This is a genomic window from Sphaerotilus hippei (assembly GCF_003201595.1).
GTDB lineage: Bacteria > Pseudomonadota > Gammaproteobacteria > Burkholderiales > Burkholderiaceae_C > Sphaerotilus > Sphaerotilus hippei.
In genome coordinates this window covers 1-83,269 of sequence record NZ_QJJS01000012.1, presented here as the reverse complement: position 1 = coordinate 83,269, position 83,269 = coordinate 1, and the positions used below count along the sequence as shown (strand labels likewise).

General features: G+C 70.5%; 69 protein-coding genes, 1 tRNA gene and 1 pseudogene. 32 read left to right on the top strand and 39 right to left on the bottom strand.

The features are described 5' to 3' along the window. Positions 1 to 3,266, top strand: a 3,266-nt coding sequence (locus C7444_RS13415; protein ID WP_146219399.1) for a beta strand repeat-containing protein, incomplete at its 5' end; no start/stop codon positions are given. 102 nt (positions 3,267 to 3,368) lie between these two features. On the opposite strand, the gene C7444_RS13410 is transcribed toward C7444_RS13415, so the two are convergent. Next, positions 3,369 to 5,276 carry a bifunctional diguanylate cyclase/phosphodiesterase gene (locus C7444_RS13410; RefSeq protein ID WP_110401357.1) on the bottom strand — a complete coding sequence of 636 codons (1,908 nt, stop codon included), beginning with the start codon at positions 5,274 to 5,276 and terminating at the stop codon, positions 3,369 to 3,371. A gap of 33 nt (positions 5,277 to 5,309) precedes the next feature. After that, on the bottom strand, positions 5,310 to 6,029 hold the full coding sequence (locus tag C7444_RS13405; RefSeq protein ID WP_110401356.1) for a transglutaminase-like cysteine peptidase: 720 nt from the start codon (positions 6,027 to 6,029) through the stop codon (positions 5,310 to 5,312). 259 nt (positions 6,030 to 6,288) lie between these two features. Between C7444_RS13405 and C7444_RS13400 the strand changes: the two genes are divergently transcribed. Next, the gene (locus C7444_RS13400; protein WP_110401355.1) at positions 6,289 to 8,148 is read left to right on the top strand and encodes a TolC family outer membrane protein; all 1,860 of its coding nucleotides are present in this window, start codon (positions 6,289 to 6,291) and stop codon (positions 8,146 to 8,148) included. Positions 8,149 to 8,510: 362 nt separating this feature from the next. On the opposite strand, the gene C7444_RS20925 is transcribed toward C7444_RS13400, so the two are convergent. The 5 genes from C7444_RS20925 to C7444_RS13370 all read right to left on the bottom strand — a co-directional run bounded on the left by C7444_RS20925 (position 8,511) and on the right by C7444_RS13370 (position 13,147). Beyond that, positions 8,511 to 10,028, bottom strand: a complete 1,518-nt coding sequence (locus C7444_RS20925; protein WP_110401354.1) for a methyl-accepting chemotaxis protein — start codon at positions 10,026 to 10,028, stop codon at positions 8,511 to 8,513. 660 nt (positions 10,029 to 10,688) lie between these two features. Next, a tRNA-Ser gene (locus tag C7444_RS13385) sits at positions 10,689 to 10,778 on the bottom strand. A 56-nt stretch (positions 10,779 to 10,834) separates the two neighbouring features. Further along, positions 10,835 to 11,224 (bottom strand): hypothetical protein, encoded by a 390-nt coding sequence (locus tag C7444_RS13380; RefSeq protein WP_110401353.1) that lies wholly within the window; start codon positions 11,222 to 11,224, stop codon positions 10,835 to 10,837. Then, on the bottom strand, positions 11,221 to 11,652 hold the full coding sequence (locus tag C7444_RS13375) for a DNA polymerase III subunit chi (protein ID WP_110401352.1): 432 nt from the start codon (positions 11,650 to 11,652) through the stop codon (positions 11,221 to 11,223). Before C7444_RS13375 ends, C7444_RS13380 begins: the two co-directional genes overlap by 4 nt. A gap of 22 nt (positions 11,653 to 11,674) precedes the next feature. Next, entirely contained in the window at positions 11,675 to 13,147 is a 1,473-nt protein-coding gene (locus C7444_RS13370; protein WP_110401351.1) for a leucyl aminopeptidase, read from the bottom strand. A gap of 27 nt (positions 13,148 to 13,174) precedes the next feature. On the opposite strand from C7444_RS13370, the gene lptF reads away from it, so the two are divergent. The 6 genes from lptF to C7444_RS13340 all read left to right on the top strand — a co-directional run bounded on the left by lptF (position 13,175) and on the right by C7444_RS13340 (position 18,820). Then, positions 13,175 to 14,272, top strand: a complete 1,098-nt coding sequence (lptF, locus tag C7444_RS13365; protein WP_110401350.1) for an LPS export ABC transporter permease LptF — start codon at positions 13,175 to 13,177, stop codon at positions 14,270 to 14,272. After that, the gene (gene lptG / locus C7444_RS13360; protein ID WP_110401349.1) at positions 14,272 to 15,378 is read left to right on the top strand and encodes an LPS export ABC transporter permease LptG; all 1,107 of its coding nucleotides are present in this window, start codon (positions 14,272 to 14,274) and stop codon (positions 15,376 to 15,378) included. The genes lptF and lptG overlap by 1 nt, the downstream gene beginning before the upstream one ends. Positions 15,379 to 15,433: 55 nt before the next feature. Then, positions 15,434 to 15,829, top strand: coding sequence for a sirohydrochlorin chelatase (locus C7444_RS13355; protein WP_110401348.1), 396 nt, complete (start codon positions 15,434 to 15,436; stop codon positions 15,827 to 15,829). Continuing rightward, positions 15,826 to 16,791 (top strand): CysB family HTH-type transcriptional regulator, encoded by a 966-nt coding sequence (locus C7444_RS13350; RefSeq protein ID WP_110401347.1) that lies wholly within the window; start codon positions 15,826 to 15,828, stop codon positions 16,789 to 16,791. Before C7444_RS13355 ends, C7444_RS13350 begins: the two co-directional genes overlap by 4 nt. A gap of 53 nt (positions 16,792 to 16,844) precedes the next feature. Then, positions 16,845 to 18,026, top strand: a complete 1,182-nt coding sequence (locus tag C7444_RS13345; RefSeq protein ID WP_110401346.1) for a pyridoxal phosphate-dependent aminotransferase — start codon at positions 16,845 to 16,847, stop codon at positions 18,024 to 18,026. Positions 18,027 to 18,115: 89 nt separating this feature from the next. Beyond that, a complete protein-coding gene (locus tag C7444_RS13340) occupies positions 18,116 to 18,820 on the top strand; it encodes a Crp/Fnr family transcriptional regulator (RefSeq protein ID WP_110401345.1) in 705 nt (234 codons plus the stop codon). A 26-nt stretch (positions 18,821 to 18,846) separates the two neighbouring features. Here the strand turns inward: C7444_RS13340 and C7444_RS13335 are convergent, their stop codons facing one another. Next, positions 18,847 to 19,662 carry a hypothetical protein gene (locus C7444_RS13335; RefSeq protein WP_110401344.1) on the bottom strand — a complete coding sequence of 272 codons (816 nt, stop codon included), beginning with the start codon at positions 19,660 to 19,662 and terminating at the stop codon, positions 18,847 to 18,849. A gap of 61 nt (positions 19,663 to 19,723) precedes the next feature. Between C7444_RS13335 and C7444_RS13330 the strand changes: the two genes are divergently transcribed. Beyond that, positions 19,724 to 20,353, top strand: coding sequence for a glutathione binding-like protein (locus C7444_RS13330; protein ID WP_110401343.1), 630 nt, complete (start codon positions 19,724 to 19,726; stop codon positions 20,351 to 20,353). 4 nt (positions 20,354 to 20,357) lie between these two features. On the opposite strand, the gene C7444_RS13325 is transcribed toward C7444_RS13330, so the two are convergent. The 6 genes from C7444_RS13325 to C7444_RS13295 form a co-directional block, all read right to left on the bottom strand. After that, positions 20,358 to 21,422: a transglutaminase family protein gene (locus tag C7444_RS13325; RefSeq protein ID WP_110401342.1), complete on the bottom strand. Its 1,065-nt coding sequence runs from the start codon at positions 21,420 to 21,422 to the stop codon at positions 20,358 to 20,360. Positions 21,423 to 21,430: 8 nt separating this feature from the next. Beyond that, the gene (locus C7444_RS20660) at positions 21,431 to 24,283 is read right to left on the bottom strand and encodes a circularly permuted type 2 ATP-grasp protein (protein WP_245909555.1); all 2,853 of its coding nucleotides are present in this window, start codon (positions 24,281 to 24,283) and stop codon (positions 21,431 to 21,433) included. A gap of 150 nt (positions 24,284 to 24,433) precedes the next feature. Beyond that, positions 24,434 to 27,991, bottom strand: a complete 3,558-nt coding sequence (locus tag C7444_RS13310) for a transglutaminase family protein (protein WP_110401341.1) — start codon at positions 27,989 to 27,991, stop codon at positions 24,434 to 24,436. Positions 27,992 to 28,091: 100 nt separating this feature from the next. Further along, positions 28,092 to 29,048: an alpha-E domain-containing protein gene (locus C7444_RS13305; RefSeq protein WP_110401340.1), complete on the bottom strand. Its 957-nt coding sequence runs from the start codon at positions 29,046 to 29,048 to the stop codon at positions 28,092 to 28,094. Between the two features lie 131 nt (positions 29,049 to 29,179). Then, positions 29,180 to 30,616, bottom strand: a complete 1,437-nt coding sequence (locus C7444_RS13300; RefSeq protein ID WP_110401339.1) for a circularly permuted type 2 ATP-grasp protein — start codon at positions 30,614 to 30,616, stop codon at positions 29,180 to 29,182. Beyond that, positions 30,613 to 33,126, bottom strand: coding sequence for a DNA internalization-related competence protein ComEC/Rec2 (locus C7444_RS13295; RefSeq protein ID WP_110401338.1), 2,514 nt, complete (start codon positions 33,124 to 33,126; stop codon positions 30,613 to 30,615). Before C7444_RS13295 ends, C7444_RS13300 begins: the two co-directional genes overlap by 4 nt. A gap of 116 nt (positions 33,127 to 33,242) precedes the next feature. Here C7444_RS13295 and C7444_RS13290 point away from each other — a divergent pair, with 116 nt between their 5' ends. The 6 genes from C7444_RS13290 to C7444_RS13265 all read left to right on the top strand — a co-directional run bounded on the left by C7444_RS13290 (position 33,243) and on the right by C7444_RS13265 (position 38,242). After that, a complete protein-coding gene (locus C7444_RS13290; protein ID WP_110401337.1) occupies positions 33,243 to 33,701 on the top strand; it encodes a RidA family protein in 459 nt (152 codons plus the stop codon). Further along, the gene (locus C7444_RS13285) at positions 33,698 to 34,210 is read left to right on the top strand and encodes a disulfide bond formation protein B (protein ID WP_110401336.1); all 513 of its coding nucleotides are present in this window, start codon (positions 33,698 to 33,700) and stop codon (positions 34,208 to 34,210) included. Before C7444_RS13290 ends, C7444_RS13285 begins: the two co-directional genes overlap by 4 nt. Positions 34,211 to 34,342: 132 nt before the next feature. Continuing rightward, a complete protein-coding gene (locus tag C7444_RS13280) occupies positions 34,343 to 36,079 on the top strand; it encodes an ATPase, T2SS/T4P/T4SS family (RefSeq protein ID WP_110401335.1) in 1,737 nt (578 codons plus the stop codon). Then, the gene (locus C7444_RS13275; RefSeq protein WP_110401334.1) at positions 36,057 to 36,788 is read left to right on the top strand and encodes a hypothetical protein; all 732 of its coding nucleotides are present in this window, start codon (positions 36,057 to 36,059) and stop codon (positions 36,786 to 36,788) included. Before C7444_RS13280 ends, C7444_RS13275 begins: the two co-directional genes overlap by 23 nt. Positions 36,789 to 37,019: 231 nt before the next feature. Next, on the top strand, positions 37,020 to 37,250 hold the full coding sequence (locus C7444_RS13270; protein WP_110401333.1) for a hypothetical protein: 231 nt from the start codon (positions 37,020 to 37,022) through the stop codon (positions 37,248 to 37,250). Between the two features lie 128 nt (positions 37,251 to 37,378). Beyond that, entirely contained in the window at positions 37,379 to 38,242 is an 864-nt protein-coding gene (locus C7444_RS13265; RefSeq protein ID WP_110401332.1) for an HDOD domain-containing protein, read from the top strand. A 40-nt stretch (positions 38,243 to 38,282) separates the two neighbouring features. Here the strand turns inward: C7444_RS13265 and parC are convergent, their stop codons facing one another. The 6 genes from parC to C7444_RS13235 form a co-directional block, all read right to left on the bottom strand. Further along, a complete protein-coding gene (parC, locus tag C7444_RS13260; RefSeq protein ID WP_110401331.1) occupies positions 38,283 to 40,610 on the bottom strand; it encodes a DNA topoisomerase IV subunit A in 2,328 nt (775 codons plus the stop codon). Positions 40,611 to 40,631: 21 nt separating this feature from the next. After that, positions 40,632 to 41,057: a hypothetical protein gene (locus tag C7444_RS13255; RefSeq protein WP_146219398.1), complete on the bottom strand. Its 426-nt coding sequence runs from the start codon at positions 41,055 to 41,057 to the stop codon at positions 40,632 to 40,634. Positions 41,058 to 41,328: 271 nt separating this feature from the next. Beyond that, positions 41,329 to 41,988: a response regulator gene (locus C7444_RS13250; protein ID WP_110401329.1), complete on the bottom strand. Its 660-nt coding sequence runs from the start codon at positions 41,986 to 41,988 to the stop codon at positions 41,329 to 41,331. After that, positions 41,985 to 43,589, bottom strand: coding sequence for a GAF domain-containing sensor histidine kinase (locus C7444_RS13245; RefSeq protein WP_110401328.1), 1,605 nt, complete (start codon positions 43,587 to 43,589; stop codon positions 41,985 to 41,987). Before C7444_RS13245 ends, C7444_RS13250 begins: the two co-directional genes overlap by 4 nt. A gap of 63 nt (positions 43,590 to 43,652) precedes the next feature. After that, on the bottom strand, positions 43,653 to 44,879 hold the full coding sequence (locus tag C7444_RS13240; RefSeq protein ID WP_146219397.1) for a mechanosensitive ion channel: 1,227 nt from the start codon (positions 44,877 to 44,879) through the stop codon (positions 43,653 to 43,655). A gap of 156 nt (positions 44,880 to 45,035) precedes the next feature. Then, entirely contained in the window at positions 45,036 to 47,006 is a 1,971-nt protein-coding gene (locus tag C7444_RS13235) for a DNA topoisomerase IV subunit B (protein WP_110401326.1), read from the bottom strand. Positions 47,007 to 47,182: 176 nt separating this feature from the next. On the opposite strand from C7444_RS13235, the gene C7444_RS13230 reads away from it, so the two are divergent. After that, complete coding sequence (locus C7444_RS13230) at positions 47,183 to 47,944, top strand: hypothetical protein (RefSeq protein ID WP_245909554.1); 762 nt, start codon at positions 47,183 to 47,185, stop codon at positions 47,942 to 47,944. A 13-nt stretch (positions 47,945 to 47,957) separates the two neighbouring features. On the opposite strand, the gene C7444_RS20920 is transcribed toward C7444_RS13230, so the two are convergent. Continuing rightward, complete coding sequence (locus C7444_RS20920; protein ID WP_110401325.1) at positions 47,958 to 49,901, bottom strand: methyl-accepting chemotaxis protein; 1,944 nt, start codon at positions 49,899 to 49,901, stop codon at positions 47,958 to 47,960. A gap of 132 nt (positions 49,902 to 50,033) precedes the next feature. Then, positions 50,034 to 50,447, bottom strand: a complete 414-nt coding sequence (gene gloA2, locus C7444_RS13220) for an SMU1112c/YaeR family gloxylase I-like metalloprotein (RefSeq protein WP_245909553.1) — start codon at positions 50,445 to 50,447, stop codon at positions 50,034 to 50,036. A 49-nt stretch (positions 50,448 to 50,496) separates the two neighbouring features. Here gloA2 and C7444_RS13215 point away from each other — a divergent pair, with 49 nt between their 5' ends. From C7444_RS13215 to bamC, 5 genes are all read left to right on the top strand, one after another. Then, a complete protein-coding gene (locus C7444_RS13215) occupies positions 50,497 to 51,729 on the top strand; it encodes an MFS transporter (RefSeq protein WP_110401401.1) in 1,233 nt (410 codons plus the stop codon). Then, positions 51,726 to 51,854 carry a hypothetical protein gene (locus tag C7444_RS20800; protein WP_259372560.1) on the top strand — a complete coding sequence of 43 codons (129 nt, stop codon included), beginning with the start codon at positions 51,726 to 51,728 and terminating at the stop codon, positions 51,852 to 51,854. Before C7444_RS13215 ends, C7444_RS20800 begins: the two co-directional genes overlap by 4 nt. Before the next feature lie 20 nt (positions 51,855 to 51,874). After that, the gene (locus C7444_RS13210; RefSeq protein ID WP_110401324.1) at positions 51,875 to 52,423 is read left to right on the top strand and encodes a class I SAM-dependent methyltransferase; all 549 of its coding nucleotides are present in this window, start codon (positions 51,875 to 51,877) and stop codon (positions 52,421 to 52,423) included. A 50-nt stretch (positions 52,424 to 52,473) separates the two neighbouring features. Beyond that, positions 52,474 to 53,355, top strand: a complete 882-nt coding sequence (gene dapA / locus C7444_RS13205) for a 4-hydroxy-tetrahydrodipicolinate synthase (protein ID WP_110401323.1) — start codon at positions 52,474 to 52,476, stop codon at positions 53,353 to 53,355. Positions 53,356 to 53,467: 112 nt separating this feature from the next. Then, complete coding sequence (gene bamC, locus C7444_RS13200) at positions 53,468 to 54,667, top strand: outer membrane protein assembly factor BamC (protein ID WP_245909552.1); 1,200 nt, start codon at positions 53,468 to 53,470, stop codon at positions 54,665 to 54,667. Positions 54,668 to 54,804: 137 nt separating this feature from the next. Here bamC and C7444_RS13195 read toward each other — a convergent pair whose 3' ends face one another. Both C7444_RS13195 and C7444_RS13190 read right to left on the bottom strand, forming a co-directional pair. Further along, positions 54,805 to 55,026 (bottom strand): hypothetical protein, encoded by a 222-nt coding sequence (locus C7444_RS13195; protein ID WP_110401322.1) that lies wholly within the window; start codon positions 55,024 to 55,026, stop codon positions 54,805 to 54,807. A 223-nt stretch (positions 55,027 to 55,249) separates the two neighbouring features. Beyond that, positions 55,250 to 56,347: a JmjC domain-containing protein gene (locus C7444_RS13190; RefSeq protein ID WP_245909563.1), complete on the bottom strand. Its 1,098-nt coding sequence runs from the start codon at positions 56,345 to 56,347 to the stop codon at positions 55,250 to 55,252. Positions 56,348 to 56,564: 217 nt separating this feature from the next. Here C7444_RS13190 and C7444_RS13185 point away from each other — a divergent pair, with 217 nt between their 5' ends. Continuing rightward, positions 56,565 to 57,086: an FKBP-type peptidyl-prolyl cis-trans isomerase gene (locus C7444_RS13185; RefSeq protein WP_110401399.1), complete on the top strand. Its 522-nt coding sequence runs from the start codon at positions 56,565 to 56,567 to the stop codon at positions 57,084 to 57,086. 33 nt (positions 57,087 to 57,119) lie between these two features. Here C7444_RS13185 and dut read toward each other — a convergent pair whose 3' ends face one another. Continuing rightward, positions 57,120 to 57,575 carry a dUTP diphosphatase gene (gene dut, locus C7444_RS13180; RefSeq protein ID WP_110401320.1) on the bottom strand — a complete coding sequence of 152 codons (456 nt, stop codon included), beginning with the start codon at positions 57,573 to 57,575 and terminating at the stop codon, positions 57,120 to 57,122. Next, positions 57,572 to 58,849 (bottom strand): bifunctional phosphopantothenoylcysteine decarboxylase/phosphopantothenate--cysteine ligase CoaBC, encoded by a 1,278-nt coding sequence (gene coaBC, locus C7444_RS13175; RefSeq protein WP_110401319.1) that lies wholly within the window; start codon positions 58,847 to 58,849, stop codon positions 57,572 to 57,574. Before coaBC ends, dut begins: the two co-directional genes overlap by 4 nt. 136 nt (positions 58,850 to 58,985) lie before the next feature. On the opposite strand from coaBC, the gene C7444_RS13170 reads away from it, so the two are divergent. Further along, positions 58,986 to 61,355 carry a TonB-dependent receptor plug domain-containing protein gene (locus C7444_RS13170; RefSeq protein WP_170130751.1) on the top strand — a complete coding sequence of 790 codons (2,370 nt, stop codon included), beginning with the start codon at positions 58,986 to 58,988 and terminating at the stop codon, positions 61,353 to 61,355. A gap of 12 nt (positions 61,356 to 61,367) precedes the next feature. On the opposite strand, the gene C7444_RS13165 is transcribed toward C7444_RS13170, so the two are convergent. Further along, on the bottom strand, positions 61,368 to 62,726 hold the full coding sequence (locus tag C7444_RS13165; protein WP_170130750.1) for a phenylacetate--CoA ligase family protein: 1,359 nt from the start codon (positions 62,724 to 62,726) through the stop codon (positions 61,368 to 61,370). Between the two features lie 274 nt (positions 62,727 to 63,000). On the opposite strand from C7444_RS13165, the gene C7444_RS13160 reads away from it, so the two are divergent. Together C7444_RS13160 and C7444_RS13155 are read left to right on the top strand one after the other, a co-directional pair. Further along, entirely contained in the window at positions 63,001 to 63,309 is a 309-nt protein-coding gene (locus C7444_RS13160) for a DUF485 domain-containing protein (protein WP_110401316.1), read from the top strand. A 20-nt stretch (positions 63,310 to 63,329) separates the two neighbouring features. Beyond that, positions 63,330 to 65,033, top strand: a complete 1,704-nt coding sequence (locus C7444_RS13155; RefSeq protein ID WP_110401398.1) for a cation acetate symporter — start codon at positions 63,330 to 63,332, stop codon at positions 65,031 to 65,033. 88 nt (positions 65,034 to 65,121) lie between these two features. Here the strand turns inward: C7444_RS13155 and C7444_RS13150 are convergent, their stop codons facing one another. From C7444_RS13150 to C7444_RS13135, 4 genes are all read right to left on the bottom strand, one after another. Further along, positions 65,122 to 65,781, bottom strand: a complete 660-nt coding sequence (locus tag C7444_RS13150) for a 3'-5' exonuclease (RefSeq protein WP_110401397.1) — start codon at positions 65,779 to 65,781, stop codon at positions 65,122 to 65,124. Between the two features lie 49 nt (positions 65,782 to 65,830). Continuing rightward, entirely contained in the window at positions 65,831 to 67,678 is a 1,848-nt protein-coding gene (locus tag C7444_RS13145) for a putative nucleotidyltransferase substrate binding domain-containing protein (RefSeq protein ID WP_110401315.1), read from the bottom strand. 71 nt (positions 67,679 to 67,749) lie between these two features. Then, positions 67,750 to 68,379 carry a glutathione S-transferase family protein gene (locus C7444_RS13140; protein WP_110401314.1) on the bottom strand — a complete coding sequence of 210 codons (630 nt, stop codon included), beginning with the start codon at positions 68,377 to 68,379 and terminating at the stop codon, positions 67,750 to 67,752. Positions 68,380 to 68,484: 105 nt separating this feature from the next. Next, positions 68,485 to 68,799, bottom strand: coding sequence for a YkvA family protein (locus tag C7444_RS13135; protein ID WP_245909550.1), 315 nt, complete (start codon positions 68,797 to 68,799; stop codon positions 68,485 to 68,487). A 167-nt stretch (positions 68,800 to 68,966) separates the two neighbouring features. Here C7444_RS13135 and C7444_RS13130 point away from each other — a divergent pair, with 167 nt between their 5' ends. Continuing rightward, positions 68,967 to 70,247 carry a class I SAM-dependent methyltransferase gene (locus C7444_RS13130; protein ID WP_211317551.1) on the top strand — a complete coding sequence of 427 codons (1,281 nt, stop codon included), beginning with the start codon at positions 68,967 to 68,969 and terminating at the stop codon, positions 70,245 to 70,247. A gap of 29 nt (positions 70,248 to 70,276) precedes the next feature. Here C7444_RS13130 and C7444_RS13125 read toward each other — a convergent pair whose 3' ends face one another. Genes C7444_RS13125 through C7444_RS13115 form a run of 3 tightly spaced genes read right to left on the bottom strand, consistent with a single transcriptional unit; the run spans position 70,277 to position 72,128 of the window. Beyond that, complete coding sequence (locus tag C7444_RS13125) at positions 70,277 to 71,002, bottom strand: UPF0149 family protein (RefSeq protein ID WP_110401312.1); 726 nt, start codon at positions 71,000 to 71,002, stop codon at positions 70,277 to 70,279. Further along, positions 70,999 to 71,544, bottom strand: coding sequence for a glutathione peroxidase (locus C7444_RS13120; protein ID WP_245909549.1), 546 nt, complete (start codon positions 71,542 to 71,544; stop codon positions 70,999 to 71,001). Before C7444_RS13120 ends, C7444_RS13125 begins: the two co-directional genes overlap by 4 nt. After that, complete coding sequence (locus C7444_RS13115; RefSeq protein WP_110401310.1) at positions 71,541 to 72,128, bottom strand: YceB family lipoprotein; 588 nt, start codon at positions 72,126 to 72,128, stop codon at positions 71,541 to 71,543. The genes C7444_RS13120 and C7444_RS13115 overlap by 4 nt, the downstream gene beginning before the upstream one ends. An 88-nt stretch (positions 72,129 to 72,216) precedes the next feature. Here C7444_RS13115 and C7444_RS13110 point away from each other — a divergent pair, with 88 nt between their 5' ends. The 4 genes from C7444_RS13110 to C7444_RS13095 are packed head-to-tail and all read left to right on the top strand — an operon-like array spanning position 72,217 to position 75,312. Continuing rightward, positions 72,217 to 72,873, top strand: a complete 657-nt coding sequence (locus tag C7444_RS13110) for a TetR/AcrR family transcriptional regulator (RefSeq protein WP_110401309.1) — start codon at positions 72,217 to 72,219, stop codon at positions 72,871 to 72,873. 42 nt (positions 72,874 to 72,915) lie between these two features. Continuing rightward, positions 72,916 to 73,578, top strand: a complete 663-nt coding sequence (locus tag C7444_RS13105) for a protein-L-isoaspartate O-methyltransferase family protein (protein WP_110401308.1) — start codon at positions 72,916 to 72,918, stop codon at positions 73,576 to 73,578. A gap of 18 nt (positions 73,579 to 73,596) precedes the next feature. After that, positions 73,597 to 73,938, top strand: coding sequence for a rhodanese-like domain-containing protein (locus tag C7444_RS13100; protein WP_110401307.1), 342 nt, complete (start codon positions 73,597 to 73,599; stop codon positions 73,936 to 73,938). A 45-nt stretch (positions 73,939 to 73,983) separates the two neighbouring features. Next, positions 73,984 to 75,312, top strand: coding sequence for a TolC family outer membrane protein (locus C7444_RS13095; RefSeq protein ID WP_110401306.1), 1,329 nt, complete (start codon positions 73,984 to 73,986; stop codon positions 75,310 to 75,312). 36 nt (positions 75,313 to 75,348) lie between these two features. Here the strand turns inward: C7444_RS13095 and C7444_RS13090 are convergent, their stop codons facing one another. Together C7444_RS13090 and C7444_RS13085 are read right to left on the bottom strand one after the other, a co-directional pair. Further along, the gene (locus C7444_RS13090) at positions 75,349 to 76,035 is read right to left on the bottom strand and encodes an ABC transporter ATP-binding protein (RefSeq protein WP_375136934.1); all 687 of its coding nucleotides are present in this window, start codon (positions 76,033 to 76,035) and stop codon (positions 75,349 to 75,351) included. A gap of 7 nt (positions 76,036 to 76,042) precedes the next feature. Next, positions 76,043 to 77,299, bottom strand: a complete 1,257-nt coding sequence (locus C7444_RS13085; protein WP_110401304.1) for a lipoprotein-releasing ABC transporter permease subunit — start codon at positions 77,297 to 77,299, stop codon at positions 76,043 to 76,045. A 107-nt stretch (positions 77,300 to 77,406) separates the two neighbouring features. Here C7444_RS13085 and C7444_RS13080 point away from each other — a divergent pair, with 107 nt between their 5' ends. Then, on the top strand, positions 77,407 to 78,354 hold the full coding sequence (locus C7444_RS13080) for a hypothetical protein (RefSeq protein WP_110401303.1): 948 nt from the start codon (positions 77,407 to 77,409) through the stop codon (positions 78,352 to 78,354). A 31-nt stretch (positions 78,355 to 78,385) separates the two neighbouring features. Continuing rightward, positions 78,386 to 80,107 carry a single-stranded-DNA-specific exonuclease RecJ gene (gene recJ, locus C7444_RS13075; RefSeq protein ID WP_110401302.1) on the top strand — a complete coding sequence of 574 codons (1,722 nt, stop codon included), beginning with the start codon at positions 78,386 to 78,388 and terminating at the stop codon, positions 80,105 to 80,107. A gap of 4 nt (positions 80,108 to 80,111) precedes the next feature. Here recJ and C7444_RS13070 read toward each other — a convergent pair whose 3' ends face one another. The 3 genes and pseudogenes from C7444_RS13070 to C7444_RS13060 form a co-directional block, all read right to left on the bottom strand. After that, a complete protein-coding gene (locus C7444_RS13070) occupies positions 80,112 to 81,068 on the bottom strand; it encodes an NAD(P)H-dependent flavin oxidoreductase (protein WP_110401395.1) in 957 nt (318 codons plus the stop codon). Between the two features lie 145 nt (positions 81,069 to 81,213). Next, positions 81,214 to 83,004 carry an acyl-CoA dehydrogenase gene (locus C7444_RS13065; RefSeq protein WP_110401301.1) on the bottom strand — a complete coding sequence of 597 codons (1,791 nt, stop codon included), beginning with the start codon at positions 83,002 to 83,004 and terminating at the stop codon, positions 81,214 to 81,216. Positions 83,005 to 83,107: 103 nt separating this feature from the next. Further along, positions 83,108 to 83,269, bottom strand: a pseudogene (locus tag C7444_RS13060) (electron transfer flavoprotein subunit alpha/FixB family protein); the annotation flags it as partial.

Here is an 83,269-nt window from a genome sequence, read left to right as displayed (position 1 = left end):
CCAACACCGTCACCGAGGACGCCACGCTCGCCTCGGCCTCGGGCAACGTCATCTCCGCCGTGGGCAACAGCCCGGCCGGGGGCGCCGACGTGCTCGGCGCCGATGCCGCGACCGTCTCCGGCGTGGTCGCCGGCTCGGCCGCTTCCGCCTCGGGCAACGTCGGCTCGGCCCTGGCCGGCGCCTATGGCTCGCTCACCCTCAACGCCGACGGCTCCTACGCCTACGCGCTGGACAACGCCAACGCCGCCGTCAACGCGCTCAAGGACGGCGTCTCCCTGTCGGACACCTTCACCTACACCCTCACCGACGCCGACGGCTCCACCTCCACCACCACCCTGGTCATCACCGTGGCCGGCCACACCGATGGCGTGCCCACCGTCGTCGTGCCCGACACCGACGGCAACGCCAACGGCGGCCTCAATGCCTCCGACCTCACCGTCTCCGAGGCCGCCGGCCCCACCCCGGGCTCCTTCTCCATCTCCGCCCCCGATGGCCTGGCCTCGCTGTCGGTGGGCGGCACCGTGCTCTCCCCCGCCCAGCTCTCCGGCCTGGGCACCTCCCCGGTCTCCATCGCCACCGGCGAGGGCACCCTCGTGCTCACCGGCTACGACGCGGCCACCGGCGTCGTCTCCTACACCTACGACCCCAGCGCGCAGACCAGCCCGACCACCGTCATCGACGCCATCACGCTGGTCGTCACCGATGCCGGCGGCGCCTCGGTCTCCGGCTCGCTGGACATCGCCATCACCGACACCGGCCTGAGCGCCGTGGCCGACGCCAACACCGTCACCGAGGACGCCACGCTCGCCTCGGCCTCGGGCAACGTCATCTCCGCCGTGGGCAACAGCCCGGCCGGGGGCGCCGACGTGCTCGGCGCCGACGCCGCGACCGTCTCCGGCGTGATCGCCGGCTCGGCCGCTTCCGCCTCGGGCAACGTCGGCTCGGCCCTGGCCGGCGCCTATGGCTCGCTCACCCTCAACGCCGACGGCTCCTACGCCTACGCGCTGGACAACGCCAACGCCGCCGTCAACGCGCTGAACGTCGGACAGGTGCTGAAGGACGTCTTCACCTACCGGATCACGGATGCGGACGGCTCGACCTCCACCGCGCTGCTGACCCTGACCATCAACGGCGCCAACGACGCACCGTCGGTCGTGACGATCAACACGGCCGTGTCGGAGGAAGGCCTGTCGACCGGCCTGGTCGACACGCTGGGCTCGCCGACCGACACCACCAACGCCACGCTCGCCACCGGCGCGCTGGGCATCAGCGATCCGGACGGCACGCTCCAGAGCGTGCGGCTGGTCGCACCGAGCGGTGCCGACCTGGCCAGCTACAAGTCCGGCGGCGTCACGCTGTCCTGGACGCTGAGCGCGGACGGCACGCAGCTGATCGGTGGCGTGCCCGACAAGGTCGTCGTCGTCGTGACGATCGCCCAGGACAGCAGCACCGGCGCCTGGAAGTACACCGTCAACCTGCAAGGCTCGATCGACCACTCCGGCACCGGCGAGGACGTGCTGCTGCTGCCGATCAGCCTGCTGGCCACCGACGACAGCGGGGCCACGAGCACGTCGACGCTGAACATCAGCCTCGAGGACGACTCGCCCTCGGCGCTGGTGCCACAGGTCGCGCAGATCGCGATGACGGACACGAACCTGATGATCGTGCTGGACGTCTCGGGCTCGATGACCGAGACCGACGGCTTCAACGGCCAGACCCGCCTCGAGACCGCGATCGCCTCCATCAAGAGCATGCTCGCGCTCTACGACGGACAAGGAGAGGTGAAGGTCCGGCTGGTGACCTTCTCGACCTCGGCCGCCGAAGCAAGCGCCGCCTGGCTGACGGTGAGCGAAGCCAACGCGGCACTTGACAACCTGCTGGCCCTCTACAACGACCCGTTCACCAACGCAGGCTATACCAACTACCACGCGGCGCTCAGCACCGCGATGGCGGCCTTCACGGATTCGGGCGCGCTGACCACGGCGCAGAACGTCACCTACTTCATCTCGGACGGCCTGCCCAACATCCCCGATGCGTCCGGCACCTCCGACATCACGGCGGCCGAACAGGCGGCCTGGACGGCGATGCTCGACAGCTATGACATGCTGAGCTTCGCCATCGGCGTCGGCTCCGACGTGGCCACCGCACAAGGCCAGACCGCGCTCAACCCGCTGGCCTGGGATGGCACGTCGGGCACCGACACCAACGCGACGATCGTCAGCACCTTCAGCCAGCTGAGCGCGGCCCTGGCCGCCACGCTGCCCGCCCCGGTGAACGGCAACCTGATCAGCGGCACCATCAGCAGCGCCAGCACGTTCGGCGGCGACAAGGGCCACATGCTGTCGCTGACGGTCGACGGCATCACCTACACCTACGCACCGGCCGGCGCGGGCGCCATCACCGTCACCGGCGGCACCAGCGCGGGCGTCTTCGACACGGTCGAGAACGTCATCACGATCACCACCACGGACGGTGGCGTGTTCAAGGTCGACCTGGATGACGGCAACTACTCCTACACCTCGCCCTCCAACCTGAGCGCACCGATCACCGACGTGATGTCCTACGTCGTGATCGACAAGGATGGCGACACGCAGAGCTCCAGCGTCACCGTGGTCGCCGGCCTGCCCTCGTCATCGACGAGCTCGACGAGCACCGCCGCCGCCGCCAGCTTCCTGGGCACCAGCGGAGCCGACAGCTACGCCGGCACCGGCCTGGCCGACAGCGCCTACGGTGGCGATGGCAACGACATCCTGTTGGGCAGCAGCGGCAACGACCTGCTGCATGGTGGCGCGGGGGACGACCGCCTCAGCGGTGGCACCGGCAACGACCAGCTCACCGGCGGGCTCGGCAAGGACGTCTTCGAATGGCACCTCGGTGATGCCGGCACGTCGGACACGCCGGCCGTCGACACGATCACGGACTTCGATCCGTCACCCGCCTCGTCGGGCGGCGACATCCTGGACCTGCGCGACCTGCTGTCCGGCGAAGGCAGCGGTGCCAACAACTCCGTGGGCAATCTGGACAACTACCTGGACTTCGGCTTCTCGACGTCCGGCACCGAGACCAGCACGACCATCCACATCAGCTCGCAGGGGGGATTCAGCAGCGGCGTGTTCAGCGCCGCGGCCGAGGACCAGACCATCGTGCTCAGTGGCGTGGACCTGCGCAGCTCGCTGAGCCTGACCTCCAGCGCGACGGATGCGCAGATCATCGAAGCCCTGCTGCAGCAGGGCAAGCTGGTGGTCGATCCGGCCAGCGGCGGTTGATGCGGGACAGGCCGACCGGGGACACATCCCGGTCGGCCTGTCGTCGGTCGGATCGAATCGCATCACCGAGGGGGCGTCGAGCCCCCTCGGTGCTTCTGAAGCTCAGAGGCGCACGGCCGGCCCGGTCACGCCGTCGATGCGGCACTGCCACAGCATCTCGAGGTCCGCCTCGTTCTGGACGCCCTCGGCATAGACCGACAGGCTCAAGGCCTTCAGCAGGGCCACGGTGCGGCGCACCAGCGTCGCGCGGCTGGGCTCCTGGGCCACGTCGATGATCACGCTGGCCGACAGCTTGACGTAGTCGAGCCCCACCTCCAGCAGGCCGGGGGCGGAGGTGATTCCCACGCCCGCATGCTCGACCCCGATGCGCACGCCGAAGGGCCGCAGCTGCCGGGCCATCTCGGCGAACGGATCGACATCGTCGAACAGCACCCGCTCGGACACCTCGATCCAGAGCTGGCGCGCGGCCTCACCGGCCGCGGAAATGCGCGACCGCACCCGCGGCAGGAAACAGGCATCACGCAGCGACTGCCGGGAGACGTGCACGCACCGTGGCGCGCCATCCTCGGCGATGGCCTTCAGCGCCAGCAGCACCGCGATCTCGTCGACACGCGCCATCATCTGCGTGCGCAGCGCAAAGGGCATCCAGTGGGCGGCGGGCTCGAACTCGCCCCCCTCCTTGAGTTGCACGCGCAGCGGGGACTCGAAGTGGATCAGCGCACGACGGGCATCGATCACCGGGAAGCTGACCAGCCGGGTGCGGCGCCGGGACAGGGCCTCGTCGAGCTGGCGGCGCCACGCATCCTCGCCACCGGACTCGGACGGCGACGATGAAGGCATCAGCTCGGAGACCATGGTGAAGGCGCCGGCCACTTCGGCGCGCGCCAGGGCCGCATCGGCACAGGCCATCACCTGGCCGACGCGGTCACCCCGCTGCGCGGCCACCAGCGACGCCACCACCGCCACGTCGGCGTGGGCGGACATCACCGCCTGCACACGCACCATCAGGGCCTGCGACCAGTCGGCGGCCTCGACCGCCGAGGTGTTCAGCAGCGCGAAATCCGAACCATTGAGTCGTCCCACCGAATGGGGCTCGACCCCGGCGACCGGCTCGGACAGCGCACGGGCGAGGCCCTGCAGCATCGTGTCGGTCTGCGCATGGCCCAGCCGGCGGTTGACGTCGGCCAGCGCCAGGACACGCACCAGCAGCAGCAGGCCCCGGGTGGCGCCGGACTCGCGACCCAGCTCGGCCTCGAAGCCGGCCAGGAACTGGCGGCGATGGGTCAGGCCCGTCAGCTCGTCGCAATGGGCCTCATGGCGCAGGGTCTCGACCTGCGACGCCTGTTCGGCGAACAGCAGCCGCAGGCGCTCGACCATCGCGTTGAGCGCCTGCGCCACGCGGCGCAGTTCCGGCGTGCGCGGCACGGCCATCTGCAGGAAACGACGCTCCGACAGCGCCTGGGCCTGATCGACCACCGCATCGAGCGGACGCCTCAGGCGGCTCACCGCCCACCAGCCGCAGGCCGCGGCGATCAGGCCGAGCGCGGCCATCAGCACGGTGGTGCGGATCGCACCGGTCCACAGGTCGTCGTGCGCATACGAGGTGTGGCTGATCACCTCCAGCACCCCCAGCTGGGTCCAGCCGCTGGACACCTGCGCCACGCCAGGCTTGGGGTGGATGGGCACGAGCCGGGCGAACCAGGCCGGCGACGAGCCGGCGGACGCGTTCGCGCTGCGCTCGACCAGCACCCGGCCGTCGGGCGCCTTGAGCCGGATGGATCGGTAATAACCGGTATCAAACTGGGCGGTCACGCCGAGCTCGACCAGCGCGGCGTCTCCGGTCAGCTGCGAGAGCGTCAAGGCCAGCGACTGCGCGTTGTCATTGTTCTTCAACGACACCTGGGTCTCGACATAAGCCTTGGCGGTCCACAGCGACACCCCGACGCTGCCGATGCAGCCGGCCACGATGATGCCCAGCACGAGCAGCCAGACCTGACGAATCAAAGACATTCAACACCCCATTGAGCCGGACATCCACAGGCCTCAGAACGAGCCTTCGTCCTTGACACGGACCAGCACGTCGCGCCACTTCGACAGACGTGCCACGGGATCCCCTGCCGATCCCCCCTGCGCACCTTGCCACAATCCGTCGGTGTTGAAGCTGAAAACAGGGGTGAGATCCGGCCTCCGGGAAGCGGTCCGGATCTCGGTGACGAGGTTGTCGAGGATCAACGGCTCGGTGCCCGACGGCGGGTAGTACGCCAGCACCATGTGCGCAAGCTGCGGCCCGCCGGCCCCGCCGATGCTGGCGCGCACGTACACCAGCCTCAGGCGCTGCGCCGGCACGCCGGTCGCCAGCAGCGCGAAGTACTTGGAGATGGCGTAGTCCTCGCAATCACCCTGACCCTTTCCCAGGGATTCCACGGGAGTGGCCCAGTAATCGGCCACGCCCCAGGCGTCAATATCCTCCCGGAAATTCAAACGCCGATTGACGAACTGGTTCACGCTCTGCATGCGTGCGTCGTCATCGAGGCCGCCCCCCTGCTGCACCACCGCCTGGTAGGCCTTGACCGCCTGCACGCCGACCGCCCCCCAGCGCTGCGCCTGGGCCGCCTGACGATCGGGCTCCCAGGACGGCAGCGCGGCGGCCGTCACGCCCGCCAGCGCCAGGGCGGCCAGCACACGGCGCGCACCGGCTCCGGCGATGCACGCTCCCGTCGGCCGGACATGGCGGATCAGGCGGGAGAGGACAGGACGCAACATGAGCCCGTTATCGGTCAACGAGGCGGTCACTGTAGGCCGACAGGCAACGCCCATACGCCAACTAGGCACGGACTGAAGGCGCCACCCCTCGAACCGATGTGATTTCTTGTTCAGATGTGACCAGATGTGGAATACTCTTCAAAGGGTATTGCTGCCCTGTTATCCCATAATAAAGCTGTTGTACCGGATCAACCCATGTGCCAACAGGCCCCCAGAAAGCAGGGGAGGAGCCGACGGCCAGCGCAAGGATCGACGAACAATGAAGAAAGCCGCATCGCACCTCATCGGTGTGCTAGCCCTCGCCTGCCAAGCCGCCATCGCGCAGCCTGCAGATCCCGTGAAGACCGCCGTGCAACGTGCCATCGCCACCAATCCGGAGGTGACCGCTCGTCTGAACGCCCTGCGCGCTGCGAGCAGCGAGACCGATGTGGCGCGCAGCGCCTACTATCCTCGGCTGGACCTGTCGGCCGAGGTCGGCCGCACCAGTGACCGCATCACGACGCGCACGCCCGCGTCGCAGTCGCTGACCAACACCGGCATCGCGCTGTCGGCCACGCAGCTGCTGTGGGACGGCCTGGGCACCCGCAACGAGGTCGAGCGCCTGAACCACGCCCGCCTGGTGCGCTACTTCGAGTTCCTGGACGCCTCCGAGCAGGCCGCCCTCGAGACCGTGCGTGCCCTGATGGACGTGCAGCGCACCACCCAGCTGGTCAAGCTGGCCGAGGACAACTACGTCCAGCACCGTTATGTGCACGACCAGATCCAGTCCCGCGTGAAGGCGGGTGTCGGCCGTGGCGTCGACCTGGAGCAGGCCGCCGCGCGTCTGGCACTGGCCGAATCGAACCTGACGACCGAGACCGCCAACCTGCACGACGTCACCGAGCGCTATCGCCGCCTGGTGGGCGCTGCGCCGACGCTGTCGTCGTCCTTGCCCACGCTGTTCGACAAGGGCATGCCCGCCTCGGCCTCGACGCTGCTGGACCAGACCGCCAAGCGCAACGTGACGGTGGCCGCCGCGGTCGAGAACTTCCGCGCGGCCCAGGCCCAGTCGAGCCAGAAGGAAAGCAGCTACCAGCCGCGCGTCGAGGCCCGCATCCGCAGCGGCCTGGGCCGCAACTTCGACGGCGTGGCCGATCAGCGGCGTGACACCACCGCCGGTGTCGTGCTGAACTGGAACCTGTTCAACGGCGGCGCCGACCAGGCCCGGGTGCGGCAATCGGCCCACCTGCTGAACCAGGCTTCGGACACCCGTGACAAGGCCTGCCGCGACACCCGCCAGACCGCCGCGATCGCGTTCAACGACGTGCGCAAGCTGACCGAGCAGATCGTCTACCTGGACCGCAACACGCTGTCGTCCGAGAAGACCCGTGACGCCTATCGCCAGCAGTTCGAGATCGGCCAGCGCACGCTGCTGGACGTGCTGAACGCCGAGAACGAGCTCTACACGGCCAAGCGCGCGCTGGCGAACGCGGAGCACGACCTGGTGACCGCCAAGGCCCGCACCCACGCCGCCACCAGCAGCCTGGTCGCGATGCTGGGCCTGACCCGCGCCGGCACGGCCGAGGACGAGTCCAGCGACGGCCGCTACTGGCAGGCCGGGGACGATGCCGCGCTGCGCTGCCCGCTGACGCCGACGGACATCAACGCCACGCCGAAGGCCGATCTCGACAGCCGCGCCCGCCTGCTGCAGACCAGCGCCACACCCGTGGCCGCCCCGGTCGCAGCACCGAAAGCCGCTGCAGTGCCGGCCCCCAAGCCCGCCGCACCGGTGGCGGATGCCGCACCGAGCACCCCGGTGTCGCAACGCCTGCTCGACTGGGCAGCCACCTGGTCCAGCAAGGACGTGACCCGCTACGTCAGCTTCTACGACAGCAAGTTCGTGCCTTCGGGCTCGACGCGCAAGGCGTGGTTCGCCAACCGCGCCCAGCTGCTGCGCGCCGAAGGTGCCGTGGACCTGAAGATCAGCAACGTGCAGCGACGCACGCTGGCCAATGGTCAGGTCGAGACCACCTTCGAGCAGGCCTACACCGCCGGCGGCAAGACCAGCAAGACGAACAAGACCATCGCCTGGCAGCGCAGCGGCCAGGAGTGGTACATCGTCAAGGAAACCAGCCGCTGAGCCCAGCCTCAGCCCGGCCACGAAAAAGCCCCGCGCATGCGGGGCTTTTTTTCATCTTCCGTCGGACTGATCGCGTCGGTCCGGACCAAACAGAAAGCCCGCGACCTGTGATGGTGGCGGGCTCGCTTCCAGCGAACGGCAAGTCCCGAAGGAAGTCGTTCACTGGTTCTTGTCGCGGGGTCACGGGTTCCCTGGGCTTGCACCCTCCGCCCAATCTTGCGGCCGGTTCTGCGATTCGATGAAGGGAGTGTACGACCCGGGGCATGACTCGATCGTGACAGAAGCGGGGTGCAAAGCACCCATTTCCTTCTGACGACGCCTCCGATGGCCCCGCACCGCTCAGCGGCGAGGGCCTCCGGAAATCATGCGCGTGCGGCGGCCTGGACCTTGAACACGCAGACCAGCGAAGTGAGCTGATCGGCCTGTTCACGCATGCTGCTGGCCGCCGCGGCAGCCTGCTCCACCAGCGCGGCATTTTGCTGGGTCATCTGGTCCAGGTGGTTCACCGCACCATTGATCTGCTGGATGCCCTGGCTCTGTTCCTGGGCCGAGGTGGTGATCTCGCCCATCATCTGGTTGACCCGCTCGATCGCCGACACGATGTCGCTCATCGTCTGGCCAGCCGAGCCCACCAGGGCGGTCCCGCACTCGACACGCTGGGTCGAGTCATTGATCAGGGTCTTGATCTCCTTGGCGGCGCTGGCGCTGCGCTGGGCCAGCGTGCGCACCTCACCGGCCACCACGGCAAAACCTCGGCCCTGCTCGCCAGCACGGGCGGCCTCGACCGCGGCGTTGAGCGCCAGGATGTTGGTCTGGAAAGCGATGCCGTCGATCACGCCGATGATGTCGGCGATCTTGCGGGCGGATTCGGCGATGCCCCCCATGTGCACCACCACCTCGCCGACGACCGCACCCCCCTGGCGCACGGCCCGGGTGGCATCGGTGGCCAGGCGGTTGGCCTCCTGCGCTGTGCCAGCGTAATGCCGGACGGTACCCGAGAGCTGCTCCATCGACGAGGCGGTTTCCTGCAGGCTGGTCGCGGTTTGTTCGGTGCGCAGGGAGAGGTCGTGGTTGCCGCGCGCGATCTCGCTGGAGGCCACGTGGATGCTTTCGGTGGATTGCCTCACCTGCCCCACCAGCTCGTTGAGCGAACGCACCATGGCTTCCTGCGCCCGCATCAGCGCGCCGAGTTCATCCCTGCGATCGGTATGGCAGCTGACCGTGAGGTCCCCCTGGGCGATGCACCGGGCCGCGTCCAGCGTCCGGGCCAGGGCACCCTTGATGGAGCCGATCAGACGGTAGGCCCCCATGGCCGCCAGCGACAGCATCAGCGCAAGCGCGCCCAGCGTCCACAGGGCCTGCTCGCGCGTGGCGGCATGCAGGTCTGCGTTGACGCGATCGACGGCTTCGTCCTGCATGGTCGCGAAGCGGTTCAGCTCCTCGTAATAGGCTTTCACCGCTGGCTGGAAGGTGTCGCGGGCATAGGCCTGCGCCTCATCCGGACGGCCAGCCTTCTGGTACTCACCCAATTTGACATGGGTGGCCAGCACCACCTGACGGCGCTCGGTGATGCGCTGCATCTGAGCCTTGTCGGCCTCGCTGAGGGACATGGCCTCGATGGCCTTCTTGACTTCCGAAATCGCGGCGATGTCACGCAGGTTCTGCTGCCGGACGACCTCCGTGCCAGGCGACTCAGGCATGTGGGAGAGATCGACCACGCGGGTGACCACCACCTCACTCTTGTGGGCCCACTGACCCGCGAGTTTCTGCTTGGCCACGGCGGTTTGGCGATCGATGTCCGCCGCCAGGTTGAGTCGGGTCGATCGCCAGGCGCTGGCCGCGGCGATGGCCAGCACACCCAGGATCAGCAGACTGAGCACGGTCCAGAGTTTGGCCGCGATGCCCCAGGATGGTCATTTCATGTGCGCTTCCGCATGGTCTCTGTCAACATTCAGGTTGTCGACCCCCGGCAGGACGCAAAAATGAGTACCAACCCTCACTCCGATCCCGCCCGATCCAGTCCCGTGAACGAATCCCGAGACGAAACCCTCGTCACCGCACGGTGACACCCCAGGCGGCCCCTCCAGCCACCAGCAGCACCAAAAACCCCGAGCGATTGATGGCATGTCCCACGCGGGGCCGCCGTCGAACCCTGCAGCGGGTCACAGGAAAAGAAAAAGCCGTGGCCTCTCTCGACCCGCTCCTGCAAGCCGCAAGGAAGTCGGCCATGGAACTGGACCCCGACTCCATCACGCTGGGCTCAGTTGTTGTCGATGTGCTGAGCGCTGAGGCGGGAACTCATGGCGCATGACCAAGGCAAAGCCATCTGGTCCTCACCTCCGGCGCCAAGGCGCCCAAGAAGTGGATCACGGCCAAAGTGCTGCCGGCCCTGCGCAAGACCGGGAGTTACTCGGTGGCGCAGGAGGCAGACGGGGCGCGGCGGCGTGGGGGAAGTTCTGCCCGCAGAGCGTGGGGGAAACGGAAAAGCCCCTGAGAGCTAACTTGTTGATTTACAAGGCTTTCAGGGGCTTTCTGTTCGCTGGCGGAGAGGGCGGGATTCGAACCCGCGGTGGGGATTAACCCACACACGCTTTCCAGGCGTGCGACTTAAACCGCTCATCCACCTCTCCGCGAAGACGGAAATTATAACCCGAATCCAGAGGATCTGGCAAGCGGTTGACCGAGATCAGCGAATCCGGTGGCGTGCCATCTCCTGGGCCACGGCACGCCGGACGACGTCGGCCAGGGTCTTGGCCAGCTCGTCGCGGGTCTCGCGGATGAAGGCTTCGGTCAGGCGGGCCAGCGCGGGCGACAGCGTCTCGCGCACGCGGTACTCGAACATGCGGTCGACCTGGCGCTGCACGTCGGCCAGGACCTTCTGGCGGATCTGCTCCTCGCTGTCGGGGGTCCAGGTCTCGCCACCGGGGTCGACGCTCGACAGCGAGGACAGCTCGGGCAGCGCGCTGTCCGGGCGGGGCGGCAGGAAAGGCTGAGCGTCGGTGATGGGGAGGCCGACGACCTCGGTCAGGGTCGGCACCTCGACGATGTGCAGGCCCGACGGCGGGGTGGCGCTCATGCGTTCACCTCGTGCCGCTCGATGGGCAGGCCGGCCTGGGCGTAATGGCGCCAGCGCTCGCGCGCCTGCAGGCGGTCGCTCTCCTGGCGGGACACCACCTCGATCAACCGGTCGAAGGCCTCGCAGGCGGGCGGCACCGTCGGCCCGAGGTTGAGCAGCACGTCGTACCCCTCGGCCGGTTCGGGTCGCTCGAGCAGCAGCACCGGCGTCGAGCGCAGCACCGCCGGCAGGCGCTGCAGGCTGTCGCCGCGCCAATGCGGCAGGAACTCCAGCGGATCGAAGGTCCACAGCGCCTTGTCCAGATCGGACAGCAGCGGTGCCGGGCCGGTCACCACCAGGCGCGAACCGGCACGGGTCGCCTTGCGCAGCAGCCGGCAGGCGTAGTCGCGGCGATCGGCGACATTGAAATGGAAGGACACCCGGGTCATCACGAAGGTTCGAAGACCGGGCTCAACGGCTGCGCCCCAGCACGAAGTGCGTCAGCAGCGGCACCGGGCGCCCGGTGGCCCCCTTCTGCGCGCCGCTCTTCCAGGCGGTGCCGGCGATGTCCAGATGCGCCCACGGGTAGGCCGAGGTGTAGCGCTTGAGGAACATCGCGGCGCTGATCGAGCCGCCAGCGCGCGGGCCGACGTTGCCCATGTCGGCGAAGTTGCTCTTCAGCGCCTCGCCGTACTCCTCGTCCAGCGGCATGCGCCAGGCGGGATCGAGCGCGTTCGTGCCGGCGTCGAGCAGCTCGCCCGCCAGCACGTCGTCGGCGCTGAACAGGCCGCTGCGGTGGTGGCCCAGCGCGATCACGCAGGCACCGGTCAGCGTGGCGATGTCGACCACGGCCGCGGGCTTGAAGCGCTCGGCGTAGGTCAGCGCGTCACACAGGATCAGGCGCCCTTCCGCATCGGTGTTGAGCACCTCGATGGTCTGGCCCGACATGCTGGTGATCACGTCGCCGGGCTTGGTCGCCCGTCCGCTGGGCATGTTCTCGCAGGCCGGGATCAGCCCGATCAGGTTGACCTTGGGCTTGAGTTCGGCGATCGCCTTGAAGGTGCCGAGCACGCTGGCCGCGCCGCCCATGTCGAACTTCATCTCGTCCATCTCGGCCGCCGGCTTGATGGAGATGCCGCCGGTGTCGAAGGTCACGCCCTTGCCCACCAGCACGACGGGCGCATCCTTCTTGCCCGCCCCCTGGTAGCGCAGCACGATGAACTGCAGCGGCTCGTCCGAGCCTCGGGCCACGGACAGGAAAGCGCCCATGCCGAGTTTCTCGACCGCCTTGCGATCGAGCACCTCGACGTCGACCGGGCCGGACCTGGCCAGCTCCAGCGCCTGCTCGGCGAGGTGGGTCGGGGTGCAGTGGTTGCCGGGGCGGTTGGCACATTCACGCGCCAGCTCGACGCCGGCGGCGATGCCCGCGGCACGGCGCAGGCCTTCCTTGACCTCGGGCGCCGAGACCTTGCTGCAGGCGAACTGCAGCTTCTTCAGCGCCGCCGCGGCCGGGGCGCTGGGCTTGGTGTGGCGATAGGTGTAGAGCGCGTCGCTGGCGGTGGTGAAGGCGGCCTCGGCGCAGGCGCCATCGAGCTCGCCGCTGCCGCCCCAGAGCAGGGTCGCCTGCGGGGCCTGGCAGGCCTTCAGTGCCGGCATCAGCGCGGCCGTCGCGCGGCGCACCGCGGCGGGCGACGGCAGACCGTCCTGGCTGTCGACCACGGCGATCAGCAGGCGCAGCGCCTTCAGTCCGACCGGACGGAACAGGCTCACCGTGCGGCCGGCCTTCAGTTCCAGATCACCTTGTTCGATGACGTCGCGCACCAGCAGGTCGAGCGCGGGCGCGAGGTGCCAGCCACTCTCCGCGCAGGGCAGCAGCAGCAGCAGTGCACCGACGGAGTGCCCGGCGATGTCCTCGGGCGTGATCAGCAGGGTCCGAGCGTCCATAATTCCACACCGTTATTGAAGCAACCGATGTTATTCGATTCCTCCTTGCGCAAAGACCTCTCCCGCAGTTTCGGCGGGACGCTGGTGGTGGTGCTGACCATCGTGCTGACCGTGATGCTGATCCGCATGCTGGGTCTGGCCGCGCGAGGCAGCGCCTCGCCCGAGGACGTCGCCCTGCTGCTCGGTTACGCGACGCTGGGCCAGCTGCCCATCCTGCTGTGCCTGAGCGTGTTCGTGGCGGTGGTCTCGACGCTCACCCGCATGTACCGCGACAGCGAGATGGCGGTGTGGCTGGCCAGCGGCGTGTCGCTGACCCGTTTCGTGCGCCCGGTCGCACGCTTCGTCACGCCGGTGCTGCTGGCGGTGGCCGGGCTGACGCTGGTGGTCTGGCCCTGGACCAACCGCAACATCTCCGAGCTGCGGGACCGCTATGAAAAACGCTCCGACCTGTCGCGGGTCGAGGCCGGCCAGTTCCAGACCTCGGCCGACGGCCGGCGGGTGTTCTTCATCGACAAGGACGCCCCGAGTGACGGCACCGGCCGCAACGTGTTCATCCTGGAACAGCGCGAGGACCGTGAATCGGTGACCACCGCCCAGTCGGGCCGGGTCGAGTACACCCCGCAGGGCCAGCGCCTGCTGTCGCTGGCCAACGGCGCCCGCACCGACCTGGACACCCGCGGCGGCACGCGCACGATCTCGCGCTTCGACCACTACCAGATCCGCATCGGCGAGGCGGTCGTCAGCGAGCTGGAGGCCCTGCCACCCAAGGCCCGCCATTCGCTGGACCTGCTGCGTGACGGCGGCCAGCGGGCGCGTGGCGAGCTGGTGTGGCGCCTGGGCATGATCGTCGTGCCGCTGAACCTGATGCTGCTGGGCCTGGGGCTGGCGGCGGGCAGCCACCGGCGCGCCGGCGGGGTGACGCTGCTGGTGGCGCTGCTGGCCTTCGTGGTCTACCTGAACCTGGTCAACCTGTCTCAGGCCTGGGTCGGCTCGGGCAAGGCGGCCATGCTGCCGGCTCTGCTGGGCGTGCACCTGAGCATGTTCCTGATCGCCGTGTCGCTGCTGTGGTGGCGCAACGGCGGTGCCAACCGATGTCTTGTGCGCCGCTCGCCGGCGTCTGCCTGATGCGCACCGTACGACGACTGCTCTACCGCGAGGTCCTCGGGGCCAGCGGCTTCGTGATGCTGGCCTTCCTGGGCCTGTTCTTCTTCTTCGACCTGGTCAGCGAGCTCGACGACCTCGGCCAGCGGGGCTACACGATCTGGAAGGCGCTGCTGGTCTGCCTGCTGCAGGTGCCCGGCCATGTCTACGAGCTCGCGCCGATCGCGGTGCTGATCGGCGCGATCTATGCGCTGGCCCGGCTGGCCCAGTCCTCGGAGTTCACCATCCTGCGCACCGGCGGGCTCGGTCCGGGGCGCGCGCTCAGCCTGCTGACCCAGCTGGGCGTGGCCTTCGTGCTGTTCACCTATGTCGTGGGCGACTTCATCGCCCCCTGGTGCGACACCCGCTCGACGCTGGTGCAGTCCGAGCGCAAGGGCGGCCTGTCGGTGACGGCCGGCGGCGCCTGGCTGCGCGACACCCAGCCGCAGGCCGACGGCACGCACCAGTTCACGATCAACTTCGCCGGCGCGACCTCGAAGGAGCGCATCGAGCGGGTCCGCATCTTCGAGTTCGGCCCCCGGGGCCAGCTGCTGACCCGCACCACGGCCGACAGCGCGACGATCGCCCCGGACGGCCGCTGGACGCTCGAGGGCGTGCGCATCTCCACCTGGACGCCCGACACGACCCCGACGCTGGCCGCGGACCGCACGCTGGAGCGCAGCACCTGGCAGAGCAACCTGACCCAGCCGGTGGTGGCCGCGGCCGTGCTGCCGCTCAAGACCATGTCGACCCCGGCGCTCTACACCTACATGGTGCACCTGTCGGAGAACGCGCAGGCGGCGCAGCGCTACGAGATCCAGTTCTGGAAGAAGGCGCTCTACCCCTTCGCCTGCCTGGTGATGATGGGCCTGGCCCTGCCCTTCGCCTACCTGCACGCCCGCAGCGGCGGCATCAGCCTGAAGGTCTTCGGCGGGGTGATGCTGGGCATCAGCTTCGTGCTGCTCAACAACGTCTCCAACCACCTCGGGCTGCTGCAGAACTGGACGCCCTGGATCGCCGCGAGCGTGCCCAGCGTGGTCTACCTGATGCTGTCGCTGACGGCGTTCGGCTGGCTGGTGCGCAACCGCTGAGGCCGGTCGATCCGCCTCCTCTTTTCCTTCGCTTCTCTTCCGGACGGGTTCGAACATGCACGGCATCCTTCTCTTCGCCCACGGCGCCCGCGATCCGCAGTGGGCCCGGCCCTTCCATCGCATCGCCGACCAGCTGCGGGCCGCCGCGCCCGACCAGCCGGTGGCACTGGCCTTCCTCGAGCTGATGACCCCCGGGCTGGCCGCGGGCGTGGACGAGCTGGTGGCGCAGGGCTGCCGGCATGTCACCGTCGTGCCGCTGTTCCTGGGCGCGGGAGGCCATGTGCGCAAGGACCTGCCGGTGCTGATCGAGCAGGCCCGGGCCGCGTGGCCCGACGTGCACATCGAGGCCACCGCCGCCATCGGCGAGATCGACGGCGTCACGCGGGCGCTGGCGCACGCGACGCTGGAGCTGGTCCGCGCACCGGCGGCGTCCACCGGCCTGCCGTCATGAACCTGCACCAGTTCCGCTTCGTCCAGGAGGCCGCCCGGCGCGACCTGAACCTGACCGAGACGGCCAAGGCGCTGCACACCTCGCAGCCGGGCATCTCCAAGGCCATCCTCGAGCTCGAGGAGGAGCTGGGCGTGGACATCTTCGCCCGCCACGGCAAGCGCCTCAAGCGCATCACCGAGCCCGGACGCCAGGTGCTGAACTCGATCGAGGTGATCATGCGCGAGGTGGCCAACCTCAAGCGCATCGGCGAGGACTACACCCGCCAGGACGCCGGCACGCTGTCGCTGGCCGCCACCCACACCCAGGCGCGCTACGTGCTGCCCGGGCCGGTCGCGGCCCTGCGGGCGCGGCATCCGAAGGTGACGATCAGCCTGCACCAGGGCACCCCGCAGCAGATCGCGCAGATGCTGCTCGACGACGCGGCCGAGGTCGCGGTGGCCACCGAGGGCCTGACCGCCTACGACGAGCTGGTCACGCTGCCCTGCTACGAATGGCGCCACGTCGCGGTCGTGCCGGCCCGCCACCGGCTGGCCACGCTCGACCGGCTGACGCTCGACGACCTGGCCCGCGAACCGCTGGTGTCCTACCACCCGTCGTTCACCGGGCGCGGACGCATCGACGCGGCCTTCGAGCAGCGCGGCCTGAAGCCGCAGTACGTGCTCGAGGCGATCGACTCCGACGTGATCAAGACCTATGTGCGCCTGGGCCTGGGCGTGGGCCTGGTCGCCGAGATGGCGGTGCGCGACGACCCGGCCTTCGCGCCCGGCGGCGAGCTGGTGGCCTGCCCGGTGGGTTATCTGTTCGGGCCCAACATCACCCGCATCGCCTTCAAGCGCGGCGCCTACCTGCGCCACTTCGTCTACAGCTTCGCCGAACTGCTGTCCGAGCGGCTGACCCGCGCGCTGGTGACCCGCGCGATGGAAGGGAGTGTCGACGACACCCCGCCGAACTACAGCCTCTGAGCACGGCCGCCGAGACCGGATCGCCCTCGACCCCGACACCCACCCGCCCCGCCATGACCGCAATCCACCGCACCCCGCAGCCCGTCAGCCGCCTGCCGCAGGTCGGCACGACGATCTTCACCACCATGTCCGCCCTCGCGCTGGAGTGCCAGGCGGTCAACCTCGGCCAGGGCTTCCCGGACTTCGATGGCGATCCGCGGCTGATGCAGGCGGTCAAGGACGCGATGGACGCGGGCCACAACCAGTACCCGCCGATGGCCGGCGTGCCGGCGCTGCGCCAGGCCATCGCCGACAAGCTGCTGGCGCTCTACGGCCGCGCCTACGACCCGGCGCACGAGATCACGGTGACGGCCGGTGCCACCCAGGCCATCCTGACGGCCATCCTCGCGCTGGTGCATCCGGGCGACGAGGTCATCGTGCTCGACCCCTGCTACGACAGCTACGAGCCCAACATCGTGCTGGCCGGGGCGACGGCGGTGCATGTGCCGCTGACGGCCGGGAGCTTCCGGCCCGACTTCGATCGCATCGCCGCGGCCATCACGCCGCGCACCCGGGCGTTGATCATCAACAGCCCGCACAACCCGACGGGCACCGTCTGGAGCGCCGACGAGATGCAGCGGCTGGCCGACCTGCTGCGGCCCACCGACATCCTCGTGCTGTCCGACGAGGTCTACGAACACATGTGCTTCGACGGGCAGGTCCATCAGAGCGTGGCCCGCCACCCGGAGCTGGCCGCCCGCGCGGTGCTGGTGTCGAGCTTCGGCAAGACCTGCCACGTGACCGGCTGGAAGGTCGGCTACACCGCCGCGCCGCGGGCGCTGATGGACGAGTTCCGCAAGGTGCACCAGTTCAACGTGTTCACCGTGAACACGCCGATGCAGCACGGCCTGGCCGCCTACCTGGCCGACCCGACCCCCTACCTGGAGCTGTCGGCCTTCTACCAGGCCAAGCGGGACCTGTTCCGCCGGGGCCTGGCCGACACGGCGCTGCGCCCGCTGCCCTGCGAAGGCACGTATTTCCAGGTGGTCGACTACAGCGGCCTGCCCGATGCCATCGCGGCGCTGCCCGAGGCGCAGTTCTGCCAGTGGCTGACCCGCGAGGCGGGCGTGGCGGCCATCCCCCTGTCGGCCTTCCACGCCGACGGGCGCAACCAGCAGCTGGCCCGCCTCTGCTTCGCCAAGCGCGACAGCACCCTGCACACCGCCCTGGAGCGGCTGAAGCGGCACCTGGGTTGAGGGACTGAAAAACGCACGAACGGTCGTTCGTTTTTCGGTGACAGAATCGGGGCTGCCTCCACCGCTGCAGCCTCGCGCGCTGTCTTGCCATGACCTCCATCGTGCTCACGACCGAAGAACGCCAGGCCATCGAAGGCGGCCCCTGGTTCGCCTTGCTGCCCGCGGCGCTGCGGGAGGAGATCCTGGCCTGCGCCGTCGTGCGTCGCCATGCCGACGGGCTGCAGATCGCCTCGCGGGGACAGCCGGCCACCGACTGGATCGGCGTGGCCGCCGGGGCGCTGCGGCTGAGTTCGGTCTCGATGGCCGGCAAGCAGATCGCGCTGACCTATGCCGAGCCGGGCAGCTGGTTCGGCGACATCGCGCTGATCGACGGCCTGCCCCGCACCCATGACGCCACCACCCACGGAGCGACGACGCTGCTGGTCGTGCGCCGGCCGGACTTCGAGGCGCTGCGCGCCCGGCACCCGGGTTTCGGTGACGCGCTGCTGCAGCTGAACTGCCGCCGCATGCGCCAGCTGCTGACCAGCCTGGAGGACCTGCACACCAAACCGCTGGCGGCCCGGCTGGCCAAGCAGGTGCTGCACCTGTCGCGCCGCTACGGCAGTGCCGACCGCGGGGGCATCCGCATCGGCCTGCAGCTGGCCCAGGAGGACCTGGCCCAGCTCGTGGGCGCGTCGCGCCAGCGGGTCAATCAGGAGCTGAAGGGTTTCGAGCGCCACGGCGCGCTGCGCATCGAGCCGGCGCGGCTGGTCGTGCTGTCACGGGAAAAGCTCGCCGCCATCGCCGAGCGCTGAGCCCCGCGGCGCGGCCTGCGCCGGGCTCACAGCCGCACGTCGGTGTCGGCGTGGCGCAGCGTCAGGTCGGACAGCTCGTCGTCGTCCGACGCCATCGGCGCCAGTCGGCTGAAGGCCGGGGCGGCCACCTGCGGCACGAGCGCAGCGGCGGGCATGCCCGGCTCGGCCGGCTCCGCGGGCACGCGGGCCTGCAGGCAGGCCTGGGCCCGGGTCGCCGCGACCTCGGCCAGCGAACGTGCACCATCGAGCATGGCCATCTCGAGCTGATTGGCCTCGGTGCGCAGATACAGGCGCCCGCGCAGCGTCATCAGCACCAGCGGCGCCTCCGGACTCAGCCAGCGGGTGGCCGCCCGCATCAGGCGATTGGCCAGGTCACCACGCACCCAGCGGGCGGCATGCGGCGCGGACGCGGCCATCAGCACGAAACGCTGCGCCAGCAGTTCATGGTCGGGGAAATCGACCCGGTCCATCATCGACAGCCAGCGCAGCTCCTCGGGCAGGGCGTGGCCCATGCCGGTCTTGTGGCCCTGCACCAGCGTGCCGTAGGCGTCACCCTCCAGCCGTTCGGCCAGCGGCCGCGACATCACCATCATCTCCAGCAGCGCCGGCAGGCCCATGTCGATGCGCACCCGCAGCTCCTGGCGCGGGATGTAGTCACGCTGGCTGGGGCCCCACTCCATGCGGCCGGGGCGACCCAGGACGCGGAAGTCGATCGCGCAGCCGTGGCCGCGGCGCACCCGCTTGCAGTGTTCACCCCGGTGCTCGGCCCACTCCTCGAGCAGACCCGAATCGGGTGCGGCCACCGCACGGGGGCGCAACAGGCGATGGATGGCTTGGAACATGGCGGCTTGAATTCGAATAGAGTGGAAAACGTGTCCTTACTCTTATCGACCAGGCGGTACCGTGATTGAACTCTTTTCGTGGCCCACCCCCAACGGGCACAAGATCCACATCATGCTCGAGGAGTGCGAGCTGCCCTATCAGGTCCGGGCGGTGAACATCGGCGCAGGGGAACAGTTCGCGCCGGACTTCCTGCGCATCAGCCCGAACAACAAGATCCCGGCACTGGTCGACTCCGACGGTCCGGGCGCTGCGCCGATCTCGCTGTTCGAGTCGGGCGCGATCCTGCTCTACCTGGCCGAGAAGACCGGTCGTTTCCTGCCCACCGATCCGCGGGCGCGCCTCGAGGTGATGCAGTGGCTGATGTTCCAGGTCGGCGGGGTCGGTCCGATGCTGGGCCAGGCGCACCACTTCCGCGTCTACGCGCCGGTGAAGGTCGACTACGCGATCGAGCGCTACACCCGCGAGGCGCAGCGGCTGTACGGGGTGATGGACCGGCGCCTGGCACAGTCGGCCTGGATGGCCGGCAACGACTACTCGATCGCCGACATCGCGATCTACCCCTGGCTGCGCTCCTGGCAGAACCAGGGCATCGACTGGACGGACTTTCCGCACCTGAAGGCCTGGTTCGACCGCATCGGCGAGCGCCCGGCCGTGCAGCGTGGCTGCGCGGTGCTGAGCCAGGCGCGCTGAGCGCTCAACGCCGCGGCGGCGTGACCGGTGCGGCCGCGGGCCGTGCGGCGGGCACCGCCGCCCCCGGGGGCCGCACGGGCGCGCAGGCCCCGCGGGCGGCCGCGACCTCGATCGGCTCGACCGTGACCGCCACCTCCGGGATCGCCCGCCCGCCGCCGCGGATCACCCCGCGCAGCGGTGCCACGTCCTCGTAGTCGCGACCCCAGGCCAGCGTCACGTGGTCGGGGCCGACCAGCACCGCGTTGGTCGGGTCCAGCGCCACCCAGCCATGCACCGGGCACCACACCTGCACCCAGGCATGGGAGGCGTCGGCCCCGACCAGCCGGGGCTGGCCCGGTGGCGGCTGGGTCAGCAGGTAGCCGCTGACGTAACGCGCCGACAGGCCCAGCGAGCGCATCGCGCCGATCATCACGTGGGCGAAGTCCTGGCAGACGCCGCGGCGCTGCGCCAGGGCTTCGGGCGCCCGGGTGGAGACCGACGTGGCACTGGGCCGGTACTCGAAGCGCCGGTGGATCAGGTGCATCAGCGCGAACGCACCCGCCAGCAGCGGCGTGCCGGGCACGAACACCTCGTTGGCGAAGGCCGCCAGCGCCGCATCCCGGGGGGCATAGGCCGAAGGCAGCGCGAACTCGAGCGCATCGTCGAGCGGCACGCGCGCACGGTAGCGCAGCCGCTCGGCCACCTTCTCCCACGCCGGGCTGTTGAGCATCTGCAGGCTCACGGCCGCGCAGACCTGGGCCTGGAAGGTCGAGCGCACGACCAGCTGGTCGTGCACCCGCGAATGCGAGAACGTCGCGCGCCAGTTGCCCCAGGTGTCGCGGCTCTGGTGCACGCCGGGCGGCACCACCTGAGGCGCGCCCGGCTCCTCCCCCTCCGGCGAGGCATCGGGCAAGGGCTCGACCACCAGGTGCCAGTCGCGGATGCGCTGCGTCGCCGTGTGACGGGGCCGCAGCCGGGCCATGTGGTTGGCCAGCTCGACCGGCGCGTCGTAGCGGTAGCGGGTCTCGTGCTCGACCCGCAGGATGCGGATGGGCACCCCGCGGATCACCGGTTTCTCGGAATCGGTCATCGTCGCGTTCATTGCCACACCGCCCGCGGGGCCGGGCCCACGTGCGAGAACAGGTGTCGGCTGATTTCGTTGGACAGCGCCCAGACGCCTTCGCTGCAGGCGGTCAGCGCCTCGTTCAGCTGCCGGTAGCGCCGCTCGTCGTCGACCTCGCACAGCGCGGCCAGGTCCCAGCCCACCGGCTGGGGCAGCAAGGCGCAGACCTCCTCGGCCCAGGGCGGATCGTGGCGGGCCAGCTTGACCAGCCGGTCACGCAGCGTGCGGGCCACCCAGGCCAGCGCGCGCGGGTTGTCGGTGTCCATCACCAGCAGGTGCAGCAGCGGCGGCACCTCCTTGCGGGCCTGGAACTGGGCCCGGTAGGTGATGGTCGAGTCGAACAGGCCCAGCAGCGTGGCAAAACCGTCGTCGGAGCGCTGCAGCCCACGCTCGAAGCCGCTGGCCAGCGCATGCGAGAGCATGTGCAGCCGCTCGATCTGCCGGCCCACGCTGAGCAGACGCCAGCCGTCGTCGCGGGTCATGCGGTCGGTCTGCGAGCCGGTCACGGCCGCCAGCTGCGTGGCGGTCTGGGCCAGCACCGCCAGCACGTCGCTCAGCGGCTCGTGGCCCTCCTGCGCCAGCACCGCCCCGACCCGCCGGGAAAACCGCTCGTCGAGGTCGAGGATCAGGGACCAGTGCTCGTCGGACAGCCGCTCGCGCAGCGACTCGGCGCAGCGGCGCAGGGCTCGCAGGTTGTAGGCCACGCTGGTCGAGCCCGTCGGATCGGCCAGCGCATGCATCAGCGAACGTTCGAACAGCCGGGCCGCCTGCGGCGTGCCACGCACCGGCGACGGCACCGACCGCCCGATCAGGCCGTGGCGCAGCGCCAGCGCATGCAGGTAGTCGACCACCGGCGCCCGGGCGGTGGGCAGGCTCTCCAGCAGCAGCCGGGCCAGGCGGTTGGCGTTTTCGGCCCGCTCGGTGTAGCGGCCCAGCCAGAACAGGTTTTCCGCCGCCCGGCTGGTGATCACCCGGTGCCAGCCCATCAGGTCGGCGGCGACCAGCGGCTGGGGCAGCAGGCTGGTGGCATCGACCTCGCCCTCGGCCAGCACCCAGGTGTCGGTGCTGGCGCTGCCGCGCTGCATGGACAGGTAGGCGTCCGCGCCACTGCCGCCGTCGGCCCGCGAGGCCGTGGCCCCCAGCGTCGTGGCCACCGGCGCCGCAGCGGCCGCGGCGGGCACGGGCACCACGGGTTCGGCCATGGGCGGCGCAGGCTCGACCGTGCCGTCGTTGGCGGCCGCCTCGCTCGACGAGCGGGCCGCCTTGGCCGACAGCTCGGCGGTCGCGGCGATCGCCGCACGTGAAGCCGCCGTCGTCGCCCCCGGCGCACGCCGGGTGGCCACCCGCGTCAGCCCGCCCGGCAGCACCCGCCAGCGGCCTTCGCCGTCGAGCATGGCGTAGACCCGCATCACCACCGGCCGGGGCTCCAGGCGCCCGTCCCGCCAGACCGGCAGCTCCGAGGGGTGCACCGGCTCGAGCAGGGTGTGCGCGGCCGGATCGGCCGCGATGCGCGCCTCCCAGGCACGCAGGCGTTCCGGACTCAGGTCACCGGCGAGCACCGGCTCGAAGCTGCGCGTGACCGGGCCGGCCGGGAAGGTCGGCATGATCACGTAGTCGGACAGGGTCGCGCGGTTGGCGTTCCAGACGCTGCCCTCGCCGCACCACCAGCTGGTGGTCGCGGGCAGGATCAGCTCTTCCTTGAGCAGCTTGCGGGCGACCCCGGGCCAGAAGGCGGTCAGGCCCGGGCTCTCGAGCACGCCGGCACCCGGCACGTTGGCCAGCACCACCTGCTGGGCTCGCACGGCCTGCAGCAGGCCGGGCACGCCCAGGGCCGAATCCGAACGCAGCTCGAGCGGATCGACCCACTCGTCGTCGACCCGGCGCAGCACGATGTGCACCCGCTCGAGGCCATGCATGGTCTTGAGGTAGAGCTTCTGGTCGCGCACCGTCAGGTCGGAGCCCTCGACCAGCGACAGGCCCAGGTAGCGGGCCAGGAAGACGTGCTCGAAATAGGTCTCGTTGCGCGGCCCCGGCGTCAGCAGCACCGTGCGCGAGCGGTCGCCCGCCGGACTGGCATGCATCAGGCCTTCCATCAACGCCCGGAAGGCCGAGGCGATGCGCTGCACCCGCATCTCGCGGAAGGCATCGGGAAACTGCTGCGCGACGATGAGCCGGTTCTCGAGCAGGTAGCCCAGGCCGGAGGGCGCGCCGGTGCGGTGACCGACGACCCACCAGTGACCGTCGGGGCCGCGGGCCAGGTCGACCGCCATCACGTGCAGCCACGCCTGGCCGGCCGGCTGCAGCCCGTGCACCGCATGCAGGTACTGGGGATGGCCGTAGATCAGCGGCGCCGGCAGCAGGCCGGTGCGCAGCAGCTCCTGCGGCCCGTAGATGTCGCGCAGCGCCGCCTCCAGCAGCCGCGCACGCTGGGTCACGCCCTTCTCGATGTGCGCCCACTCGAGCGGGCTGACCAGCAGCGGCAGCATCTCCAGCGGCCAGGAGCGGGCGCCGTCCCCGTTCTCGGCATAGACGTTGTAGGTCGCGCCGTCCTCGCGCACGCGGCGCTGGATGCGCGCCAGCCGCGCCGGCAGGTCGTTCCAGCCCTCGACACCGTTGATGTCGAAGAACTGGCTCCACAGCGGCGACAGGCTCTCGCCGGACGCCGCCGTGTCGTCCTTGTCCGCGTCCTCGCCCTTGTCCACGACCTGGGCACACAGCGCGGGGATGCCCCGCAGTTCATCGTGATGGCCGGGCGTGGCCGCCAGCGCCGCGGCGGCCGCCAGCGCGGCCGCATCGGGCATTTCTTCGGAAAGCAAACTCGATTGCATGTCCGGATCATGCCCTGCTTCGGACGACGGCCCCAGGTGGCTCACCCGGACAGGCGCCCCGGAACCCACCGGTTCCGGGAGGCGCTCAGCCGTTTTCCGGGGCGGACCGCCGGGATCCTTGGCCCCATTCATGACCGATCCTGGCGCGGATCAGACCGGACGGCGCAGATCGAGCGAGAACGGGAACTCCCAGCTTCGATCAGGCTGGGCCGCGACGACCTTGCCCGGGGTGTGACCCATGGCGAAGAAACGACCCAGGCGCCGGCTCTCGGCCTCGTAGGAGTTCACCGGGAAGGAGTCGTAGTTGCGTCCGCCCGGATGGGCCACGTGGTACTGGCAGCCGCCCATCGAGCGGTTCATCCAGGTGTCGACCAGATCGAAGGTCAGCGGCGCATGGACCCCGATGGTCGGATGCAGCGCGGCCGACGGCTGCCAGGCACGGTAACGCACCCCGGCCACGTACTCGCCCACCCGGCCGGTCGGCTGCAGCGGCACCGGCACGCCGTTGCAGGTCACGACATGGCGCGGATCGACCAGACCCGTGACCTTGACCTCCATGCGCTCCAGCGACGAGTCGACGTAGCGCACCGTGCCGCCGACGGCACCCTCCTCGCCCATCACGTGCCAGGGTTCGAGCGCGTTGCGCAGCGTCACGTGGACCCCGCGGGCCGTGACCTCGCCGACCTTCGGGAAACGGAACTCGAAGTGCGGCGCGAACCACTCGGTGTCGAAGGCGTAGCCGGCCTGGCGCATGTCCTCCATCACGTCGTCGAAGTCCATCTGCACGAAGGTGGGCAGCAGGAAACGGTCGTGCAGCTCGGTGCCCCAGCGCACCAGCGGCGCGCGGTAGGGCTCCTTCCAGAAACGCGCCAGCAGCGCACGCAGCAGCAGCTGCTGGGCGATGCTCATCTGCGCATGCGGGGGCATCTCGAACGCACGCAGCTCCAGCAGGCCCAGGCGGCCGGTCGAGCTGTCGGGCGAATAGAGCTTGTCGATGCAGAACTCGCTGCGGTGCGTGTTGCCGGTCACGTCGATCAGCACGTTGCGCAGCGTGCGGTCGACCAGCCACGGCGGCATGTCGGCGCCGTAGATCGCCTTGTTGCGCTCGATCTCGGCCAGCGCGATCTCCAGCTCGTAGACCTGGTCGTTGCGGGCCTCGTCCACGCGCGGGGCCTGGCTGGTCGGGCCGATGAACAGGCCCGAGAACAGGTAGCTCAGCGACGGATGGTTGTGCCAGAAGGTCAGCAGGCTGGCCAGCAGGTCCGGGCGGCGCAGGAAGGGCGAGTCGGCCGGCGTGGCCCCGCCCAGCACGAAGTGGTTGCCCCCGCCGGTGCCGGTGTGGCGGCCGTCGAGCATGAACTTCTCGGTCGACAGGCGCGACTTCCACGCGGCGTCGTAGAGGAATTCGGTGTGCTCGACCAGCTCCTTCCAGTCGTGCGCCGGATGGATGTTGACCTCGATGACGCCCGGGTCGGGCGTGACCTGCAGCATCTTCAGGCGCGGGTCGCGCGGCGGCGGATAGCCCTCGAGCACGATCTTCATGCCCAGCTCGGCCGCCGAGGCCTCGATCGCGGCCAGCAGGTCGAGGTAGTCCTCCAGATGCGCCAGCGGCGGCATGAAGACATAGAGCACGCCGGTGGCGCTGCCGACCTTCTCGGCCTTCGGGCCGTTGGCGCGGCGCGGGTCACGCACCTCCACGCACAGCGCGGTGCGGGTGATCCAGTGGGCCGACTCGAAGCGCTGCGGATGGCGCGCCAGCTCCTCGGGCGTCAGCGCGCGCAGGCTGTCGGAGGGCTTGCGGCCGGCGCCGTCACCGGAACCCGCCAGGCCGGCGGCGGTCGCGCCCCCGGCCGTGCCAGCACCCGTGGCGTCCGCGCCGCTCAGGTCCAGCGTGTAGCCCGCAGCCCCCGCGCCGGTGCCGGCATCGGCCTGCAGCGCCACCGTGCCGCCTTCGGCAAAACCGCCCCCCACGACATGGGCGGCATACTGGCTGCGCACCCGCGTGGACGCGGGCAGCGCGTCACGGTCGGCGAACGGATCGTGGTCGATCAGGTAGGGGTACTCGCCCTTGCTGACCCAGGGCAGCGAGTCCAGCGGCAGGCGGTAGCCCATCGGCGAGTCGCCCGGGATCAGGTACATGCGCTCGTCGCGGAAGAACCACGGGCCGGTGGTCCAGCGCGAACCGCCGAGACCCGGACCGCCTTCGGGCTGGATCGGCAGCACGTAGCCGACGTCGTAGTCCAGGCCCTGGGCGAAGACGCGCCGCAGGCGCATGCGCTCGAGCTCGTCGTCCAGGCGGCTGTCGAACGGATCGACGTTGACCGGCAGGCGGCGTTCGCGCCACAGGTAGTACCAGGTGTCCTCGTAGCCGGTCTGGATGTAGCTGTCGGTCAGGCCGAGCTTGCGCGTCAGCGTGCGCAGGAAATGCTGGGCATCGGCCGAGGTGTAGGCGTGCGGATCACGCTCGTCGGCGAACAGGCTCGGGTCGTGCCAGCAGGGCTGGCCGTCGGCGCGCCAGAAGATCGACAGCGCCCAGCGCGGCAGCTGCTCGCCCGGGTACCACTTGCCCTGGCCGAAGTGCAGGAATCCACCCTGGCCGTAATGGTCACGCAGGCGCTGCGTCAGGTCCTGGGCGTACATGCGCTTGGTCGGGCCGAGCGCCTCGGTGTTCCATTCGGCGCCGTCGCGGTCGTCGACCGACACGAAGGTCGGCTCGCCGCCCATGGTCAGGCGCACGTCGCCGGCGACCAGCTCCTCGTCGACCTGGTCGCCCAGGCTCAGCACGGCCTGCCACTGGTCATCGGTGTAGGGTTTGGTGACGCGCGGTGATTCCCAGATGCGCGTGATGTTCATCTCGTGGCCGAACTCGACCTCGCACTCGTCGACCGCGCCGGTGATCGGCGCCGCGCTCGAGGGCTGGGGCGTGCAGGCCAGCGGGATGTGGCCTTCGCCGGCCATCAGGCCCGAGGTCGGGTCCAGGCCGATCCAGCCGGCGCCCGGCAGGTAGACCTCGCACCAGGCGTGCAGGTCGGTGAAGTCGACCTCGGTGCCACTCGGGCCGTCCAGCGCCTTGACGTCGGGCTTGAGCTGGATGAGGTAGCCGGAGACGAAGCGGGCGGCCAGGCCCATGTGGCGCAGCGTCTCGACCATCAGCCAGCCGGTGTCGCGGCAGGAGCCCGACGCCTTGGTCAGCGTCTCCTCGGGCGTCTGCACGCCCGGCTCGAGGCGGATCAGGTAGCTGATGTCCCCCTGCAGGCGCTGGTTCAGCCCGACCAGGAAGTCGATCGTGCGCACTTCCTTGCGGTCGATCGAGTCGAGGAACTTCTGGAAGGCGGGCGTGGCCGGCTCGGCCACGAGGTAGGGCGCGAGCTCCTGCTTGAGCGCGTCGTCGTAGGCGAAGGGATAGTTCTCGGCGCCCGGCTCGAGGAAGAAGTCGAACGGGTTGTAGACCGACATCTCGGCCACCAGGTCGATGGTGACCTTGAACTCGGTGGTCGGTTCCGGGAAGACCAGGCGGCCCAGGTAGTTCGAGAACGGATCCTGCTGCCAGTTGATGAAGTGGCTCTGCGGCTCGACGCGCAGCGAATAGGACAGGATGGGCGTGCGGCAGTGCGGCGCGGGGCGCAGGCGCACGATCTGGGGCGACAGGTTGACGCGCCGGTCGTATCGGTAGTGGGTGACGTGACTGAGAGCGACGTGAATGGACACGGATGGACCCTGTGTGATGTTGTCGGAGCGAGTGTGGTCGGAATCGATGACAGTGCCGCGGCCCCCGCTTGGCGGGGACCGGCCGCGGCACGGCCGCCGATCAGTGCACCGCTACCAGGAAGTCGCGACTGATGCCCAGGCCCAGGGCCCCGACACGGTCGAGGAACTGGGTCAGGTAGGCATGGAGTCCGGTGGCCAGGATCTCGTCGATGCGGCCGTACTCGAGGTCGGCGCGCAGGCGACCGGCCCGGCGCAGGGTCTCGGAGGACTGTTCGCTGGCCACCAGCGACAGGTTGACCACCACCTCGTTCATGCAGGCGGCCAGCGAGCGTGGCATGTCGGGACGCAGGATCAGCAGTTCGGCGACCTTCTCGGGCTGGATGACGTTGCGGTAGACCTTGCGGTAGACCTCGAAGCCCGAGACCGAACGCAGGATGGCCGACCAGTGATAGAAGTCGTACTCCTGATCACGGGCCTCGGCCGCGCCGTAGAAATCGCTCTCGACGGCGTGGAACTTGACGTCGAGCAGTCGGGCGGTGTTGTCCGAGCGCTCCAGGAAGGTGCCGATGCGCACGAAATGCAGCGCCTCGTCCTGCAGCATGGTGCCGACCTGGACCCCACGCGACAGGTGCGAGCGGAACTTGACCCACTCGTAGAGCGGCCCGGGGTCACGCTCGAAGGCGCTGTCGCGCAGCATGCGGTTGAACTCCAGCCAGGTCTGGTTGGTGGTCTCCCAGACCTCGGTGGTCAGCGCGCCCCGCACCGCACGGGCGTTCTCGCGGGCGGCGTGCAGGCAGCGCACGATGGACGACGGGTTCTTCTCGTCGCTGACCATGAAGTTCATGACGCTGCGGGCATCGATGTCGCCGTAGCGGCTGGCGTAGTCGCCGCTCAGCTCGGAGATGCTCAGCAGGCCGCGCCAGCCCTGCTCGGCCACCGCCTCGGACTGGGGCAGCAGGGCCGTCTGGTAGTTGACGTCCAGCATGCGCGCGGTGTTCTCGGCCCGCTCCATGTAGCGGGCCATCCAGAAGAGGTGATCAGCGGTTCTTGACAGCATGGGGCGCATCTCCGGACCGGGCGTTCACTGCCGCACCGGTCTCTGCTTGGACTTGATGTTCATGAGCGGAGATGCCTCGCTGGCACCCCGCCCGGGAAAAGGGAAAGGAAAGGATCAGGCCGACCGCCACCTCAGGCTTCCAGCACCCAGGTGTCCTTGGTGCCACCGCCCTGCGACGAGTTGACCACCAGCGAGCCCTCCTTCAGGGCCACGCGGGTCAGGCCGCCCGGCACCATCTGCACCTCGTTGCGACCCGACAGCACGAAGGGGCGCAGGTCGATGTGACGCGGGGCGATGCCGGACTCGACGTAGGTCGGGCAGGTCGACAGGCTCAGCGTCGGCTGGGCGATGTAGTTGCCGGGATTGGCCAGCAGGTGCTGGCGGAAGGTCGCGATCTCGGCCTGGGTCGCCGCCGGACCCACCAGCATGCCGTAGCCGCCGGCGCCGTGCACCTCCTTGACCACCAGCTCGTCGAGGTGGTCGAGCACGTACTTCAGGTCATCCGCCTCGCGGCAGAGGTAGGTCGGCACGTTCTGCAGGATCGGCTTCTCGCCCAGGTAGAACTCGATCATCTTGGGCACGTAGGCGTAGATCGACTTGTCGTCGGCCACGCCGGTGCCGATGCCGTTGGACAGCGTCACGTTGCCGGCGCGGTAGGCCGACAGCAGGCCGGCGCAGCCCAGCGTCGAGTCCGCACGGAAGGCCTGGGGATCGAGGAAGTCGTCGTCGAGGCGGCGGTAGATCACGTCGACACGGCGCGGGCCGCGCGTCGTGCGCATGAAGACGAAGTGGTCCTTGACGAACAGGTCCTTGCCCTCGACCAGCTCCACGCCCATCTGCTGGGCGAGGAAGGCGTGCTCGAAGTAGGCCGAGTTGTACATGCCCGGCGTCAGCACCACCACCGTCGGGTCGTTGACGCCGTTGGGCGCCACGCTGCGCAGCGTCTCGAGCAGCAGGTCGGGGTAGTGCGCCACCGGGGCGACCTTGTTGGAGGCGAACAGCTCGGGAAAGAGCCGCATCATCATCTTGCGGTTCTCGAGCATGTAGCTCACGCCGCTGGGCACCCGCAGGTTGTCCTCGAGCACGTAGTAGGTGCCGCTGCCATCCGGGTTGGCCGCACGCACGATGTCGATGCCGGCGATGTGGGAGTAGATGCCCCCGGGCACGTCCACGCCGATCATCTCGGGGCGGAACTGCGCGTTGTTGAGGATCTGCTCCCGGGGCACCAGGCCCGCCTTGACGATCTCCTGGTCGTGGTAGACGTCGTGGATGAAGCGGTTCAGGGCGGTCACGCGCTGTCGCAGCCCTTTTTCCATCTCCCGCCATTCGGCGGCGGGAATGACACGGGGGATCAGGTCGAACGGGATCAGGCGTTCGGTGCCCTCGCCGCTGTCCTTGTCGCCGTAGACCGCGAAGGTGATCCCCACGCGGCGGAAGATCATCTCCGCCTCTTCACGGCGGATGCGCATCACATCTTCGGGCTGCTCAGCCAACCAGCGACCGTAGTTTCTGTAGTGATCCCGAACTTCTGTGCCGGAGGCATACATTTCGTCAAACATTGGTCTCATGGTTCTGTGTTGTCGAATGACAGGGTCTTAGCAAATTCAGGGCCATCGCCCCGAAGCAGGGCACGCCAATACCGGGGGGTCTCGACCCTCGTGCACGAAAAACGCGCATTCGTGCTGCTCCAGCGCCAGGCTCCGCACGAATCCGTGCGGATCACACCAATACCGTGCGCGCCATATCGAGCCATGACCTCGGCCGCCGGATGCCCGTAACGATTGAGGTAGCCCGCCTGGACCACCGCAACGTCCGGTTTCACCGCTCGCAGCCATTCATCGCTGGAAGACGTGCGACTTCCATGATGCGGTACCAGCATGACATCGGTTCGAATTTTCAGTGTTGGCGCCTGTAACAGCGTGAGCTCCTGCTCACGTTCCATGTCGCCGGTCAACAAGACGGACCGGGATGCATTGCGGATCTGCAACACGCAGGAACGGGCATTGGAGCGTCCCGGCCGCACGGCCTCGATCCCCTGGCCGGCCAGGTCGGCCGATGGATGAAGAAACTCGAAACTCACCCCGTCCCATTGCCAGCGCAGACCCCGCGAACACCACTGATGTGGTGCCCTGCCCCGCAGAGCATGCCCGGCTTCGAGCGAGGAGAACAGGTGGTATGCACCAAGAGAGTGAATCACCGCCTCGGCTCCGCCCGTGTGGTCGCTGTCGCGGTGGGACAGCACCAGCGCATCCAGGCGCCCCACGCCCAGGCGGCGCAGCAGCGGCACCAGGATCAGCTCGCCCGCACCCGCGCCCCGCGCCCAGGCCGGCCCGGTGTCATAGAGCAGGGCATGGGTCGCCGTGCGCACCAGCACGGCGTTGCCCTGACCCACGTCGGGCACGAGCACGTCGAACTCGCCTGCCGCCGGGCCCGGCACGGCCGGCCACAGCATCGGCAGCGTCAGCAGCAGGCCGACACCCCGCATCGTCACGGGCAGCGGGGCCACCATCAGCCCGCCGCCGATCAGCCCGGCCACGCTGGCCCAGACCGGCGCGGCCGGGGCGGACCAGGCCGCCCAGGGCCAGGTCGACAGCCACGACAGGGCGGCCATCAACCCTTCGAGCGGCGCGGCGGCCAGCACCCAGCTGCCCGACCAGAACAGGCCCAGCAGCGCCAGCGGGGTCACCAGCCAGGTCACGACCGGCACGGCCACCAGATTGGCCAGCAGCCCCACCAGCGACAGCTGCTGGAACAGCAGCAGCGTCCAGGGCGCCAGGCCGATGCTGGCGACCCACTGACTGTGCAGCCCCTCGCGGACCAGCCGCCCCGCACGCGCCGGCCACGCCGGCCCCGGATCTCCCCCGGACGGCTCGCGCCGGTCGATGCCCTCGCCGACGCCACCCGAGCCCATCAGCAGCCCGACCGCGATGAAGGACAGCCAGAAACCGGCCTGCAGCAGCGCCCACGGATCGGCCACGGCCACCACCAGCGCGGCCAGCAGCCACTGCCCCGCCGCGGAGGAGCGCAGCCCGGCGGTGCGCCAGACCTGCCAGGCCACCAGCATGCACACGGTGCGCTGGGCCGGCACGCCCCAGCCCGCCAGCAGCGCATAGGCGATGGCCAGCACCACCCCCGCCCAGGCGCCGGCCAGCGGGGCCGGCACGCACCAGCACAGCCGCCGGCTGCGCCGCCAGCCCCAGGCGGCCAGGCGCGCCGCCAGCCAGGCCAGCATCGTGATGTGCAGGCCGCTGATGGCCATCAGGTGGGCCACGCCGGTCAGGCGGAACACCGCCCAGTCGGCACGATCGATCGCCGACTGGTCACCAACGCTCAGGGCCGCCAGCACCCCCGCCTGCGGCGTGTCCCCGAGCCGGCGCTCCAGGGCCTCGCGCACGCGCTGGCGGTAGCGCTCGAGGGCGCAGCAGACCCCCGCCTCCAGGCGCTGCGCCCGGGCCGACTTGCCGGTGCGCACCGAGCCGGTGGCCCGCACGTCCTGCTCGAACAGCCAGAGCTCGCGGTCGAAGCCGCCGGGGTTGATCGCGCCATGGGGCTGACGCAGCCGGACCTCCAGGCGCCAGCGCTGACCGGCGGCCAGGTCCTGCGGCGCCGGCTGCCCCGGCAGCCCCCAGGACGGGACGAACCAGCTCAGCATCACGCGCCGGGGCATGGTATCGGGCACCGGCCGGTCGAAGGACTCGATCTCGAACAGGAAACGCACGCCGTCCCCGGTGCGGGCCGGCAGCGCCACCACCCGGCCCACGACCGCCAGGGCCTGACCCTCGAGCGCGGGCGGCAGCACCACCGCCAGCCGCCGGGCGGCCCGCCAGTCGGTCTGGGCCCAGCCCAGGCCCGCCCCCAGCAGCAGGCACAGCCACACCGCCGTCCACCCACGCTCGCGCCGGCGGCACCACGCGTGCAGCAGCACCCCGGCCAGCAGCAGCAGGCCGACCATCCCCGCCGAGGCGGCAAGAGGGACGACGGACGCGCCGTGCAGCTGCCAGCCCGTGCCGCCGAGCCAGCCCAGCGCCAGCGCGGCACGGCGCCCGCCACCGACCCGTGAAAGCGCCTGTGTGCCCATCGATCTCCACCCCGCCCCCGTCACGGCCGCGACCGGCGCCCGCCCGCCCACTGTGGCCGGTGTACGATTCAAAATCCATCGCCCGAAAGACGGGCATCAACCGACCAGACCCCCCGATGAGCATCCAAGACCGCCTGAAGAACCTCGGCATCGAACTGCCCCCCGTCGCTGCACCGGCTGCGGCCTACGTGCCGTTCGTGCGCACCGGCAACCTCGTCTTCCTCTCCGGCCACATCGCCCGGCGGGATGGCAAGCCCTGGGTGGGCCAGCTCGGGCTGGACATGGACACCGCCACCGGCAAGCTGGCCGCGCGGGCCATCGCCATCGAGCTGATGGGCACGCTGCAGGCCGCGGTCGGCGACCTGGGCCGGGTGCGCCGCATCGTCAAGGTGATGTCGCTGGTCAACAGCACGCCCACCTACACCGAGCAGCACCTGGTGACCAACGGCGCCTCCGAACTGCTGGCCGAGGTGTTCGGCCCGGAGATCGGCGCGCACGCGCGCAGCGCCTTCGGCGTCGCGCAGATCCCGCTGGGGGCCTGCGTCGAGATCGAGCTGATCGCCGAAGTGCAATGAAGGGCTCGCCCACCGCCGCGCGGGCCGGTTTCCTCGCGCTGGCGGCCGTCAGTGCCGCGGCGGTGGCCGCGGCCGTGGCCGCCCAGCACCTGCTCGACATGCAGCCCTGCCCGTGGTGCATCCTGCAGCGGGTGATCTTCCTGGCCATCTCGCTGGTGGCGGTGATCGCCGCGCTGGGCATCGGCGCACGCCCGTCGGCTTGGCGCCGGCGCCTGACCGGCGCGTCGGCCGGCGTGCTCGCCGCGCTGAGCGCCGCTGGCGTGGCCACCGCGGCCTACCAGCACCTGGTGGCGTCGAAGTCATCGTCCTGCGCGATGACGCTGGCCGACCGGATCGTCTCCGGACTGGGACTGGACCGCTGGCAGCCGGAGGTGTTCGAGGTGCGGGCCTCCTGCGCCGAGGCGGCGGTGTCGGTGCTGGGCGTGCCCTTCGAGCTGTGGAGCCTGCTGCTGTTCGTCGTGCTGGGCAGTGCCGGCGTGATGCTGGCGCTGCGGGCCGGCCGGCGCTGAACCGGGATCTTGCGTCCTTCACGGCCGCGACCTCCCCTGCCCGAGGGGCTCGCGCCCCCTCTCGAGGCGGGACATGACGGCGGTGCGGCCCGACTGCGGCTACCCTGAGACTTCGAGACTCCACCGGATCACATGACCGCACCGCAACGCGCCGCCCTGGCCACCGCACCCCGATCGGGACTGGACGAAGCCGGGCAGGCCGCCCGGCAGGCCTCGCAGCGGCTGGACGGACGTTTCCGGGCCGAAGTCCGGCTGCCCACCGACGCGCCCGGCCCGGTCCGCGAGGCGGCCTACCGGCGCTGGCTGGTCGAGCGCGCCGGCATGCCGCTGGCCGCGCTGGCCAGCGCCCCGGTGCGGGTGGCCGACCTCGACCTGATCGGCCCGCAGGAAGGGCTGGCGCGCCTGTGCGTCGCGCTGCGGCGCGACGACGGCGGCCCCGACCTGGTGCTGGCCGACCCCTTCGATCGTGGCACCCGCTGGTGGCTGGAAGCGCGCATCCGGCGCGCCCACCGGCCCCGCTGCCGCTGGTTCGTCGCCCCGCACGAGGACCTGATCGACTACTGGCAACGCACCGCTCGCGAGCTGCCGCTGTGGCCGGCGCCCGGCCCGGACCTGTCCGGCGCCGCCGACGCGCCGGAAGCGGCCCTGCCCTGCGGCGGACCGGCCGACGGCGCACGCAGTCCCTTGCGCGAGCTGCTGACCGACGCGCTGCGCGACGGCGCCCGGCGCCTGCACCTGACGGCCGACCACCACGGGCTGCGGCAGCGCCTCGGGTTCACCAGCGGCTGGCAGGCCCGCCCGGTGAACACGCTGCGCATCGGCGAAATGCCCGGTGGCGCGGCACTGGACGTGCTGGCCGACCTGCATGCGCAGGTCGACTGGCACGCGGCCGATCCGACGGCCGGCCTGCTGCCCCTGCCCTTCCATGACCGGACGGTGTGCTGCCCGGTGCGCCTGCTGGCCTGGCAGGCCGGCGAGCGCAGCGTCGTGATCGAGCTGGCCGGCCTCGCCACGACCGGCTCGCCCCGGCCGGTGCCGCTCGAAGGCACGACCCGTTCGGGCCTGGTCCGGGCGCTGGGCCGGCCCTTCGGGCTGCTGGTGCTGGCCAGCCCGCCCGACCAGGGCAAGGGCGAACTGCTGTCGCAGTGCCTGACGTCGCTGACCTCGCCCGCCCGGCACGGATCGATGCTGCTGGTGCGCGCCGCCAACCGGGCCGGCAGCGACACGGACCCGGCGCTGCGGTCGGCCGGGGTGACGGTGATCGACCGGCCCGCCCTGCCCGGCACGCTGGACGCGCAAGTCCAGGCCCTCGGCCCGGCCCTGGTCGCGCTCGACGACGTGGACACGCCCGCGCTGGCCGCCTGGGCGCTGCAGCAGGCGCTGAGCGGGCGCAACGTCGTGCTGACCCTGGCCGCGCCCCATGTGCCGGGCGCCTGGGAACGCCTGCGCCACCTGTGCGGGCCGGACAGCGGGGCCACGCTGGGATCGGTGCTGACCGGGCTGTACGCCCAGCGTCTGCTGGGCACGGTGTGCCGGCACTGCCTCGAGACCGACGACCCCGACGACGCCCGGCTGCGCGCCAGCGGCCTGAGCCGCGACGTCCGCGAGGAAGGCTGGGCCTTCGTGCGGGGCACCGGCTGCGCCGCCTGCCACCACACCGGGCAGGACGGCCAGGTCGTGATCTCGCAGTGGTTCGATCCCGGACAGCACCTGAGGGCCTCGCTGGGCAGCGATGCCGGCCTCGACGCGCTGATGCAGAACATCGCGGCCATCGGCCTGCCCAGCCTGCGCGAAGCCGCGCTGCAGCAGGTCTGCGACGGCCTGGTGACGCTGGAGGAAGCCGACCGTGTCACTGCGGTGGACGAGTGAGCTGGGCCTGCAGCTGCACCTGCGCAGCTGCCAGGCCGAACGCTGGGGCCCCGGCTGGAGCGCCCGCCCGCGGGCGACGGCCACCGGCAGCGGCCTGGGCGCCGCCTCGATCGGGGCGGCGCTGGACGCACTGCAGCGGGCCGACCCGCAGCCCTGGCGCGGCAGGGTGCGCATGACGGTGGACGACGAGTTCGCCCACCACACCCTGATCACGCTGCCCTCGCCGCCCTGGCTGGCGCCGCAGCGCCAGCAGGCGGCGCTGGCGCTGGCGCGGCAGCAGTTCAGGCAGGCCCTCGGCACGGACGAGCTGATCGTGCGCGTGCGGGCCATGGGCAACACCCGGACCTGGCTGGCCAGCGCCGTCGCCCAGGAGGACGTGCGGCAGTGGCGCCAGGCCCTCGAGGCCCGCGGGCTGGGCACGGGCCGCATCACGACCACGCTGGGCGACGACCTGCTGCGCCTGCGCACCCGCATCGCCGACCCCGATGCCGTGGTGGCGCTGGCGCGCGAGGAAGGCGTGGCGCTGGTGCGCCTGCTGCAGCGGATCCCGGTGGCCATCGGCTGGGAAACCCTCGACCCCCAGGACCACGGGCAGCTCTCGCGCCGCCTGCACGCCTTCGTCCATCAGCCCGGCTTCCGGCACGACAGCGTCGTCTACCTGCAGGCCGAGAGCCGCACGCTGTGCCGCTACCGCTGGTCGGCCGACTGACGCAAAAAAGAGCCCGGACCAGCCGGGCTTCAAAAACCCCAAGCCGACTCCATCGACGGCTTGGCGCAGGGGAAAAAGTTACGTTTGTTACGTTGATCGGATTGGAGCACAGACCCCCGTGCGGCACAAGCCACGGTTGATATCCCTCATTCGCGGGGTCGAGCTTCATGGCACAGTGGGTCACGGACCCGCACCCGATGTGCGGAAGCACCTTCAGAAGGAGACACACCCATGGATGAACTCCGCGTCGCCGACCTGGGCCTGCCGCTGGCCACGCCGTTCCACGACCTGTATCGACTGTGGTCCTGGGAAGAGGCGCTGCATGCCCAGCAGCGGGTGATGAGCGAATGCCTGCAGTCCCACCAGCTGTGGCTGTCGTGGTGGGTCTCGTCGCTGCCGTCGATGGACTGGTCGCACATGGAGTCGCCGCTGCCGCTTCCGGACGGAACGCCGAGGCGCTGATCCGCGCGTTTCGTGCCGCAGGCCCGGCGCAGGGAAAACACGGTGCCGGGTGAGCTCAATGCGTCCGGACGAAGGTCGATATCCCGGAACGACGTCCGCAAGGTGCGGACCACGTCAGGAGTCCGACCATGCGCATCGCCCATCTCTTTGATCATGCCCACGCCCTGCCGACGATTCCCAAGGTCGTGCACCAGCTGATCCAGAGCTTCAACCACGAAGAGGTGTCGATCGACGAGATCGCCAGCCAGATCACGGCCGACCCGGTCATCAGCGCCAAGCTGCTGCGCCTGGCGAACTCGGCCTACTTCCATGTCACGCACAAGGTCAGCACCGTCGATGACGCGCTGCGCATGCTGGGGTTCGTCATGGTGCGCAACCTGGTGGTCGGCAGCGGGCTGGCCGGCGGCTTCAAGGCCACGCCGAGCCTGAACCTGAACCAGTTCTGGAGCTACTGCCTGGGCACGGCCGTGACCGCGCGCTGGCTGGGCAGGCTGGCCGGAGAGAACACCGACCTGTGCTTCACCGTCGGCCTGACGCATGCCATCGGCGAACTGGTGATGCATGCGGCCATGCCCGAGCAGATGCTGTTCATGGACAGGACCTGCTCACCCATCGACCCGCGCCGCGCCGAGATGGAGACCCAGAGCTTCGGCTACCACTATGCCGACGTCGGTGCCGAGCTGGCGCGGCGCTGGCATTTCCCCGACGAGATCACCGAGGCCATCCGCCACGTGCCCTCGCCGCTGGAGGACGAATCGGGTGGCAAGGTCGCGGCCATCGTGCATCTGGCTGCCTGGCGGGCCCGGGTGTCGGAATACCGGCTCGGCAGCGAGGAGCTGGTCGCGTCCTACCCCGGGGACGTCGGCCAGCGCCTGGGCATCGCGCCGACCTGGCTGCCCGAGCTGGCGGCCGAACACGCTCACCTGAAGCCCAAGGCGGTGATGCCCCCGCTCGAGGAGCTGCTGGGCGGCCTGCAGGACCTGCTGCACTGAGCTGCGCCGGGGGAACGGCGGCACCGCACCCCCGGTCGCATCAGCCCTGCGGCAGCAGGCGCTGGACCTTGATGGCCGGCTCCAGCGCCCGGCCCTTGCGCCCGCGCTTGCCCTGGAAAGGCAGCTGGTGCTGGGGCTTGAGGTCCTCGTCCTTGGCCCGGCCACCACGGCCCAGGCCGATCACCCGCAGCACCTGGTCGTAGGTGGCGACGGCCGCGAGCGGATCGAGCGCGTCCACGTCGAGCAGCATCAGCCCGCGCCCGCCGTTGGGCTGGTGCTTGAGCTCGTCGAGCCCGAAGACCAGCAGGCGACCGCTGGCCGAGGCGCAGGCCACCCGCTGGTGCGACGGCGCCACCAGCACCGGGGCCAGGCACTGCTCGCTGTCCTCGACCGTGAGGAAGCTCTTGCCGCCCTTCTGACGCCCGGTCAGGTCGCTGACCCGGGCGAGCAGGCCGTAGCCGGCGCTGTTGGCCAGCAGCAGCATCGTCGCGGGGGCGGCCGCCAGGTAGTGCTGGATCTGCGTGCCGGCCTCGAGGTCGATCAGCGTGGTGATCGGCACGCCGTCGCCGCGGGCGCCCGGCAGGCTGGCGACCGCCACCGAATAGACCCGCACGCTGCCGCCCCGGGGCGTGCCCCAGACCAGCAGCGTGTCGACGGTGCGGCATTCGAAGGTGCCGTACAGGCCGTCACCGGCCTTGAAGGCGAAGCCCGAAGCGTCATGGCCATGGCCGCCGCGCGTGCGCACCCAGCCCTTCTGGCTGACCACCACGGTGACCGGCTCGTCGACCACCCTGACCTCGGCGACGGCACGCCGTTCCGCCTGGATCAGCGTGCGGCGCTCGTCGCCATGCAGCTTGGCGTCGGCCTCGATCTCGCGGATCACGGTGCGGCGCAGCACGGACGGCTGATCGATGATGTCCTGCAGCTTGCCCTGCTCGGTGCGCAGGGTGGCGAGTTCCTGCTCGATGCGGATCGCCTCCAGCCGCGCCAGCTGGCGCAGCCGGATCTCGAGGATGTCCTCGGCCTGGCGGTCGCTGAGGCGGAAACGCACGATCAGCGCGGCCTTGGGCTCGTCGCTCTCGCGGATCAGCGTGATGACCTCGTCGAGGTTGAGCAGCACCAGCTGCCGGCCCTCGAGGATGTGGATGCGGTCGAGCACCTTGGCCAGCCGGTGCTCGGTGCGCCGGCGCACCGTGGCCAGCCGGTAGCCGATCCACTCGCCCAGGATCTGGCGCAGGCTCTTCTGGGTCGGCCGCCCGTCGGCGCCGATCATCGTCATGTTCACCGGCACCGAGCCTTCCAGCCCGGTGTGGGCCAGCAGCGTGGTGATCAGCTCCTGCTGGCTGACGGTGCGGCTCTTGGGCTCGAAGACCAGGCGCACCGCGGCGTCCTTGCTGGACTCGTCGCGCACCGCGTCGAGCACCGACAGCACCGTGGCCTTGAGTTGCGCCTGCTCCGGCGTGATCGCCTTCTTGCCGGTCTTGATCTTCGGGTTGGTCAGCTCCTCGATCGTCTCGAGCACCTTCTGCGCGCTGGTGCCCGGCGGCAGCTCGGTGACCACCAGCTGCCACTGGCCGCGCGCGAGTTCCTCGATCTTCCAGCGCGCGCGCACCTTCAGGCTGCCCCGCCCGGTGCGGTAGGCCTCGCGGATGTCGCTGTCGCTGGAGATGATCTGGGCGCCACCGGGGAAGTCCGGACCGGGCAGCAGCGCATGCAGCGCGTCGTCGCTCAGCGCCTCGTCGCGGATCAGCGCCACGGCGGCGGCGGCCACCTCGCGCAGGTTGTGGCTGGGCACCTCGGTGGCCAGGCCCACGGCGATGCCCGAGGCCCCGTTGAGCAGCACGAAGGGCAGCCGGCCGGGCAGCTGGCGCGGCTCCTCGGTCGAGCCGTCGTAGTTGGGGATGAAGTCGACCGTGCCTTCGTCGATCTCGTCGAGCAGCAGGCGGGTGATCGGCGCCAGGCGGGCCTCGGTGTAGCGCATCGCCGCCGCACCGTCGCCATCACGCGAGCCGAAGTTGCCCTGGCCGTCGATCAGCGGGTAGCGCTGGCTGAAGTCCTGCGCCATGCGCACCAGCGCGTCGTAGGCGGCGGTGTCGCCGTGCGGGTGGTAGCGGCCGAGCACGTCGCCGACCACCCGGGCGCACTTGACCGGCTTGGCGCCACCGGTGCCGGCGAACGCCAGGCCCATGCGCTGCATCGAGTAGAGGATGCGGCGCTGCACCGGCTTCTGGCCGTCGCACACATCGGGCAAGGCGCGCCCCTTGACCACGCTCAAGGCGTATTCGAGGTAGGCGCGTTCGGCATAACGCGCCAGCGTCAGCGCGTCGTCTCCGTCGGGGGAGGAAAAATCGATCGTCTTCTGGTCCATCGTCTCGCGGGGTGTGGTGCCTCAGCCGACCGGACGGTCGACCCATGGTACCCAGGCACGTTCGTGCACCTGCGCCGCGATTGTGCAGGACAAGGCCGCGTCCCCGGAACCCGGCGACGCGTCGTGGGGCTCCACGCCGGCGTCGGGGATGCCGAACTCCTGCCAGTCGGTCAGCGGCGCCGGCTCCTGCGCCGAGCCCTCGGCGTCGGTCTCGAAGAGGCTGAAGCGCAGCTCTTCCATGAACTGGGTGTCGAGCCGGAAGCTCGCCCAGTCGATGAGCGTGTCGGGGAAATCGGCGTCAGGCTCGTCCGGGAGCGCGACGTCGACCCGGGGCGCAGCGGACGCGACCCGGCGCGCGCCCTGCCCGGACCAGCTGCGCCAGCCCTTGATCACCAGCACCAGCGTGAGCAGCAGCATCAGCTGCAGCGACAGGATCCAGCTGTTCATCATCGTCACCACGGATCAGCGCAGGCGGACCGGACACGCGAGGCGGAAGGAACGGCGGCTGACGACCGCCCTCTTCCCGTGGCCATGCAGACACGGGTCCCTGTCGAGTTGTTCATTTAAAAAGACCCTCCCTGTCAGTTGTATGGTCCGGCGAGCGGCTTCGCAGGGGGAGAAAGCACCGCCGCTCGCTGACGACGATGTTAGGAGCGCGCAGGGGAAAACACCCCCGACCCGGGTCGGGTCGGGGCCCATACCAAAGTCGGGGACGGGTTCAGTCGGTGGCGACGATGCGGTGGCGCAGGGCCAGCAGCACGGCCTCGGTGCGGTTGCTCGCGCCCAGCTTGCCGAGGATGTTGGTGACGTGGTACTTGACCGTGGGCAGCGCGATGTGGAGCTGCCCGGCGATGTCCTGGTTGCTGCAGCCACGCGCCATCAGCGCCAGCAGGTCACGCTCGCGCTGGGTCAGGTCGGCCCCGGGAGCGGGGCTGCGCTGGGCATCGATCAGCGCCTCGGTGACCTCGGGCGACAGCACACGGCGCCCGCCATGGGCACCGCGGATGATGTGGACCAGCTCCTGCGCCGAAGCCGTCTTGGCGAGGAAGCCGCTGGCCCCGGCGGCCAGCGCACGCTGCACCTGAGCGGGCTCGACCAGGCTGGTCAGCACCAGGAAGCGGGTCTGCGGCAGGCGGGCGGCCAGCGCCTGCAGCACCTCGATGCCGTCCATCTGGGGCATCAGCAGGTCGAGCAGCACCACGTCGGGCGCCACCTCGGGAATCAGGCGCACGGCATCGCGGCCGTGGGCGGCCTCGCCCACGCACTCGAGGTCCGTCTCGCCCTCGACCATGGCGATCAGCCCCAGGCGGATCATCGGGTGATCGTCGACGACAAACACGCGGATGGCCGGGGCGGCAGAAACAGGGGACGGGGTCATGGGGGATCAGGATTATCGGAAATCAGAGCGGTTGAATGCTCGATGCGCACCGATGTACCTTGGTCGGGCGAACTGATGAATTCGAGCCGGGCGCCGATCTCGGCGGCGCGGTCGGCCATGTTGCCCAGGCCGAAGTGGCCGGGCCGATGCAGGCCGGTCTCGAAACCGCGGCCATTGTCGGTGATGGTCAGGACCACCGGACCGTCGGCCGGGGCCTGCCACCGCACCAGCACCTCGCTGGCCCCGCTGTGGCGGGCCACGTTCGACAGCGCCTCCTGCGCGATGCGGTAGAGCTGCACCCGCACGGCCGCGGGCAGCCGGTCCTCACGATCGAGCTGCTGGGTCACGACCACCTCGCCGCGGCAGGCCAGCGCCTCGATCGCATGGCCGAGCAGTTCGGCCAGCGGGGTCTGCTCGATCGCGTCGGGGCGCAGCTCGAACATCAGCAGGCGCATCTCCGACAGCGCTCCGCGGTTCAGGCGCTGCAGCGTCTGCGCCTGCCTGCGCAGACGCTCGCCGGCCTCGAGGTCGCCACGATCGGCCAGCGTGGCCACGGTGCCGGCAATCACGTTGGCGGCGAACAGGGTCTGCGACACGGCGTCGTGCAGGTCACGGGCGATGCGGTTGCGCTCGGCCACCACGGCCATGTCCTTCTGCTGCGCCAGCAGCTGGGCGTGGCGCATCGCCAGCCCCGTCTGGCTGCCCACGGCGCTGAGCAGGCGCATGCGCTGCTCGTCGAAGTAGTCGGGGTCGCTGTGATCGACCCGCAGCACGCCCATCACGCTCTCGCGCGACTTCAGCGGCACGGCCATCCAGGCGCGGGTGCTGCGGTAGAGCTCGGAGGTGCGGGCATCGTCGGACAGGAAGCTCCACAGCCACGACAGCAGGCTCTGGCGCACCTGGTTCTCGACCACCGGCAGGCCCTCCCGCTCGATCTGCTCGTAGCGCTGCAGGTTCTGGCGCGACAGGCGCATGCCGGTCAGGTCCTCGGCCGGCATCTGGTCGATCTGGTCGGACGCGTGGCGGTAGCCCATCAGCACCACGTGCCCGCCGGCCTCGCGCTCGCCGCGCGACCAGACCGAGGCGCTGCTGTAGGCCATGGTCTGCTCCAGCGCGCCGAGCGCCTCGTCGACCAGCTCGTTCAGGTCGGACTTGCTGGCCAGGCCGATGGACAGGTTCTGCAGCGTCGACAGCTCATGGGTGCGCGCCTCCAGCCGGTGGCCGAGCACTTCGGCATGGGCGACCAGCACCCGCTGGCGCCGGCGCGTGCCCTCGACCAGCCGGCGCAGCGAGACGCAGGCGCGCTGCACGTCGGCGCTGGTGTGCGACAGCGGGAAGTTGTGCTCGTCGTGCACCGTGCTGCGGCGCAGCACCTGCGAACCGATGCTGAAGCCGCGCAGCACCTTGGCCGTCTGCCACGCGAGGGCCGCGGCGGCGGCCGTGCACGAGCCCCCGGTGAGCAGCACGGCCAGCACGACCTCCTGCGGCAGCGCCAGCACACGGTGCGCCAGCCCGGCCAGCGCGAGCGTCGGCACCGCGCCGACCAGCAGGTGCTGGATGAGCAGGCGCCGGCTCTCGAACCAGCGCCGCAGGCGCCGCATCAGCGGCCCGGGCAGGCGCGTCGCCCGCCCGCTCGTCCGGTCTGCATGCCCATGGCCGGCTCCTCAGTCGGGAAAGCGGATCGGCGGCGGCGAGTCCGGACGGCGCGTGCGCAGCGCCGCGACCGCCTCCTCGAGCAGGCGCCCGGCGACATGGCGCCCGCCCACCCCCACGGCCACGGCCACCCCGATGGCCAGCGCACCGACCACCCCGCCGAAGGCGATCGCGACGATGTCGCCGGGCAGGCCGGCCTGGCGCAGCGCCAGTGCTGCGGTGAAGAACAGGATGGCCAGGCGCGCCATCTGCGCCAGTGCCGGCGCATTGGCGGCCGAACCGGCGCGGATCACGCGCATCGCCGCGGCCGACAGCCACAGCCCGGCGAGCATGACCACCACCGCCACCATCACCCGCGCCACGGCCGCGCCGATGTCGGCCACCAGCCGGGTCAGGATGGAGAAGCCGAGCACCTCGCAGGCCTGCATCAGCGCGACCAGCACGATGGCCCCCATCACCACCGAGCCGGCCAGCTCCGAGGCGCTGCGCCCGCCCGGCAGCAGGCCGGCGCTCATGCCCAGCTGCTGCGGCAGCTTGTTGAAGCCCATGCCGCCGAGCAGCCCGGCGACGATGCCCGAGACCGCCCGCCCGATCAGCGCGGAGATCGCCAGGATGATCACCGAGGCGGTCACCTTGGGGATCAGCGCGACGATGGTGTCGAGCAGATGGCTGACCGGCTGCGTGACCGCGTCCAGCCCGAGCGGCTCGAGCGCGGCCGCCAGCACCGGCAGCAGCACGAAGGAGAACACCATCGAGCCGACCAGGCCGGCCAGGCCGTGCTCACCCAGCGAGGTGGCCAGGCCGAGCCGCTCGGCCAGCCGCTCCGAGCCGGCCGCGCGCAGCAGGCCGGTGACGATCTGGCGCAGGATGCGCGCGACCAGGAAACCGATCGCGAAGACCACCCCGGCCCCGACCAGGTTGGGCAGGAAACCCATGATGCGCGACATCATGACGTTGACCGGCACCAGCAGGCCCTGCAGCTCCAGCGTCTCCAGCAGGCCCGGCAAGGCCAGCAGCCAGACCACGCCGGCGCCGATGTTGGCCAGCATCAGCGAGAAGCCGGGCGTCTGCAGCCGGCTGTCCAGCCCGCGCCGCAGGCACACCCGCAGCACCCCGCCGCGCACCAGGCGCGAGGCCACCCAGGCCACCAGCGCCAGCACCAGCGCGCCGACGATCTTCGGGCCGTACGGGCCCAGCCCGCCGGCGACGACCGCGAGGGCCGCCTTCACTTCATCCATGTTCACCACCCCAGTGCAGATTGCCCCGTGGCGCCTGGCGCGCCACGCCTCCCTCCCCGGCGAGGTACAGCCCGGGGTGCCCTCTCGGCCTTGGCGGCCGATCGTGGCGCCCGGCCGGGCCGCAGGTCCGCGGCCGGCCGGATCACCGTGCAGGCCTCAGACGTCGACTTCGACGTCGTCGCCGTGCAGCTCCATCAGTTCGCGCCGCGACGCGGCCTCGCCCTTGCCCATCAGCTTGGTCAGCGCCTCGACCGTGGCACCGAAGTCGACCGCGCCGCAGTCGACCCGCAGCAGCCGGCGCGTGTCCGGGTTCAGCGTGGTCTCCCACAGCTGCTCGGCGCTCATCTCGCCCAGGCCCTTGAAGCGGCTGATGCTCCAGCTGTTCTCGCGGGCGCCGTCCTTGCGCTGCTTGTCGAGAATGGACTGCAGCTCGCCCTCGTCGAGCGCGTAATGCTTGGCCGCCAGCTTCTTGCCACGCGCGGGCACGTCGACCCGGTAGAGCGGGGGCTTGGCCACGAAGATGTGGCCGGCCTCGATCAGCCGGGGAAAGTGGCGGAAGAACAGCGTCAGCAGCAGCACCTGGATGTGCGAGCCGTCGACGTCGGCGTCGCTGAGGATGCAGATCTTGCCGTAGCGCAGGCCGCTGAGGTCCGGCTGGTCGTCCGGCCCGTGCGGGTCGACCCCCACGGCCACCGCGATGTCGTGGATCTCGTTGTTGGCGAACAGGCGGTCGCGCTCGACCTCCCAGGCGTTGAGCACCTTGCCGCGCAGCGGCAGCACCGCCTGGGTTTCCTTGTTGCGCCCCATCTTGGCGCTGCCGCCGGCCGAGTCGCCCTCGACCAGGAAGACCTCGTTGAGGCTCAGGTCGCGGCTCTCGCAGTCGGTCAGCTTGCCCGGCAGCACCGCCACGCCCGAGCCCTTCTTCTTCTCGACCTTCTGGCCCGCGCGCTGGCGCGCCTGGGCCTGACGGATGACCAGCTCGGCCAGCTTGCGGCCGTATTCGACGTGCTGGTTCAGCCACAGCTCCAGCGCCGGTCGCACATAGGCCGACACCAGCCGCAGCGCGTCGCGGCTGTTCAGGCGCTCCTTGATCTGGCCCTGGAACTGCGGATCCAGCACCTTGGCCGACAGCACGAAGCTGGCGCGGCCGAACACGTCGTCGGGCATCAGCTTGACGCCCTTGGGCAGCAGCGCATGCAGCTCGACGAAACCCTTGACCGCCTGGAACAGGCCGTCCTTCAGGCCCGCCTCGTGCGTGCCGCCGGCCACCGTGGGGATCAGGTTGACGTAGCTCTCGCGCAGGTTCGAGCCTTCTTCGGTGAACGCGACGCACCAGGCCGCACCCTCGCCTTCGGCGAAGGTCTCGCTCTCGCCGCGGGTGGCGTGCTGCTCACCCTCGAACAGCGGGATCAGCGTGTCCGCGCTCAGGTGCTGCTGCAGATAGTCACGCAGGCCGCCCTTGTACAGCCAGGTCTGCACCTCGCCGGTCTTCTCGTGGCGCAGCGTCACGGTGACGCCGGGCATCAGCACCGCCTTGCTGCGCAGCAGGTGGGTCAGCTCGGCGCGCGGCAGGTCGGCGCTCTCGAAATAGGTCGCATCGGGCCAGACCCGCACCGTCGTGCCCTGGCGGCGGTCGCCGCTGCCGGCCGGGCGCACCACCAGCGGCTCGATCACGTCACCGCCCGAGAACGCCAGCTGCGCCACCTGGCGGTCACGCCAGACGCTGACCTGCAGCCGGGTCGACAGCGCATTGGTCACGCTGACGCCCACGCCGTGCAGGCCGCCGGAGAAGCTGTAGGCCCCGCCGGAGCCCTTGTCGAACTTGCCGCCCGCGTGCAGCCGGGTGAAGACGATCTCCACCACCGGCACCTGCTCCTCGGGGTGCAGGCCGAATGGAATGCCGCGACCGTCGTCCTCGACGCTGATGGAGCCGTCGAGGTGCAGGGTCACGGCGATGCGCTTGCCGTTCTGCGCCAGGGCCTCGTCGGCGGCGTTGTCGATCACCTCCTGCACGATGTGCAGCGGGTTGTCGGTGCGGGTGTACATGCCCGGCCGCTGCTTCACGGGTTCCAGCCCCTTGAGCACACGGATCGAACTCTCTTCGTAGCTGCCTTGTTTGCTTGCCATGGCGGCGGATTCTAGGGACAGCGGCGACCCGCCCACCAGCCGGGCCGCAACATCGGGTTGCATGCCGGGGTGGGCCGACGCCATGGAAAGCGGGCCGGAGGTGCTAGCCTGAGCCCGTCCGCGGCCGGCCGACCGGCCCGCCGCACCCGCTGTTCCCACCTTCCAGTCGACACGCCATGAACACCGTCCGCCCTTCGATCCGAACGATCCTGCCGACCCGACTGCCGCGTGCCCTGGTGGCACTGGCCGGCATCTGTTGCGTCGCCACGACACATGCCGCCGACATCGGCACCGTGCAGCAGCTCGACCAGCGCGAGTTCCGGCTGCTCAGCGAGGACCTGGGCGCTGCCCTGTCCTACAAGCCGCTGATTCCGACCGCCCCGCTGGGCACGCTCGGCTTCGATGTCGGCGTGGCGGTGAGCGGCACGGTGCTGGAGCACCGCGACCTGCTGAAGAAGGCCGCCGGTGGCGGCTCGGTGCCCGGCACGCTGCCGCTGGCCTCGGTGCGCCTGGACAAGGGGCTGCCGTGGAACTTCGACGTGGCCGTCGCGGTGGGCCAGGTGCCCGGCAGCAACATCGAGACCAGCGGCGCCGAACTGCGCTGGGCCTTCATCCCGGGCGACGTGCTGGTGCCGGCGGTGGCCGTGCGTGCGGCCTACACCCGGCTGTCGGGCGTCGACCAGCTCCAGCTGCGCACCTCGAGCGTGGACCTGTCGGTCTCCAAGGGTTTCCTGCTGTTCACCCCGTACGCCGGCATCGGCGTGGTGCAGGTGCACAGCCAGGCGCAGGGCATCGCCACGCTGCAGAAGGAGCGCTTCAACCTGAACAAGGTGTTCGTCGGCGCCAACCTCAACCTGGGGCTGATCAACGTCGCCGTCGAAGGCGACAGGACCGGCAAGAACACCTCCTACGGCGTCAAGGCCGGCCTGCGCTTCTGAGCGGACCGCGGTCTCAGCCGGCCCGGGCCCGCTCGGCCAGCCGGAAGGCGCCCACCGTCTCGGACAGGCGCAGCGCCTGCTGGCGCAGGCTGCCGGCCGCCGCGGCGGTCTGCTCGACCAGCGCGGCGTTCTGCTGGGTCGACTGGTCGATCTGGCTGACGGCCGCGTTCACCTGCGTCATGCCCGACTCCTGGGCGAGGCTGGCGGCGGACATCTCCGCGATCAGGTCGTTGACGCGGCGGACGTGATCCACCACGCCGGAGATGGTCTGCCCGGCCTCGCTGACGCGGGCATGTCCCAGCTCGACCTTCTCGACGCTGTCGGTGATCAGCACCTTGATCTCGCGTGCCGCGCTGGCCGAGCGCTGCGCCAGCGTGCGCACCTCGGCGGCCACCACGGCAAAACCGCGGCCATGCTCGCCGGCACGGGCCGCCTCGACGGCGGCATTGAGCGCCAGGATGTTGGTCTGGAAGGCGATGCCGTCGATCACGCCGATGATGTCGGAGATCTTGCGGCTGGCCACCTGGATGTCGGTCATGGTGTCGACCACCTGATGCACCGCGTGCCCGCCCTGGGAGGCGACGGTCGTGGCCTGGTTGGCCAGCTGTTCGGCCAGGCGGGCGTTTTCGGCCGAATGGCGGGCCGAGCTCGCCACGTCCTCGAGGGACGAGGCGGTTTCCTGCAGGTTGGCGGCCTGGTGCTCGGTCCGGGTCGACAGGTCGGCATTGCCCGAGGCGATCTGGGCCGCCGCGGTGGCGATCGTGTCGCTGCCCTCGCGCACCGAGCCGACCATGCCCGAGAGCTTCTGCACCATGTCGTCCAGCGTGCGCAGCAGCTGCGCGAGCTCGTCGTCGCCCTCGGCGTGGACCCGCTGCGACAGGTCGCCGCCGGCCACGTCACGGGCCAGGCGCACGGCCGCATCGACCGAGCGGGTGGTGCTGCGGGCGATCGACCAGGACAGCCAGCCACAGACCCCGACCATCCCCGCCACCAGGGCCGCGATGCCCCAGGCCAGCTGCTGCTCCTCGCGGGCACGGGCCTCGAGCACCTGACGCAGATGCGGCAAGGCGGCGTCGATCAGCGTGAACTGCGCATCGATGGCCCGGGAGGTCTCGGCGAAATAGGCCTTGGCCTCCATCTGGCCGCTGGCATGACCCTGCAGCACCGACTGCACCAGCCGTTCCATCTGCTGGAGCTGGGCCGCCGCCGTGGTGCGCGGCGTCGCCAGCAGCCGATCGACCGCGGCCGATGAGGTCGCGCTGGCCGCCAGATGCCGACCGGCGTCGACGAAATGGGACTGCCCCTGCCGCATCAGCGCCGCCATCTCGGCCTGTGCCACCGGCGTCATCTCCCGACGGGTCAGCGCCAGCGTGCCCTTGGCCCGCAGCTGGCCCAGGGTCTCGGTGACGCGCGGCATGTCCTCGAGCACGCCCATCACCAGGTGGTAGGTCACCGGATCGGCATCGAGGCTCAGCGCCGACGCGTCCATCACCTCGGTCAGCAGCCCCAGCTGCAGCGTGATCAGCTCCGTGTGGCGGGTGAAGTTCTGCACGGCATCGACACGCTGCGCACGCACGTCGTCGACCAGGGCCGTCCAGCGGGTCTTCAAGGCCCCCAGGCTGCGCTGGACACCCGCATCGTTCAGCGCCGACAGCGCCGCGTCGGTCTGCTCGAAACCGGTCGAGGCGGCTTTTTCAGCCTCCTCGCGGATCGCCCGCATGCCCTCGTTGCCGGTGAGCACGCCGCCGGCCGCGCCTCGGTGCTTCTGGGTCAACATCACGAGCTTGAGCACGTTCTCGGCTGGCGTCAGCCCCGACAGCTGCCGCGTGGCCGTGGCCGCCGCCTGCGACTGCCCCATGATGACCAGCGCCGAGAGCGGCACGATCACGCCGAGCGCCAGCGCGCCCAGCAACAGGAACTTCTTGGCCATCGGCAGGCGTTGGTGCCAGGAGATCATCGGTCGATCCTTCTACAGCGTGTTGTGGTGTCAGTGCATCCCGGTGTGATCGACACCCGAGACCCCCAACGACATCGTGAAGGAGTTCAACCTGACGGAATCCGTCAAGAAATGACGTTTTTTCGTGTTTGATCAAGCACGTACCAACGATGGTGACCTCGGGCTGGCCAGCTCGACCAGCTCCAGCGGCAGGCCGTCCGGGTCGGCGAAGAAGCAGAACCGGTCTCCGGTGAACTCGTCCAGGCGCACCGGCTCCAGCTCGACGCCCAGCGCCTCGAGCCGGCGACGTTCGGCATCGAGGTCGCCGACCCGGAAGGCCAGGTGGCGCAGGCCGCAGGCCTCGGGGCGGGACGGGCGCGGCGGCGCGCCGGGAAAGCTGAACAGCTCGAGCTGCAGCCCGCCCTCGCCCGCCAGGTCGAGCTTCCAGGACGAGCGGGCCTCGCGCCAGTGTTCGGCCAGGATCCGCAGGCCCAGGATGCGGATGTAGAAATCCTTCGACCGCTCGTAGTCCGAGGCGATCAGGGCGACGTGGTGCATGCCTTGCATGCTCCCCATGATGCCCGAGCGGCTGCGGCGCATGCACTACATTGGCGGGATGTCCTCGCCACCTGCCTCCTCCCCACGCCTGTCGATGAGCCGGGTGCTCTGGTGCGGCGCCGCCATCGTCACGCTGTCGATGGGCATCCGCCACGGCTTCGGCCTGTGGCTGGCCCCGATCACGATGGACCGGGGCTGGACGCGCGAGACCTTCTCCTTCGCGATGGCGGTGCAGAACCTGGCCTGGGGCCTGGCCGGCCCGCTCACCGGCATGCTGGCCGACCGCTGGGGCGCCTTCCGGGTGCTGGCCGCGGGCAGCGGGCTCTATGCGCTGGGCCTGCTGCTGATGGCGCTGTCGACCACCGGCCTGGCCTTCACCGGCAGCGCCGGGCTGCTGATCGGCATCGCCCAGTCGGGCACGACCTACGCCGTCGTCTACGGCGTGATCGGCCGCCATGTCGACCCGGCGCGGCGCTCATGGGCGATGGGGGTGGCCGCGGCGGCCGGCTCCTTCGGCCAGTTCCTGATGGTGCCGGTGGAGAACTGGCTGATCGCCAGCTTCGGCTGGCAGCAGGCGCTGATGCTGCTGGGCGCGCTGGCGCTGCTCATCACGCCGATCGCGCTGGGGCTGCGCGAGCCGGCCCGGGCGGCCACGTCCAGCCAGGCGCACCAGAGCGTGCTGTCGGCGGTGCGCGAGGCCTTCGGCGAGCGCAGCTTCCAGCTGCTGATGGCGGGCTACTTCGTCTGCGGCTTCCAAGTCGTCTTCATCGGCGTGCACATGCCCAGCTACCTGAAGGACCACGGGCTCGCACCCGAGGTCGCCACCGGCGCGCTGGCGCTGATCGGCCTGTTCAACGTCGTGGGCACCTACACCGCCGGCTCGCTGGGGCAGCGTTTCCCGAAACGCTACCTGCTCTCGGGCATCTACCTGCTGCGCTCGCTGGCCATCGTGATCTTCCTGAACGTGCCGCTGACTCCGATGAGCGTCTACGTCTTCGCGGCGGTGATGGGGGTGCTGTGGCTGTCGACCGTGCCTCCGACCAACGCGGTGGTGGCCCAGGTCTTCGGGGTGCAGCACCTGTCGATGCTCGGCGGCTTCGTCTTCCTGTCGCACCAGGTCGGCTCCTTCCTGGGGGTCTGGCTGGGCGGGCGCCTCTACGACAGCACCGGCAGCTACGACATCGTCTGGTGGATCGCCGTGGCGCTGGGCGTGCTCGCCTTCGCGGTCAACCTGCCGATCCGGGAGACGCCGCTGGTGCGGGCGCCGGCCGGCGCACTGGCGGCCCGATGAGCCCGCGCACCAGCCGCTGGGCCGCCACCGCGGTGATCACCGCGGCCTTGCTGGCCGTCTTCGCGAGCTACTTCCAGCCCGGGCTGATCGTCGACCTGGGCAACCGGCTGTGGAGCTGCTTCTGACCTCGCCCGCGCCAGGCACCATGGCCCCGTCCGACTGGGTGTGCCGCTTCAGTGCCGACCTGCCTGCGGGCCGGCGGGTGCTGGACCTCGCCTGCGGCCGGGGGCGCCACGTGCGCTGGCTGGCCGCGCAGGGCCACGTGGTCACCGCCGTCGACCGGGACGCGCAGGCCCTGGCCGGCCTGGAGGACGTGGCCGGCGAGATCGTCTGCGCCGACCTGGAGAGCGGCACCTGGCCGCTGACGGGCCGCCGCTTCGATCTGGTCGTGGTGACCCACTACCTCTGGCGACCACGCCTGCCCGAGGTGCTGGCCTGCGTCGCTCCGGGCGGGCGGCTGGTCTGGGAGACCTTCGCGGCGGGCCAGCAGCGGCTGGGGCGACCGCACAACCCCGACTTCCTGCTGCAGCCGCTTGAGCTGATCGACCACGTGCGCGGACCGCTGCATGTGCTGGCCTTCGAGGACGGCCTGCTCGACGCCCCCCCGCGGCGGGTGCAGCGCATCGCGGCCTGCCGCCCGTGTGACCCGCCGGGCGACCCGGGCAGCACTTTTTTACTCGCGCCCCGGCCCTGAGGGCGGCAGGCAGCGACAGTTAGAATCGTTGGATTGCAAGGACATTTCTCATGACACCGATCGTAGGCAGCATCGTCGCCCTGGTGACACCGATGCAGGAAGATGGCAGCGTGGACTATCCCGCGCTGCGGCAGTTGATTGACTGGCAGATCGCCGAAGGCACGGCGTGCATCGGCGTGGTGGGCACGACCGGCGAGTCCCCGACCGTCTCGGTCGAGGAGCACTGCGAGATCATCCGCGTGGCCGTCGAGCAGACCGCCGGACGCGTGCCGGTGATGGCCGGCGCGGGCGGCAACTCCACGCGCGAGGCCATCGCGCTGTCGCGCTACGCCAAGGAAGTCGGCGCCGACTGCACGCTGAGCGTGGTGCCCTACTACAACAAGCCGACCCAGGAAGGCATGTACCGGCATTTCCGCAGCATCGCCGAAGCCGTGGACATCCCGATGATGCTCTACAACGTGCCCGGGCGGACCGGCGCGGACATGCTGCCCGAGACCTCGCTGCGCCTGGCCGAGGTGCCCGGCATCATCGGCATCAAGGAGGCCACCGGCAACATCGAGCGGGCCTGCTGGCTGATCCGCGAGGCCCCGGCCGGCTTCTCGGTCTACTCGGGTGACGACGGCACCGCCATCGCGCTGATGCTGATGGGCGGCCAGGGCAACGTCAGCGTGACCGCCAACATCGCCCCGCGCGCCATGGCCGAGCTGTGCGCGGCCGCCGTGGCCGGTGACGCCCGCACCGCCCGCGAGATCCACATGCGCCTGCTGGCGGTGCACCGCCAGCTCTTCGTCGAGCCCAACCCGATCCCGGTGAAGTGGGCCATGCAGCGCCTGGGTCGATGCGGGGGCCACCTGCGCCTGCCGCTGGTGCCGATGTCGGCTTCGCTGGAACCCGCCTTCGACGCGGCGCTGCAGTCGGCCGGACTGCTCTGACCTCACCCCTGTCGGCCCTGGGCGCCCCGGCCGCTTCGCGGCCCGGATCGCCCGGTCGCGACACCATTTCCCGATACCGCGGAGTAACGCCCCAGTGACCTGTCGCCTGTCTTTGAGCGCTTCCCAGATTCAACCGTCGTCGACCACCGCCCGCCTGACCCGCACCGGTCTTGCCCTGGCGCTGGCCGGCAGCCTGGGTGCGTGCTCGTCCCTGTCGGAAACGTTCTCCTCCAACAAGGTCGACTACAAGTCAGCCTCCTCGCGCAGCGCACCGCTGGACGTGCCGCCGGACCTGAGCCAGCTGTCGCGGGACCCGCGCTACCAGCAGCCCGGCCCGGGCACGGTGGTGAGTGCGGCCGCGCTGCAGTCCGCAGGCCAGGCCTCGGTGACCGCCGGCACGCCCGCCCCGGTCGCGGTGGCCGTGCAGGCCAGCCAGGAGGCCCGCATCGAGCGCTCGGGCAACCAGCGCTGGCTGGTCACCGGGCTGACGCCGGAACAGGTCTGGCCGCTGCTGCGCACCTTCTGGACCGAAGGCGGCTTCACGCTGGCGATCGATCAGGCCGACGTCGGCACGATGGAGACGGAGTGGGCCGAGAACCGCGCCAGACTACCGCAGGATTTCATCCGCCGCTCGGTCGGCCGGGTGCTCGACGGGCTCTACGACAGCGGCCAGCGTGACCGCTATCGCACCCGCGTCGAACGCAGCGCCCAGGGCACCGAGATCACCATCAGCCACCGCAGCGCCGTCGAGGAGCTGGTGGGCGAGCGCAACAGCGATCGCACCCGCTGGGTGATCGGGCCGAACGACCCGAATCTGGAAGCCGAGTTCCTGGGCCGCCTGCTGGTGAAGCTGTCCGCCACCACGACCGCCAGCAGCAAGCCGGCGGACACGGTGGCCGCGGCGATCCAGGCCGTCGCCAAGGCGCCCGAGGCACCGGCACGCGCGCGCCTGCTGGACGGCCAGCCCGCCGCCACGCTGCAGGTCGACGAGAACTACGACCGCACCTGGCGCCGCGTCGGCCTGGCACTGGACCGCGCCGGCTTCACCGTCGAGGACCGCGACCGCAAGGCCGGCCTGATCGACATGCGTTACGTCGACCCGAAACTGGCCGGCACCGAAGAGCCGGGCTTCTTCGCCCGCCTGTTCGGCAAGGACGACCGCGCAGCCCGGGCTGGCGTGCGTTACCGCGTGCGGGTCACCGGCATGGGCGACAGCGCCAGCACGGTCAGCGTGCTCGACAGCGAAGGCCGGCCACGCAACGACGACGGCGCCCGCAGCATCATCCAGACGCTGCTGCTCGAACTGCGTTGAAGCCCTGAGGTCCCCGGGGCGCGCACTCGCGCCCCGGGGACCTCACGGTCCGGCCCCGCCGACGCGATCGTCAGCGGCGCAGCGCCCAAAAAAAATGGCCGCCCATCGGGCGGCCATTTTTTCAGAGCAGATTCGAATTACTTCGAAGCAGCAGCGTCCACGGCAGCGGAAGCGGCGTCGACCACAGCCGAAGCGGCGGCGTCAGCAGCGGCAGCAACCGAAGCGGCGGCGTCAACAGCCGGAGCGGCAGCCGAAGCAGCGACATCAGCCACCGGAGCGACCACTTCTTCAGCCTTCTTGCCGCAAGCGGCCAGGGCAACGGCAGCGACCAGCGAAACCATCAGGAGCGACTTTTTCATGCTTTATACCTCAATCAAAGAGACTAACAATTACCGGTAATTGAGGGCCCTCCGACAGCACGCTGAATGAACGTCGGCAGTCGCAAGTGTCCCACGAGGACCGGGAAACGCTCGAGCATTCCCCAATCCAGCCCCCGATTATACATATTGAGCACGTCGATTTGTGTCTCGAAGCCCCAACCCGGGGCCAGACTCTAACCCGGTACGCCCACGTCCGTGTCGATCACGCCTCAAGCGGGTGCAGCCAGCCGTCTTCCACCCACTGCATCAGCAGCTCCTGCAGTGCCGCGCTGGAGCGGGCGACCACCGCCGCGTCGAGGCGGCGGGCGTCGGCCAGCTGGTGCAGCGTGGTGGCGTCACGCCCTCCGGCACGCCAGGAGTCGCCGTTGACGTAGACATGGCGGGCGTCGTAGAGCATGCAGGTGCGCGGATCGAGCCTGACGCCGCAGCCCTCGGGCAGCGGGTTGCCGATGTCGAAGCTGACCTGCGCCTTGGGCTCGCTCATGTACTCGCCCAGCGCACGCGCCAGGGCATCCGGGTCTTCCAGCACCCGCTGCAGGCCCTCGCGGGCGAACTCGACCAGCTCGCCGGGGATCAGGCCGGGCGTGACGGTGGCCGGCTGGGCCGGGTCGCGGTAGATCACCGGACGCACACCCTCGTCGGCCGGGTCCTCGACCGCATCGGCCAGGCGCAGCAGCGTCTCGCGGGCGAGTTCGCTGCGGTGGGGCGAGCGGAAGCCGACCGAGCAGGTCATGCATTCGCCGTCGACCGCGTCACCGTCGTGGGCCCAGCCCGGCGGCAGGTAGAGCATGTCACCCGGCTCGAGCACCCACTCCTGCTCGGGCTGGAAGTCGTCGATGATCTTCAGCGGCAGGTCCGGCTTGAGCCTGGCCCCCGCCTGGCGCCCGATGCGCCAGCGACGGCGCCCGCTGACCTGGATCAGGAAGACGTCGTAGGAGTCGAAGTGCGGACCGACGCCGCCACCTTCGCTGGCCCACGACACCATCAGGTCGTCGAGTCGGGCCTGCGGCACGAAGCGGAAGCGCATCAGCAGTTCGTGGGCCGCCGGCACATGCAGGTTGAGCCCCTGCACCAGCACCGTCCAGCCCGGCTGGCGCAGCGGCGGCAGGCTGCGGCGGGCGATCGGGCCGCTGCGCAGCTGCCAGCCGGCATCCCCGCGCTCGAGGTCGCGCACCACCAGGCGGGACTCGACATCGTCGCGCTGCGCCAGCTCGAACATCTCGGCGCGGCTGACCGGGGGCACGACGGCCGGAAGGGCCTGGCGCACCAGCAGCGGCTTGCGCTGCCAGTGGCGGCTCATGAACTGCTCGGCGCTCAGGCCGCCGAGCAGCTCGACAGGCTGGCCCAGCGGCGCCACGGCCCGGTCAGGGTGGGAGGCTGCCGGCGCGGGCGAGGCCGCGGAGGACGGCCGGGGAGATTTGGGGGACTTGGTGGAAGAGGCCATCCGGCAATTGTGCCTGCCCGTCCCGAGCCGGCCTTGACCGGCATCGAGGCCCAGTCATGCGATGATCCTGCCCATGCAAATTCAAGCCCCTTGCGTGGTCACGCTCATCTGGCGCCTGGAAGACGCCCATGGACAGCTGATCGACGACCTGACCGAGCCGATGGAATTCTTCTACGGCGGTGACGACCTGTTCGAGAAGGTCGAATCGGTGCTGGTCGGCCAGCAGCCCGGTTTCACGGCCACCGTGCACCTGGAACCCGAAGCCGCGTTCGGCCTCTACGACGCCAACCTGGTGTTCTTCGAGGAACGTGGCCTCTTCCCCGACGAGATCCAGCCGGGCATGCAGTTCGAGGGCCCGCCCGAGGGCAGCCAGACGCCCGACCTGCCCGCCGACGTGATCTACAACGTCACCGAGGTCTACGAGAGCCATGTCGTGCTCGACGGCAACCACCCGCTGGCCGGCATCGCCCTGGTGCTGCAGCTGGAGGTGCGCGACGTGCGCGAGGCGACCGAAGAAGAGATCGCGCAGCGCAGCGTCGGCGAAGCCGGCGCGAGCCTGATCAGCCTGGCGCCCGCCTCCACCACGCTGCACTGAAGCCGCGTTCCGGGCGACCCTCGAGACGCCGTCTCAGGTGCGCCCGGTCGAACCGAAGCCGCCGGTGCCGCGCGCCGAGTTGGCAAAGTCCTCCACGAGCTCGAACCGCGCCTGCACCACCGGCACGATCACCAGCTGGGCGATGCGCTCCATCGGCTCGATCGTGAACGGCTGCTGGCCGCGGTTCCAGCAGCTCACCATCAGCTGGCCCTGGTAGTCGCTGTCGATCAGGCCGACCAGGTTGCCCAGCACGATGCCGTGCTTGTGGCCCAGGCCCGAGCGCGGCAGGATGATGGCCGCCAGCGACGCATCACCGATGTGGATGGCCAGGCCGGTCGGGATCAGCACCGTCTGCCCGGGGGCCAGCGACACGGCGCTGTCCAGGCAGGCGCGCAGGTCGAGTCCGGCCGAGCCTTCGGTGGCGTAGGCGGGCAGCTGTTCGGCCATGCGGGCGTCCAGCACCTTCAGGGCGATCGTCGTCTTGTTCATTCGGGGGTTCCGGAAACGGGGGAAAGCGGCCTCGACGCCAGCCGATCGGCCAGATCGGCCATCAGCAGTCGGGCCAGCGTGAGCTTGTCGGTGGCCTGACCGTCGACCGGCAGGGGCGTGGCCCCCTGGGCATCGACCAGCAGCAGGCTGTTGTCGTCGCGGCCGAAGGTGGCCGGGCCGAGGTTGCCGATGATCAGCGGCACCCGCTTGCGCAGCAGCTTCTCGCGGGCGTGGCGCTCGAGCTGTTCGCTCTCGGCCGCGAACCCGACGCAGTACGGCGCACCGCGCTCGCGCGAGCGGGCCGACACCGCGGCCAGGATGTCGGGGTTCTCGCTGAGCTCGAAGGTCGGCGCGATCTTCTTGCCATCCTTCTTGATCTTGTGGGCCGACAGGCTGGCCGGGCGCCAGTCGGCGACCGCGGCGGTGGCGACGAAGACGTCGTGCTCATCGGCCAGCGGCATCACGGCCTCGAGCATCTGCAGCGCCGAGCGCACGTCGATGCGCCGCACGCCACGCGGGGTGTCCAGGTGCACCGGGCCGGCGACCAGCGTGACCTCGGCCCCCGCCTCGCGCGCCGCGCGGGCGATCGCGAAGCCCATCTTGCCGCTCGACAGGTTGGTGATGCCCCGCACCGGGTCGATCGCCTCGAAGGTCGGACCGGCGGTGATCAGCAGGCGCCGGCCCGCCAGCGGACGCGGCGACAGGGCCGCGACCAGCTCCTCGACGATGGCCGGTGGCTCCAGCATGCGGCCGTCGCCAACCTCGCCGCAGGCCTGGGCACCGGCCTCGACCCCCAGCACCAGCGCGCCGTCGGCCTGCACCTGGGCGACGTTGCGGCGCGTGGCCGGGTGGGCCCACATCTCGCGGTTCATCGCCGGGGCCAGCACCAGCGGACAGGGCTGCTCGCCCACGCCCCAGGGGCGGGCCAGGCAGGTCAGGCTGAGCAGGTCCTCGGCGCGGCCCTGGGCCAGCCGGGCGATGAAGTCGGCCGAGGCGGGCGCGACCAGCACCGCATCGGCACCTCGGGTCAGGTTGATGTGCGGCATCACGTTGGGCTCGCGGGCATCCCAGGTGTCGAGCAGCACGGGCTGGCCCGACAGCGCCTGCATCGTCTCCGGGGTGATGAAACGCTGCGCTCCGGCGGTCATCACCACCTGCACCGTCGCACCGGCCTTGACCAGCAGACGCAGCAGCTCCGCACTCTTGTAGCAGGCGATGCCGCCGCTGAGACCGAGCACCACGCGGCGTCCGGCCAGGTCCTGTCGTTGATTCATGGGTCGGGAGTCTAAACGCCCGGCCCGTGGCGGATTGGGCAGCATCGGCGCCGCCACAGCCCCTGGTCATCCGCAGGTCAAGCCACGAACCCGACAATCGGTGCGCCCGTGTCCCCACGCCAACCTGCGCCCGCCGATGCCCTCCACCTGTCCACCCCGCCGCCCCTCGCCCGTCCCCTGCTCGCTGCTGGGGGCGCTGCTGGCCGCATCCGCCACGCTGGCCGGCGGCGCCGCGCGGGCGCAGCCGGTCACCGTGCCGAGCACGCCGGCACCGGCCGCCCCGGTGGCGGACCCCGCCACCGCGCCGCCGCAGACGCTGGAGCGGGTCGAGATCCGCGCCAGCCGCCAGGGGGCGGACGACACCGAGCAGCGCCGGCAGTCCTCGGCCGCCAAGATCGTCATCGGCCGCGAGGAGATCGAGCGCATGGGCGACAGCACGCTGGGCGAGGTGCTGCAGCGCCTGCCCGGCGTGACCACCGAAGGTGCCCCCGGGCGAGGTGGCCGGGTGCGCATGCGGGGCATGGGCAACGGCTACACGCAGATCCTCGTCAACGGCGAACGCCCGCCGGCGGGCTTCAGCGTCGAGCAGCTGACGCCCGAACAGGTCGAGCGCATCGAGGTGCTGCGTGCGCCGACGGCCGAATACGGCGCCCAGGCCATCGCCGGCACGATCAACATCGTGCTGCGCGAGGACCTGCGCCAGCGCCTGAACCAGATCACGCTGACGCTGGGCCACGACAGCGACCACGGGCAACCCGAGCTCGGCTGGAACCGCGCCGACCAGCTCGACGCACTGAGCTACCAGGTCAGCGGCCACTACGCCCACCGCACGAGCCGCCAGCGCAGCAGCACGCACAGCCGCACCGTCGAGCAGGACCTGGGCACCGGCGCCGAGACCACGACCTTCGACCAGATCGACGACAGCCTGACGCAGACCACCTCGGACCGCCTGCACCTGGGCAGCCGCCTGCAGTGGCGGCTCGGGCCGGGCAGCAGCTTCACGCTGGCCCCGTTCGTGATGCTCGCGCACAGCCAGACGCTGGGGCAGGAGCGTCGCTCCCGCCTGAGCGGCAGCGACGGCTCGGCCTCGGATTACGCCAGCGCCCTGAGCGAGGGCAATGCCCGCTACACGATGGGCCGGCTGCAATCGACCTGGCAGACCCGGCTGCCCCAGGGATCGCGGCTGGAGCTGCGTGCCCGCGTGCACCGCTCGCTGTACGACGCCCACACCGAACGTGCCGAATCCGACCGCAGCGCCTCGGCGCTGCGCAGCCTGGAGGACCGCGTCAGCCTGCGCGACACCGGCTGGAGCACCGGCGGCAAGCTGCAGCACGCGCTGCTCGGCGACGACGGCGAAGGCCATGAACTGGCGCTGGGCTGGGAGCTGGAGACCGATCGCCGCGACGACCGGCGCAGCAACATCGAATGCGGCAGCGGCGGCAGCTGCCAGTCGCTGGACACCGACCTGGGCGACAACCAGCACGCCCGGGTGCAGCGCAGCGCGCTGTGGGCACAGGACGAATGGGCCCTGAACCCGCAGTGGTCGGTGATGGGCGGCCTGCGCTGGGAGGAGATCCGCACCCGCAGCGAGGCCGGCGACAGCCGCATCGAACACCGCTCGGCGGTGACCACCCCGCTGCTGCATGCGGTCTGGCGCCCCGGGCAGCGCAGCAAGGACCAGGTGCGCATGAGCCTGACGCGCAGCTACCGGGCCCCCTCGCTGAACCAGCTCACCACCAGCCGGGCCATCGCCAGCCGCTATCCGGTGGGCGCCGACGGCACCGGCGGCAACCAGCCCGGCAGCCCGGACCAGGCCGGCAACCCGGACCTGGAGCCCGAGCTGGCCACCGGCGTCGACCTGGCCTTCGAGCACTACCTCGCCCGCGGTGGCGTGCTCAGCGCCAGTGTCTTCCACCGCCGCATCACCGGGCTGATGCGTTCGGTGGTGACGCTGCAGGACGTCGGCTACGCCAGCGTGCAGCGCTGGGTGTCGCGGCCCGAGAACATCGGCACGGCCCGCACCAGCGGCATCGAGCTGGACGGCAAGTTCCGCCTGGCCGAGCTGATGGACGAGGCCCCGCCGCTCGACCTGCGCGGCAACCTCGGCCTGTACCGCTCCCGGGTCGACGGCATCGACGGCCCGGACAACCGCATCGACCAGCAGCCCGACTGGTCGGCGCAGCTGGGGGCCGACTACCGGCTGCGCAGCCTGCCGCTGACGCTGGGGGGCAGCGTCACGCTGAGCTCCGACTACGCCGTGCAGCTCAGCAACAGCCGGCGCAGCGAGTTCGACAGCAAGCGGGTGATCGACGTCTACGGCCTGTGGCGCTTCAGCCCGGCCGTGCAGCTGCGGGTCGGCGCCAGCAACCTGGCACCACGCGACTACACCAGCGGCAGCCTCGTGCGCACGATCGCGTCGGACGGCAGCGTGCGCACCGACCGCAGCAGCGGCAGCACGGCGCCCGGCCTGACGGCCTGGAACCTGAGGCTCGAGATGAAGCTGTGAGCCGCGCCGGCCTCAGGCCGGCCGATCGAGCAGGCACAGCACCTGCCGCAGCTTGCCGCTGCGCTCGTCGCAGGCCAGCGGGTCATGCTCGACCCGCAGCCGCACCTGGTCGAGCCCCTGCGATCGCAGGTAATGGCCCAGCACCTGCGTCGCCCGGTCCGAGACGGACCCCGGATCGGACTCGCGGTCGAGGTCCAGGCGCAGCACCAGCGCTCGGGCCTCGGTCTGGACCACCTGGAAGCGGTGGATGTCGGCGCCCTCCTCCAGCGCCGTGGTCAGCGCCATCGGCAGCAGGCGGACCTCACGGTCCTGCGCGTCGCGCAGGCGCAGGGTGTCGTCGCAGCGCCCCTCGACCGTGAACGCCGGACGGGCGTCACCGCACGCACAGGCCCGGTCGAGGAAGGTCACGCTGTCGCCCAGCCGGTAGCGGATCACCGGCTGCACGTGGTTGGCCAGGTTGGTCAGCAGCACCGAATGCGAGGCCGTGCCCGCCGGCACCGGCCGATCCTGCCTGTCGACCGGCTCGAGCAGCACCCAGTCGTCGTTGAGGTGCAGGTGGCCGTGGTCACACTCGAAGGCGATCGTCAGGCACTCGGAGGCGCCGTAGTCGTTGACCACCGGCGCACCGAACACCGACGAGATCCAGGCCCGCGTGCTCGCGCACAGGCCCTCGCCCCCGCCCCACAGCGCCGCGAGCTTCAGGTCGATGCGGCCGTCCTCCTGCCAGCGCGCCAGCTCGGCCAGCATGCTCGGGTAACTGGCGACATGGTCGGGCTGCCAGGCCTGCAGGGCCGCGCGGATCTCCTCGGGCGGCGCGGTCACGTTCAGCGCCAGCGAGCTCGCCCGCAGCATCGGGTAGAGGCGCTGCTGGCGGGCCCAGAAACCGATGCCCGCGTAATGGCCGTCGCTCGCGATCAGCAGTGCCGTGCGGGGCAGCCGGCCCGGCACCGTGCCGCGGCCCTGCGCATGGCGGTGGCTCATGCGCGTCTGCAGCAGCGTCGCATAGGTCGCCAGCGCCTGGCTGTCATGCACGAAGAGCCCCGGCACGCCCGTCGTGCCCGAGGTGCTCCAGACCGCATAGCGCCCCAGGAAGTCCTGTCCGATGCGTGCCGGATCGGCGATCCAGTCCTGCACGGCGGCCAGCCGGATGCGCCGATCACAGGCCCAGTCGTCGAAGGCCGCCATCAGCTGCGACTTGTCGACCACCGGCAGCGACTGCCACGCGTCGAGCCCGGTGGCCCGCCCCTGGTAGAGCCGCGCATAGAACGGGCTGCGGTCGAGCGCCCGGTCGATCAGCTGCAGCGCCCGGGCGCGGGCCAGCGGCTGGCGGGCCAGCGCATGCGCGCCATCGAGCAGATTCGAATCATTCATCCTGGACACGGCCATCATGGAAGCTGGAATTCATCGGTGGGTCACATTCTGTCAGGGTAGACCCGGATTCGGGATCCTTTTTGAGCGCGCTCAGTGCAGCAGGCGCAGCAAGGTATCCGTGGAAACCCAGGTAACTCGTACAAACCCTCAGCACAAAACACCGGCGGGGTCAGCAATCGGTCAGTTACCGACCCTAACCTGAAATTACCGGAAAACATGGATGCCGCAAGGTATTCACGGGTTCCTTGTCACATCTGGCAACGAGGAGAAATCGATGGCCGACAACGTGGTAGCCCGGATCAGGGCAAACCCGAAGTATGCGGAGCTGAGGAAAAAACGCGGTGGTTTCGGCTGGTGGCTGACCCTGCTGATGATGGTGGTCTATTACGGCTACATCGCCCTGATCGCCTTCAACAAGGAATTCCTCGCCCAGCCCCTGGGTGCCGGCGTGACCACCATCGGCGTGCCCATCGGTTTTGGCGTCATCGTGTTCACGATCGTCATCACCGGCATTTATGTGCGTCGGGCCAATGACGAGTTCGACCGCCTGACCAAAGAGATCCTGCAGGAGGTGTCGAAGTGAGCCGTCAGTTCAAGTTCCTGATGGCCCTGGCGGGCCTGCTGAGCACCGGAGCGGCGCTGGCCGCCGGTGCGGACATGGGCCAGATCGCCCAGCAAGAGACCAACTGGACCGCCATCACGATGTTCGGCATCTTCGTGGCCGGCACGCTATACATCACCAAGTGGGCGGCCGCGAAGACCAAGTCGGCGGCCGACTTCTACACCGGCGGTGGCGGCATCACCGGTTTCCAGAACGGCCTGGCGATCGCGGGTGACTACATGTCGGCCGCCTCGTTCCTGGGCATCTCCGCGGCCGTGATGGCCAGCGGCTACGACGGCCTGATCTACTCGATCGGCTTCCTGGTCGGCTGGCCGGTCATCACCTTCCTGATGGCCGAACGCCTGCGCAACCTCGGCAAGTTCACCTTCGCCGACGTCGCCGGCTACCGCTTCCAGCAGGGCCCGATCCGCGCGTTCGCCGCGTCGGGCACGCTGGTCGTGGTGGCGTTCTACCTGATCGCCCAGATGGTCGGCGCCGGCCAGCTGATCAAGCTGCTGTTCGGTCTCGAGTACTGGATGGCGGTCGTGATCGTCGGCGCGCTGATGATGGTCTACGTGCTGTTCGGCGGCATGACGGCCACCACCTGGGTGCAGATCATCAAGGCCTGCCTGCTGCTGTCGGGCGTGACCTTCATGGCCTTCATGGTGATGTCGCAGTTCGGCTTCAGCCCGGAAGCGCTGTTCGCCAAGGGGGTCGCCGTCAAGGCCGCGATCGCCGAAGGCTCGGGCAAGACGCCCGAGGAAGCGGCCGCCATCGGCCTCAAGCTGATGGGCCCGGGCGGCTTCATCAAGGACCCGATCTCGGCCATCAGCTTCGGCATGGCGCTGATGTTCGGCACGGCCGGCCTGCCGCACATCCTGATGCGCTTCTTCACGGTGCCTGATGCCAAGGAAGCCCGCAAGAGCGTGTTCTGGGCCACCACCTGGATCGGCTACTTCTACATCCTGATCTTCATCATCGGCTTCGGCGCGATCACGCTGGTGCTGACCAACCCCGAGTACGCCGACACCGTCAAGGGTGTCATCAAGGGCGGCGCGGGCACGTCCAACATGGCGGCCGTGCTGGTGGCCAAGGCGGTCGGCGGCAACGTGTTCTACGGCTTCATCTCGGCGGTGGCCTTCGCGACCATCCTCGCGGTGGTGGCTGGCCTGACGCTGTCGGGCGCCTCGGCGGTGTCCCACGACATCTACGCCACGCTGATCAAGAAGGGCAAGGCCGACAGCGCCTCCGAGCTGAAGGTCTCGCGTGCCACCACGCTGGCCCTGGGTGTGCTGGCGGTGACGCTGGGCATCGCCTTCGAGAAGCAGAACATCGCCTTCATGGTGTCGCTGGCCTTCGCGATCGCGGCCTCGGCCAACTTCCCGGTGCTCTTCATGAGCGTGCTGTGGAAGGACTGCACCACCAAGGGTGCGGTGGCGGGCGGCTTCCTCGGCCTGATCTCGTCGGTCGCGCTGACCGTCGTGTCGCCGTCGGTGTGGGAAGCTACGCTGGGCAACCCGAAGGGCTCGGCCTGGTTCCCCTACACCTCGCCGGCACTGTTCTCGATGGCCATCGCCTTCGTGACGATCTGGCTGGTGTCGATCATGGACCGCAGCGCCCAGGCCGCCAAGGAACGTGCCGCGTTCGACGCGCAGCAGGTGCGCTCCGAGACCGGCCTCGGTGCCGACGGCGCCTCGGGTCACTGACCCCGACGGCAGGCCACCCCTCGCGGGTGGCCCCTGACCCCAGAACACCCGGGCCGCTCCCGGGTGTTTTTTCATGGGCGCGCCGGTGTCAGCGCGAGCGCGCGCGGGCCAGCTCGCGCAGCTTGATGAAAGCCAGCGCGGCCATGACCGCATCGTTGACGGCGTTGTGCGCCGGGCGCTGGGGCAGGTCGAGGTCCTTCATCAGGGTCGCGAAGCGCAGGTCGATCTCGCTGCCCTGCTGGTAGGGGGGCAGCTGCGAGTGCTTGAGGTCGTAGTACAGCGCCGAGACCTCGATGGCCTGGTGCGGCAGCGGCCCGCCGAGCAGCGGGCGGGCCAGGCGGTTGAGCATCGCCACGTCGAACTCGAGGTAATAACCCACCAGCGGCCGGCTGCCGATGAAGGCCAGCAGGCGCCGCAGCGCGTCCTCGGGCGCCAGCCCGTCGGCGATGTCCAGCTCGCGCAGCCCGTGCACGCGCACGCTGTCGGCCGAGACGCCTCGGCTCGGACGCACCAGCAGCTCCAGCCGCTCGCTGGTCAGCACGCGGCAGCCGGCGATGCGCACCGCACCGATGGCGATGATCTCGTCACGCTGCACGTCCAGACCGGTGGTCTCGCAGTCGAGCGACACCCATTCGTCGGGCGGCGGGGCATCGAAGATGCCGCTCAGGCTCGGGTCGCTCAAGCGCCTCAGGGCACGGCGGCGGCGCAGCGCCCGCCACCAGCGGGACAGCGCCGACGAGCCGGGCATGCCCGGCGACCAGGGAGAGGCAGCATGCAGCGAGTCCATCAGGCGCTCCTCACAGCACGGTGAGGTGGAAACGGTGGCGCACCAGCGCCTTGAAGCGCCGGACCACGCCCAGCGTGTCCTTCAGCAGGTCACGGTCGAGGCTGCTGAGCCGCTCCGGATGCACCTCGCCGTCCGGCGGGCGATCGGCCTCGAGCGCCATCAGGCCGACCTTGAGCTTCAGGCCCATGAAAAAATGCAGGCTGTCGATCAGGTCGGTGGCCAGGTCCGCAGGCAGGTCGCCGAGGCCGACCAGGGCCTCGATGCGCTCGACCGTGCCCGTCACCCGCAGGTGGCGCACCAGCGCCATGCTGCGCACGCCGTGCACGATCGGGAAGAGGCCCGCCTTCTTCAGGTCCAGCCCGTGGCGGTGCGACTCGCCCCGGGTCAGCAGGCGGTTGAGCCAGCCGGGCTCGTCGCCGAAGAGGTCGATCGCCGAGGCGAAACGGCTCAGCGTCAGGTCGTGGTCGGCGCTCAGCGCATCGAACTGCTGGCGCACCGCCTCCAGCAGGCCGGCATCACCCGCCACCGCCTGGGCATCGAGGAAGATCGCCAGCGACATCAGGCGCTCGGTGTCGGGCACCATCAGCCACGACCGCACCGTGTGGCCGAAGGGGGTGGCCTCCTGGCGCCATGCCGGGTTGCTGACCATGATGCGGCCCGGGCACGGCGGATAGCCGAAGTCGATCAGCGCGGCGGTGAAGCGCTGGCAGATCGCCTCGAGGTCGGCCGGTGGCGGGTAGCCATCGCGCAGGATCAGGCCGTTGTCCTGGTCGGTCTTGAGCAGCTGCTCGCCGCGGCCCTCGCTGCCCATCACGAACAGGCAGCTGTTGGCCACCAGCTCGGCCGGCGCGACCAGCTGCCAGGCGCGCTCGAACAGCTTGGCATTGAGCTCCTGCACCAGCCGGGCGATCTGCCCCACCCGCGTGCCGCCACGCTGCAGCAGCCCGATCAGCCGCACGACCTGGCGTGAGGCCTCCTGCAGCGTCGGCAGATCCTGCGCCTCCATGATCTGCAGGGAGATCAGGTAGGAGTGGTTGGACAGGAAGCTCAGCAGGTCGAGCTGCTCGAGGAAGCCGATGATCTGCGGCGGCGCGCCCTCGTCGGGCGCGGGCCGGGCGACCACCACCCGGTGCACCCGGTGGCGCACCATCTGCGACAAGGCGTCGAACAGGTGGTCCTGCGGTCGCACGGTGATCAGCCGGAAGCTCGACAGCTCGCGCACCGGCAGCTCGGCCAGCGGGCGGCCGTCCAGGATGGCACGCTGCAGCCCGCTCATCGTGAAGATGCCCAGCCGCGGCGGCTGCTCGCGGGCATCGCGCACGATGACATTGGTGGTGCGCTGCGACTGGAAGACCTTGACCACCGAGACGATGTCGGCCTCGCCATCGACGACATGCGCCGGCCGCACGAACGCCTGCTCGACCCGGGCCATCGTCAGCGACTGCAGCTCGTGCTGCCCGGCGCGTTCGGCCAGGGCGCCCAGCTTGTTGGACAGGTCGGCGAACAGCAGCGCCCCGAAGGTGGCGTTGCGCGAGATCAGCTCCTGCACCGCCGAGCGGGCGATGCGGTAGGCCAGCACCTCCTCGGCGGCGACGAAGCGGCTGCTCGTCTTGCCCGCCACCAGGCCACGGCCGTCGAAGCTGTCGTCGGGGCCGCTGGTGCCCACCGGCTCCTCGCCGCGCCACTCGCGCACATGGCCCTTGATGACCACCAGCAGGTGCGACGGCGCCTCCCCCTCCTCGAGGATCACCTGCCCGTCGCGGAAGTACTCGATGTCGACATGGTCGCGCACCAGCTGCCGCTCCTCGGCGGTGAGGCAGTCGTAGGGCGAGGCGGAGAAGTTGAAGGCGCTGGGCATGCACCGATTCTGTCAGCCGCGGCGGCGCGGACCCCTGCCCTTGATCAAGCCCGCGACCGCGGCGGCGGACCTCAGCTCACCGGCAGGGCGGCCTCTTCGCCCAGCACCCGCTGCGCGGCCGGCCGGCTGACCACCCGGTCGACGTAGGCCCGGATCACCGGCGTCGACGGCACGAGGCCGAACTCGGTCACCCAGCGCAGCGCGATGCCCCAGAGCACGTCGGCGGCGCTGAAGCGCTCGCCCAGCAGGAAGGGTCCGAGGGACAGCTGCTCGCCGAGCGTCGCCATCGTCGTCTCCCAGTCACCGTAGGGGCACATCGAAAGCGGCGCCGGCGCACGCTGCAGCGCCCGGTCAAGCACCGCGGGCTCGAAGCACGAACCGTAGAACACCAGCCAGCGCAGGTAAGGTCCGCGCAGCGGCTCGTCGATCGCCGGGGCCAGGCCCGCCGCCGGGAACAGGTCGGCCAGGAAGATGCACAGCGCCGCCTGCTCGGTGATCAGCTGCCCCTGGTGCAGCACCGCCGGCACTTTCCCCATCGGGTTGATGGCCAGATAACCGGCCTGGCGCTGCTCGCCACCGGCGACATCCACCGGCTGCAGCCGGTGGGGGGCTTCCAGCTCCTCCAGCAGGATCCGGATGCCCGTCGAGCGGGTCCGGGGCGAGTGGAACAACGTCAGGACCGATTCGGCATTCGAAGGCATGGCGGAGGTCGATACGAGCAGGGACCACGCAGTTTATCCAGCGTGGTCCCGTCGCACTCGTCAGGAATGCACGGCTCGCGACCGCTCGCGAGCCCGGCAGGCGAATCAGCGGCGATCCACCACCTCGACCACCGTCGCGCCATGACCGAAAGCCGCCCGTTCGGCATCCTCGCGCACCCGCACCGGCAGGCGGGACAGCAGCCAGCGCAGCGAGAAACCGACGATCAGCAGGTCGTCGACCCAGCCGAAGATCGCCAGGAAGTCCGGGATCAGGTCGATCGGGGACAGCACGTAGCCGACCAGCAGCACGGTGCAGACCTTCAGCCAGCCGGGTGCCTGCGGGTGTTTCAGCGCCTGCCAGAGCACCCGTGCATCGCGGCTCAGGGCCGACCACATCACCGCCAGACGTTTCAGGTTCATGAACTTGCCCATCACGCTTCATCCTCCAGGAGTCGACATCACCGGACCGCCCACGTGGCGGCCAACGTGCTGCATGGACCCCGGGGGCTGCGGGAGGTTCCCCACCCCGGCCAGGGCGCGGGCATGACGGACAATCGGCACCCACCCACGCCCCGACGGCCCGCCCGATGTTCACCCACCTGATCGACACCCCATCGACCGACGCCACGGCCGAGCCGTCGGCGCGCGAGCGTTTCATCCGCCTGCTGCTGACCGCGCTGCACACCGGCTCGCCCCTGAAGCTCAACCTGAGCCGCTACCGGGGCGACGAGGCGGGGCTGGAGCGGGTGCTGGGCCGGCCGGTGATGCTGCGCGGGACGCCCTGCCTGCAGCTGGTGTATCGCCACGCGACCAAGGACATCACCAAGAACCACCCGGTCGGCGAGGTCGACGCGCTGATGCGGCAACTGCTCGGGCCGGCATTCCAGAACGCCCACCTGACCACGGCCACGCAGGAGGTGCAGCTGAGCGTCAAGGAAAAGGGCGGGCGCGACCGCAGCCAGCTGCGGGTGGGCCGCCTGCCCGGCACGGCGGCGGCCGAGCCGGCCGCCGACGACGGCGGCGAGGTTCCGGCCGGAACCGGCGCGGACGCGCTGGCCCACAACCGCAGCAAGCAGCGCCTGCTCGACCTGGGCCAGCCCTGCTGGGTCGACCTCGGCCTGACCACGCCCGGGGGCCAGATGGTGCCGGCGATGGCACGCAAGTGGAAGCAGATCAACCGCTTCGCGGAGATCTTCAGCGCCGCGCTGGCCGCCTCGCCGCTGGCCGCGTCGCGGCAGGTGCGGGTCATCGACTTCGGCTGCGGCAAGGGTTACCTGACCTTCGCGATGCACGAACTGCTGCGCAGCCAGGGACGCGAGGCGCAGGTGATGGGCGTCGAGCTGAGGCAGGAACTGGTCGAGCTGTGCAACCGCAGCGCGCAGGCCCACGGGCTGGACGGCCTGCGCTTCGACGCCGGCGACGTTCGCAGCTACACGCCCGACCCGGTCGACGCGATGATCGCGCTGCACGCCTGCGACACCGCCACCGACTTCGCGATCCACCTCGGCCTGCGGGCCGGCGCGAGCATCATCATGTGCTCGCCCTGCTGCCACAAGCAGCTGCGCCCGCAGATGAACGCCCCGGCACTGCTGCGCCCGCTGCTGCAGCACGGCATCCACCTGGGCCAGGAGGCCGAGATGGTGACCGACGGCCTGCGGGCGCTGCTGCTCGACGCGCAGGGCTACGACACCCAGGTGTTCGAGTTCATCTCGCTCGAGCACACCAACAAGAACAAGATGATCCTGGCCACGCGCCGCCAGCGTCCGGACCCGGCCGGCCACCGCGAGACGGTGCTGGCCCAGGTGCAGGCGCTCAAGGACTTCTACGGCATCCGCGAGCACTGCCTCGAGACGCTGCTGAAGGCCTGAGCGAGCCGGCCCGGCCGGGCCGGGCGGTCTCAGTCCTCGCGCTGGACCAGCGCGCAGCAGTGCTTGTACTTGCGACCGCTGCCGCAGGGACAGCTGTCGTTGCGGCCGGGCTTGACGCCCGTGCGGCGGAAGGTCGTCGCCTGGCGCTGGGCCTGCGCACGCTGCTGGCGCTGCGGCTCCAGGCTGGCATGGGCCCGGTTGAGGCCGACCACCAGGTGCATCAGCAGCTCCTGGCGCTCCTCGGCCGGCAGGGCGGGCGAGCGCTTCTGCTCGTCCTCGTCGTGCTCGTGGGCCAGCCAGAGCAGCGGCTCGAGCGCCCCGGCCTGGGCCGGATCCTGCAGCAGCATCTCCCAGCCCTCGGGCGCCAGCCGCATCGCACGCACGTAGCCGCGCGCCCAGTCGTTGCCCTGCAGGCCACCTTCACCGTCATCGAGCAGGATGGGCAGGTAGAGCTGGTCGGGCTCGGCCAGCATCCGGGCCAGGCCCCGGCCGACGGTGGTCCAGTGGCGCATCACCAGCTGCAGGATGGCCTGCGCCTGGGCGGGACTGTCGAAGGACGCCTGCTCGTTGGCATCACTGCCCCAGATCAGCGGCAGCCAGACCTCGTTGGTCAGGCGCTCGGGCGCGGTCTGCAGGCCGCAGAAGAAGCCGTCGAGCTCCTCGACGTTCATCGCCCCGGTGGGCAGACCGCTCAGGAAACTCTGCAGGCGGTCGAATTCGAGCTCGTCGAGCGGCTCATGGGCTGGTGCGTTCATGGCGGGATTGTGCCGCGGCCCGCCTCGGCCAGCGCCGCCTCGATGGCGCCGGTCAGGCGGGCGGGGGTGGCCGTCGGCGCAAAACGCCCGATCACCCGACCGTCGCGGCCGACCAGGAACTTGGTGAAGTTCCACTTGATGGCGCGGGTGCCCAGCAGCCCCGGCGCCTGCGCGCACAGCCAGCGGTAGAGCGGGTGCGCCTGCGCGCCGCGCACGTCCACCCGCGCCATCATCGGGAAACTCACGCCGAAGCGCTGCGTGCAGAACTCGCCGATGCGCGCCGCGTCCCCCGGCTCCTGTCCACCGAACTGGTTGCACGGGAAACCCAGCACCACCAGCCCGTCGGGGCCGTGGCGCTGCCACAGCGCCTGCAGCGCGGCGTACTGCGGCGTGAAACCACATTCGCTGGCGGTGTTGACGATCAGCAGCACCCGGCTTTGCCAGGTCGACAGGCGCACGGGCTGGCCGTCCAGGGAGAGCGCGTCGAAGTCGAAGGCGCAGCGGGGCGGACCCATCGGCGGGCGGGAGGCGGATGCCGTCATGAGGGCAGCGGCTCCAGATCGACCACGAGGCCGGTGGCGGTGATGCGCAGGCCGGCGGGCCGCACGCCGCGGCGGTGCACCCGGGCCATCGCCTGTTCGGAAAAGCGCCGCACCACCAGGTCCTGCAGCCCCCCGGACACCAGCGGCCCGAGCAGGCGGGCCAGCCGGTCGCCCGTGGCCGACGACAGGCCGTCGATCTCGAGCCGCTCGAGCGCGACGTCGTCCAGGCGCACCGACGCCTGATCACGATCGAAGCGCAGGCCGGTGCTCAGGCCCGTCACGCCCGTCCAGCCCGAGGGGCCCGGCAGCGCCCCGGTGCCACGCAGGTCCAGCGCCAGCGCGAGCCGGTTGCGCTCGGGCAGCAGGCGCAGGCGCGGGTGATCCGCCTCCAGCTCGACCAGGCCGGCCAGGCGGCGGCGCAGCGGAAAGTGCGCGCCCAGGCCCTGCAGCAGCTGCGCCTGGCTGATCTCGAACTCGCGCGGCGGGCTGATGCAGCCGGCGCCGAGCATCGACCAGGGCAGCAGCACGCCGCCGGCCTGCCCGAGCAGGCGACGGCGGGCCGGGGAAGCGGGCGGGCGACTCATGCGGCGCATTCTAGGCAGGCCCGCGCTTGACCATTGCAAAAGTGCTCCGCTACATTACTGACCAGTCAGTCATTTACCTGTCCCCCTCTTGTCGAAGCCCTCCGTCCCCTCCCCGTCCGGCAAAACGGCCCCGGCGCACCTGCGCCGCAAGGCCGAGCGCCCGCAGGAACTGATCGATGCGGCACTGGCCCTGTTCGTGGAAAAGGGCTTTGCCGCCACCCGCACCGAGGAGGTCGCCCAGCGCGCCGGCGTCTCCAAGGGCACGCTCTACCTCTACTACCCGAGCAAGGAAGAGCTGCTCAAGGCCGTCATCGAGCAGCGCCTGTCGGCCGAGATCGCCGCCGGAGCCGCCGCGGTGGCCGCCCACACCGGCAGCGCCACCGAACTGCTCAGCGACGTGCTCTCGGCCTGGTGGGCACGCGTGGTGGCCAGCGATGCCTCCGGGGTCTTCAAGCTCATCATCACCGAGGTGCGCAACTTCCCAGACATCGCCGAGTTCTACAACGAGCAGGTGGTGCGCCCGGGCCACGCGCTGATCGCCGGCATGCTGCAGGCCGGCATCGACCGTGGCGAATTCCGGCCGGTGGACGTGGACGCCACCGTGCATTCGCTGCTGCTGCCCATGGTCATGCTGTGCATCCACAAGCATTCGCTGGGCGTGTGCCAGCCGAGCGACGCGATGGGCGACCCCGCGGTGTTCATTCGCCACCACATGGACCTGATGCTGCACGGCCTGCGCAACTAAAATGACGGGTTTTCGAGCCCTCAGGACCCCAAGGAACCCACGATGAATGTCGAACAGGCCCGCTTCAACATGATCGAGCAGCAGATCCGCCCCTGGGATGTGCTGGACACCTCGGTGCTGTCGCTGCTGAGCATCGTCAAGCGCGAAGACTTCGTGCCGATGGCCCACCGCAGCCTGGCCTTCATGGACCTGGAGATTCCGCTGCCCGCCAGCGACGGCAGCGCCCAGAGCATGCTCGCCCCGCGCCTGGAAGCCCGCCTGCTGCAGGAACTGGCTCCGGCCCGCCACGAGAAGGTGCTCGAGATCGGTGCCGGCTCGGGTTTCATGGCCGCGCTGCTGGCGCACCGCGCCCAGCAGGTGGTGACGCTGGAGATCCGCCCGGAGCTGGCCGCGATGGCCCGCGACAACCTGCGCCGCGCCGGTGTCATGAATGCCGAGGTGCGCCAGGGCAACGCCGCCGAAGGCGTGCTGCAGGGTCCGTGGGATGCCATCCTGATGTCGGGCTCGGTGGCCCAGGTGCCGCAGAGCCTGCTGCAGCAGCTCAAGGTCGGCGGGCGGCTGGTGGCCATCGTCGGCCAGGAGCCGGTGATGCGCGCCGAACGGATCACCCGCCTGAGCGAGCGTGAATTCCGCACAGAAATCCTGTTCGACACGATCGCTCCGCGACTCGACGGCTTTCCCGAGCCGGCACATTTCGCCTTCTGATCCCGCCCCGAGGTCCGCATGCAACAGGTGTCCGTCGTCGAACTCTCCTCGCTCGTGCGGCAGCTGATGCAGCAGGGCCTCGCCCCGGTGCTGCTGGACGTGCGCGAGCCCTGGGAGATCGCGCAGGCGAGCTTCACGCCCGAGGGCATGCGCCGGTTGGACATCCCGATGCAGCAGATCCCGGCCCGGCTGGGCGAGCTGGATCCGGAGCAGCCGGTGTTCGTGCTGTGCCACCACGGGATGCGCAGCCTCCAGGTCGCGCACTTCCTGGAGCGGCAGTCCCATGCAGAGGTGTACAACATCGCCGGTGGCATCGACGCCTGGTCCAACCAGGTCGACGCCACCACCCCACGGTATTGAGCCTTTCGTCTCATGTCCCCGAACTCGGCTGCAAAGGATGCGTCCATGAACCGGTTGATCCCCTCGCCTCTGGCGGCCATGACCCTGGCCGCCCTCGCGCTGATGACCTCGCAGGTCCGTGCCCAGAGCCTGCAGGAAGTCTACGAAGCGGCCCGGGCCTATGACGCCATCTACCTGTCGGCCCGTGCGCAGGCCGAAGCCACCTCGTTCCAGGTCGGACAGGCCGAGGCGGCACGCCGCCCGACGCTGGGCCTGAACGCCGGGCTGCAGGGCAGCAACTCCGACACGCCGCTGGCAGGCAACCGCAACCTGCGCACCGCCTCGGTGGGCCTGCAGGCCAACCAGTCGCTGTACAACCGCGCCAGCAGCGCCTCGGTCGACAAGGCCCGCAAGGGCGTCGAGGTCTCCCAGGCCGACCTGCAGGCGGCCGAGCAGGACCTGATCGTGCGGGTGGCGCAGGCCTATTTCGACGTGCTGACCGCCCGTGAGGCGCTCGCCGCCGCCCAGGCCAGCCAGAAGGCGATCGGGGTGCAGCTGGCCTCTGCCAAGCGCAACTTCGAGGTCGGCACCGCCACCATCACCGACACCCGCGAAGCCCAGGCCCGTGCCGACCTGTCCAGCGCCCAGGTCATCGCCGCGGACAACGACCTGCGGGTCAAGCGCACCTACCTCGACCAGCTGGTCGGGCGCACCGGGGTCGACCCGCGCCCGCTGGCGCCGGCGGCGATCCTGCCCGGACTGCCCGAAGGCAATGTGGACCAGTGGATCGAGCGCAGCCAGGACGCGCCGCTGGTGCGCAAGGCCCGCCTGGGTGGCGCCATCGCCAAGGACGAGATCGAGCGTGTGCGGGCCGGCAAGCAGCCCACGGTGGGCCTGACCGGCTCGGTCGGGCTGGCCAACAACAACGGCACGGCCGCCCCGAGCTCGGGCGGCGAAGGCACCAGCCGCACCGCCAGCGTCGGCGTGAACCTGCAGTGGCCGCTGTTCACCGGCGGGCTGGTCGAGAACCAGGTGCGCGAAGCGCTGAAGCTGGAGGAGAAGTCGCGCAGCGACCTCGACAACGCTCGCCGCAGCGTCGCCCAGGGCGTGCGCCAGGCCTATTTCGGCGTCGAGTCCGGCATCGCCCGGGTGCGGGCGCTGGAGGCGGCCGAGTCCTCGAGCAAGCTCGCGCTGGACGCCACGCAGCTGGGCTACAAGGTCGGCGTGCGGGTCAACCTGGACGTGCTGAACGCCCAGAGCCAGCTCTATTCGACCCAGAGCGAGCTGGCCAAGGCGCGCTACGACCTGCTGGCCACCCGCCTGAAGCTGCAGCAGGCCACCGGCGTGCTGACCCCCGCCGACTTGGAACCGGTCAGCAGCCTGATGAGCCGCTGAGCCCGGCAGGCGGGGCACTCGCCCCGCCGCCCGGCCTCACGCCATGCGGCCCTGCACCAGGCGCAGCGTGCGGTCGCAGCGCGACGCCAGTTCGTGGTCGTGCGTGACCAGCACGAAGGCGGTGCCCTGCTCGCGCGAGCGCCGCATCATCTCGTCGAACACCTTGTCGGCGGTCTCGCGGTCGAGGTTGCCGGTCGGCTCGTCGGCCAGCACGCAGGCCGGTCGCGACACCAGCGCCCGGGCGATCGCCACCCGCTGGCGCTCGCCGCCCGACAGCTCCGACGGCCGGTGCGACACGCGCTGGCCCAGACCCATCGTGGCCAGCTGGGCATGTGCGGCCTCGCGGGCCCGGGCGATCGGTTCGCGGCGGATCAGCAGCGGCATCGCGACATTGTCCAGCGCGGTGAACTCGGGCAGCAGGTGGTGGAACTGGTAGACAAAACCCAGCTGCAGGTTGCGCCACCGGCCCTGCTCGACCGCGTCCATCGACTGCAGCACCCGCCCGGCCAGGCGCACCTGGCCGCTCGTGGGCGCATCCAGCCCGCCGAGCAGGTGCAGCAGCGTGCTCTTGCCCGAACCCGACGCGCCGACGATGGCCACCGTCTCGCCGCGGCGCACCGTCAGGTCGACCCCCTGCAGCACCGTCACGTCCAGCCCGTCGCGACCGCCCTCGTGGTAACGGCGCACCAGCCCCTGGGCCTCGATCACCGGCACGTGATCCATCGCCTGTTCATTCATAACGCAAGGCCTCGGCTGGATTGACGCGGCTGGCGCGCCAGCTCGGGTAGACGGTGGCGACGAAGGCCAGCAGCAGCGAGATGACCCCGATGGGCACGATGTCGACCGCCTGCGGATCACTGGGCATGCGGGTGATCAGGTAGACGCTGCCGGGCAGGAAGGTGGTCTGGAACAGCGCCTCGAGCGCCGGCACGATCACGTCGACGTTGCAGGCCACCAGCAGCCCGAGCGCCAGGCCACCGAGCGTGCCGATCACGCCCGAGGCCGCGCCCTGGACCATGAAGATGCCCATGATCGAGCGCGGGCTGGCGCCCAGCGTGCGCAGGATCGCGATGTCGGCCTGCTTGTCCGTGACCGTCATCACCAGCGTGGAGACGAGGTTGAACGCGGCCACCGCGACGATCAGCGTCAGGATGATGAACATCATGCGCTTCTCGATCTGCACCGCGTCGTACCAGGCGGCGTTGGTGCGGGTCCAGTCACGCACCAGGTACTGCCGGCCCAGGTCGGCCGACAGCCGGGCGGCGACCTCGCGCGCCTGCTGCTGCTCGCTCAGGCGCAGCTGGATGCCTTGCGGCCCGCCGGTGCGGAACAGCCGCGCCGCGTCGTCGATGTGCATCAGCGCCAGGCCGTTGTCGTATTCGTAGTGGCCGGCGTTGAACACGCCCACCACCGTGACCTGCTTGAGGCGGGGCACGACACCCGCCGGGGTGGTCTGCCCGCTGGGCGTGACCAGCGTCAGCAGGTCGCCCTCGCCCACGCCCATCGAACGCGCCAGCTGGCCACCGAGCACGATGCCCCAGCTGCCGGGCTGCAGCCGCTGCAGCACCGTGTCCTTGAGCTGGGCCGCCAGCGGCGTGACCTTGGCCTCCTCGTCGGGCTGGATGCCGCGCACGATCGCGCCCCTCATGTCCTCGCCACGGGCGATCAGCGCCTGCGACGAGATGAAGGGCGCGGCGGCCAGCACCTCGGGCCGGGCACGCGTGCGCTGCGCCAGCGCCTGCCAGTCCTCGACCGGCGCGCCGGTGGCATCGAACACCTCGATGTGGGCGATGACGCTGAGCATGCGGTCGCGGACCTCCTTCTGGAAGCCGTTCATCACGCTGAGCACGATGATGAGCGCGGCCACGCCCAGCGCGATGCCGAGCATCGACACGCCGGAGATGAAGGAGATGAAGCCATTGCGCCGCCCGGCGCGGCCTGCGCGGGTGTAGCGCCAGCCGATGCGTACTTCGTAGGGCCAGTTCATGGGCGGCGATGCTACCCGAGACCGGCCGGGCCGCCCGCGTGCACGGGACAGGCCGGATAATGCCCGATTGACCTGCGACCCGGCGCCACCCCGCCCGGAGCCTGCCCGTGCCCCACCTGCTGATCCCCCACGCCAGCGCCGCCTCCGACGCCGGTGCCGCTGCCCTTGCCACCCTGAAGCTGCCGGTGCTGGAGCGCCTGCTCGGCCAGCTGGTGGCCGGCGAACGCTCGGGCGACGACGAGTACACCCTGAGCCTGCCGCACGAGCAGGTGCTGGCCCGACACCACGGCTGGCAAGGCGAGGACGGCCGCTGGCCGTTCGCCGCCTGGCGGGCCCGGCAGGACGGCCTCGAGGTCGACGACGAGGGCTGGGGCCTGGTCACGCCCTGCCACTGGCTGGTCGGCAGCGACCAGATCAGCCTGGTCGACCCCGGCGCGCTGGCGCTGCAGGCCGACGAGTCGCGCACGCTGATGGACACCCTGCGCCCGTCCTTCGAGGCCGAAGGCTGGCAGCTGCACTGGGGCGCACCGCTGCGCTGGTATGCCCGCCACCCGGTGCTGCGCCAGCTGCGCACCGCCTCGCTCGACCGGGCCATCGGCCGCAACCTCGACCTCTGGCTGCGCGGCCAGGATCCGGATGCACGCCGGCTGCGCCGCCTGCAGGTCGAGGCCCAGATGCTGTGGCACGAACATCCGGTCAACGACCGCCGCGAGGCGCGGCGGGCGCTGACGGTCAATTCCTTCTGGCTCAGCGGCTGCGGGGCGCCGCAGCCGGCGGCCGAGGTCGGGCTGCAGGTCGACGACACGCTGCACGGCCCGCTGGTGGCCGGGGACTGGGCCGCCTGGTGCGCCGCCTGGCAGGCGCTCGACGACGGCCCGATCCGCACGCTGCTGGCGGCCTGCGAGCGTGGCGAGCCGGTCAGCCTGACGCTGAGCGGCGAGCGGGTGGCGCAGCGCCTGGACCGGCCCGACGACCGCTGGATGGCCCGCCAGGTGCGCCAGTGGCGCGCCCGCTGGCAACCGCCGTCCGCCCGCGCGCTGCTGGCCGACCTCTGATCCCTCCACCTCCGACCGGCCCGCCCCTGCCATGACCCCACAGATCGACATCCGAGACGTGCCGCCACGCGCCAGCTGGGCGCTGGAGCAGGCGGGCGTGCACCCGCTGCTCGCCCGCCTGTTCGCCGCCCGGGGCATCCGCAGCCAGGACGAGCTCGACGACGGCCTGGCCCGGCTGATCCCGCCCGCCGAGCTGCTGGGCACCGCGGCGGCCGCCCGGCTGCTGGCCGACACGCTCGACGCCGGCGGCCACATCGTCATGGTGGCCGACTACGACTGCGACGGCGCGACCGCCTGCGCGGTGGCGCTGCGCGGCCTGGCGATGCTGGGCGCGAGGCCCGGCACGCTGCACTACGTCGTGCCCGACCGCGCGGTGCACGGCTACGGCCTGACCCCCACCATCGTCGACCTGGCGATGGAACACCGACCGGCGCTGCTGGTCACCGTGGACAACGGCATCGCCAGCCACGCCGGCATCGAGCGGGCCCACGAGCTGGGCCTGCGGGTGCTGGTGACCGACCACCACCTGCCGGCCATGGACGACGCCGGCCAGCCGACGCTGCCCGCCGCCGACGTGATCGTCAACCCCAACCAGCCCGGCTGCAGCTTCGCGAGCAAGGCCATCGCCGGGGTCGGGGTGATGTTCTACGTGCTGCTGGCGCTGCGGGCGGAGCTGCGCCAGCGCGACCGCTTCGACGCGGCCGGCCAGCCCCGGCTCGACGCCCTGCTCGACCTGGTCGCGCTGGGCACGGTGGCCGACGTCGTCAAGCTCGACACCAACAACCGCCGCCTCGTCGCGCAGGGCCTGCGGCGCATCCGCGCCGGACGCATGCAGCCGGGCATCGCCGCGCTGTTTGCCGCCGCCGGGCGCGACCCGCAGCGCGCCAGCGCGATGGATTTCGGCTTTTCGCTCGGACCGCGCCTGAACGCGGCCGGCCGGCTGGCCGACATGACCATCGGCATCACCTGCCTGCTGACCGACGACGGCACCCAGGCCGCCGAGCTGGCTCGCCTGCTCGACAGCATCAACCGCGAGCGCCGCGAGGTCGAGGCCGGCATGCGCGAGCAGGCCGAGCTGCTGCTCGATGCGCTGATGCCCGAGGGCGAGGTGCCGCCGGCGGTGGTGCTGTTCGACCCCGAGTTCCACGAAGGGGTGGTGGGCATCGTCGCCGGCCGCCTGAAGGACCGCCTGCACCGCCCGACCTTCGTCTTCGCGATCGGCGCCGACGGGCTGCTCAAGGGCTCGGGCCGCTCCATCCCCGGTTTCCACCTGCGGGATGCGCTGGACCTGATCAGCAAGCGCCAGCCCGGCATCCTCAAGCGCTTCGGCGGCCACTCGATGGCCGCGGGCTGCACCATCGAGCAGGCCGACTTCGACGACTTCGACCATGCGCTGCAGACCATCGCCGAGGAGTGGCTCGAGCCCGCGGCGCTGCAACGCCGCCTGGCCACCGACGGCCCGCTCGAGGCCCGCTGGTTCGATGCCGCCACCGTCGCGCTGCTCGACGAGCAGGTCTGGGGCCAGGCCTTCGAGGCCCCGCTGTTCGTCGACGAGGTCGACGTGCTGCGCCAGCGGCTGGTCGGCGAGCGGCACCTCAAGCTCAGCGTGCGCCTGCACGACCAGGTGCGCGACGCGATCTGGTTCGGCCGGAGCGAGCCGGTGGCCGACCGGGTGCGGCTGGCCTACCGCCTGTCGCTCGACACCTGGCAGGGCCAGGCACGCGTGCAGATGGTGGTGGAAGCCGCGGGCTGATGACCTAGGCCGCGCACAGCCGGGCCCGCGCCGCGAGGTATTCACGCCGCAGGCGCGCCACCCGCTCGGCCACCGGCACGATGGCGTCGATCGCGCCGATGCCCTGGCCGCAGCCCCAGATGTCCTTCCAGGCCTTGGCGTCGACGGCGCCGAAGTTCATCGCGCTCGGGTCGCTGTCGGGCAGGTGGTCGGGGTCGAGCCCGGCCGCGCGGATCGAGGGCTTGAGGTAGTTGCCGTGCACGCCGGTGAACAGGCTGCTGTAGACGATATCGTCGCTGCTGCTGTCGACGATGCACTGCTTGTAGGCCTCGCTGGCGCGGGCCTCGTCGGTGGCGATGAAGGCCGAGCCGATGTAGGCGAAGTCCGCCCCCATGGCCTGGGCGGCCAGCACCGCACCGCCGGTGGCGATCGAGCCCGACAGCGCCACCGGGCCGTCGAACCACTGGCGGATCTCCTGGATCAGCGCGAACGGGCTCTTGACGCCGGCATGACCACCCGCCCCCGCCGCCACCGCGATCAGGCCGTCGGCGCCTTTGTCGATCGCCTTCCTCGCGAAGGCGTCGTTGATGATGTCGTGCAGCACGACCCCGCCCCAGCCGTGCACCGCGTCGTTGACGTCGGTGCGCGCGCCCAGGCTGGTGATGACGATGGGCACCCGGTAGCGGGCGCAGACGGCCATGTCCTGCTCCAGCCGGTCGTTGCTGCGGTGCACGATCTGGTTGACGGCAAACGGCGCCGAGGGCGCGTCCGGGTGGGCCGCATCGTAGGCGGCGAGGGTCTCGGTGATCTCGGCCAGCCAGTCCTCGAGCTGCGACGCGGGCCGGGCGTTGAGCGCGGGCATCGAGCCGACGATGCCGGCCTGGCACTGGGCGATCACGAGTTTCGGGTGGCTGATGATGAACAGCGGCGAGCCGATGATGGGCAGCGGCAGGTTCGCAAGCACGGCAGGCAGGGCCAAGATCGTCTCCGGAAAGGTTCGAGTTCGATGGAGCGGCCGCGGCCGCGCACCGGGGAGTGTGCGGCCGCGGCGGCCCCGTGGCGTGTCACCGAGGCGCCAGCGGACCAGAGCCCCAAGCCCAGTCGGCGGCGCCCCGCCCCGCGCAGGGTCAGAACGCGTCGAGCGGCATCGCGCAGACCGACCCGCCCCCGTGCACGACCGTGTCGCGCAGGCCCGGCACGCGCGCCAGGATGTGCTCGGCGTAGAACTGGGCGGTGACGATCTTGGCCTGCATGAAGGCGCTGTCCTCGCCCTCGTTGAGCGCGTCCTGGGCCGCCAGCAGCGCACGGCCCATCTGCCAGCCCGCCATCAGGTTGCCTGCCAGCATCAGGTAGGGCACCGAGCCGGCGAAGACCAGGTTCGGGCTGGCCTTGCCGTGGCCGGCGACGAACTCGACCACGTCGACGAAGGCCAGGCGGGCCGCCTTCAGGTTCCGGGCGAACGACTGCGCCGCCGCGCTGTCGCGGGCGGCCAGCAGCGCCTCGGTCTGCTCGATCTGCGCGGCCAGCGCCTTGGCGGTCCGGCCACCGTCACGCCCGGTCTTGCGGCCCACGAGGTCGTTGGCCTGGATCGCGGTCGTGCCTTCGTAGATGGTCAGGATCTTGGCATCGCGGTAGTACTGCGCCGCGCCGGTCTCCTCGATGAAGCCCATGCCGCCATGCACCTGCACGCCCAGCGAGGTCACCTCCAGGCTCATCTCGGTGCTGTAGCCCTTGATCAGCGGCACCATGAACTCGTAGAAGGTCTGGTTGGCCTGGCGGGTGTCGGCGTCCGGGTGATGGTGCGCCGCGTCATAGGCCGCACCGGCGACCAGGGCCAGCGCACGGCAGCCTTCGGTGCAGGCGCGCATCGTCATCAGCATGCGGCGCACGTCGGCATGGTGGATGATGGGTGCGGCCCCGGCCACCGAGCCGTCGACCGGACGGGACTGCACCCGGTCGCGGGCGTACTGCACGGCCTTCTGGTAGGCCCGCTCGGCCACCGCGATGCCCTGCACGCCCACGGCGAAACGGGCGGCGTTCATCATGATGAACATGTACTCGAGGCCACGGTTCTCCTGGCCGACCAGATGGCCGATCGCGCCGCCGTGGTCGCCGAACTGCAGCACCGCGGTCGGGCTGGCCTTGATGCCCATCTTGTGCTCGATGGACACGCAGTGCGCGTCGTTGCGCTCGCCCAGGCTGCCGTCCGCGTTCACGATGAACTTCGGCACGATGAACAGGCTGATGCCCTTGACGCCCTCCGGCGCGCCGACCACGCGGGCCAGCACCAGGTGGACGATGTTCTCGGCCATGTCGTGCTCACCGTAGGTGATGAAGATCTTGGTGCCGAAGATCTTGTAGGTGCCGTCGGGCTGCGGCTCGGCCTTGGTGCGCACCGCCGCCAGGTCGGAGCCGGCCTGCGGCTCGGTCAGGTTCATCGTGCCGGTCCAGCGGCCTTCGACCATGGGCGGCAGGTAGAGCGCCTTCTGCTCGTCGGAGCCGGCCGTCAGCAGCGCCTCGATCGCGCCGTCGGTCAGCAGCGGGCACAGCGCGAAGCTCAGGTTGGCGCTGTTGATCATCTCGATGCAGGCCGCGCCGATCGCCTTGGGCAGGCCCTGCCCTCCGAACGCCTCGGGGTGCTGCAGGCCCTGCCAGCCACCGTCGCCGAACTGGCGGAAGGCTTCCTTGAAACCCGGCGTGGTGGTGACGACACCGTCCTTCCACGACGAGGGGTTCCTGTCGCCTTCCCAGTTCAGCGGGGCGACGACGTTCTCGTTGAACCTGGCGCACTCCTCGAGCACGGCCGCCGCGGTGTCGAGCCCGGCTTCGGCGAACTCGGGGATGTGGGTCAGCTGCTCCAGGCCGGCCAGCTCCTTGAGGCCGAACATGAAGTCCTTGACGGGGGCACGGTAGGTCATGGGTCGCAATCCTTGTGGTGGTTCTGCGCTGCGATATTGAAAAAAGGGCGCCGCAACGACATGTCGGGCGCCCTCGTGGACGGTGTGGCGGGTGGCGCGACGCTCAGAGCGCCTGGACCAGTCCGGGCACGGCGGAGAACAGATCGGCCTCCAGGCCGTAGTCGGCGACCGAGAAGATCGGGGCCTCGGGGTCCTTGTTGATCGCCACGATCACCTTGGAGTCCTTCATGCCCGCCAGGTGCTGGATCGCCCCGCTGATGCCCGC

Excerpts from the sequence above, each read along its gene's own strand:
- C7444_RS13410 (WP_110401357.1), bottom strand. The coding sequence starts at position 5,276 with ATGTCTTTGATTCGTCAGGTCTGGCTGCTCGTGCTGGGCATCATCGTG.
- C7444_RS13405 (WP_110401356.1), bottom strand. The coding sequence starts at position 6,029 with ATGTTGCGTCCTGTCCTCTCCCGCCTGATCCGCCATGTCCGGCCGACG.
- C7444_RS13400 (WP_110401355.1), top strand. The coding sequence starts at position 6,289 with ATGAAGAAAGCCGCATCGCACCTCATCGGTGTGCTAGCCCTCGCCTGC.
- C7444_RS13380 (WP_110401353.1), bottom strand. The coding sequence starts at position 11,224 with ATGAGCGCCACCCCGCCGTCGGGCCTGCACATCGTCGAGGTGCCGACC.
- C7444_RS13375 (WP_110401352.1), bottom strand. The coding sequence starts at position 11,652 with ATGACCCGGGTGTCCTTCCATTTCAATGTCGCCGATCGCCGCGACTAC.
- C7444_RS13370 (WP_110401351.1), bottom strand. The coding sequence starts at position 13,147 with ATGGACGCTCGGACCCTGCTGATCACGCCCGAGGACATCGCCGGGCAC.
- lptF (WP_110401350.1), top strand. The coding sequence starts at position 13,175 with ATGTTATTCGATTCCTCCTTGCGCAAAGACCTCTCCCGCAGTTTCGGC.
- lptG (WP_110401349.1), top strand. The coding sequence starts at position 14,272 with ATGCGCACCGTACGACGACTGCTCTACCGCGAGGTCCTCGGGGCCAGC.
- C7444_RS13355 (WP_110401348.1), top strand. The coding sequence starts at position 15,434 with ATGCACGGCATCCTTCTCTTCGCCCACGGCGCCCGCGATCCGCAGTGG.
- C7444_RS13350 (WP_110401347.1), top strand. The coding sequence starts at position 15,826 with ATGAACCTGCACCAGTTCCGCTTCGTCCAGGAGGCCGCCCGGCGCGAC.
- C7444_RS13345 (WP_110401346.1), top strand. The coding sequence starts at position 16,845 with ATGACCGCAATCCACCGCACCCCGCAGCCCGTCAGCCGCCTGCCGCAG.
- C7444_RS13340 (WP_110401345.1), top strand. The coding sequence starts at position 18,116 with ATGACCTCCATCGTGCTCACGACCGAAGAACGCCAGGCCATCGAAGGC.
- C7444_RS13335 (WP_110401344.1), bottom strand. The coding sequence starts at position 19,662 with ATGTTCCAAGCCATCCATCGCCTGTTGCGCCCCCGTGCGGTGGCCGCA.
- C7444_RS13325 (WP_110401342.1), bottom strand. The coding sequence starts at position 21,422 with ATGACCGATTCCGAGAAACCGGTGATCCGCGGGGTGCCCATCCGCATC.
- C7444_RS20660 (WP_245909555.1), bottom strand. The coding sequence starts at position 24,283 with ATGCAATCGAGTTTGCTTTCCGAAGAAATGCCCGATGCGGCCGCGCTG.
- C7444_RS13305 (WP_110401340.1), bottom strand. The coding sequence starts at position 29,048 with ATGCTGTCAAGAACCGCTGATCACCTCTTCTGGATGGCCCGCTACATG.
- C7444_RS13300 (WP_110401339.1), bottom strand. The coding sequence starts at position 30,616 with ATGAGACCAATGTTTGACGAAATGTATGCCTCCGGCACAGAAGTTCGG.
- C7444_RS13295 (WP_110401338.1), bottom strand. The coding sequence starts at position 33,126 with ATGGGCACACAGGCGCTTTCACGGGTCGGTGGCGGGCGCCGTGCCGCG.
- C7444_RS13290 (WP_110401337.1), top strand. The coding sequence starts at position 33,243 with ATGAGCATCCAAGACCGCCTGAAGAACCTCGGCATCGAACTGCCCCCC.
- C7444_RS13285 (WP_110401336.1), top strand. The coding sequence starts at position 33,698 with ATGAAGGGCTCGCCCACCGCCGCGCGGGCCGGTTTCCTCGCGCTGGCG.
- C7444_RS13280 (WP_110401335.1), top strand. The coding sequence starts at position 34,343 with ATGACCGCACCGCAACGCGCCGCCCTGGCCACCGCACCCCGATCGGGA.
- C7444_RS13270 (WP_110401333.1), top strand. The coding sequence starts at position 37,020 with ATGGATGAACTCCGCGTCGCCGACCTGGGCCTGCCGCTGGCCACGCCG.
- C7444_RS13265 (WP_110401332.1), top strand. The coding sequence starts at position 37,379 with ATGCGCATCGCCCATCTCTTTGATCATGCCCACGCCCTGCCGACGATT.
- parC (WP_110401331.1), bottom strand. The coding sequence starts at position 40,610 with ATGGACCAGAAGACGATCGATTTTTCCTCCCCCGACGGAGACGACGCG.
- C7444_RS13255 (WP_146219398.1), bottom strand. The coding sequence starts at position 41,057 with ATGAACAGCTGGATCCTGTCGCTGCAGCTGATGCTGCTGCTCACGCTG.
- C7444_RS13250 (WP_110401329.1), bottom strand. The coding sequence starts at position 41,988 with ATGACCCCGTCCCCTGTTTCTGCCGCCCCGGCCATCCGCGTGTTTGTC.
- C7444_RS13245 (WP_110401328.1), bottom strand. The coding sequence starts at position 43,589 with ATGCGGCGCCTGCGGCGCTGGTTCGAGAGCCGGCGCCTGCTCATCCAG.
- C7444_RS13240 (WP_146219397.1), bottom strand. The coding sequence starts at position 44,879 with ATGGATGAAGTGAAGGCGGCCCTCGCGGTCGTCGCCGGCGGGCTGGGC.
- C7444_RS13235 (WP_110401326.1), bottom strand. The coding sequence starts at position 47,006 with ATGGCAAGCAAACAAGGCAGCTACGAAGAGAGTTCGATCCGTGTGCTC.
- C7444_RS13230 (WP_245909554.1), top strand. The coding sequence starts at position 47,183 with ATGAACACCGTCCGCCCTTCGATCCGAACGATCCTGCCGACCCGACTG.
- C7444_RS20920 (WP_110401325.1), bottom strand. The coding sequence starts at position 49,901 with ATGATCTCCTGGCACCAACGCCTGCCGATGGCCAAGAAGTTCCTGTTG.
- gloA2 (WP_245909553.1), bottom strand. The coding sequence starts at position 50,447 with ATGCAAGGCATGCACCACGTCGCCCTGATCGCCTCGGACTACGAGCGG.
- C7444_RS13215 (WP_110401401.1), top strand. The coding sequence starts at position 50,497 with ATGTCCTCGCCACCTGCCTCCTCCCCACGCCTGTCGATGAGCCGGGTG.
- C7444_RS20800 (WP_259372560.1), top strand. The coding sequence starts at position 51,726 with ATGAGCCCGCGCACCAGCCGCTGGGCCGCCACCGCGGTGATCACCGCG.
- C7444_RS13210 (WP_110401324.1), top strand. The coding sequence starts at position 51,875 with ATGGCCCCGTCCGACTGGGTGTGCCGCTTCAGTGCCGACCTGCCTGCG.
- dapA (WP_110401323.1), top strand. The coding sequence starts at position 52,474 with ATGACACCGATCGTAGGCAGCATCGTCGCCCTGGTGACACCGATGCAG.
- C7444_RS13195 (WP_110401322.1), bottom strand. The coding sequence starts at position 55,026 with ATGAAAAAGTCGCTCCTGATGGTTTCGCTGGTCGCTGCCGTTGCCCTG.
- C7444_RS13190 (WP_245909563.1), bottom strand. The coding sequence starts at position 56,347 with ATGAGCCGCCACTGGCAGCGCAAGCCGCTGCTGGTGCGCCAGGCCCTT.
- C7444_RS13185 (WP_110401399.1), top strand. The coding sequence starts at position 56,565 with ATGCAAATTCAAGCCCCTTGCGTGGTCACGCTCATCTGGCGCCTGGAA.
- dut (WP_110401320.1), bottom strand. The coding sequence starts at position 57,575 with ATGAACAAGACGACGATCGCCCTGAAGGTGCTGGACGCCCGCATGGCC.
- coaBC (WP_110401319.1), bottom strand. The coding sequence starts at position 58,849 with ATGAATCAACGACAGGACCTGGCCGGACGCCGCGTGGTGCTCGGTCTC.
- C7444_RS13170 (WP_170130751.1), top strand. The coding sequence starts at position 58,986 with ATGCCCTCCACCTGTCCACCCCGCCGCCCCTCGCCCGTCCCCTGCTCG.
- C7444_RS13165 (WP_170130750.1), bottom strand. The coding sequence starts at position 62,726 with ATGAATGATTCGAATCTGCTCGATGGCGCGCATGCGCTGGCCCGCCAG.
- C7444_RS13160 (WP_110401316.1), top strand. The coding sequence starts at position 63,001 with ATGGCCGACAACGTGGTAGCCCGGATCAGGGCAAACCCGAAGTATGCG.
- C7444_RS13155 (WP_110401398.1), top strand. The coding sequence starts at position 63,330 with ATGGCCCTGGCGGGCCTGCTGAGCACCGGAGCGGCGCTGGCCGCCGGT.
- C7444_RS13150 (WP_110401397.1), bottom strand. The coding sequence starts at position 65,781 with ATGCCCGGCTCGTCGGCGCTGTCCCGCTGGTGGCGGGCGCTGCGCCGC.
- C7444_RS13145 (WP_110401315.1), bottom strand. The coding sequence starts at position 67,678 with ATGCCCAGCGCCTTCAACTTCTCCGCCTCGCCCTACGACTGCCTCACC.
- C7444_RS13140 (WP_110401314.1), bottom strand. The coding sequence starts at position 68,379 with ATGCCTTCGAATGCCGAATCGGTCCTGACGTTGTTCCACTCGCCCCGG.
- C7444_RS13135 (WP_245909550.1), bottom strand. The coding sequence starts at position 68,799 with ATGAACCTGAAACGTCTGGCGGTGATGTGGTCGGCCCTGAGCCGCGAT.
- C7444_RS13130 (WP_211317551.1), top strand. The coding sequence starts at position 68,967 with ATGTTCACCCACCTGATCGACACCCCATCGACCGACGCCACGGCCGAG.
- C7444_RS13125 (WP_110401312.1), bottom strand. The coding sequence starts at position 71,002 with ATGAACGCACCAGCCCATGAGCCGCTCGACGAGCTCGAATTCGACCGC.
- C7444_RS13120 (WP_245909549.1), bottom strand. The coding sequence starts at position 71,544 with ATGACGGCATCCGCCTCCCGCCCGCCGATGGGTCCGCCCCGCTGCGCC.
- C7444_RS13115 (WP_110401310.1), bottom strand. The coding sequence starts at position 72,128 with ATGAGTCGCCCGCCCGCTTCCCCGGCCCGCCGTCGCCTGCTCGGGCAG.
- C7444_RS13105 (WP_110401308.1), top strand. The coding sequence starts at position 72,916 with ATGAATGTCGAACAGGCCCGCTTCAACATGATCGAGCAGCAGATCCGC.
- C7444_RS13100 (WP_110401307.1), top strand. The coding sequence starts at position 73,597 with ATGCAACAGGTGTCCGTCGTCGAACTCTCCTCGCTCGTGCGGCAGCTG.
- C7444_RS13095 (WP_110401306.1), top strand. The coding sequence starts at position 73,984 with ATGAACCGGTTGATCCCCTCGCCTCTGGCGGCCATGACCCTGGCCGCC.
- C7444_RS13090 (WP_375136934.1), bottom strand. The coding sequence starts at position 76,035 with ATGGATCACGTGCCGGTGATCGAGGCCCAGGGGCTGGTGCGCCGTTAC.
- C7444_RS13085 (WP_110401304.1), bottom strand. The coding sequence starts at position 77,299 with ATGAACTGGCCCTACGAAGTACGCATCGGCTGGCGCTACACCCGCGCA.
- recJ (WP_110401302.1), top strand. The coding sequence starts at position 78,386 with ATGACCCCACAGATCGACATCCGAGACGTGCCGCCACGCGCCAGCTGG.
- C7444_RS13065 (WP_110401301.1), bottom strand. The coding sequence starts at position 83,004 with ATGACCTACCGTGCCCCCGTCAAGGACTTCATGTTCGGCCTCAAGGAG.